Below are 113041 nucleotides of genomic sequence, written 5' to 3' on the forward strand. Positions count from 1 at the left end.
CCAACAGTCGGGCGCTCAGCGCCTTCCGCTTCTTCGTCATCGAACTCTGGAGACGCACGCTCCGGCGCCGCAGCCAGACCGATGGCATGAGGTGGGAGACGATCAGTCGCCTCGCCTGTGACTGCCTCCCCAGGCCCAACATCCGTCATCCTTGGCCGCGAGCACGCTTCGCCGTCACTCACCCGAGGTGGGAGCCGTATGCGGGAAAGCCGCACGTACGGATCTGTGCGGGGGGCGCTCAGCAATGAGCGTCCCTACCGCGACCGCTGCGCTTGCAATGACGATGTAGAGGCTAAAGCGTATGACTCACACCACATCATCCGGCGCCAGCGCGCAGCCGCTGTCGGGATGCGTCTCGACCTGCAGCGTGGTGTGGCCGATCCGGAACGATGCCTTCAGCAGCTGCGCGGTCTCCATCAAGAACGCGTCGCCGGTGGTGCCGGCGGGCATGACGAGATGGCAGGTCAGCGCGGTCTCGGTAGTCGAGATCGGCCAGACGTGGAGATCGTGGATCGCCGCGACTCCGGGCCGTGCCAGCAGAAACGCTTTGATCGCGTCGAGGTCGGTGCCCTTCGGCGCTGCCGCCATCGACATGGCGATGGAGCCGCGCAGCAGGCTGGTCGTGCTCCAGAGGATGGTGGCGCAGATCACGAGGCTGGTGACGGGGTCGAGCCAGAGCCATCCGGTCCAGATGATCAGCGCCGCCGAGACCACGACGCCGAGCGAGACTGCGGCGTCCGCCGCCATGTGCAGGTAGGCGCCTTCGATGTTGATGTCGTCCTTGCGTCCGCGCGCGAACAGCATCGCGGTGAATCCGTTGACGAGGATGCCGATGCCGGCGACCACCATCACGGTGATGCCGGCGACAGGCACCGGTTCGCGCAGGCGCAAAATCGCCTCCCAGCCGATCGCACCCGTTGCGACCAGCAGGAACACCGCGTTGGCGAGCGCCGCCAGGATGGTGGAAGCCCGAAGCCCATAGGTGAAGCGGCCGCTCGGCGCGCGCCGGGCCGCGATCGATGCGCCCCAGGCCACGATCAGGCCGAGCACGTCGCTGAGGTTATGGCCGGCATCGGCCAGCAGCGCGGTGGAGTTGCCGATATAGCCGTAGACCGCCTCGGCCACGACCAGCGCGGTGTTGAGCGAAATTCCGATCGCAAACGCCCTGCCGAAATTGGCAGGCGCATGGACATGCGCATGACCAAGACCATGTACATGACTGTGTGCGTGGCCGCCGTGATCATCGTGGTGGTGACCGTGATGGTCGTGCCCGCCCAAATCTATCGCTCCCCGGAGGTCGCCAAATCAGGCGCCATTGTAGGCGTTTCGCTCGCGCCGTCACGCCGGAACAGCATATAGAGCGCCGGCAGCACCAGCAGCGTCAGCACGGTCGAGGAGATGATGCCGCCAATCACGACGGTGGCCAGCGGCCGCTGCACCTCGGCGCCGGCGCCGGTGGCGAGCGCCATCGGCACGAAGCCGAGGGAGGCGACCAGCGCGGTCATCAGGACCGGGCGCAGGCGCGTCAGCGAACCCTCGCGCACGGCCTCCGCAATCGGGCGTCCCTCGCTGCGCAGCCGCTCGATGAAGGCGATGATGACGAGCCCGTTGAGCACAGCCACCCCTGACAGCGCGATGAAGCCGACGCCGGCGCTGATCGACAACGGGATGCTCCGCAGCAACAGCGCCGCGACACCGCCGGTCAGTGCCAGCGGCACGCCGGAGAACACCAGCAGCGCATCCGCCACCGATCCCATGCTCATGAACAGCAGCAGGAACACCAGCAGCAGTGCCACCGGCACGACGATTGTGAGCCGCTTGGTCGCGGAGACCAGTTGCTCGAACTGCCCGCCCCAGCCGATCCAGTAGCCCGGTGGCAGCTTGACCTTCTCTGCGACAGTTTCCTGGGCCTTGGCGACGAAGGAGCGCAGATCGCGTCCGCGGACGTTGGCCATCACCACCACGCGGCGCTTGCCGTTCTCGCGGCTGATCTGGTTGGGGCCGGGCGCGATCTCGATCGCCGCGACGGAGGACAATGGGACGTAGCGCAGCCCTGTACTCGCGGTCCCCGCCCATGCGGTCTTGGTGACGGCCGCCGTGTCCTCGCCCGGCGGCAGCGGGATCGGCAGCGACTTGATCGCATCGGGGTTGGCGCGCAGGCTTTCCGGCAGGCGCACCACGATGTCGAAGCGGCGATCGCCCTCGAACAGTTTTCCAACCGGTTTTCCCCCGATTGCGATCTCGACGAGGTTTTGAACCTCGCCGACGCTTAGGCCGTAACGCGACAGCGCCTGGCGGTCGAGCTTCACCGTGAGGATCGGCAGGCCGGCAATCTGCTCCGTCTTGACGTCAGCGGCGCCTTCGATGCCGCGAACCACGCCGTGGACCTGCTGGGCGATGCCCGCGAGCACGTCGAGGTCATCGCCGAAAATCTTGACGCCGACATCGCTCCGGATGCCTGCGATGAGCTCGTTGAACCGCATCTGGATCGGCTGGGTCATGCCATAGGCCGTGCCGGGCAGGGTGTTGGCGGCACGCTCGACTTCGGCGACCACTTCATCCTTCGGCTTCGCAGGATCGGGCCATTCCTCGCGCGGCTTCAGCGTGACATAGGTGTCGGCCACGTTCGGCGGCATCGGGTCGTTGGCGATTTCGGCGGTGCCGACTTTGGAGAAGATGGTCGAGACTTCAGGAACTTGCTTGATCGCCTTCTCGAGGCGCAGCTGCATGTCGACGCTCTGGGTCAGGCTGGTGCCGGGAATCCGGATGGCTTCGATGGTGATATCGCCTTCGTCGAAGCTCGGGATGAACTCGCCGCCCATGCGCGTCGCGGCGAACAGGCTTGCGGCGACGATCAGGACGGCGCCAAGTGCGACACTGCCGCGGTTGCTGATGGCACGGTCGAGCAAGGGAACGTAGAGCCGCTTGGCCGCGCGCATGAAGATGTTCTCGGTCTCCGAGACCCTGCCGGTGACGAGGATCGCGATGGCGGCTGGAACGAATGTGATCGATAGCAGCGCTGCGCTGCCGAGTGCCATCAGCACAGTGAGCGCCATCGGCGTGAACATCTTGCCCTCGGTCCCCGTCAGCGTCAGGACCGGCAGATAAACCACGGCGATGATCAGCGTGCCGAACAGGCTCGGCTTGATGACCTCGCTGGCGCCCTCGCGAATGGTCTGCATCCGCTCTTCCAGCGAGAGCAGGCGCCCGCGGCGGTGCTGCTCGGCGGCGAGCAGCCGCAGGCAGTTCTCGACGATGATGACGGCGCCGTCGACGATGATGCCGAAATCGATCGCCCCCAGGCTCATCAGATTGGCGCTGACCTTGCTTTCTACCATGCCGCTGATCGTGAACAGCATGGAGAGGGGAATGACACAGGCGGTGATCAGCGCGGCGCGGATGTTGCCGAGGATCAGGAACAGCACCGCGATCACCAGCGCTGCGCCCTCGACCAGATTCTTCTCGACAGTCTGGATGGTGGCTTCGACCAGATGCGTGCGGTCGTAGACCGAGCGCGCAATCACGCCCTCGGGGAGCGATTTCGTGATCTCCTTGAGCCTTGCGGCCACGCGCTGGGCCACGCTGCGGCTATTCTCGCCGATCAGCAGCATGGCGGTGCCGAGCACGGTCTCCTTGCCGTTCGCCGACGCAGCGCCCGTGCGCAGGTCCTGGCCTTCCTGCACCTCTGCGACATCGCGGACGCGCACCGGGACGCCGCCGCGCGAGCCGATCACGATGTCCTTGATTTCCTGAATATTGGCGACCTGGCCGGGGGCGCGGACAAGATATTGCTCGCCATTGCGCTCGATATAGCCGGCGCCGACATTGGCGTTGTTGGCCGCAAGCGCCGTCATGATGTCGCGGAAGCCGAGGCGATAGGCCATCAGTCGGCCGGGGATCGGCAGCACGTGGAATTGCCGCTCATAGCCGCCGATCGAATTGACCTCGATCACGCCGGGGATGGTGCGGAGCTGCGGCTTGATGATCCAGTCCTGGATGGTCCGCAGTTCGGTCGGGGTGAAATCGGCGCCGGTCGCCGATTTCGCGCCGGGCCGCGTTTCGACGGAATAGACGTAGATTTCGCCGAGGCCGGTCGAGATCGGCCCCATCGCGACCTCGGTGCCGGAAGGCAACTGGTCGCGGGCTTGCTGGATGCGTTCATTGACGAGCTGGCGCGCGAAATAGATGTCGGTGCCGTCCTGGAACACGACGGTGACCTGGCTCAGGCCATAGCGCGAGATCGAGCGCGTGTAGTCGAGCTTCGGCAAGCCTCCCATCGCAGTCTCGATTGGGAAGGTGATGCGCTGCTCGGCTTCGAGCGGCGACAGGCCGGGTGCGCGGGTGTTGATCTGGACCTGGACGTTGGTGACGTCGGGTACGGCGTCGATCGGCAGGCGCGTGAAATTCCAGGCGCCGAAGGCGCCGGCTGCGAGCGCGAAGAGGACAACGAGCCATCGTTGACGAATGGACGCGGCGAGGACGCGATCAATCATGATCGGCGTCTCCCTTGCCCATCTCGGCCTTGACCACAAAACTGTTCTCGGCGACGTAGCGCTCGCCGGCCGATAACCCTGCACGGACCTCCACGAATTTCGGGTCGGAGTCGCCTAGTTCGACCGGACGCGCCTCGATCTTGTCGCCGTCCTCGCGGACGAACACGATGGTCCTGTTCTCCAGCGTTTGGATCGCGCTCTTGCGGACGGCAACGGCAACGGCGCGGGCGGCCAGGATCAGCCGCGCCGTGACGAACAGGCCGGGACGCAGCCGGCCATCCGGGTTGGGCAGCACGACGCGGGCGAGCGCGGTCTGGGTCTCGCTCGCGCCGATCGGGGCCATATAGGAGATCGTGCCCTGGATTTCGCCGCGGCCGTCGTCGGGATCGATCAGCACCTCGTCGCCGAGGCGAACCTGCCTGAGGTCCTGGCGATAGATCGAGAGGTCGACCCAGATGCTGGAGAGATCGGCGACGACGAAGGCCGGCTTCTGCTCGGAGGCATATTCGCCGAGCGAGATCTGCCGCTCGATGATGGTGCCGCCGATCGGCGCCTTGAGCTCGTAGATCGTGAGGCTCTGGTTGCTCTCGATGGAAGCCAGCAAATCGTCCTTGCCGACCTTGTCGCCGATCCGCTTCAGGATCGATTTGACGACGCCGGGAAAGCGCGGCGTCACCTGCACCACGGCTTCCTGGTTGGCGCGCAAAATGCCGTTGAAGGCGAGCGTGTCGGTCAGCGTGGCGCTGGCGGCCTCCGCGAGCGTCACGCCCGCGGCGGCAAGCTTGACGTCGGAGATGCGGATGCGATCGGCGCCGTGCTCGTCCTGCTCGACATGGTCGTTCGGCTTCTCCGGCTTGTTGTCTGCGGCATGTTCGGATGGCGCAACGCGGGCCGGCGCCAGCATCGCATAGCCGTAGGCGCCGAGCGCGGCCGTGACGATTCCCACGAGGATGGTTGAGGATGTCTTCATCGTGCGCCCTCCCGGGCGAGCGAGAACGGATTGCCGACCAGGCCCTCGATGGTGGCAACGCCCGCGTGGAAATTCTGCAGCGCCTCCTGCTCGCGCAACCGCGCCTGCGCGACGCTGGCCTGGGCGTCCAGCACTTCGAGCAGGGTGAAGCGGCCCTGGCCGTAGCCCTGCGAGATCGCCTCGGCCGCCTCCTGTGCCTTCGGGATCGCGGTCTCGCGCAGCACGGCGAGTTCGCGCAGCGAGCCCCGGATCGAGTCGTAGGCGCGGCCGGCGATCACGACCAGCGTGTTGCGGTTGGCGTCGCGCTCGGCCTTGGTCTTGGCCAGGCTCTCCTGCGCCGAGAGGATGTTGCCCTGGTTCTGGTCGAACACGGGAATCGGCACCGAGACGGTGAGGCGCACCGCATCGTCATTGGTCTCGTTGAAGTGGCGCCAGCCAGCGGCAATCCGGACGTCAGGATAAGGCTTGAGCCGCGCCAGCAGCAGCTCGGCATTGCGCTGGGCATAAACGGCGGTCCAGCGCGCCAGCTGCGGATTGGCATCGATGGCGGCGACCACGGACTGGAATGCGGGCGGTCGCCCCGTGGTGTCGAGGCGGCCGGAGACCTCGGCGAATTTCGGTGTCGGATCGCCCATCAGCACCGCAAGCTCGCGCCGGGCACTGGCAAGCGTCGCCTTGAAGCGCTCGCGATCGGCTTTCACCAGAGCGGACGCCACCTCGGCGCGGCCGGTTTCGGCCGGCGAGGAGGCGCCGGCCTCGACGCGGCGCCGCAGCAGCGGCGTCAGGCGGTCGATGGCGACTATTTGCTCGTCGAGGATCTGGATACGGCGCTGCGCGCCGAGCACGCTGAGGAAGGCGATCGCGGTCTCCGAGAGCAGCTCGAGCCTGACGGCCTTGCGCTGGATTGCCGCGACCTCGATTCCGGCCTCGCCTGCGGCGATCCGCGCCTCGCGCTTGCCGAACAGCTCGAACGCCTGGCTGATCTGGAGCGTGGTCTCGGCCGATTTGGTGCCGCGGTAGATTCCGGAGCCGAGAGAGTTGTCCTGTTCATAGGACAGCTCCGGATTGAGCAGTGCGCCCGCCTGGATGCGCTGCCCCGTGGCAACGCCGACATCGCGCTCGGCCGCGGTCAGGCGCGGGCTCGCGGCCAGCGCCCGCGACAGCGCGCTCCGCATCGTCAAAGTCTGGGCGTGCGACGGTGCAAGCGCCAGCCCGGCAATCAGACACGCCGCCGCGCACGCCAGGCGCGCAGCCATTCCCCTGCAAAACATAAAACCGACCTGTGAAGGATGAACCTAATGGGCGCGAGCGCCCGACCAATCCGTTCAGGCAATATGTTTGGGAGGCGGGGAGTCGGTATCGGGGACGATGCCCGCGAGCCGGGCCGCGCATTGCGGGACTGAAGCGGACACAAGCTCGCTCGATGCGGCAGACGGCGCCGGCTGCGCCACCGTCACCGAGAAGCAGCCATGGCAATGATGGCCGCCGAGCGCCTTGTCGTCAGCGTGGCCCGAGCTGTCGAGCACCGCGGCGATCTCCGAGCCGCCGGCGGGCGTGGTGACGTCGATGTCGTGCAGCCCGTGCAGCACGCCCGTCAGCAAATAGACCGCCGCGATCAGCACAGCGAGCAGCCCGCGCCAGTTGCGCAGGTGGCTGGATCGATTGGCTCGGCGGATCGCGGTCACGGTATCGCTCTGGTTCCCGGTCTGGCTGCGGTAGCATGGCGGCCGCAACAGTGTCGACCCGCAACATTGTTACGTGTGGGGAACTTGATGTCGCTTCGCGTCTTGCATGCGCGCGAGCGCTAAGCCTTTTCCTCCCAGATCATCGCGAGATGCACGATGGTCTGCACCGCCTTCTCCATGTCCTGCCGGCTGACCCATTCGAGGCGCGAGTGAAATGCGTGCTCGCCTGCAAAAATGTTGGGGCAGGGCAGGCCCATGAAGGACAGGCGCGAACCATCAGTGCCGCCGCGGATCGCGGTGCGCATTGGGCGGAGGCCGGCACGGCGGATCGCTTCGATGGCGTATTCGAGGATGTGCGGGTGCCGGTCGATCACCTGCTTCATGTTGCGGTACTGCTCCTTGACCTCGAACTTGTAGGTCGAGCGCGGATAATCCTTCATCACATCCTTGACGATGCCCTCGAGCAGGATCTCCTTCTCCTTCAACCCTTCCTCGGTGAAGTCGCGCACGATGAAGGACAGCGTCGCCTGTTCCAGCGCGCCGTCGATGCCGATCGGATGCAGAAAACCCTGCTTGCCTGACGTTGTCTCGGGCGAGCAGCCTTCCTTGGGCAGGCGCTCGACGATCGCGGCTGCGATCTTGATGGCGTGCTCCATCTTGCCCTTGGCATAGCCGGGATGGGCGCTGACGCCGTTGATGGTAATGGTGGCGCCGTCGGCCGAGAACGTCTCGTCCTCGACGCAGCCGGCGCTCTCGCCGTCCATGGTGTAGCCGAAATCCGCGCCGAGCTTCTTCAGATCGACATTGTCGACGCCGCGGCCGATCTCTTCGTCGGGCGTGAACAGGATCTTGATCGTGCCGTGCTTCACTTGCGGATTGTTGATGAAGAAATGCGCGGCATCCATGATTTCGGCGACGCCGGCCTTGTTGTCGGCACCTAGCAGCGTGGTGCCGTCGGTCGTGATGATGTCGTTGCCGATCTGGTTCTTCAGCGCGTGGTGCTCGGCGAAGCGGATCACCTGGCTGGGATCGCCCGGCAAGGTAATGTCGCCGCCGCGATAGTTCTTCACCATTTGCGGCTTGACGTCCTTGCCGGAGCAATCGGGCGAGGTGTCCATGTGCGAGCAGAAGCAGATCACCGGCACCTTCTTGTCGGTATTGGCCGGGATTGTTCCATAGACGTAGCCGTAGTCGTCGAGATGGGCGTCCGCGACGCCCATCTCTTTCAGTTCGGCGGCGAGCACGCGGCCAAGATCTTTCTGCTTTTCGGTCGAGGGCGAGGCCGGGGATTCCGGATCGGACTGGGTGTCGATAGTGACGTAGCGCAGGAAGCGCTCGGTCACGGTGTGCGTAAAGGTGAGGGAGGACATTTCTGGTCAAACCGCCGGGCCTGAGGGAGGCCACGCGGTATACCAGAAAAGCGTCATTCCGTGGGCTGCGTTGATGCGGGGCACGACGCCTGGATCAGCCTTAACGAAGCGTAAGCGGCTAGATCGCCTCCTTGAGCTCCTTGACCGGGCGGAACGAGACCTTCCTGCTGGCCTTGATGTGGATCGGCTCGCCGGTGGCGGGATTGCGGCCGGTGCGGGCGGCGCGCTTGCGGACCTGGAGGATGCCGAGGCCGACGATGCGGACGCGGTCGCCCTTCTTCAAGTGTTTTGCAATCAGGTCGACCATATCGGTCAGCACGGCCTCGGCGTGCTTCTTCGACAGGTCCTGGCTTTCCGCAATATCCGCGGCGAGGTGCCTGAGGGTGATGGTGACGGGAGCGGCTGCCTTCTTCGCCATGCTGTCTGGCCTTCCTCGATGATCCAACGGCAGGGAATCCCGGAAAGTCGAACAACGTGAGGGAAACCTGCAAAAACCCCGGCAGGCGTAGACGATTCGGCCGGAGGCTGACTACGCCCCGGATGCGGCCAGACGCTGTCAACGGCCAAACGGATGCGAAAGGCGTCGAGAAGTTCGTGCTAAGGCTATGAAGGGATTGCCAAAATGGCGCGAGAGACGGGGCTCGAACCCGCGACCTCCGGCGTGACAGGCCGGCGCTCTAACCAACTGAGCTACTCCCGCGTGGTTCGCTGAAAGCGCGCGGAACGAGGGGGGACTTAAAGGCGGGGCTTGGTGAAGTCAAGGACGTTGCGCTTCGCCTGCGCGCCTCGGCTAAGTATTGCTCGGGAAAACGAAAAGGCCGCCCGGAGGCGGCCATCGGACTTCCCGGAATGGGGCCGTTAGCGGATCTCCGACGTCCCCACGCTGGTGACCACCACCGGCTTACCGGCCTTGATCACATGGGTCGACTGGGCGGTCTGGCTGTAATCGGCGTTGGTGCGGGCTGCGATTCCGAAGCCGGCCACTGCGATGCCGGCCACAAGCGCCACCACCACGATCTTCATGTGGGTCCCACGATCAGCAGAATGAATTGAGTGGTTCATCTGAGCCTCCCGACGGGCTTTGCCGTCGCCTGTTGGCTCTTGTCTTAAGGACCGTCTGTTTCCGGATGGCTTCGCGGGTTCCGCAAAATGGTTTCATCTAGCCGGTTTCGCCTAGCCGGCTCAGGCGGCGGCCCGGCCGATATCGGTGCGGATCGACCGGGCGGCCCAGACGAACAGCAGGGCGCCGAGCGTGGTCGTGACGGCCGCCGAGAGCAGGGAATAACGCACTGCATCTGCCCCAAAACTGCCCTTCAGCGCGTCGTTGGGATCTTCCGCTCTAGGGCAATCGCATATGGATTTCACGCGGATTGTCCGCGGGCTTGCTCCGCCTCTCCCGCTTGCGGGAGAGGCCGACGCGCTCGCAGAGCGCGGCGGGTGAAGGCTCTCGCCACGGCGGGATTTCCTCCCCCAATCCCAACAATCCCGACGCGGAGACACCCCCACCCCAACCCTCCCCCGCAAGCGACCGCAAGCGGGAGAGGGAGCCCACTGCCGATGTCGCATCGTGCGCCCATATGCGATTGCCCTGCCCTCCGCTCAGGCTTGGCACGCCACGGCTTTCTTGGCAGAGGTGGACCATGAGCCAGACACCGAGCAGGGGCGGATCGTCGCCCGGGACAGACGAGAACGATCCGCCGGCGCCGATCACCACGATGCTGTCGTCACGGCTAATGGTGCTCGCCAATTTGCTCAAGCGCGGCGCCGTCCTGCGCTACAAGCGTCTCGCCGGATTGTCCTCGGTCGAGTTCGGCCTGGTCGCCTCGCTCGGCCGGCGGCCGCCGATGAGCGTGGCGCGTCTCGCCGAAGCGGTCGGCCAGGACAAGGGTCAGATCAGTCGCGCGCTGGCGGAACTTGTGTCGCGCAAGCTGATCGCGAAATCGGCGAACCCGAAAGACAGCCGCGAGGTGCTGGTCTCGTTGACTCCAGCGGGCCTTGCCGCGCATGATGCGATCGTCGCCGGCGCGCAGGAGCGCAATCGGCGTCTGTTGGAACATCTGAGCGAAGCAGAGTTCCAAACGCTGCTGCGACAGCTCGATCAGCTCACGACGATCGCGGCCGAAATGCTCGAAGCCGAAAAAGTTTCACGCTGATTTCACGGCAATATTTGGAAATCTTTGAGCGCTTCTAAGACTCCTTCTAAGAAGCTTTCAATTAGCGAAATCGCGTTCCCTCACGTAAGCGTCGACGCGGCGCATTCCGTCATGGGACTGACGGCGTGACGCAACAAATACGCAGTTTTCGGGGTGGCGCGTTGAACAGTCTTGGAATGCTGCGGTCGGCCGTATTGGCGACCGCATCCGCTTGGGTATTGACGCCGCAAGCGTTGTTCGCACAATCTTCGCCGCAATCCGGCGCGACGAATCTGCCGCCGGTGACCGTCGCCGCGCCGGAACAACGCCGCCGCGCAGCCACGAGCACGCCGCGCCGCGCCCAGCGGTCGCCGCAGAGTGCCAACAGCCAGAAGCCGCAACCGCAGCGCAACGTCGGCTTCGTCGAGACGCCGCGCGGCCCGGTGCACGGCTACGTCGCAGGCCGCAGCTCGTCCGGCACCAAGACCAACACGCCGATCATGCAGACGCCGCAGTCGGTCTCGGTGATCGGCGCCGAGCAGATCCGCGACCAGAAGCCGAACAAGCTCGACGAGGTCCTGCGCTACACTGCCGGCGTGCGTGCCGGAACGTTTGGCACCGACACCCGCAACGACTGGTGGCTGATCCGCGGCTTCAAATCCGAGGACATCGGACTGTTTCTCGATGGGATGCAACTGTTCTACACGTCCTATGCGAGCTGGAAGCTCCAGACCCCGAATATGGAGCGGGTCGAGGTGCTGCGCGGTCCCTCGGCCGTGCTCTATGGCGGATCGAGCCCGAGCGGCATCGTCAACGTCATCAGCAAGCTGCCCCCGGCCGAACTGATCCGTTACGTCGAGACCGGCGTCAACAATTTCGGCAATGCCTATATCAGCTTCGATTTCGGCGGACCGGTCGCGACGAGCCCTGAGAACGGCAAGCTGTTCGCCCGCGTGGTCGGACAGGTGCAGAACGGCGGCACGCAGGTCAACTTCACACCCGACAACAACCACTTCATCGCGCCGTCGGTGACCTGGAAACCGGATGCCGACACGACGTTCACGGTCTTGGCGTCGGCCTCGAAGCAGGACACCCGAGGCATCAACTTCCTGCCTTACAGGGGCACGGTGACCAACGAACCATTCGGCAAGATCCCGACCAGCTTTTTTGCGGGCGATCCCGGTGTCGACAAGTTCACGCGCGAGCAGGAGATGCTCGGCTACCAATTCGAGCGCAATCTCACCGACGACCTGACATTCCGCCAGAACGCGCGGTTTGCGCATGTCGACATTACCTACCGCGGCTATGTCGGCAACGATTGGGCCGACGTCAACACGGCTACCCTCAACCGGTACAATTGGTATGCGAAGAACACCGCCAACCACGCCAATCTCGACAACCAGCTCGAGTATTGCTTCAACACCGGCCCGGTCAGACACACGACGCTGTTCGGGGTCGACCTGAGGGGGTACCAGATTGACGACTACCAAGCTTTCGGGTTCGGCGTGCCCGCGATCAACGTCTTCAATCCCGCCTATGGGGGAGCCGAGGTTCCGTTACCGAGCGCGCCTTTCCGCAACTTCCTCATCACGCAGAAGCAGGTCGGCACTTATCTTCAGGATCAGATGAAGCTCGGCAACTTCACGCTGGTGCTGAGCGGCCGAAATGATTGGGTCGAGACGACGCAGGATGCCCGTGATACGCGGGCCGTGGTCGCCAGTCGCGACGACAGTCGGTTCAGCGGCCGTGCTGGGCTGATCTATAATTTCGACAACGGCATCGCGCCCTACGTGTCCTACGCGACCAGCTACAATCCGGTTATCGGCCTCAATGCCCAGAACCAGTTGTTTCTGCCGGAGACCGGCAAGCAGGCCGAGATCGGCGTGAAGGTCGCGCCAAAGGGAGCCGACGGCTATTTCACAGTCTCGGCCTTCGATCTGGTCCGTCAAAATGTCGCGACGACATTGCCCGGCAGTGTCCCGGTATTGCAAAACCAGACGGGCGAGGTGACCTCGCGCGGCATCGAGCTCGAAGCGGTGGCCAATGCCACAAAGGAGCTGAAGCTGATCGGCTCCTTCACGGCCTATCATCTCTTCAACAGCAGGGATCTCGATCCGGCGCTGGTTGGCAAGACGCCGACCAACACGCCTGAGCTCCTGGTTTCGGGCTGGGCCGACTACACCTTCAAGGACGGACCGCTGGAAGGGTTTGGTTTCGGCGGTGGCGTGCGTTATGTCGGCTCCTCTTGGGCCGACACCGCCAACACGCTCGAGGTTCCCTCGGTGGTGCTCGGCGATCTTGCGGTCCACTACGAATGGCAGAACTGGCGCACCGCGCTCAACGTGATCAACGTGACCGACAAGATCTATGTCGCGAGTTGCGCCTCGGCCACGTCCTGCTTCTACGGCGACCGCCGGCGCGTCACCGCCAGCGTCTCCTACAAATGGTGAGGACAACCGAGGGAGCGCCATCGTGAAAGCGCGAACGGTCAGACTCTGGTCCGTGGTCCACACCTGGACCAGCCTGATCTCGACCGTGTTCCTGTTGCTGCTCTGCCTGACCGGCCTGCCGCTGGTCTTCCATCACGAGATCGATGAGCTCCTGGGCTATGCCCCCCAGCCCGAAGCTCATGCGAGCGCGGCGCGTGCGACGACCCAGCAAGTCGCCGACGCCGCGCTCGCCGCCGATCCTGGCCGGGTGCTGCAATATATCTCCTGGGACAAGGACGAGCCCGGGATCGTGACGGCCTTCACCAACAGTGCCGTCGACGGGCTGCCGGACAACACCACCGTGCGCGCCTTCGATGCGCACTCGGCCAAGCTGCTCGGACCGGTCGGTGTCGGGCCGATGCTGATCGTGCTCAAGCTGCACACCGACATGTTCGCGGGCCAGGCCGGAAAGCTGTTTCTTGGTGGGATGGGCCTGCTGTTTGCCGTCGCCATCGTCTCCGGCGTCGTGCTGTACTGGCCGTTCACCCGCCGGCTGCGCTTTGCCACCATTCGCGACCGCGCCTCGCGCCGCGTTGTCTGGCTCGACTGGCACAATCTGATCGGCGTGGTGACGGTGGCCTGGGCTCTGGTGGTCGGGCTGACCGGTGTCGTCAACACCTGGGCCGAGTTGATGCTGAACCAGTGGAAAGCGAACGAGCTCGCCAGCATGGTCGCGCCCTATGCCGGCAGGCCGCCGCCCTCGCATCTCGCCTCGCTCGACGGCGTCGTTGCGCGCGCCAAAACGGCGGCGCCCGGCATGGAGATCGCCTTCATCGCGTTTCCGGGCACGCCGTTCACCTCCTCGCACCACTTCGCCGCGTTCATGCGCGGCGACACGGCGCTGACGTCGCGGCTGCTGAAGCCGGTGCTGCTCGACGGCGAAACAGGGGAGGTCGCCGACAGCCGGGCGCTGCCGCTCTATCTCCAGGCGCTGCTGATCTCCCAGCCGCTGCATTTCGGCGACTATGGCGGCATGCCGCTGAAGCTAATCTGGGCGGCGCTCGATATGCTCACGATTGTCGTGATCGGCAGCGGCCCCTATCTCTGGTTGGCCCGGCGGCGGAAACGGGCACCGGCTCGGACCGACGCGTTCGCCAGAAGGGCCTCGGTTCCGTCGTGATGCATGGCTCCCGGGGTCGCTCGCGCCTGTGGGTACGTGTATTTGCGGCACCTATGCTGTTCGCGGGTGCGACCATCACGGGGCTGCTGGCGGCATTGCTTTGGGGCGCGATTGGCCAATATGTAGCCTGGGTGACGGTGGGAGCCCCCGTGCTGCTCATCGCCTGGATTTGGGTGCGCCGCCGCAGCAAGACCTCGCAATTTGGGCAGACGCTCCACGGCAAGTAGTTGCCGGGACCTGTGCGCCGCAAGCTCAGGACTGCCACCTTGCAAAACTGCGGCTACCCTTGCTGGCTTTGCCGATCTGCTCCATACCAGCGCGGGGTGATTCCGGGATTTCTACCGTTCTGGGGGCGGTAAAGGGCCTAAAAAGAGCGTGTCTTGCGCCCATTGGTGCACTGCGCTAAGGCTCAGAATAATTCCAAATCGGACGAATCCGTGGCTGTCCCGAAGCTGCGGGAAAAAGGGCTCGTCAATGAGCGGCATTCTACAGAACTACCTTCCACTCGTCGTCTTTATAGGGGTAGCTGCTATCATCGGCCTGGTGCTGCTGATCGCGCCCTTCGTCGTCGCGTTCCAGCAGCCGGACCCGGAAAAACTGTCGGCGTATGAGTGCGGTTTCAACGCCTTCGACGACGCCCGGATGAAGTTCGACGTCCGCTTCTATCTGGTCGCCATCCTCTTCATCATCTTCGACCTCGAGGTGGCGTTCCTGTTTCCCTGGGCAGTGGCGTTCGGCAAGCTTGGCGCGACCGGCTTCTGGTCCATGGTCGTGTTCCTCGCCGTGCTGACGGTCGGGTTCGCTTATGAATGGAAGAAAGGCGCGCTCGAATGGGATTGAACCTTGCACCATCCGCCGGTCCGGTCCTCGCACCGGCCGCCAAGGGCATCCTGGATCCCTCGACCGGCAAGCCGGTCGGGGCCAACGATCCGTTCTTCCTCGAGGTCAATCACGAGCTGTCCGACAAGGGCTTCTTCGTGGCTGCGACCGACGACCTCATCACCTGGGCGCGCACCGGCTCGCTGATGTGGATGACGTTCGGTCTTGCCTGCTGCGCGGTCGAGATGATGCAGGTGTCGATGCCGCGCTACGACATCGAGCGCTTCGGCTTCGCCCCGCGCGCCTCGCCGCGTCAGTCCGACGTGATGATCGTTGCCGGCACCTTGACCAACAAGATGGCCCCGGCGCTGCGCAAGGTCTACGACCAGATGCCCGAGCCGCGCTACGTCATCTCGATGGGCTCCTGCGCCAATGGCGGCGGCTACTATCACTATTCCTACTCGGTCGTGCGCGGCTGCGACCGTATCGTGCCGATCGACATCTACGTGCCGGGCTGTCCGCCCACCGCGGAAGCGCTGCTCTACGGCGTGCTGCTGCTTCAGAAGAAGATCCGGCGCACCGGCACCATCGAACGCTAAGGTTTTACGTCATGGACGATGGCAAGCTCGACGCCCTTGGGCAAACGATCGTTAGCGCGCTGCCGGGCGCCGCCACCGGTCACTCGGTCGCCTTCAACCAACTCACGGTTGATGTCGAAGTCAGCAAGATCGTCGAGGTGGTCAAGCACCTCCGCGACGATCCGAATTGCCGCTTCATCAACTTCACCGACATCACGGCGGTGGACTATCCCGACCGCGAGAAGCGTTTCGACGTGGTCTATCACTTCCTGTCACCGGCGCTGAACACGCGGATTCGGCTGAGGGCCCAGGCCGACGAGGCCACGCAGGTGCCGTCGCTGATCGAGGTGTTTCCCGGCGCCGACTGGTTCGAACGCGAGGCCTACGACCTCTATGGCGTGATCTTCGTCGGCCATCCCGACATGCGCCGCCTCTTGACCGACTACGGTTTCGAAGGCCATCCGCTGCGCAAGGACTTTCCGCTCACCGGCTTCGTCGAGGTCCGCTACGACGACCAGGAGAAGCGGGTGGTTTACGAGCCGGTGCGGCTCAACCAGGAGTTCCGCAAGTTCGATTTCCTGTCGCCGTGGGAGGGGGGCGACTATCCGGTCCTTCCAGGCGATGAAAAAGCGGGGCCGAAGAGCTGACCATGAACCAGCAACCGCAAGAACTCCGCAATTTCACCATCAATTTCGGCCCGCAGCATCCGGCGGCGCACGGCGTGCTGCGCCTGGTGCTCGAGCTGGACGGAGAAGTGGTGGAGCGCGTCGATCCGCATATCGGTCTCCTGCACCGCGGCACCGAGAAGCTGATCGAGCAGAAGACCTACCTCCAGGCGATCCCGTATTTCGACCGGCTCGACTACGTCGCGCCGATGAACCAGGAGCACGCCTTCTGCCTCGCCGCCGAAAAGCTGCTCGGTATCGAGGTGCCGCGCCGTGCGCAGCTGATCCGCGTGCTCTATTGCGAAATCGGCCGCATCCTCTCGCATCTGCTCAACGTCACCACGCAAGCGATGGACGTCGGTGCGCTCACCCCGCCGCTGTGGGGCTTCGAAGAGCGCGAGAAGCTGATGGTGTTCTATGAGCGCGCCTCGGGCAGCCGCATGCACGCAGCCTTCTTCCGCGTCGGCGGCGTGCATCAGGATCTGCCGCAGAAGCTGGTCGACGATATCGAGGCCTGGTGCGATCCGTTCCTGAAAGTGGTCGACGATCTCGACCGGCTGCTCACCGGCAACCGCATCTTCAAGCAGCGCAACGTCGACATCGGCGTGGTGCCGCTGAAGGAAGCCTGGGAGTGGGGTTTTTCGGGCGTTATGGTGCGCGGCTCGGGCGCAGCCTGGGACCTGCGCAAGTCGCAGCCTTATGAATGCTACGCCGAGATGGATTTCGACATTCCGATCGGCAAGAACGGCGACTGCTACGACCGCTATCTGATCCGCATGGAAGAGATGCGCCAGTCCGTGCGCATCATGAAGCAGTGCCTCCAGAAGCTGAAGGCGCCGGACGGGCAGGGGCCTGTCGTCGTCGAGGACAACAAGATCGCGCCGCCGCGCCGCGGCGAGATGAAGCGCTCGATGGAAGCGCTGATCCATCACTTCAAGCTCTACACCGAAGGCGTCCGCGTCCCGGCCGGCGAGGTCTATGCCGCGGTCGAGGCGCCGAAGGGCGAATTCGGCGTCTATCTCGTCTCCGACGGCTCCAACAAGCCCTACAAGTGCAAGATCCGCGCGCCCGGCTTTGCGCATCTCCAGGCGATGGATCACATCTGCCGCGGCCATCTGCTCGCCGACGTCTCGGCGATCCTCGGCTCGCTCGACATCGTGTTCGGTGAGGTCGATCGGTGATGGCGCAGGCGCCGATCCAGTTTGACCGTGCCTCGGGGGCCCTTGAAGGGGCCAACCTGTGGGAGCGGACGGCTGCCTTGGCGCTCATGACGGGATCGAAGATCTCGTCGCACTTCTCGCATATGGGCTACATCGCCTGCGCCAACCTGCTGCGGAAAACGCTGCCCGAGCGCAACATCGCGATCAAGCTCAACCCCGACGCCGTGTTCGAATTTCCCTATGGCGACGGCTATTGGAGCAAGCTGCTCAACCGCTCCTACAATTACGAGGACGAGCTCGAGCTGTTGTTCGTGGACTCCATCGACGTCGACTACACGCTGCTCGATTGCGGCGCCAATTACGGCTACTGGTCGGTGCTGGTCTCGGGCAAGCCGTTCGGCGCCCACAAGGCGATCGCGATCGAGCCGTCGGGGCAGAACTATCCGAAGCTTGCCAACAACGCGCGCGTCAACGCCAACCGTTTCGAGACTATGAAATGCGCAATCGGCGCGGCCCGCGGCACCGCGCGGCTGTCCGGCACCAAGCACGAGGCCTTCAGCATCGCCGGCGATAATTCGGCCGGCGGCGAGGAAGTGCCGGTCATTGCGCTCGATAATCTCATCGACGACGGCAAGGTCGCTCCCAGCGGCAAATATCTGATCAAGCTCGACGTCGAGGGCGTCGAGATCGAGGCGATCAAGGGCGGCGCCCGGCTGCTTGAGGCCGACAGCGTCATCATGTGCGAGGAGCACGGCAGCGATCCGACCCACGCGGTGTCGCGCTTCATCCTCGAACAGACTCCGCTGAAGCTGATCGTGTTCGATCCGCGCAGCAAGCGGATGGAGACCGTGACCGAGCTGTCGATCCTCGATCGCATCAAGGTCTCGACCCACGTCGGCTACAACGTTTTCGGCACCGCAAGCGCATTCTGGCAGAGCAGGATCGATGCCCTGAATGCGAAAACTGCGCGCCGCATGCAGTGAGAGATTGAACAGATGTCCGTCCGCCGATTAGCACCGAAGGAAGTCCAGCCCGCGAGCTTTGCGTTCACGGAGGAGAACCTCGCGTTCGCCAAGCAGCAGATCGCGAAATATCCGGCCGGACGCCAGGCTTCGGCCGTGATCGCGATCCTCTGGCGCGCGCAGGAACAGCACGACGGCTGGGTCTCGGAAGCCGCGATCCGCGTCGTCGCCGACATGCTCGACATGCCCTATATCCGCGTGCTCGAGGTCGCGACCTTCTACACGATGTTCCAGCTCGCCCCCGTCGGCAAGAAGGCCCACGTCCAGGTCTGCGGCACCACGCCGTGCCGGCTGCGCGGGGCCGAGGATCTGATCCACGTCTGCGAGAGCCGGATCCATCACGATGCCTTCCATCTCTCCAAGGACGGCAATTTCAGTTGGGAAGAGGTGGAGTGCCTTGGGGCCTGCGTGAACGCGCCGATGGTCTTGATCGGCAAGGACACCTATGAGGACCTGACCAAGGAGAGCTTTGGCAAAGTGCTCGACGGCTTTGCTTCGGGCAATCCGCCCAAGCCTGGTCCGCAGAACGGCCGCCAGTTCTCGGCGCCGATCGGCGGGCCGACCACGTTGAAGGAGACCACCTGATGGGTGATCTCGCGAGACCCGGAGCGGGGAGTGGCGACGTCATGAAGAAATGGGGCTTCATCGCCTTGCATGCCGCCGTCGCGGCCGCGTTCATTTTCCTGCTCCAGCGTTTCACGATGAACGCGTCGCTGGAATCCAGTCTGCTCTGGGCGCTGACCTTCGCCGTCTGCGCCGCCGGGCTTGCCTACAAGCAAGCCAACCGTTGATCGGAAAGCACTGAAATGCTCGAGGACAAGGACCGCATCTTCAAGAACCTCTACGGCCTCCATGATTGGGGGCTCGAGGGCGCGCGGCGCCGCGGCGCCTGGGATGGCACCAAGGCCATCATCGACAAGGGCCGCGACTGGATCATCAACGAGATGAAGGCGTCGGGCCTGCGTGGCCGCGGCGGCGCCGGTTTTCCGACCGGCCTGAAATGGTCGTTTATGCCGAAGGAATCGACCGACGGCCGGCCGAGCTATCTCGTCGTCAATGCCGACGAGTCCGAGCCCGGCACCTGCAAGGACCGCGAGATCATGCGGCACGATCCTCATCTACTAATCGAGGGCTGCCTGATCGCGAGCTGCGCGATGAACGCGCATGCCTGCTACATCTATGTCCGCGGCGAGTTCATTCGCGAGCGCGAGCATCTCCAGGCCGCGATCGACCAGGCCTATGAGGCCAAGCTGGTCGGCAAGGACAACGTCAATGGCTGGCCGTTCGACATCTATGTCGCCCACGGTGCCGGCGCCTATATCTGCGGCGAGGAAACCGCGCTGCTCGAAAGCCTCGAGGGCAAGAAGGGCCAGCCGCGGCTGAAGCCGCCGTTCCCGGCCAATGTCGGCCTGTTCGGCTGTCCGACCACCGTCAACAATGTCGAGTCCATTGCGGTTGCGCCGGACATCCTGCGCCGCGGCGCGGCGTGGTTTGCCGGCATCGGCCGTCCGAACAATGTCGGCACAAAACTGTTCTGCATCTCTGGCCATGTCGAGCGGCCCTGCAACGTCGAAGAGGCCATGGGCATTCCGTTCCGTGAGCTGATCGAGAAGCATTGCGGCGGCATCCGCGGCGGCTGGGACAACCTCAAGGCCGTGATCCCCGGCGGTTCCTCGGTGCGCATGGTGCCGGCCGAGCAGATCATCGACACGCCGATGGATTTCGACAGTCTGAGCAAGCTGCGCTCGGGCCTCGGCACCGCGGCCGTGATCGTGATGGACAAGTCGACCGATTTGATCCGTGCGATTGCCCGCATCTCCTATTTCTACAAGCACGAGAGCTGCGGCCAGTGCACGCCGTGCCGCGAGGGCACCGGCTGGATGTGGCGCGTGCTTTCTCGCATGGCCGAAGGCCGCGCCCACAAGCGCGAGATCGACATGCTGCTGGAAGTCACCAAGCAGGTCGAAGGCCACACCATCTGCGCGCTCGGCGACGCAGCCGCCTGGCCGATCCAGGGCCTGATCGCGCATTTCCGTCATGAGATCGAAGCGCGCATCGACCAGTATTCGCACCAGGCCGACATCGACGATGCCGGCGTCCGCGATCCCGTGAACATGGTCGCGGCGGAGTAGGAAGAATGACCAAGCTCATCATCGACGGCAAAGAGATCGATGTCCCGCCGGAGTACACGCTGCTCCAGGCGTGCGAGGCCGCCGGCGCCGAGATTCCGCGCTTCTGCTATCACGAGCGGTTGTCGATCGCCGGCAACTGCCGGATGTGCCTCGTCGAAGTGAAGGGCGGCCCGAAGCCGGTCGCAAGCTGCGCCTGGGGCGTGCGCGATTGCCGTCCGGGTCCCAAGGGCGAGCCGCCGGAAATCTCGACGCGTTCGCCGATGGTGAAGAAGGCGCGCGAAGGCGTGATGGAATTCCTGCTGATCAACCATCCGCTGGACTGCCCGATCTGCGACCAGGGCGGCGAGTGCGATCTCCAGGACCAGGCGATGGGCTATGGTGTCGATACCAGCCGTTTCGCCGAGAACAAGCGCGCGGTCGAGGACAAATATCTCGGCGCACTGGTCAAGACCTCGATGAACCGCTGCATCCAGTGCACGCGCTGCGTCCGCTTCTCGGCGGAAGTCGCCGGCGCCCCCGAGATGGGCGCGACCGGCCGCGGCGAGGACATGGAGATCACGACCTATCTCGAGCACGCGCTGAGCTCGGAACTCCAGGGCAACCTGGTCGACATCTGCCCGGTCGGTGCGCTGACGTCGAAGCCTTACGCCTTCGCCGCCCGCCCGTGGGAACTCGGCAAGACCCAGTCGATCGACGTGATGGACGGCATTGGCTCGGCGATCCGGGTCGACACCCGCGGCCGCGAGGTGATGCGCATCCTCCCGCGCATCAACGAGGCCGTGAACGAGGAGTGGATCTCCGACAAGACCCGTCACGTCGTCGACGGCCTGCGCACCCAGCGTCTCGACCGTCCCTATATACGCGAAGCCGGCAAGCTGCGCGCGGCGAGCTGGCCGGAGGCCTTTGCCGCGATCGCCGCCAAGGCGGCGCGCACCGACGGCAAGCGGATCGGCGCGATCGCGGGCGATCTCGCCGGCGTCGAAGAGATGTTCGCGCTCAAGGACCTGCTCGGCAAATACGGCTCGGCCAATCTGGCCGTGCAGGGCGGCGATGCCTTCGATCCCGCGCTTGGCCGCGGCTCCTACATCTTCAATCCGACCCTGGTGGGCGTCGAGCAGGCCGACGCGCTGCTGATCATCGGCGCCAATCCGCGCAAGGAGGCGGCCGTGTTCAACGCCCGCATCCGCAAGCGCTGGCGCGCCGGTGGCTTCAAGATCGGCGTGATCGGCGCCAAGGCCGACCTGACCTATGACTACGATCACCTCGGCGCGGGCACCGACACCCTCGGCGAGCTTGCGGCCGGCAAGCACTCCTTCATGGACGTGCTGAAGGCCGCCAAGCATCCGATCATTTTGGTCGGCGCGGGCGCGGCCTCGCGTCATGACGGTGCCGCCATTCTCGCCAGCGCCGCCAAGCTTGCGCTCGATGTCGGCGCGGTCAAGGACGGCTGGAACGGCTTTGGCGTGCTGCACGAGAGCGCCTCGCGTGTCGGCGCGCTCGATATCGGCTTCGTCGCGGGTCCCGGCGGGCTGAATGCGGCGCAGATGACGACGTTCGGTACGCTGGATTTGCTGTTCCTGCTCGGCGCCGACGAGATCAAGGCGCCGGACGGCACCTTCGTCGTCTATATCGGCACCCATGGCGACCGTGGCGCGCATCGCGCCGACGTGATCCTGCCAGCGGCCGCCTACACCGAGAAGTCAGCGATCTACGTCAACACTGAAGGTCGCGTGCAGATGACCGGCCGCGCCGCGTTCCCGCCGGGCGAGGCCCGCGAGGATTGGGCAATCGTCCGCGCGCTGTCGGAGGCGCTCGGCAAGAAGCTCGGCTACGACTCGCTGTCCGCGTTGCGCCAGGCGATCTTCAAGGCGGTGCCGCATTTGATCCGTCTCGACCAGATCGAGGCCGGCTCCGCCGACCAGATCAAGACGCTGGCGGGGAAGGGCGGCACGACGGAGAAGGCGCCGTTCAAGCCGCTCGTCGAGGACTTCTATTTGACCAACCCAATCGCGCGTGCGTCCGCCGTGATGGCGGAATGCTCGCGGCTTGCCTCCGGGCAGATGCTGACCGCAGCGGAGTGAGCTGATGGAATTCTTCGAAAGCGCATTCTGGACCGGTTTCCTCTGGCCACTGATCATAATGATCGCGCAGAGCGTCCTGGTGCTGGTCGTGCTGCTGGTCGCGATCGCCTACATCCTGCTCGCCGACCGCAAGATCTGGGCGGCGGTGCAGATCCGGCGCGGCCCGAACGTGGTCGGCCCCTGGGGCCTGTTCCAGTCCTTCGCAGACCTGCTGAAGTTTGTACTGAAGGAGCCGATTATCCCGTCCGGCGCCAACAAGGGCGTATTCCTGCTGGCGCCCCTGGTGTCCTGCGTGCTCGCGCTCGCGGCCTGGGCGGTGATCCCGACCAATCTCGGCTGGGTGATCTCCGACATCAATGTCGGCATCCTCTTCATCTTTGCGATCTCGTCGCTGTCGATCTACGGCATCATCATGGCCGGCTGGTCGTCGAACTCGAAATATCCTTTCCTGGCCGCGCTGCGCTCGGCAGCGCAGATGGTGTCCTATGAGGTCTCGATCGGCTTCGTCATCATCACGGTGCTGCTCTGCGCCGGCACGCTGAACCTGTCGGCGGTCGTCGAGGCCCAGCATGCGCGCGGCCTTGCCAGCCTGATCGGGCTGCCGCAGCTCACCATCCTGAACTGGTACGTCTGGCCGCTGTTCCCGATGTTCGTGGTGTTCTACGTCTCGGCGCTGGCGGAGACCAATCGGCCTCCGTTCGATCTCGTCGAAGCCGAGTCCGAGCTGGTCGCCGGCTTTATGGTCGAGTACGGCTCGACGCCGTATCTGCTGTTCATGCTCGGCGAGTATGTCGCGATCGTCACGATGTGCGCGCTGGCCACGATCCTGTTCCTCGGAGGCTGGCTGCCGCCGGTCGATCTGCCGCCCTTCAACTGGGTGCCGGGGATCATCTGGTTCTCGCTCAAAGTGTTCTTCATGTTCTTCCTGTTCGCGATGGCAAAGGCGATCGTGCCGCGCTACCGCTACGACCAATTGATGCGTCTCGGCTGGAAAGTATTCCTGCCGCTGTCGCTGGCGATGGTGGTCGTGGTGGCCGGCGTGCTGCATTTCGCCGGCATCGCGCCGAAGTGAGGGCCGTCATGGGTATCAACGTCAACGCCACCGCACGCTCGCTTCTTCTGTCGGAATTCGTCTCGGCGTTCTTCCTCGCCATGCGCTATTTCTTCCAGCCGAAGCCGACACTGAACTATCCGTTCGAAAAGGGGCCGATCTCGCCGCGCTTCCGCGGCGAGCATGCGCTGCGCCGCTATCCGAACGGCGAAGAACGCTGCATCGCCTGCAAGCTGTGCGAGGCGATCTGTCCTGCGCAGGCCATCACCATCGAGGCCGGCCCGCGCCGCAACGACGGCACCCGCCGCACCGTTCGCTATGACATCGACATGGTGAAGTGCATCTATTGCGGCCTCTGCCAGGAGGCATGCCCGGTCGACGCCATCGTCGAAGGTCCGAACTTCGAGTTCGCGACCGAGACCCGCGAGGAGCTTTACTATGACAAGGCCAAGCTGCTCGCCAACGGCGACCGCTGGGAACGCGAGATCGCAAAAGCGATCGAGCTCGACGCGCCGTACCGGTGAGATGAGAGCATGATCCTTCCCGCGCTGTTCTTCTATCTGTTTGCCGGCGTCTGCGTCGCCTCGGCGGTGATGGTGATTGTCTCGCGCAATCCCGTGCACTCCGTGCTGTACCTGATCCTGGCCTTCGTCAACGCCTCCGGCCTGTTCGTGCTGATGGGCGCCGAATTCCTGGCGATGATCCTGATCGTCGTCTACGTCGGCGCGGTCGCGGTGCTGTTCCTGTTCGTGATCATGATGCTCGACGTCGATTTCCTTGAGCTGCGCGAGGGTTTCATCGAGTATTTGCCGATCGGCCTCGTGATCGGCGGCATCTTCCTGTTCGAGCTGCTGCTGACCGTCGGCTTCTGGGTCATCAACCCCGGTGTCAGCAAGACGATCACGGCGGCGATCCCGACCAATGTCTCCAACACCGAGGCGCTCGGGCTCGTGCTCTACACGAAGTACATCCACTACTTCCAGCTCGCAGGCATGGTGCTGCTGGTCGCGATGATCGGTGCCATCGTGCTGACGCTGCGCCACAAAGCGAGCGTGAAGCGGCAGGACATCAACGTTCAGAACGCGCGCACGCCCGAGATGGCGATGGCGATGCGCAAGGTGGCGCCGGGGCAGGGGCTCTCGGATGCCGACGCGGCGGAGTGGGTGAAATGACGGTCGGGCTCGGGCACTATCTGGCGGTCGGCGCAATCCTGTTCACGCTCGGGATTCTCGGCATCTTCCTGAATCGCAAGAACATCATCGTCATCCTGATGTCGATCGAGCTGATCCTTCTCTCGGTCAACATCAACCTCGTGGCGTTCTCGACCTTCCTCGGCGACATCGTCGGCCAGGTCTTCGCACTTCTGGTGCTGACGGTCGCAGCTGCGGAAGCTGCGATCGGTCTCGCCATCCTGGTGGTCTATTTCCGCAACCGCGGCTCGATCGCGGTTGAGGACGTCAATCTGATGAAGGGTTAACCCGGCTATGGTCCAGGCAATTGTCTTTCTGCCTCTGCTGGGCGCCATTCTGGCTGGCTTGATCGCGCTGTTCGGCGCGCATGCCCGTAACCCCTCAGGCGACACCGTCGAGCATCACGACAACCACGGTCATGGCGCGCAGGCGCATGCGTCCGATACGATCAACGAGGATGCGTCCGTCATCCACGAGACCCATCACGAGCCCGGCGACGGGCACGACGACCACCACGTCTCCGAGCCGCCGGCGGCGGGCTCGCGCGGGGCCGAGCTGATCACCACCGCACTGCTGTTCGTGTCGGCGGCGCTGTCCTGGATGACGCTGGTCGACGTCGGCTTCATGCATCATGACGCGCGGATCCAGCTTCTGCCCTGGATCTTCTCCGGCGACCTCCAGGTCTACTGGACGCTGCGGGTCGACACGCTCACCGCCGTGATGCTGGTGGTGGTGACCACCGTATCCTCGCTGGTGCACCTCTATTCCATCGGCTACATGGACCAAGACCCGTACCGGCCACGTTTCTTCGGTTATCTCTCGCTGTTCACCTTCGCCATGCTGATGCTGGTGACCGCCGACAACCTCGTGCAGCTGTTCTTCGGGTGGGAAGGCGTCGGTCTCGCCAGCTACCTCTTGATCGGCTTCTGGTACCAGAAGCCGTCAGCGAACGCGGCGGCGATCAAGGCCTTCGTGGTCAACCGCGTCGGCGATTTCGGCTTCGCGCTCGGCATCTTCGCGATCTTCATGCTGGCCGGCTCCACCGATTTCGAGCCGATCTTCCACGCCGCTCCCGGCCTCACCGGCAAGACCATCGACTTCCTCGGCTGGCACGCCGACGCGCTGACTCTGACTTGTCTGCTGCTGTTCATGGGCGCGATGGGCAAGTCGGCGCAGTTCCTGCTGCACACCTGGTTGCCAGACGCGATGGAAGGCCCGACCCCGGTCTCGGCGCTGATCCATGCCGCGACCATGGTCACCGCCGGCGTGTTCATGGTGGCGCGGCTGTCGCCGCTGTTCGAGCTCGCGCCGAACGCCCAGGCCGTCGTGATGTTCTTCGGCGCGACCACTGCGTTCTTCGCCGCGACGATCGGCCTCGTCCAGAACGACATCAAGCGCATCGTCGCTTATTCGACCTGTTCGCAGCTCGGCTACATGTTCGTGGCGATGGGGGCGGGGGCCTATTCGGTCGGCATGTTCCATCTGTTCACGCACGCCTTCTTCAAGGCGCTGCTGTTCTTGGGCTCCGGCTCGGTGATCTACGCGATGCATCACGAGCAGGACATCCGCAACATGGGCGGCCTGTGGCGCAAGATCCCCTACACCTATGCGGTGATGGTGGTCGGCACGCTCGCGCTCACCGGCTTCCCGCTCACGGCCGGCTATTTCTCCAAGGACGCCATCATCGAGTCAGCCTACGCCGCGCACAATCCGTTCGCGATCTACGGCTTCCTGATGACGGTCGTCGCCGCCGGCCTGACCTCATTCTATTCCTGGCGCCTGATCTTCAAGACCTTCCACGGCGAGCCGCATGACGACCATCACTATGAGGCGGCGCACGAGGCCCCGGTCTGGATGCTGATCCCGATCGGCGTGCTCGCGGTCGGCTCCATCATGGCCGGCTTCCCGTTCAAGGAGCTGTTCGCCGGTCACGGCATCGAGGAGTTCTTCCGCGAGTCCGTGAAGATGAACCCGCATATCATCGAGGAGATGCACCACATCCCCGAGACCATCGCTTTGCTGCCGACGGTGATGATGGTGCTTGGCTTCCTGGTGTCGTATCTGTTCTACATCCGGCGGCCGTATCTGCCGGTCGAGCTCGCCAAGACCCAGCCGATGCTGTACCAGTTCCTTCTCAACAAATGGTACTTCGACGAGCTGTACGACATCATCTTCGTCCGTCCGGCGAAGTGGATCGGCTACCAACTCTGGAAGAAGGGCGACGGCTTCATCATCGACGGCCTCGGTCCCGACGGCGTTTCGGCACGCGTGCTCGATCTCACCCGCCAAGTGGTCAAGATCCAGACCGGCTATCTCTATCACTACGCGTTCGCCATGCTGATCGGTGCCGCCGGCCTGATCACCTGGTTCATGTTCGGCTTAGGAGGCCAGTAAATGACGACCTGGCCCATCCTATCGGTCACGACGTTCCTGCCGCTGGTCGGTGCGCTGATCGTCTATCTCAGCCGCGGCGATGACGAGGCCGCCCGGCGCAATTCGCGCTGGATCGCGCTATGGACCACGCTGATCACCTTCGCGGTGTCGGTGATCCTGGTCATGCGCTTCGACCCGTCCAACGCCGACTTCCAGTTCGTCGAGAAGGCGAACTGGCTCGCCACCGGCATTACCTACCACATGGGCGTGGACGGCATTTCGCTGCCGCTGTTGATCCTGACCACCGCCATCATGCCGTTCTGCATCATCGCGAGCTGGAAGGCGGTCACCAACCGCGTCCGCGAATACATGATGGCGTTCCTGATCCTGGAAACGCTGATGATCGGCACCTTCTCGGCGCTCGATCTCGTGCTGTTCTATCTGTTCTTCGAAGGCGGCCTGATCCCGATGTTCCTGATCATCGGGGTCTGGGGCGGCCCGCGGCGGGTCTACGCCTCCTTCAAGTTCTTCCTCTACACGCTGCTCGGCTCGGTGCTGATGCTGCTCGCGATCATGGCGCTGTACTGGAACGGCGGCACCACCGACATCCCGACCCTGATGCACACCGCCGTGCCGCGCTCGTTGCAGACCTGGGCGTGGCTGGCCTTCTTCGCCTCGTTCGCGGTGAAGATGCCGATGTGGCCGGTGCACACCTGGCTTCCCGACGCGCACGTCGAGGCGCCGACTGCGGGCTCGGTGGTGCTGGCCGCGATCCTCTTGAAGATGGGCGGCTACGGCTTCCTGCGCTTCTCGCTGCCGATGTTCCCCTTGGCCTCGCATGACTTCGCGCCGCTGGTGTTCACGCTCTCGGCGATCGCCATCATCTACACCTCGCTGGTGGCCTTGATGCAGGACGACATGAAGAAGCTGATTGCGTACTCCTCGGTCGCGCATATGGGCTTCGTTACCATGGGCATCTTCGCCGGCACCATGCAGGGCGTCGCCGGCGGCATGTTCCAGATGGTCTCGCACGGCATCGTCTCCGGCGCGCTGTTCCTCTGCGTCGGCATCGTCTACGACCGCATGCACACCCGCGAGATCGCGGCCTATGGCGGCCTCGTCAACCGGATGCCGCTCTATGCGCTTACCTTCATGGTCTTCACCATGGCCAATGTCGGCCTGCCCGGAACGAGCGGCTTCGTCGGCGAGTTCATGACGCTGCTCGGCACCTTCAAGGTCTCGATCCCGACTGCGTTCTTCGCCAGTTTCGGCGTGATCCTGTCGGCTTGCTACGCGCTCTGGCTGTACCGCAAGGTCGTGTTCGGGGCGCTGGTCAAGCCCTCGATGATGAGCATGAAGGATCTCACCTTCCGGGAGTGCCTGACGCTGTTTCCGCTGATCGCGCTGACGATCCTGTTCGGCATCTATCCGAAGCCGGTGCTCGACATGTCGGCCGCCTCGGTCCAGCAACTCGTCAACAATTACAACACCGCTGTGACGGCCGTGAAGGCCGCCGCACTGCTCCAGTGAGCGGGCAGGTCAGGATATCGCCATGAGCTTTGAGACTGCAGGTTATCAACTGGCGCCGGTGCTGCCCGAGCTCGTGCTCGCGGTCGGCGCCATGGCACTGCTGATGCTGGGCGCCTATCGCGGGCAGGAGACGACCAAAACGGTCACTTCGCTTTCGGTCCTCCTCCTGGTCGCGGTCGGCGTGCTCGTGTACCTCCAGCCCGCGGGCAAGCACGTGACCTTCGGCGGCAGCTTCATCGTCGATGATTTTGCGCGCTTCATGAAGATCCTGGCCCTGATCGGCTCGGCGGTGACGCTGGTCCTCTCGACCGAATTCCTGTCAGATCCGTCGCGCCGCATCTTCGAATACGCGATCCTGGTGCTGCTTTCGACGCTCGGCATGATGGTGCTGATCTCGGCCGGCGATTTGATCTTGCTCTATCTCGGTCTCGAGCTGATGTCGCTCGCACTCTACGTCGTGGCGGCCGCGAACCGCGACAACGCCAAGTCGACCGAAGCCGGCCTGAAGTACTTTGTGCTGGGCGCGCTGTCCTCGGGCATGCTGCTGTACGGCGCCTCGCTGATTTACGGCTTCACCGGCACGGTCAGCTTCAGCGGCATCGCGGCGGCCGCGACGGTCTCGAATGTCGGCCTGGTGTTTGGCCTCGTGTTCCTACTCGCCGGCCTCTGCTTCAAGGTCTCGGCGGTGCCCTTCCACATGTGGACGCCTGACGTCTACGAGGGCGCGCCGACGCCGGTCACCGCCTTCTTCGCCTCGGCGCCGAAGGTCGCCGCGCTGGCCGTCTTCACCCGCGTCACGCTCACGGCATTCCCCGGCATCCTCTCGCAGTGGCAGCAGATCCTGGTGTTCGTGGCGATCGCCTCGATGGCGCTGGGCTCCTTCGCCGCGATCGGCCAGAGCAACATCAAGCGCCTGATGGCCTATTCCTCGATCGGCCATATGGGCTTTGCCCTGGTCGGCCTCGCCGCCGGCACCGTCGAGGGCGCACAGGGCGTCTTGATGTACATCGTGATCTACGTTGCGATGACGCTCGGCTCGTTCTCGATCATCCTTGCCATGCGGCGGAATGGCCAGGCGGTCGAGCAGATCAGCGATTTTGCCGGCCTGTCGCGGACCAATCCGCTGCTCGCCTTCATGTTCGCGATGCTGCTGTTCTCGCTCGCCGGCATCCCGCCGCTCGCCGGCTTCTTCGCCAAATGGTACGTCTTCGTCGCGGCGATCAAGGCCAATTTGTTCACGCTGGCGGTGATCGGCGTTCTGACCAGCGTGGTCGGCGCCTACTACTATCTTAGCATCATCAAGACGATGTACTTCGACGAGCCGGCCGGCCAGGTCGATCCCGTGCGCATCGAAGTGAAGACGGTGCTGGCGGTCGCGGGCCTGTTCAACATTCTCTTCGCGCTGTTCGCGGGCCCGGTGGTGAGCGTCGCCTCCGCCGCGGCAAAGTCGCTGTTTTAGGATGGGATTCGCGCTAGGTCCTCGCGCAGCGTCGGCGGGCTACAAGCTCGCAGCCTTCGAGCGGACCGGCTCGACCAACACCGAGGCGATCGAAAGCGCTCGCGCCGGCGAACGCGGCCCGACTTGGTTCGTCACGTCCGAGCAGACCGCCGGGCGCGGTCGGCGCCAGCGCCCCTGGATCGCGCCGCGCGGCAATCTGGCGGCCAGCGTCCTTGAGATCGTCGACGTCGCACCTGCGGTTGCCGCCACGATCGGTTTTGCGGCGGGGCTCGCGGAAGAAGCCGCGCTGGAGAAGGTCAGCCTCGAGGCCGCGTTGCGGCTCGGTCCTGACAGGCCCAGATACGCCCTGAAGTGGCCGAATGACGTCCTCGCAAACGGCAAGAAGCTGGTCGGCATCGGGCTGGAAGCCGAAGCCGTCGGCGACCGCCTCGCCGTGGTCGTCGGCATCGGCACCAATGTCGTGGCGGCGCCGGAGGGCACGCCCACGCCGGCCATATCGCTGGCGGCACTGGGCGTCCAGATCAGCGCGGAAGAGCTGTTTGCAGCGCTGTCGGACGCCTGGCTGGAGTTCCGCGGCATCTGGGACAATGGTCGCGGCTTTGCCGAGATCCGCAAACTGTGGCTGGAACGGGCCGCCGGCCTTGGCGAGGGGGTCGCGATCAATACGGGAGCGATGACGCTGGAAGGCATTTTTGACACGATCGACGACACCGGTTGCCTGATCGTCCGGACCACTGACGGCCGACGCCTGCCGGTGGCGGCCGGCGAGGTGTTCTTCGGCTCGGCCGCCTCCGTGGGAGCTGCGTGATGGCGAAACCTGACGAATTGGTATTTGCGCCGCTCGGCGGTGTCGGCGAGATCGGCATGAACCTGTCGATCTACGGCCTCGGCAGCCGTCAGCAGCGCGCCTGGCTGGCGATCGATCTCGGCGTCTCATTTGGCGACGAGGAGCATCTGCCGGGCATCGACCTGATCATGCCCGACATCAGCTTCCTGGAGAAGGAGCGCAAGAACCTGATGGGGCTGGTGCTGACCCATGCCCATGAGGACCATTTTGGCGCCATCATCGACCTCTGGCCCAAGCTGAAATGCCCGATCTATGCGACGCAGTTCAGCGCCGCGCTGTTCGAGGCCAAATGCGCCGCCGAGCGCAACGCGCCGAAGATCCCGGTGACGGTGGTGCCCTCGGGCGGGCGCGTCGATATCGGCCCGTTCAACGTCGAGTTCATCCCGGTCGCGCATTCGATCCCCGAATCGCACGCGCTGGCGATCCACACCGAGGTCGGCACGGTGCTGCACACCGGCGACTGGAAGATCGACCCGACCCCGATCATCGGCCGCCCGACCGACGAAAAGCGGCTGCGCGAGCTCGGCGATCAGGGCGTGCTCGCCCTGATCGGCGATTCCACCAATGCGGTCCGCGACGGCCGCTCGCCCTCGGAGGCCGAGGTCGCCAAGACAATCATCGAGCTGGTCAAGGCCGCCAAGGGCCGCGTCGCCGTCACGACCTTTGCCTCCAACGTCGCCCGCATCAAGGCCGTGGCCGATGCCGCCAAGGCCGCGGACCGCGAGGTCGTCGTGGTCGGGCGCGCCATGGAGCGCGTGTCGCAGGTCGCGCGCGAAACCGGCTATCTCGACGGCGTGCAGAATTTCCGCTCGACCGACATCTACGGCCACCTGCCGCAGGACAAGGTGCTGGCGCTCTGCACCGGCAGCCAGGGCGAGGCCCGCGCGGCACTGGCGCGCATCGCCAATGACGACCACCCCGAGATCACGCTCAACCGCGGCGACAGCGTCATCTTCTCCTCACGCACCATTCCCGGCAACGAGAAGGCCGTCGGCTCGATCATCAACAATCTGATCCTCCAGGGCGTCGAGGTCATCACCGACCGCACCCATCTGGTCCACGTCTCCGGCCATCCCCGCCGCGACGAGCTGCGCGACATGATCGCCTGGGTGCGCCCGCAGCTCCTGATTCCCGTCCACGGCGAGGCCTTGCACCTGCACGAGCACGCAAAGCTCGCGCGGGCGGCCGGCGTGCCGCGCGTGCTGGTGGTCCGCAACGGCGACCTGATCAAGCTCGGCCCCGGCGATCCTGGCATCATCGGCGAAGTGCCTTCCGGCCGTCTCTACAAGGACGGCGCGATCCTGGAGGATTCCAAGTCGCGCGCGGTGGTCGAGCGGCGCCGGATGGGGTTCTCGGGCTGCGCTTTCGTCGCTATCGCCATGACCGAGCAGGGCGAGCTGGCCGACGATCCCGAAGTCGATCTCGTCGGCATCCCCGAGAAGAACAGGGCGGGCGAGCCCTTTGACGAGCTCGTCTTCGATGCCGTGATGTCCACCATCGAGGGTCTGCCAAAGGCGCGCCGCCGCGATGCGGATGCGCTGGCGGAATCCGTCCGCCGTACGGTGCGGGCCGTCATCAACGAACATTGGGGCAAAAAGCCTCTCTGTCTGGTACATGTCCTGACAGTCTAACGGGAGAGAACCATGCTGGGCCGGCTCAACCACGTCGCGATCGCGACCAAGGACGCCGTCAAGGCCGCGAAAATCTACGGCACGGCCTTCGGGGCGCAGATCTCGGAGGCCGTCGCGCTGCCCGAGCATGGCGTCACCACGGTGTTCGCGACGCTGCCCAACACCAAGATCGAGTTCATCGAGCCACTCGGCGATAGCTCGCCGATCGCAAAGTTCCTCGATCGCAATGCCGACGGCGGCATCCACCATGTCTGCTACGAGGTCGTCGACATCATCGCCTCGCGCGACACGCTGGTGAAGGAGGGCGCGCGGGTGCTCGGCGACGGCGTGCCGAAGATCGGCGCGCACGGTAAGCCGGTGCTGTTCCTGCATCCGAAGGATTTTTCGGGCGCCCTCGTCGAAATCGAGCAGGCGTAGAGCCGAACCATGGCCGTCCAGATATCAACCGCGCTCGCGATCTACTTCGTCATCTGGTGGGTCGCGCTGTTCCTGACGCTGCCGTTCGGCGTGCGCAGCCAGCATGAGGATGGCGTCGGAGCACCCGGCACCGATCCCGGCGCGCCCGTCCTGACGCGGATGAGAAGCAAGCTGATCTGGACCACGATCATCTCGGCGGTCGTCTATGGCCTCGGCATGGCGGCCTACCAGGCCGGCTATCTGTCGGTCGAACGCTTGTCGAAATTGATGGGGATGCCGTTCTAGACGTTTTTGCTAACGAAATTATTTTGGGGGAATGAATGACTTTTCAACGGATCGTCATCGCGCTTCTGGTGCTGATGGTCGCCGGGATCAGCGCCATCGGCTACCTCGAGTGGCGAATGGCCGTGCAGGTGCGGACGCTGAAGGCGTTCGTCGAGGGCTACGTCTTCAACGAGGCGGTGATGGCCTGCGAGCGGGCGCAGAGCTCGACGCCGTTCAAGTGGAACGGCGGCAAGAGCACCTCGGTGATCGGGCTGAACTCGGTCAAAACAGACAAATACACCGTCAGCGCCAGCTATACGCTGGTGGCGGACAGCGTCTATTGTGATTACGATCCGATCAAAAGAAAGGCCGAGATCGGCTCGAGCTTCCTGGAGCGGGAGTAACGATCCGGCCATGCCAAGCATGGGATGGGATCGTTATGACCGAGCAGCCGGCGGGGGACTATCGGATCTTGCATGAGGCGGCCCTGCGGGATTACCTCGCGGGCGTCCCGGAACTGACGGCAACGCTCGGCCGCCAGCCGACGTCCTGGTCGATCACCGAGGTCGGCGACGGCAATCTCAATCTCGTCTTCATCGTCAAGGGCGCCAGCGGCGGCGTCGTCGTGAAGCAGGCGCTGCCCTATGTCCGTCTGGTCGGCGAGAGCTGGCCGCTGCCGCTGTCGCGGGCCCATTACGAATATCTGGCCCTGTCCAAGCAGGCCCAGCTCGCACCCGGCCTCGTGCCGGCCCTGCTGCACCACAACGATGCGCTGGCGCTGACGGTGATGGAGCTGCTGGAGCCCCACATCATCATGCGGAAGGGGCTGGTCGCGGGCACGCAATATCCGCGCTTCGCCGGTGACATCACCACCTTCATGGCGCGGACGCTGTTCTTAACCTCCGACCTCGCGCTCTCTGCCGCCGAGAAGAAGGAGGGCATCGCCGCCTTTGCCGGCAATCACGCACTGTGCAAGATCACGGAAGACCTGATCTTCACCGATCCCTACCGCATCGCCGAGCAGAACCGCTGGACCGCGCCTTACCTCGACGCGCTCGCCGCAAGCCTGCGCGAGGACATGGAGCTGCATGTCGCGGTCTCCCGGCTCAAGCTGAAGTTCATGGCGCGCCCCGAGGCGCTGATCCATGGCGATCTTCACACCGGCTCGATGATGGTGACGGAAAGCCAGACGCGGGTGATCGATCCGGAATTCGCATTCTATGGCCCGATGGGCTTTGACGTCGGCGCGGTGCTCGCCAATCTGCTGATGGCCTATTTCGCGTCAAGCGGCCATGAGCGCCCGCCGGGCGAGCGCCGCGCGTTCGAGGGCTGGGTGCTGGAGACCGTGGAAACGGTATGGAACGAGTTCGCGCGCAAGTTCCTCGATCTGTGGCGTGCTGGAGCCACCGGTGACGCCTATCCTGCCGCGCTCTTCGCCGCCGAGAAAGGCGCCGCGCGGCTGGAGGCCGAACGCCACGCCTACATGCAGCGCCTGTTCGCCGACACCGTCGGCTTCGCCGCCGCAAAGACCATCCGCCGCATCTTCGGCCTCGCCCACAACATCGATTTCGAACTGATCGAGGACCCGCGGAGGCGGGCGGTCTGCGAGGCCCGCGCCGTGCGGCTGGCAAGGGCGATGATGGTCGAGGCGGGGGCGTTTCCCGCCATCGCTGACGTCACCGGCACGGCGCGAAAACTGCGCGACTGGCAGCCGGATTTCGCGACTGGTTAGGGGGCATACGCACAATTCGCGAGTTCGCGAGCGCTGCGCTCGCATACGTCACCCCATTCAAGGTGCTTGCATTCGACACACTACGAATGGTCAACTCGCCAAATCGGAACATGCCTGCATTGTCGGAGGGACCATGATGTTCAGGATGATGGCGATCGTCGTTGGTTTGGGGCTGGCGCTCGCGGCCACGGCGGAGGCCCAGACGCCGCGCAAGGGTGGAACCATCCGGATGACGGCGCCCTATGGCTCGAGTTTCACCAGCCTGGACATTCATACGACTCAGCGCGCCCAGGACGAGATCTACGCCAAGGGTCTGCACCGGTCTCTCTACATTTGGGACTCCGCTGCGGGCAAGCCGGTTCTGGAGCTTGCCAAGGAAGACGTGGTCTCGGGCGGAGGTCTCGTTCACACCTTCAAGCTGCGCGACGACGCTTACTTCCACAATGGCCGCAAGATGACGGCCGACGACATCATCTGGTCCTACAACCGCATCATGGACGGCACCAAGGCCTTTCCCGGCGCGCGCTATGTCCGCATCATCGAGGGCGCGGCCGCGGTCGAGAAGGGCCAGGCCAAGGACATCTCCGGCCTGAAGAAAATCGACGACTTCACGCTCGAAATGAAGCTGACCGAGAAGGTCGATCCGGGTTTCTATTTCTGGAACGCCCTGACGTCGATCTATCCCGCCGACGAGGCCGCAAAGGAGAGCTTCATCCAGAAGCCGATCGGCCTCGGACCCTTCAAATTCGTCGAGCACGTGCCGGGATCGCGCATCGTCCTGGAGCGATGGGACCGGTTCTACAAGCCCGGTAAGCCCTACGCCGACAAGCTCATCGTGTCGGTCATGGGCGAAGCCGCGGCACGCGATGTCGCCTTCCGCAACAAGGAGATCGACACCTCGGTGTTGGGGCCGGCGCAGTATGTCGCCTATCAGGCCGATGCCGACCTCAAGGGCACCATCGTCGAGGTCGCCGAGGTCTTCACCCGCTACATGGGGATGAATCCCGCTTTTAAGCCGTTCGCCGACAAGCGCGTCAGGCAGGCGATCAACTATGCCATCGATACCGATTTGATCATCAACAAATTGGTCAAGGGCAAGGCCTATCGCGCCACCAGCTGGCTGCCGCTGACCTCTCCGCTCTACGACAAGACCATGAAGCCCTACGCCTTCGATCCCGCCAAGGCCAAGCAGTTGCTCGCGGACGCCGGCTATCCCACCGGCTTCGAATTCGAGTGGACGACAAGCCAGAATGAAAGCTGGGGCCTGCCGATCGTCACCGCCGTGATCCCGATGCTGGACAGGGTTGGCATCAAGGCAAAGGTCAAGCAGGTCGAGACAGCCGTGCTGGCGGAGGTGGTTCGCACCGGCGACTACCAGGGCTTCGTCTATTCCCAGGCGAGCGGCCCGGATCCCCAGGCGGCGCTGAAATGCTTCCACTCCTCGACGCCGCCATCGGCCTGCAACTACATGAATTTCAAGAATGCCGAGTTCGACAAGCTGGTCGATGAGGCCGGGCAGGCCGACGATGCCGCCAAGCGCGGCCAGCTGCTGCAAAAGGCCAATGCCCTGCTTTACGAAGAGGCGCCGGTCTGGTTCTTCAACTACAACAAGGCGGTCATGGCGGTGCAGCCGTGGCTCAAGGGGATTCAGTTGAACGCGACGGAGCTGACCCACCAGACCGTCGAAGACCTCTGGGTCGACGAGGCCTCGCCCGCGAAGTGACACGCGCTCTCGCGCTCCCTCCATCGCGGCAAACGATGGAGGGAGAGAGGAACGATGCCGATGCTCTCCTTCCTGATCCGCCGTATCCTGCAGACCATTCCGACCGTGCTCGCTGTCGTGCTGCTGGTGTTTGTGCTGTTCAGCATCGTTCCCGGCAGCATCGCATCGACCATGAGCGACGATGTCGATCCGCAGGTCGAGGCGCGTATGAAGAAGCAGCTCGGCCTCGACGAACCCGTCTACGTCCGCTTCGGCTCCTACATCGCCAAGCTCGCGACCGGTGATTTCGGCACCTCGTTCCGGACGCGCGAGCCGGTCACGGCCATGATCGCCAAACGGACCTGGCCGACGCTGCAACTGATATTCGCAGCCATGGCGTTTGCGGTTGTGGTCGGCGTGCCGCTCGGCTTCATCGCAGCATTGCGGCCGGGCAGCATCGTCGATACGGCCTCGATGGTCTTGGCGGTGTCGGGCCTTTCAATGGCCAAGTTCTGGCTCGGACTGCTGTTGATGTACCTGTTCGCGTTGAAGCTCGGCTGGCTGCCGAGTTTTGGCTACGGCGATGGGGGAGGCAAATATCTGATCCTGCCGGCCGTGACCCTTGGCGTCTCGCCGATGGCGCTGCTGGCACGGACGACGCGCGCCGCGGTCCTCGAGATCATGACTGCCGATTTCGTCCGCACTGCGCGCTCGAAGGGTATGAGCGAGACCCGGGTCGTGAAGTGGCACGTGATGCGCAACGCACTCGTACTGATTCTCACGACAATCGGCCTGCAATTCGGCGCGTTGATGGGACAGGCGGTCGTCGTCGAGAAATTGTTCTCGTGGCCGGGCATCGGCTCGCTGCTCGTCGACAGTGTCCTGCAGCGCGACATTCCGGCCGTCCAGGGCTCCATTCTCGTGGTGGTGCTGTTCTTTCTCGCGATCAACCTGCTGATTGACCTGCTCTACGGCGTGATCGATCCCAGGATCAGATACGCATGAAGCTGAGAGCCAATCTCATCATCGGCGGTGCCTTGTTCGCGCTTGCGATTGTCGTCGGGCTGCTCGCGCCCTGGCTGGCGCACACGGATCCCGTGCTGGACGCCAACCTGATGAATGCAGAGGAGGCCCCGAGCTGGACCTGGTGGTTCGGCACCGACGCGCAGGGCCGTGACATCTATTCCCGCGTCGTCTACGGCGCGCGCATCTCGCTGACGGTCGGCATCGTCTCGCAGCTCATCAACAGCGTCATCGGCGTAGCGCTGGGCCTGAGCGCCGGCTATTGGGGCGGCTGGTGGGACGATTTCGTCAACGGCCTGACCAATCTCATGCTCGCGATCCCCTCGCTGATCTTCGCGCTTGCCATCATGGCGGTGCTTGGACCCGGGCTGACCAGCCTTTTGATCGCGCTCGGATTGACCAATTGGTCGTTCACGTGCCGGCTCGCACGGGCATCGGCGCTGTCGCTCAAGAGCCAAGGCTATGTGCAGGCCGCAAGAGTGCTTGGCTACGGTGATTTGCGCATCATGATCTCGCAGCTGCTGCCGAACATGCTCGGCCCCATCATCGTCATCGGTACGCTCGGCATGGGCAGCGCGGTCTTGTCCGAGGCCGCGCTGTCGTTCCTCGGCCTCGGCGTTCGCCCGCCTTTTCCAAGTTGGGGCAGCATGCTGTCGGAGGCGCGCGAGCAGATCACGACGGCGCCGTGGCTCTCGGTTTTTCCCGGCGTCGCCATCTTCCTGACGGTGCTCGGGCTTAATCTGCTCGGCGACGGGCTGCGCGACATTCTCGATCCACAATCGCGGAGCCGGCGTATATGACGGGCTCGCCGCTGATCGAAGTCGAGGAACTGCGCATCGACCTCAACCACGGATCTAGCCGGGTTGCCGCTGTCGAGGGCGTTTCGTTCCGTATCGATCGCGGCGAGACGTTCGGCCTGGTCGGCGAATCCGGCTGCGGCAAGAGCATTACGGCGCTCGCTCTAATCGGCCTGTTACGGCAGCCGTTGTCGATCGGCGGAGGCGCTATCCGATTTGAGGGGCGGGAGATCCAGGGTCTTTCAGCCGCCAGGCAGCGAGCGCTGCGCGGCGATCGCATTGCCATGATCTTCCAAGAGCCGATGACGGCGCTGAACCCGGTCTCGCCCGTGGGACGGCAGATCGCCGAGATGTTCGTGCTGCACAAGGGAAAAAGCTGGCGGGAAGCCGACCAGCTGGCGGTCGAGGCGCTGGCGAGCGTCCGCGTGCCCGCACCCGAGCGGCGCGTGAAGGATTACCCGCACCAGCTGTCGGGCGGCATGCGTCAACGCGTGATGATCGCCATCGCACTCGCATGCGGTCCGGATCTCCTGATCGCCGACGAGCCGACCACCGCGCTCGACGTAACCGTGCAGGCCGAAATCATCGAGCTGATGCGGAATCTATGCGCCGAGCGAGGAACAGCTGTTCTGATGATCAGCCACGATCTCGGCCTGGTCGCCAATGTCTGTCGCCGCGTCGCCGTGATGTATGCCGGCCGCATTGTCGAGGAGCGCGGTTCGGCAGATATCTTCCGGGCGCCCTCGCATCCCTATACCCAAGGACTCGTCAATTCGCTGCCGCGGCTGGGGAGCAGGGCCGCACTTGGACGGACCCGGCTCACGGAGATCGCGGGCGTGGTGCCGGCGATCACGGATTTCCCGGCCGGTTGCCGGTTCAATCCGCGTTGCGCGCATGCGACCGATGTTTGCCGGACCACCGCGCCGGAGACGACATGGCTGGGAGCCGGCGGTCTGGTCAGGTGTCATCACCATGCATGAACCCCAGAACATGCCGGGTGAGGACAGGGCGGGTAAGGCGAGGCCGGGCGACGATGTCATTCTCAGCGTCGAGGATCTCGCCGTTCATTTTCCTGTGGGTGGCGGCTTGCTGGGCCGCGGCCGGCGGCTGCTCCGTGCCGTCGACGGCGTCGATCTCAGGCTAAGGCGCGGCGAATGCCTCGGCCTCGTCGGCGAGTCCGGCTCTGGCAAGTCGACGGTCGCACTTTCGATGCTTGGTCTGCTGACGCCGACGCGAGGCCGCATCGTGCTGGACGGGCAGGTGGTGACGGGCCGGCAATCGGGTGACCGGAAGGCATTGGCCCGCATCGTGCAAATGGTGTTTCAGGATCCCTACGCCTCGCTCAATCCACGCCAGACCGTTCGTCGCACGCTCGAAGATCCCCTGCGTGTGCATGGCGTTACCGCCGCAAGCGAGATCGAGGACCGCGTTGCGACGATGCTGCGGCATGTGGGCCTGCGGCCCGAACAGTCGGGCCGCTATCCGCATGAATTCTCGGGCGGCCAGCGCCAGCGCATCGGCATCGCGCGCGCGTTGATCCTCAATCCCAAAATCGTCATCTGCGACGAGCCGGTCTCGGCGCTCGATGTGTCGATCCGCGCCCAGATCATCAATCTGCTGCTGGAATTGAAGGAAACCCTCGGCCTCTCCTACATCATGATCAGCCACGACCTCGGCGTCGTTGAACACATGAGCGACAGGGTGGCCGTCATGTATCTCGGCCGCATCGTGGAGAGCGGCGACTGGCGCGAAATCTTCGAGCGGCCGGCGCACCCGTATACCCAGACCCTGATCGCCGCCATCCCCGATCCGCTGCGCCGCGCACCGCTGGCGACGACAGGCGGCGACCTTCCCAACCCGCTCAACCCGCCGGACGGATGTGCCTTCAGCCCGCGCTGTCGTTACGCGGAGGCGGTGTGTCGCCGCGAGCCTGGGCCAGCGCTGGAGACGCGTCCCGACGAGCATGCGGTGAGGTGCTGGCGCGCTGATGAAATTGCCGGTCAGACAGAGAGGGGATTAGCCTCGACGGAGGACGGACACCTCTAGGGATGAGAGCAGAGTAGTGCATATGGCCCTTTGAGCGGCTGAGCGCGCGCCTCGTCCTTCGAGACGACCGCTTCGCGGTCTGCTCAGGATGAGGCTAAGCACTATCGGCGCCTTTGAAACTGCCGCCGCGCATCCATCCTCATCCTGAGGAGCCCGCCATAGCGGGCGTCTCGAAGGATGCGCCGCGGATACAGTCTGCATATGCGATAGTGTCCGGGGGCATGACCATCGTCAATCTCACCGCCGCAGCGCTTCGACGGGATCGAGCCGGGCGGCGCGCGAGATAAAACCGTCCCTGCGGCGCGCCCGCAAATAGCGAGCTGAGAGCATCCATTCGAAGGGCGCAAACGGCGCGGTCGACGGCTCTGTCATGATCTCAGCTCATGCCCCGGCAATAGCCGTCATTCTGTCCGGTTGCGACTCGCTTGGCTATAGGTGCGTGCCTGCGTTTGCGCTTGGGGGCCATCTTGGGCGTTCCAGCTTTGGCCCTGTCTCGGTGCCGCCGTCGCCGAACCGGCAATGTTCAATGAGGGCCCTCCTCTCTCATCAGCCGATCGAGACAGGACGACGGAGCAGGATGGTCGGTTAGAGCGGGCAGAAGGACTTCATTGACGAAGTGGACGCTTCCACCTGGAATGCTGGAGAGCGAGGTCACCGCGACGACAAGATCAAGCTTGGGTAAAACATAGATGATTTGGCTACCGTTGCCTGCGGCGAAAAAGGCATCCAACCCCGTACTGGTGTGCGTAACCCACCAAAGATAACCGTAGGCCGCCCCGACCGGAGCGCCGCCGTCATTGTGCCTTGACGTGGAGTCGGCCACGTATTCACTCGACACGAGCTGATCATGTCCCCAGCGGCCGTGCTGGAGATAGAGCAGACCGAGTTTGGCCATGTCCCTGGCGCTGAGTGACAACGTAGATGCGCCAATCAGATGTCCTTCGGCATCGGCTTTCCAATCGAAATTCGCTATGTCGAGCGGGCCGAACAGATTTTGCTCCGCGAAGCTCTTGGAGTTCTGCCGGATCGCCCTTGCCAGAAAGCCACCGACAGCAGGTTGACGCTGTCATCGTCGTATTCGAACCGGGTGCCGGGCTCGTGCCGGATTGGTCGACTGAGTGTCCACTGCCACATCTCGTCCGGTGGAATGACAGCCTTGGCACCGAACGGCGCCGCCGAATCGAAGCCGGAGGTCATCGTCAGAAAATCGCGAACCGTGATGTCGCGGACGTGTGCATCGAAAGTCGGATCCAATGCTTCAGGCAAGAGCTCAGAAAGCTTTTGATCGACGCGCAGGTAGCCCTTGTCGAGTGCGAGGCCGACCAGGATCGAAAGTACGCTCTTCGTGACCGAGTGCACGGGCAACAATGTCCGGGAATTCACGCCGGCCTTGTAGTACTCGAATTCCACGCAATCGCGCCGCGCGAGCACCACGCTTCGAACGGTGCGGTACTGGTCGGCGAGCAGGATCGGAAGTTTGGCCAACCCACTTTGCGCTTGTGCGAGGTTGCCGGCAGCCGCGGCTGAGAACAACAGCATTGCAGCAAGGCCGGTCCACCACTTTCTCTGCAATTGCCTCGCCCTCAGCTTGAGCCTAACGCTCACCGGATGCGCTATCGGTGCCACCGTGAAATTCTGCCCCGGTTTTGTCCGACGAGTCAAAGCTGGTCGTGGCGGAGGGGCTCAAGTCACTCGGCGCCAAATTCCTCAATCACTTCTACTTTGCATGGGGGAGTTTTCGCGGTTTTTTCTCGATGTCTCGATCCACCCCCAGATCATCAATCTTCCGCTGGAATTGAAAGAAGCGCTCGGCCGCTCCTATCTTGCCTCGCGATCGCCTCAACTGCCTCTGCTGCCGACCAGACGAGGGCGGCGGTGGTTTGCGAGCGGGTTCTCGGCCGGCAGGGCGCGCAGCCAATTGCGGAAGCTGACGATCTCGGGACAATCCGCGGTGCCTTCGGGCGCAATCAGCCAATCACCCAAACCGGATCCCTCATTGACCCGGTCGCAGCGATAGCCCGGATGGTGGCCAAGACTGCGGGCTATCAGCAGGTCGACTTTGCCTTCGATCAACTCGTGCAAGCCCGCGGGCTGGAGCACGCGCAGGCCGATGTCCGCATGCGCGCTGCGAAACGCCGCCAACTCGAGACGGCGCAGGTCGAAGCTGCCATGGACTCCCAACTGCAGCAGCACCGCACCTGCGGGTTTCAATTGCGAGGTCGCATCCGCAATGCGGCGAAAACCTTCGGATATCTCGGGCAGATAGGCCTGACCCGCCGCGGTGAGGACGAGCTGCTTATGCAGCCGCTCGAACAGCTGTACGCCGAGGCGCGCCTCCAGCGCCTTCACCTGCTGCCCCACGGCGGCGGGCGTCACGTGCAGTTCGTGCGCGGCTAGTTTGAAGCTGAGATGCCGCGCGGCGGCTTCGAATGCGCGAAGCGCGTTGAGTGGTGGAAGGGTGTAGGTCATCGCTGCCCAGGTTCTCACTGAAAGGCTGCGCGCTTGCAATAGATTTTCTTGCGCTGAACCGCAGGAATGATGCTTTGCGAAGCGGTGATGTCGCCGGATACGGTCAGCTCGCAATGCGGAGAAACACTGCGTCCTGCCGCCCACCCGTCGCTTCGCATCGTCTGGTGCTGGACCTCATCGAACAGGAGACAACTGCGATGGCTCAAATCGTCAGCCACAACCCAGCAACGGTCCACGCTCCCGTCGGCGGATACTGCATGGGACTTGAATTGAAGCAGCATCGCCGCCTGTTGTTCATCAGCGGCCAGGTGCCCGAGACGTCCGACGGCGCCGTGCCTGAAGGTTTCGAGGCGCAATGCGAGCAGGCCTGGCGCAACGTCATGGAGGTGCTCGGCGCCGCCGGCCTTGGCGTCGAGCATCTGGTCAAGGTCACCACGTTCCTGACTGACCGCAATCAGGTCGTGACCAACCGCACCATTCGTCGCGCTATGCTCGGGGAACACCAGCCCGCGCTGACGGTCGTGATCGTCGAGACCGTTGACAGCAAGTGGCTGCTGGAGATCGAGGCGATCGCCGCGGAGTGATACCGCATTCGCCGACCTTGCAACGAGCCAATCATATCAGGTGTCCGTCCAATGGCTGAGATCATCCATCCCTTCTACGAATCGCATCGCGGTACAATGGAGGCTGCCATGCGCCATCGCCTCGACCTCGCCGAAGCGATGTTGTGCGAGCGCGCGGATCTATCCGACATCGATCGGATCAGGCGGGAGGTGATGGACGAATTCGAAATCGTGCTGAACCAAATGCCCTATGTCGGCGGCGCGGCAAGTCGCATGAGCGACTTTTTCATGCGTCTGATGGGCTTCATGGCCATCAGCCGGGTACTCCTGCGACATGGCGTGCCGGTGTCCGTGATCGGGGAGATCGAGCGAGAAACCTACAAGGCGCAATTGCTCACCATGCCCGAGGCTGAACGTCTCGCCTCGGGGCATCAATTCATGTCGTCAGAGAATCAGGCCCTGCTGCGCGAGCAGGCGGCAGAAAGCATGACAGAAAGCCATCAAAAGGAGTTTCCGGAAGATTTCGTCTACGATTTCGTCGAGCCGGGCCCGGTTGACAGCTTTGAATTCGGCATCAACTACAAAGCTTGCGGCTTTTGCAAATTCGCGGCTCGCCATGGCGACAAGGAAATCCTGCCGAATATTTGTGGGCTTGATTTCGACGCCTATGCAACGCGAGGCATCCGCCTGGAGAGGACACAAACTTTGGCTGGCGGCGCGAGCCACTGCAATTTCCGATTCTGGCGGCTCGCGCCCGATGCGACGTCGGAGAGTTAAGCTCCCATATTCCGCGATAGAGGTGGCCCTGGATAGCTCGCCTGCTGCCGCATCGTCATTGCGAGCGCAGCGAAGCAATCCAGAATCTTTCCGCGGTGGCAGTCTGGATTGCTTCGCTGCGCTCGCAATGACCGGGTTGATGCAGCATGAACATCAGAGGATTTTGGGGGTACTACACACCGGCCGCCATGGTGACATCGTGCTCCTGTTTTGCCCGACGAGTCAAACCTCGTTGCTGTGGGCTCCAACTTTCCGAGGCTGTGGCCTCCGACTGTTCCGAACAAAAGTTCTCAACGATTCCATGCGATTTCTACTGTGCATGGGGTTGTTTTCGCGCTTTTTGTTTAGGAGGCGCTACTCCACCGCCTTCTCGCGCAGCCGCTGGGCATAGACGTTGATCACCAGCGCCGCCAGCAGGATCAGGCCGCGGATCAGGATCTTCAGGAAGCTGTCGATGTTGACGTGGTCGAGGCCATTGTTGAGCACCCCTAACACAAACAGGCCGACGATGGTGTTGCCGATGCCGCCGCGGCCGCCGAACAGGCTGGTGCCGCCGACCACGACCGCGGCGATGGAATCGAGCAGATAGGTGTCGAACTCGTTCTGCTGCGCGCTGCCGAAATGGGCGATGCCAAGCATGCCGCCGATGCCCGAGCACACCGCCGAGATCACCATCACCGCGCCGAGGATGAGCTTGACGTCGAGGCCGGAATATTCGGCCGCCTCGCGGTTGCCGCCGACCATATAGACGTAGCGGCCAAAGCGCGTGTAGGTCAGTACCAGATGGCCGCCGAGCAGCATGATGGCGGCGACGATAACGATCCAGGGAATGCCGCCGATCGAACCGGAGCCGAGCGTGGTGATCATGCCGGGCACCTTGTAGGCGATCTGGCCGCGCACCAAGAGCGCCGAGATGCCGGCCGCGATCTGCATCATCGCCAGCGTCATGATGAAGGAGGGGATGCCGATCACGGTCAGCCCCAGCGCATTGACGAACCCGAGGGCTGCACAGAGCAGGATCGCGAGCAGGATCGCAGCAGCGCCGGGCAGGGGAATGTTGGGAATGTTGACGTAGGATTCCTGCAGCGTGAAATAGGCGACTGCGATGCCGGTGACATTGGCGATGCTGGCGATCGAGAGGTCGATCTCGGCGCAGAGGATCACGAAGGTGAGGCCGACCGCGATGATACCGGTGACCGATACCTGGGTCAGGATGTTGCCGAGATTGTCCAGCGTGGCGAAGGACGGGCTGGCGAAGGCGAAGAAGCCGGACAGGAAGATCAGCGTCAGGAACGGGGCAATGTTGCGCATCTGCGAGCGCAAGAAGGGCGCAATCCCCCGCGCTCGCTGCCCTGCCGCCAAAGCCGTCTCACTGCTCGCCATTGTGCTTCTCCGTCACGCCGCTTCCAGCAGGCGATCCTTACTGACCGGTTCGTTGGCAAATTCCCGCACCACCGCGCCGCGCTTGAGCACGAGGATGCGGTCGGCCAGCGACAGCACCGTTTCCGGCTCGGTCGACAGCACGATGATGGCAAGTCCCTTGGCGCGGAGGTCGCGGACGATGTTGATGACGTCGTTCTTGGCGCCGACATCCATGCCGCGGGTCGGTTCGCACAGCACCAGCAGCTTCGGCGGATAGGTGAGCCATTTTGCCAGCGCGACCTTCTGCTGGTTGCCGCCGGAGAGCATGCCAAGGTCGAGGCCGACCACCGGCGGCCTGATCTGCAACTGCTCGACTTGGCGCTTGGCGATATCGCGCTCCTGCGCCGGCTTGAGCATGAGCGCGGAGATGCGATCCAGAATGCTGATCGAGATGTTCTTGTAGACCGGCTCCTGGTGGAACAACATGGCGCGCCGGCTTTCCGGCACCAGCGCCACGCCGGCGCGCCGCGCGGCGGCCGTACTCGCAAAAGTTCTTGCCCTGCCGTCGACGGCCAGCGTGCCGCCGTCCGGCCTGAGCTTGCCGAAGAGGATGCGGGACAATTCCTGCTGGCCGCAGCCCATGAAGCCGTAGATGCCGAGCACCTCGCCGGCGCGCGCCTCGAAGGAGACGTCCTGCAGGCTGCGGGCCAGCGAAAGCTGCTCGACCTTCAGCACCACCGAGCTTTCGCTGGGGCGCGGCAGCATCAATTCATCGTTGTAGCTGTGCTCGAGCACTTCGCCGCCGCGGCCGATCATGGCCTCGATCAGCGCACCCTTGCTGGTTGCGGTGCTTGCTGTCTCGGCGACCTTCCGCCCGTTGCGGAATACCGTCACCGTATCGGACACGCGCAAGATGTCCTCGATGAAATGCGAGATGAAGACGATTGCAGTGCCTTGCTCGCGCAGCCGCCGCAGCGTCGCGAACAGGCGCTCGACCTCGGGCGGAGAGAGCGCGGAAGTCGGCTCGTCCAGGATGACGATGCGCGCGCCCGAGAACAGCACGCGGGCGATCTCGATCAGCTGCTGGAGCCCGATCGGGAGGTCGCCGAGCCGCAACATCGGATCGACGTCGATGCCGAACCGGGCGAGCTGCTCGCCGGCCTCGCGCGCCATGCGCCGCCATTGCACGAGGCCGAGCCTGTTGGTCGGCTGGTTGCCGAGGAACACGTTCTCCGCGACCGTGAGGTCGGGCGCGACGCTGAGTTCCTGGTGCACCATGGCGATTCCGGCCGCGTGCGCATCGCGGGCCGAGCGGAAATGCGTCTCCTGGCCGTCGATCAGGAAGCGGCCGGAGAACTCGGTGTGCACGCCGGCGATGATCTTCATCAGCGTGCTTTTTCCAGCGCCGTTCTCGCCGACGAGACCATGGATCTCGCCGGGCGAGAGCGCGAAGTCGACACCACGAAGCGCTTCGACGCCGCCAAAGCTCTTCGTGATGCCCTGGAGTTCGAGGATGGGCTGTTGTCCTGCAGGCATGGAAGCTCAGATCAGGAAGTGATCCTGCATCCACTGCATGCCGGCAGCGTTGGCTTTGGTCACGACCGGGCCGTCGGTGACGACGTTTTTCGGGATGCCTTGTCCGCTCTTCTCGGCGCCGACGACCGCGGAAACGCCCGCGATAATGGCGCCGCCATGGATGCGGCAGGACGGATTGCGCACGGTCGCGAACATGCGACCCTCGCTCACCGCCTGGATCGCCGGCGGCATGGCGTCGACGCCGCCGATCAGGATGTTGGTGCGGCCTCGCGCCTTCATGATGTTGGCGGCGGCAAGCGCCATGTCGTCGTTGTGGAAGAACGCCGCGTCGATTTGCGGATATTTCGTCAGGTAGGTTTCCCAGAGCCGCGCGGTCTTGGAGACGTCCCAATCGGCCGGCTGGGTGTCGAGCACCTCGATGCCGGGGAATTGCTTGACGACCGTGTTGAAGCCCTTGGCGCGGCCCTGCGCCCCGGTGTGGCCGAGCGCTCCCTGCGTCATGATGATCTTGCCCTTGCCGCCCATGGCGTTGCAAAGCGCCTGCGTCACCGAGGCGCCCATGAACTCGTTGTCGGGGGCAAGGAAGGAGTGGACGTTGATCTGGTCGAGCGGGGCGATCAGCGTGTCCATGTCGATCACGGGCGTGCCGGCGTCGATCATCTTCTGCACCGGCTGGGTGAGGGTACCAATGCCGAAGGCTTGGATCGCGACGAAATCCCATTTCTGCGAGGCCATGTTGTCGATCGCCGCGCGCTGCTTCACGGCGTCAAGCTGGCCGTCGAACCAGGTCACCTCGACGTTGAACAGCTTGCCCCAGAACTCCGCGGCCTGCTTGCCTTGTGCGCACCACGTCGCCTGAAGGCCCGCGTTGGAGAATGCCGCCTTTAGCGGCTTCTCAGATCGTCCGACTTCGGCCGCAAGGGCGGGGTTTATGCCCATGCTGCCGAGGATCGCAGTCGCGGCGCCGGCGGTCGCAGCCGCCTGAAGAAGATCGCGCCTGGTCGTCGAGAAATCTTTCGTCCCGGACATCGCTCGCTCCCATAAATTATGTCGTCGGCGCGTCATTGATTGCGCGACCGATGCGAAAGTGTCTCACAATCGGGAAGTTCACGCCACCCAATCTGCTATCGCGCGGGATATCGCCCGCGTCTCGGATGCTCGCGGAGCAGACGTTGATAAACCAGCGAAATGAGATCCGCGCAGCGCAACGCCGCGATCTCAAAACTCTGTTCGATTCGATTGGATGAGGCGTTCGTCGGCGCTTCAGCCATGCAGACAAAAAAAGAGCGGGGCCCTAGCCCCGCTCGAAAATTGTGTCGACCCTATTATCCCCGATTCTAAGATTTGCTCTTGATTGACGGGGCGACGCTGCGTTTTGCGCGCCAGGGGCTCCTCCCGAGACTTGGACCACCAGACTTCAACCTCACGGTCAAGCCTGAGCAAGGGGATGCTAGATCAACTTTTCTCACTTGTCATCATTTTCGGCAACGAATGTTCAAAATTCGAGCAATCAACGAAATGTTCGGGCTTTTCGCCGCATAAGCATATGACAAATATAGGAAATCTGTAGAGAGGTAGGGCGACGGGACTGCCTCATTTGCCGGACTTTCCCCCAGTGGAGCGCCCCGACCACAGTTTTCGGGAAGTTTGCGCTGGCCCAAGCGGGCGGCGGAACGGACCTCGACTCGACCCCGGCGCGGTGTTTAGTTAGCAGGTGAACGAATGGCTCGGCGGATGCGCGGACGACTGCAAAAATTCCTACCCATCGTCCTGCTCGCGCTGGTGATGCAGGTGCTGGCGCCGATTGCCGCCTACTTGGCGGCAGGTCAGGCCGTTGCCGATCCGCTTCAGACCGCTGTCATCTGTCACAATGCGAGCGAGCAGGGCGGTCAGAATGACCCGGCCGCACATGCCGGTGCGTGCGCGCTGTGTTGCCTGGCCCAGGCCAACGCGTCATTTGACTCGCCGCCGCAGGCCGCGCTTTCGATTCCTTTCCGCCACGTCGAACGTGTGGTGTGGCGCGAGGCGGAAGCCCCCGCTGTCGCCACCCTTAGGGGCTCAAGCGCCCAGGCGCGCGGGCCGCCCCATTCTTCCTGACGACCTTCGACGTCGCTGCGGCCCGTCCGTCGGCGATTGATGCTGTCAATTGGCCGGCGATGGCTGCCGGCGTCAGGAATGCCCCATGTTACGTTGTCATGCCCGCCGCGGCGTGAGTGTCGTGGCCGTTCAGGCCGCGCTGCTTGCGTCATCGAGTGGAGTTTTCGCTCAAACCAGCAGCGCGGTGCTGCCACCGGTAACGGTCGATGCCCCCGCACCGGCAAAGCCCAAGCCGGCAATCCGGCAATCGAGACCGCGCTCTGCTTCCCCGGGTCACTCGACCAAGCCCGTTGCACGGAACGCAACCCTCAATGCTCCGGCCCAAAACACGGCAGCGTCAGCCGGCGCCGCGCGAGATGGTCTCAATCGGTCGCCCGCCGGTCAGACCTCGACGACCATCGATCGCAGCCAGTTCGACAACCGACCATCGTTTTCGGTCAGTGACGTGTTGCGGGACAGTCCAGGTATATCGGTCAAGCAGGGAAATGGACCGCGCGACTTCGGCATCTCGATTCGCGGATCGAACGCGCGGAATGGGTTCGGCAACCGCAATCTCCTGATTTTCGAGGACGGCTTTCCTGTAACCCAGCCAGATGGACTGTCGCGGAGCGATCTGATTGATCCTCACGCCTATGGTGCTATCGACGTGATCCGCGGTCCTTCGTCGGCGCTCTATGGCAACTACGCGACCGGCGGGGCACTTAATTTTCGAACGCGGCCGGGCGGCACGATCGATGGGGTCGAATCCGGCGTCGATGGCGGCAGCTACGGCTATCTCAACAACTATCTGGCGGCCGGCAAGAAGGTCGGAAATTTCGAGGGTTCGCTATTCGCGAGTGACGTGCGGGGTGATGGCTATATCGGCAATAGCTGGTTCAACACGCAGACCGTCAACTTTCTCGGAACGCTCAAAGCGACGCCGGACGATCGCTTCACGGTCAAGGTTGTCAACAACGACTTGAGCGCGCGGCTGCCGATCCGCTCATCGCTGAACCAGTACTATCAAAACCCTTTCCAGCAGGGTTGCGCGACTGGTGCGACGGCCGCACCCGGATGCGGCACGGTTACGCTGTTTAACAATGGCTTCAACCCAACTGCCGGAACCGACAAGGAGACGGCCGTGCAGGCCGGCCTCGGCCGTAACGACCGCCGCACGATTGTCGGAGGGCGATGGGAGCATGATTTCGACAATACGACGACATGGCGAAATCAGTTTACCTTCGACGACAGGAACATCAGCCAACCGACGGGGACGACCAGCGCTACCGGCGACTTTCCGTCGTACAACTACATGAGCGATCTGACCAAGCGCGGCGAGATTCTCGGGATTGAATCGACCGCGTTCTTCGGCACCTTCTATAATACTCTGACTGCATCGAGCGACACGCGGAACGTGATGCCTGGCGGTAACGCTACGCTCGGCAGGTTGTCGAGCAATCTCTATAGTGAAACGACCAACTATGGTGTTCGTGCGCGCGAGGAACTCAAGCTGACGACGTCCTTGACGGCAGTCGCTGGCGTCGGTTGGGAAACCACCGTTCTGAAGGGCATCAACACGGCATATGCATATGCCGGCCCCACCGGAATCACGACTACAACGCTTACGACCGCGGATCGGCAGTTTCAAAATGCCGCGCCCGAGTTGGCGCTCCTCTACAACCTAAATAACGAGTGGCTGTTCCGGGGGCGCGTCGCCACGGGGTATGGTACTCCGCAAGTTTCGAATCTCTTTGTCCTTCCAACCGGGCTGTCGGGCAACAATACCCAGCTCCAGACTCAGAAGAATCTTGGATACGATCTGGGCTTCGACTGGACGCCGAACAGCACGCTCAAGCTGAGTGCGACCGGCTTCTACGAATTTTTCCGCAACGAGATCGTCAGCCAGGCAACAGCTATTGCCGGCGTCAGTTACTCCTTCAATGCGCCACGATCGGAGCATCGCGGCATCGAGCTTGCGGCTGACTGGAGATTCCATCCGGGCTGGCGGTTCATTGCGGCGTACACTTATCTCGACGAAATCTACACCGAATACGTCGAGAACATCCCTAATGGCGCTGTCTTCAGCTTCAACCGGGCAGGCAACAAGATCCCCGGCATTTCACCCAACGAATTGACCGCTCGGGTGGGCTACGATGAGTTTGCCGGACCGCTCACGGGTCTCGGAGGCTTCCTCGAGATCCAGTGGAAGGACTCCTTCTATATGGACAATGCGAATCTGCTGAAGGCGCCCGGTTACGAACTCGTCAACGTAAACGTTCACTACAAGACCGATCTGGTGTCCGACTCCTTCAGGTCCTTGAACTTGTTCCTCGAAGTCAGAAACGTGTTCGACCGTACCTACGTTGCCTCGGCAAACAACATCGCCAACACGGTAACGGCGACCGGCATTCAAAATCCTGCGAGCGTGCTTGCAAACACGACGGGGTCGATCTACGCGGGCTCGCCGCGCACGTTCGTTGCGGGTATGAAGGTGGCGTTCAGATGATCCGGGCTCTCGAAGGGAGTAGGGCCACGGTCCGAACTGGCTTGCTCGGAATAGTCGCCCTCGCACTGTTGCAGAGCACCGCACTTGGGCAGATGCATGGTCAGCATGGATCGGAGGCCGCCTGTGACGAGCCGACGCTGCGCTGTGCAACCAAGGTGACGCCTGCATTCGGTCCGGACGGGACGCTGTGGGTGGCCTGGATGGCGGGTGGGCAGGTCTCGGTCGCGAGTTCGCCGGATGCGGGGCACAGTTTCTTGCCCCCCAGCCAGGTCACGACGAAGCGGCTGAATCTTGATTGGGGGCCGGATGCCCGACCGAAGATCGTGGTCGATCGCAAGGGCGGCATCGCGCTCGCATTCTCGATCTTCAAAGATGAGGCATTCAACGGCCAGGTGCTCTATACGCGCTCGGGCGACGGGGGGAAGAGTTTTGCGGAGTTGAAGCCGATCACCGCCAGCAACGAGAGCCAGCGTTTTGAAGCGCTGGCGCTCGATCAGGATGGAACGGTCTTTGCGGCCTGGCTCGACAAGCGCAATCGTCTCCCTGCGAAGCAGGCAGGACAAAAATACGAGGGGGCAGGGCTGTTCTTTGCTTCGTCGCGCGATGGCGGTGCCACCTATGCAGAGGCCGGTCTCGCACGTGATAACACCTGCGAATGTTGCCGATTGGGGCTGACGTTTGCGGCGCCGGGGCGGCCGGCCGTGATCTTCAGAAATATCTTCGAGGGCGGCGTGCGCGATCATGCCGTCATGACGTTCACCGACGTCTCGACGCCAGGCGAAATCCATCGGGTCAGCAACGACGATTGGCAGATCAACGCTTGCCCGCATCACGGGCCGAGCCTGACCGTTGCGCCGAACGGAACCTATCACGTCGCCTGGTACACCAATGGAAAGGCGCGGAGGGGGCTGTTCTACGCCTATTCTCGCGACGAAGGCCGCACGTTCTCTGCGCCTATGGCGCTGGGCCGACCAGATCGCAACCCGACGCGCCCCTTTGTCCTCGCCGGCGCGCTGGGAACCGTGATGGTCTGGAAGGAGTTCGACGGCGAGAAGACTTCGGTCCAGATGATGTTGTCCCACGACGATGGCGAGACGTGGTCGTCGCCCAGGACCATTTCGAGCACATCGGATACCTCCGACCATCCCCTGCTGGTTTCCAATGGCCGACGAATGTACCTGTCATGGATGACGAAGGCGGATGGCTATCGTCTCAGAGCGATTGAGGACCAGCCATGAGACGTCGATTTGCAGGCATTTTGGGATTGGGTATTCTGATCGCGTCAGCGTCTGCGCTCGGAGCACCTGCGGCTCTCAAACCATTTGAGCGGGGCTCGTGGCAACGCGTGCTGAGGAGCCATGCGGGTCGTCCGACGCTCGTCCACTTCTGGGGTGTAACTTGCGGGCCCTGTAAGATCGAGCTGCCGTTGCTTGGGGAGTTTGTGAAGGACCATCCTGAGATTGATGTGGTCACGATCAGCGCAGATCTCGTACCCAACCTGTCGGCCGCGACGCAATCGATGCTCGACAAGGCAGGGCTTTCGTCGACCGAGAATTTCATCTTCGGTGATGGCTTTGTCGAGCGTTTGAGGTTCGAGATTGATCCTGCCTGGCAGGGCGACATCCCCAGGACAATGCTTATCTCTCGGGACGGAACCATTGCGACAATCGAGGGGTCGGCCCAAATTGCCGATCTCGAAAAATGGTCAGCCGAACAAATCTCCACACATTGATACTCAGTCTGCAAAACAGGATCTCGATATGAAGGCTATGTTGAAAGATGGGCTGCTCGCGGCGTTCGCTCTCGCACTTTTCGTCGTTCCGGTTCGCGCCAGCGACGTCAAGGCCGGCGATCTCGTGATCTCGCAGGCCTGGAGCCGCGCTACGCCGAGCGGTGCAAAGGTCGCCGGCGGCTATCTCACGATCGAGAACAAGGGAGCTGCGCCGGACAAGCTCCTCAGCGTCTGGGCGGAGATCGCGGGCAAGGGCGATCTCCACGAGATGACGACGGAGAACGGCGTGATGAAAATGCGCCTACTGGACAAGGGTCTCGCAATCGAACCGGGCAAGGCTGTGAAGTTCGCGCCAGGCGGCTACCATTTGATGCTTCAGGAGCTGAAAGCGCCGCTCAAGCAGGGCGACAAGGTGCCAGTGACGTTGGAGTTCGAGAAGGCCGGGAAGGTTGCAGTGACCCTCGACGTCCAGGGCGTCGGCGCCCAGGCGCCCAGCGATGGCGGCCAAATGATGAAGAAAATGCCGGATCATTCGGGAATGAAGATGTGATGAGGGTGATCTAATTTCTGGGAGAGCGAGCATGTCGACAACACCTTGGCTGATCCTGCTCGGCGCGCTCGCCGCATCGCCTGCGGCGGCGCACATCACGCTCGAGACCAAGCAGGCGAGGATCGGCTCTTACTACAAGGCCGTCTTCGCCGTGCCGCACGGCTGCGCGGGTTCGTCCACGATGAAGATCCGCGTGCAGATCCCTGAGGGCGTCATCGCGGTGAAGGCGATGCCGAAGGCGGGCTGGAGCGTCGATGTGGTCGAAGGCAAATATGCCGGCGAATACGACTATCACGGCAACAAGCTTTCCTCCGGCGTCAAGGAGGTGGCGTGGTCCGGCGGCAAGCTGCCGGACCACAATTACGACGAGTTCGTCATCAGCAGCTTTCTCACGGACAGTTTGAAGCCGAACACGACCCTGTATTTCCCTGTCGTCCAGGAGTGCGAGACCGGCGTCAGCCGCTGGATCGAAATCCCGGCAGAGGGGGCAGGGAATTCGCACGAGGGCAAGTCGCCGGCACCTGGCGTGAAGCTGTTGCCAAAACCCTGATGCGCCTTCTCGCCGCGCTCGCGACGCTGCTCCTCGTTGTCGGTTTCGCGACGACAGCGTTGGCGCACGCGGCACTGGTATCGGCCGAGCCGGCGAGCGGCAGCATGCTTACGACCGCGCCGAAGGCGGTGGAGCTGCGCTTCAACGAGGCCGTGACGCCGGGCGCGATCCGGTTGATCGACGGCGCGGGCAGGGCACGGGACGATGCGCGCATCAGAGCATCGGGCGAGACCATCTCGATTGCGATGCCGCCGGACCTGCCGCAGGGAACGACGGTTGTGAGCTACCGCGTGATCTCGCAGGACGGCCATCCCATCGCCGGATCGGTGATCTTCTCGATTGGCACGCCGACGGCGACACAACCTGACGCGATGGCGGAGCGCGGGCTGAACGCGCTGATCTGGCTTGCGCGGATCGGTCTCTATCTCGGGCTCTTCGTCGGCGTCGGCGGCGCGTTCTTTGCGCGCTGGATTGCAGGGTCGATGACGGGCACGACCGTGCCGCGCGTCGCGCTCGCGATTGGCCTTCCCAGCGCCATTATCTCGCTCGGCGCGCTGGGTCTTGATCTCCTCGGCCTGCCGCTGGCGGCTCTGACGACTATTGCCCCCTGGAAGGTCGCATTCGCGACCAGTGCCGGTCCCGCCATGCTGGTCGCCATCGCCACGATGCTGTTCGCGATGATGGCGCTGCGCGGCGTGTGGTACGTGCGCGCACTTGCTGTCATCGCGTTTGTCGGTGTCGGCCTGTCACTCGCCAAGACCGGGCACGCCGCGACGGCGCCGCCCGAGGTGTTGACGCGGCCGGCGATCTTCCTCCACGGACTCGGTGTCGCCTTCTGGATCGGCGCATTGGCGCCGCTGGTTGCGGTTGTGTCTAAACCGACAGCAGCAACATTGCCGGTCGTGAACCGCTTCTCCCGTCTGGCCGTGCCGGTCGTCGGCATGCTGGCATTGACAGGCCTTGTGCTCGCGATCGTTCAGCTCGAAAAGTTGTCCGCGTTGGTTGAGACCAGATACGGCCTCCTTCTCTCGATCAAGTTGGCGCTGGTCCTGACCCTGCTGGCCCTCGCCGCGATCAATCGCTTTCGCCTGACCCCGGCGCTGGCAAGGGATCACAAGACTGCGCTCGCATTGAAGCGCTCTATCCTGTGCGAATGCGCGATCGCGCTTGGCATCTTCGCTGTGGTGGCCGGCTGGCGCTTCACGCCCCCGCCGCGAACCATCGTTCCGGAGACGCCGCTCGCGATCCACATCCACACCGACAAGGCCATCTTCCAGGTCCTGGTGTCGCCGGGCAAAGCTGGTGTGGACGATTTCGTGCTCCAGCTCATGACCGGCGAGGCGATGCCGCTCGCGGTCAAGGAGGCGACGCTGACGCTGAGCCTGCCCGAGCGGGGCATCGAGCCGATCGAGCGCGCCGCCGAACTCGGGCCGGATGGCTACTGGCACGTCCGCAAGGTCGAGCTTCCCTTTGCCGGCCGCTGGCATATGCGCATCGATGCGCTGGTGACCGATTTCGAGAAGATCACGCTGGAGGACGAGCTCGAGGTGGCGCCGCCCTAAAGTCGCCTTGGCTGTCACCTCAAGTTGAACCTGAGGTCGACGGAAAAATGACAGGAATTTCGCTGCCTTAGCGGCTTTTCCTCAGTCCCGGTCTTGTATTTTCGCTCCCAATCCGGTTTCACTGCAAACCGTCGCTGATTCTTCGAGTATTGCCATGCGGTTGTCGCGGTTCTTTCTGCCAATCCTGAAGGAAAATCCGAAAGAGGCGGAGATCGTCTCGCATCGCCTGATGCTGCGCGCGGGCATGATCCGGCAGGAAGCTGCCGGCATCTACGCCTGGCTCCCGCTCGGCTTTCGTGTGCTCAAGAAGATCGAGCAGATCGTGCGCGAGGAGCAGGACCGCTCCGGCGCGCTGGAACTGTTGATGCCGACGCTCCAGCTCGCCGACCTCTGGCGCGAAAGCGGCCGCTACGACGCCTACGGCCCGGAGATGCTGCGTATCGCCGACCGCCACAAGCGCGAGCTGCTGTACGGGCCGACCAATGAGGAAATGATCACCGAGATCTTCCGTGCCTACGTGAAGTCCTACAAGAGTTTGCCGCTCAACCTCTATCATATTCAATGGAAATTCCGCGACGAGCAGCGTCCGCGCTTCGGCGTGATGCGCGGACGCGAATTTTTGATGAAGGACGCCTATTCCTTCGATCTCAACGAGGCGGCGGCACGCGTCGCCTACAACAAGATGTTCGTCGCGTACTTGCGCACCTTTGCGCGGATGGGGCTGAAGGCGATCCCGATGCGCGCCGAGACCGGGCCGATCGGCGGCGATCTGAGCCATGAATTCATCGTGCTCGCCGAGACCGGTGAATCCGGCGTCTTCATTAATCGCGACGTGCTGGACCTGCCAGTGCCGGGCGAGGATGTGGACTATGAGGCCGATCTGACGCCGATCATCAAGCAGTGGACGTCGGTCTACGCTGCCACCGAGGACGTCCACGACGCCGCGCGGTTCGAGCAGGAAGTCCCCGAGGACAAGCGCCTGAACACCCGCGGCATCGAGGTCGGTCAGATCTTCTACTTCGGTACCAAATATTCCGAAGCGATGAAGGCGATGGTGGCCGGCCCCGACGGCGTCGACGTACCGATCCATGGCGGCTCCTACGGCGTCGGCGTCTCGCGTCTGCTCGGCGCCATTATCGAGGCCTGCCACGACGATGCCGGCATCAAATGGCCCGAACCCGTGGCGCCGTTCCGCGCCGTGGTGCTGAACCTCAAGCAGGGCGATGCCGCCGTCGATGCGGCCTGTGAGAAGCTCTATGTGGAGCTCAGCGCCAAGGGCGTCGACGTGCTCTATGACGACACCGACCAGCGCGCCGGCGCCAAATTCGCCGCGGCCGACCTGATCGGCATCCCCTGGCAGATCATGATCGGGCCGAAGGGGCTCGCCGACGGCAAGATCGAGCTCAAGCGGCGCAGCGACGGCGCCCGCGAGACGATGTCGCCTTCGGACGTCGTCGCACGCCTGGTCGGCTGAATATTGTTCATCGCGCGATGTCGAGGCCGCCAATCCGGCCACATTTGACCCCGAATCATGGGATTATCGAGCGATGGATGAGACCATGACCGAAACCGCGAAAACCGCGCCTTTTGCGCCATTCGAGTGGATGCTGTCGGCGCGCTACTTACGGGCGCGCCGCAAGGAGGGATTCATCTCGGTCATTGCCGGGTTCTCCTTTCTCGGCATCATGCTGGGCGTGGCGACGCTGATCATCGTGATGGCCGTGATGAACGGCTTCCGGAAGGAGCTGCTCGACAAGATTTTGGGCCTCAACGGCCATATCCTGGTCCAGCCGCTGGAATCGCCGCTGACCGATTGGAAGGACGTGGCCGAGCGGATCAGCCAGGTCGAGGGCATCCGGCTCGCAGCCCCCGTGGTCGACGGACAGGCGCTGGCGTCCTCGCCGTGGAATGCCTCGGGCGTGCTGGTGCGCGGCATCCGCTCCGACGACCTCAACAACCTCACCTCGATCGCCAAGAACATCAAGCAGGGGTCGCTCGACGGCTTTGACGAGGGCCAGGGCGTCGCGATCGGCCGCCGTTTGGCCGACCAATTGTCGCTGCATGCCGGCGACAGCGTCACGCTGGTGGCGCCGAAGGGCGCGGTCACCCCGATGGGCACGACGCCGCGCATAAAACCCTACAAGATCGTCGCGGTGTTCGAGATCGGCATGTCCGAATATGATCTCGGCTTCGTCTTCATGCCGCTTGCGGAAGCGCAGGCCTATTTCAACCGCAGCAGCGACGTCACCTCGATCGAGGTGTTCACCACCAATCCCGATCGCATCGATGCGTTTCGCAAGGCGGTGACGGAGGCCGCCGGCCGGCCGGTGTTCCTGGTGGACTGGCGCCAGCGCAACTCGACCTTCTTCAACGCGCTCCAGGTCGAGCGCAACGTGATGTTCCTGATCCTGACCATGATCGTTCTGGTCGCGGCGCTCAACATCGTCTCCGGCCTGATCATGCTGGTGAAGGACAAGGGCAGCGACATCGCGATCCTGCGCACGATGGGCGCCTCGCAAGGCTCGATCATGCGGATCTTCCTGATCACCGGCGCCTCGATCGGTGTGGTCGGCACGCTGGTTGGCTTCTTCGTCGGGCTCGTGATCTGCCTCAACATCGAATCGATCCGGCAATTCCTGTCCTGGCTGACCAGCACCGAGCTGTTTTCGCCAGAGCTTTATTTCCTGTCGAAACTGCCCGCCGAGATCGACATCGGCGAGACCACGGCGGTCGTCATCATGGCACTGACGCTGTCGTTCCTTGCGACGCTCTATCCGTCCTGGCGCGCCGCGCGCCTCGATCCTGTCGAAGCGCTGCGGTACGAGTGAGGGGTTGATGGAGCAGCACGGGGCTGAAGATGTACCGGTCATTTATCTCCACGAGATAAAGCGGCAGTACTTGCAGGGCGAGGCGACGCTGACGATCCTGGACGGCGCCAAGCTCGCGCTGTGGGCCGGGCAGTCGGTCGCGCTGGTGGCGCCGTCGGGCTCGGGCAAATCGACGCTGCTGCACATAGCGGGCCTGCTCGAAGCCCCCGATTCCGGCGAGGTCTATGTCGGCGGCGTGCCGACCTCGCAACTGCCCGACATCGAGCGTACGCAGCTGCGCCGCACCGATATCGGCTTTGTCTACCAGTCGCACCGGCTGCTGCCGGAGTTCTCGGCGCTGGAGAACGTCATGATGCCGCAAATGATCCGCGGCCTGAAGAAGTCCGAGAGCGTCAAGCGCGCCAAGGAGATCCTGGGCTATCTCGGGCTCGGCGACCGCATCACGCATCGTCCGGCCGAGCTGTCGGGCGGCGAGCAGCAGCGCGTCGCGATCGCGCGCGCGGTGGCGAATGCGCCGCGGGTGCTGTTCGCGGACGAGCCGACCGGCAACCTCGATCCGCACACCGCGGACCACGTCTTCCAGGCCCTGATGCAGCTCGTGAAGGCGACCCAGGTCTCGATGCTGATCGCGACCCACAACATGGAACTCGCCGGCCGCATGGACCGGCGCGTGTCACTGTCGGACGGCCAAGTGGTCGAGCTCGAATAAGAAACGCGAAAATAATCCCATGCACAGTAGCCGGCCTCTGCGGCGACGATCGGGGTGAGGCGCTCCAGCTCTTTGATATCTCCGGCAAACCGGCTGCGGCGGCGCATCGCCGCAGCGTACGGGGTGTCACGGCCTGATCACCGTCAATTTGAACGGCCCTCCATGGGCCGCAGCATGCGCCACCGCGTCGTTGGCCTGGTCGAGGTCGAAGGCCTTTGCCTCGTATTCGTCCAGCCGCAACAGCCCGGATCGCACCAGCGCGATCAGGCGGCTGGCCGCATCCGGCGGATACATCCAGACGCCGTGGATGCTGATGCAGTTGCGCATGATCCAGGGGTAGGGCAGCTCGAGCCCGGCGCCGCCCGCCATGCCGACCCCGCCCATCAGCGCGACGCGGCCATAGGGTCGCACCGTCATGATCGCGGCGCGCACCACGGTCGTGCTCACTGACGGCGGCATGATGTCGAGCACGCAATCGATTGGCCCCAGCGCCGCGCGCTTCATGCTCTCGCGATCGTCGTCCTCAGTGCCGGAGAGCTTGACTGGCCTCACCCGGCTGCCGAAGCGGCGGACGAGATCGGCGAGAATGTGTTCGTTGCGGCCTGGCGCCACCACGCAGGCCGCGCCCATGGCGAGCGCGACCGATACGGCCGCGCTGCCGAAATTGCCGGTGGCGCCGCTCACCAGCACGGTCTCGCCGGGCTGAAGGTTGGCGGCGAGGAAGCCGCCATAGGGCACCAGCAGCGTCCCCAGCGCGCACCATTGCGTGGCTTCCCCGGACGTGATCGCATCGAGGCGTTTGACGTTCTCGGTCGGCACCCGCATTTGCTCGGCAAACGAGCCGTGGCGAAAGTGCTTTTGCAGGAGCAAGCCGCCCGCACCGGCGGCAGTCAGGCCTTGCAGGGCGATGTCGGGCGCGATGACGTCGTCGCGCGAACGCACTGTCGGGTCGCAGAACACCCAGTCGCCGATCGCGAGCTTGGTTGCGTCCGGGCCGATCGCACGCACCCTGCCGATGCCGCCCGGGCCGGGGATGATCGGCAGATCGAGCGCATAGTTGCGCACCCCGCTGAAGACCTCGTTCATGTAGGACAGCACGCGGGTCGCGACGACTTCGACGATGACCTCGCCGGTGCCGAGCACCGGTTCCGGGGCATTCTCGATCACCAGCGGCGATCCGAGAGATTTCAGTACTGCGGCTTTCATGGTGTCCACCTCATGTTCGGGTGAGGCCGATATCGGGCGTCCTTGAAGGCAAGAAGACCTGGTATTATCCTAGTATTATTCGGTCCCTCCATCGCGGGAGCAAGCCATGGCCGACCCACGACGCGTCGAATTCGGCGATTTCCTCAGGTCCCGCCGCGAAAAGCTGTCGCCGAAGGTCGTCGGGCTGCCCGCCGGTCAGCGGCGGCGCACTGCGGGCCTGCGCCGCGAGGAGGTCGCGCAGCTCGCCGGCATCGGCGTCGACTGGTACATCCGGCTCGAGCAGGGCCGCACCGTCAGCCCGTCGGTCACCACCGTCGATGCGCTGGCCCGCGCACTGCGCCTCAGCAAGACCGAGCATGCCCATCTCAAGGCGCTGGCACGCGACGGCGACAAGCGCGCATTCACGCGCGAAACCGTGCCGCCGCCGATCCTGCGGCTGATCGAGAGCCTCAGCCATCCGGCCTACATCACGGGCCGGCGCTGGGACGTGCTGGCCTGGAACGCGGCCGCGGAGGCGGTGTTTGCGTTCGGGCGGCTGCCTGAGGAGGATCGCAACACGATGCTCCTGATGATGACCAACAAGCAGACGCGCAAGGCTTACGGTGCAGCCTGGGCGGACGTGGCCAAGCGCATGGTGGCGATGTTTCGCACCACCCACGACGTCTGGGCCGGCGATCCCGCCTTCGCGGACTTGCTGGCGCGGCTGCGGCAGGGCAGCCCGGAATTCGTCAAATGGTGGGAAGCCCACGAAATCCGCAGCACCATCTCGGGTCTCAAGACCATGTCCCATCCCACCCTGGGCGTGCTGCATTTCGAGCATACGAGTTTTCAGGCCAATGACGATCCGGCGCTGAAGCTGGTGATCTATACGCCGGTAACGGGGGAGTAGGCGGCGTATCCGACCCCGCTAACGAGCAAGAGCAGGAACACCGCGACCATGCTAACGCGCGGCTTCTGGTGAATACCGGGCTTCTGAATATCGGGCTTCGTGGCGGCTTGGGAATTCGGCGATGCATCGTACGGCGACAAAGCCGATACAATTGCCCCTGTGAAACCCGATGACCGGCACCGATTGGCCATAGAAGCCGCTGTCTTCGAGCGCGGTTTCGAAATTGCCCTCGATGCGGCCCTCCGCATCGCTGGTGATGCGCAAGATTGAGCCGAATTGATTTTGCCAATTGCCGACCCACGCCATGGTGCTCCCAAGATCACTCGCTCGGTTCGACACTGAGGCGACGCAATCGGCGCAGCTCCCTCGATGCGTCCTCGATCAAGTCCTGAGCCGCTTCGCGTTCCTGTCCCACGATGAATCCTGCTGCAAAAGCCTGCGCTCGCCGATTTGCGGGAGGCGCCGTCAATGCTGCCTCGGTCGCCAACGCGCGATGCGCCATGAAATCGTTCAACGATCCCAGGGCGGACTGAATCCGTTTCAGCCGGTCGGAAAGGCCGGTCAGCTCGCTCTGGTCGCGATCACGATAGAGGCTTGCGTAGAAGTCGATGGCATACCGGATTTTCTTGATCCTGATCCGCAATTTGTGCCGCTGCCCTGGATCGAGGTCGCTCAGCTGCTTGCCTTGTTTTCGCGCCTTCTTCACCCGCCGGTCGAGCATTCCCGCGGCGTAGGCTGCGATCGTTCGATCATCAGCGCTGCGGGGTCGTTCGGATTCTATCCACTCGGCTGCATCAATCAAAAGACGGCGGTAGCGGGCCGAATCAACCGCGTCACGGGCGCGCCGGAAGGCGGCCATCCGCTGCCCGGAGAATTTCTTGAAGATCGCGCGAGACCCACGTTTCGGGACGTCCTGCTCGGCGATCGGCTGAATGCTTTCCTTCAGAAAAACGTCGATCTCTCGCGCCGGCGCAAGTTCGCCCGTGAGCCATCTGAGCTCAGCCTTGATCCGGGCCGTGCTCGCGCGCGGCAGGATATCGTCGAAGAGGGAGATGGCCGCCCGCAACCGCCGCAGGCCAACGCGCATTTGATGGACGCCCTCGGAATCCATGTTGCGCACCGGATCGGCGTTGTCGGTGATGTGCCGAAGTGTCGAATGCGCGATTACACGGAAGGCATCTCGCGGTGAAAGCTCGTGCTTCAGCCGGATCGGCTCGGCGCGTTGCGCGCCTTCGCCTTCTCGCGCCAGGAGCCGGTAGCCTTGCTCGGATTTCGAGCGCAGATCGAGCTCGGCATCGGTCTTGCGCTCGATGTCTCGCGCCAAACGAAACAGATCTGCGACATGCCCGGACTTCAACTCCAGTTCAAGCTCGGCGATAGATCGCGAGCGGTGGCCGGCGCCGATCCGGCCGCGGTCGACCGCGAGCTCGATCTGGCTCCTCCGGACCCGCCGTATCTCCGCTGTCCGATGCACGTCGGTCTGAAACACCGGTCTGAGCTTGCGAGGGAGTTTTTTGGTGGCCACGCCGTCGAGCGCTGTGTTCCTCGCTCGCTTGAGATCAGGCTTTGCGCCGCTGACCTCATGCTCCCATTCGCCTCGCGTCACGCTCCCCGGGCCGCTCGCTTTCACGGTTTGTACGTAGCGGCCTTCGACCCTGCGGACCCGAAGCGTGAGGCCATTTCGCCTCAGCTTGTGTTTGCTCGTATCGTAGTAATTTGACACGAGCGCCTGCTCGGATCGATCGCGCCGGCCGCTGCCGTTCCGCAGGATGGATGCCAGCTTTCGTGGCGCAACCTGGAATTTGAGTTCCGTTTCTGCGTTCATTGCGCGTGCTTCCGTCACTCGATTTTAAAGTGGCGCGACGGGGGAAGTTTTTAAAGTGGCGCGACGGGAGAAGTTCCGGGCGGCCAGCATTGCGGTTCGTTGGGGAAGGCCGTGAGAGGTCATGGAGACTTCGCGGAACTTGGGCATAAGCGGTCAATTGATAAAAGCATCCGATCCATCGCAGGAGGATCTCGTGAGTAGAGCGAGCATGATCGCGATCCTTGTCGGACTGAAAGCGTTCCCCACCGAGCTTCTAGGCCAGTGACGATCCGGCGCTGAAACTCGTGATCTACACGCCGGTGAAGGCATCGAGCATTTAGTCTGAGCGTACGGACGCCGAATTCGGGTGGCTACGCTGAAATGATCTATCGGAGCATCGCCGCTGTGCTCTCATCGGGGCGAACGCCGAACGGTTACCGTGGTGCCAATTTCAAACGACATCAGGTCCTCTCCCACCTCGAGAGGTCCCGCGTAGGTTTCCCGGGTTTGGGCGACGAGTTCCTGAATCGACGGGGGAGCGATGTCCTCGCCGGCGAGCATCACAAGATGGGTGTAAGCCGCAAGCCTTGGTTTCGCCCTCGCAAACACAAGTCCCGCCTCCTGCGGCGTTGTGTGGTGGTTGAGAATGCGCCGGATGTGGGGGTCACACGCCAATTCGGGGCGTGCCATCGCGACTTCGTGGATCAACAGATCGGCCCCGGCGCCGAATTTGACAACGTTCTCGTTGTAACGCGTATCCCCCGAGATCACTGCGGAGCGCCCGTCGTATTCGACACGATAGCCGTAGGCTGGCTTGATCGCGTCACCATGGTCGACCGTGAAGGCGATCACACGCAAGCCGCCGCTTTCGTAAACGATGCCGTCTTGCGCGAACTCTTCCGTCGTGATGGCGGCGTGCTGCCTTGCAAGTTTTTCGTCCTCCACCCGAATTTCGACGTCGCGGGCGTAAGCCGCCTCCAGATGACGCATCAGTTCGTTCGTCCCCGTCGGCCCGATCACGTGGAATGGCTTTTGCCGCGCAGCAAAATATGAGCCGAGCCAGCCTGTCAGCCACAGATCGGGAATGCCGATGGTGTGATCGGAATGAAAATGGGTGAGCAGCAGGGCATCGATACGGCCGATCGGAACCCGCAGCTCAAACAGTCGGATGGTGGCGCCGCGCCCGGCGTCGATGAGAATAGTCCGATCGCCGGCCTGGATCAGCGTAGCTGGACCAAAGCGGTCGGGACGGGGAATAGGAACCCCCGTCCCGAGCAATGTCACCCGAAACATCGAAGCCACTAAGGTGCCACCTTGATGTTGGCCTCGGTCACCACCTTCTTCCAGTGCGCAACCTGTTCGCTCACCAGACTGCCATATTCAGCGGACGTCCCGCCGACCGCTTCAGCACCAAGCTTGGCAAATGCCTCGCGAACGGACGGCTTGGCGAGCGCCTTGTTGATGGCGGCGTTCAGTTGCGCGACGACGGCCGGCGGCGTCCCGCGCTTCACCGCGAATCCGGTCCAGTCTTCCACCACGAGTGAGGGAAATCCTGCCTCCACGATGGTGGAAACTTCGCTCAGCGCCGCCACCCGTTTCGGTCCGGTGACAGCCAGGGCACGCAGCTTGCCCGTCATGATGAGGTCGATGACGGGAAGCATGGTGATGAACATGAATGCATTTGTGCCGTTGAGCAGATCGCCAATGGCCTGGGGAAACTGCTGATAGGGCACGTGCTGAGCCCGTACCCCGGCCTCCAGCTTGAATTGCTCGCCGATGAGATGCGCAGGCGTGCCAAATCCGCCAGAGGAAAATGTCAGCTTGTCCGGCTGGCTTTTCAGGAGGCTCACAAGTTCTGCAACGGTGTTTGCTGGCACTGACGGGTTGACCACCAGGACATTGTAGGACACGGCCGCCTTGATCAGGGGCTCGAAATCTTGTTCGAGGTGATACGAGATGTTGGGAACCAGTGACGGAGCAACCGTCGATGGTAATGACATCGCCAAAAGTGAATGCCCATCTGCAGGCTGGGTCAGAACATCCTGAGCTGCAATCATGCTGACGCCACCGGACCGGTTTTCCACGATCACGCGCCAGCCCTCGGCCTCGGACAATTCCTTGGCGATGATGCGGCTGATGATATCCGGCGGCGTGCTGGCCGAGTTCGGGACGACAAAACGAATGGTCGTCGAAGGGAACGAGGATTGTTGTGCTCCGGTTGAAACTCCACTCGCGGCCCAAACAAGGACCGTGGCGGACGCGATCAACGGGCGCAGCGATCGCCGCATCATGATTGAACTCCTAGGTGTTGGATCGCGGTCTGCGACAGTGGCACCTTCGGCTCACTCGGCACCGGTGCGCTAGCGAAAACGACGTGCATTCCGGATTGCGGAATGCTACGTTCCGCATTGAGGAATGCACAGCGATGGCCAGCGGTCCCATCATCAAGGGTTTGGAAAGGGGCCTGCGCGTGCTTCAGGCGCTGAAAATGCAGCCTGACTCGTCGCTGCATGAGCTGCACATCCTTACGCGAATCTCCAAGCCGAGCCTGCTGCGCATCCTGCATACGCTGGCGGAATCGGCCGTGGTCACAAGGCGTCTGGCCGATGGGCGCTACCGTGTCGGATCGAATCTTTTGCAACCGCCGTCCCGGCGTGAGCATCGCGATCGCATCGCCGAGGCTGCCGCTCCGGTTCTCGAACGACTTTGTCAGCGGGCCTCCTGGCCCTCAGACTTGATGGTGCCCTCGGGAGATCACCTGGAGATTCGAGAGACTACCCGAACCCGGAGCCCCTTCTTGCTGGACCGGGAGCGCGTCGGTTGGCAGGTGAATTGGTTACTGACTGGCGTCGGCAGGGCTTATCTCGCGTTCTGTCCCGCGAAGGAGCGGCAGCGGGTGATCAACTTGCTACGTTCGTCCTCCCGGCCCGAGGACCGCCTAGCGCGGGATCCGGAAAGGCTGAACGCGATTCTGGCGGAGACACGGGCGCGCGGATACGGAACGCGGGATGCAATGCATCTCGGCGGACAATACGGTGGTCCGCCGCACGCCGACGGGTTGCTGGCGATCGCAGTGCCGCTCCAAGATGACGGCCGCACCATTGGAGCCATCAACATGCTGTGGCTCCGCCCTGCCTTTACTGTTGAAGCATTTGCGGCGCGCTATTTGTCGGATCTTCAGGCTGCCGCGGCGGAAATCGTGGTCTCGTTGCGAAAGCGCTGACGTCGCCGGCTCTGTTGGCGGAAAGCGCTCGAGATCCGCAGCAGTGCCTCGTGTGGCAGGACCATGCCTCACCTTGCCAATGGCGGGCTCCAAGCGCTTCCTTGCAGCGTGCCGCGAAGGCCACGAGGTATTCGCCGATCTCTTCGGCAAAAGCGTCAGTGGGCTCGATATCTTGCGCGCTCATGTTGAGCGCATAAACCGGCAGGCCCTCGATCATGATCGGCGTGGCGACGCGATGTGCCCGTGGCGAAAGTCAGGCTCGCATCTATCAGCAACCGTTTTTTGACCCGGCGCGTGTTGTCATTGTCCCATCATCTCACCCAGCAGGCCCGTGAGTTCGGCCATGGGATAAGGCTTTTGCAGATAGCGCCCGCCCTCCGGCAGATCGTCGTCTCGCAATTTGACCTTACCGGAAGTGGCGATGATCCTGATCGGTGGCCAACGGAAGCTGATGAGGTGGGCGAGCTTCAGTCCGTCGATTGAACCTGGCATCTGAACATCGGTAAAGACCGCACGAATATCAACCCGTTTTTCGAGTATCGAGATTGCTTCGATTGCGCTTCCGGCTTCGATAACGTCAAACCCGGCGGCCTGGAGCGCTTCAGCGGCCGTCCATCGTAGCAGAATATCGTCCTCGACAACGAGCACGAGGGGGCGAGTGCAGGCGCGATGCTGCATGACGTGGCTTCCTCGGCAATATGGCAGGACGCGCCCTTTACCCGCTTCCTCGGGCAGATGCGCTTCACCCTGTTCCTTCGTCGGGTACCGGACAAAGGCGGTGTTGTAAGGCGAACGACGAATTCCGTCGTTCGTTCCGGCCAAGAGGCAAATTTATGGCCGATTTTGAGTTATTTGTCTCAATCTGCGATATCGCGTCCGGTTATCCGCTATGGGAGCCGAAGTGGTCGTTTAGCGTACACATAGATGCCCGTGACGCGAATAGATCACACTTGCGCGTCAGAATGTGCTATACGTTTTGTAGTATCCGTCGAAATGGCCAAGGACCGGCCCAAGACGGGTACCGGACCGACAAGGGTTTGTGCCGATCCTAGTATCAGGCAAATACCCGCGGAGCGCCCCCTCGGAGCGCGCAATCTTTCCCCTGCGGTACCCATGCCCGACCGATCGGGCCGAAAGCCGCAATTGCACGCACCTTCGCCCAGTTCGCTGGATAACAAGCTACTTGCATCGTTGCCGCGCAGGGATTTCGATGCGCTCGAGCCGCATCTGGTGACGAGGTCGCTGGCGCAGGGCGAAGTCATCTATGAGGCCGGCGCCGAGGTCGATCACGTTTGTTTTCCTCACAACGGCATGGTTTCGATGCTCGTGGTGATGCGGGACGGCAAGGCAATCGAAACTGCGACGGTCGGGCGCGAAGGCGTGGTCGGTGCAATGGCCGGGCTGGGTTTATATACGTCACTCGTTCGCGTGGTGGTCCAGTTGCCGCTTCACTGCAGCAAAATCGCTGCTGCGCCGTTCCGGAAAGCGGTCGGTGCCAGCGATGCGCTTCGCGATGTCTGCGTGCGCTACAACGAGGTCATGTTGACACAGGCTCGCGTCACTGCCGCCTGCAATGCGCTGCATCAGATCGACGAGCGCTTCTGCCGCTGGCTGCTGCAATCTTCCGATCGCGCCGCGAGCGACACTGTCAGCCTGACCCAGGAACTGCTCGCAGAAATGCTCGGCGTCCGCAGGACGTCCGTGACCGAAGTTGCGCGCAAGATGCAAGACAAAGGCGTGATCACATATGCGCGCGGCGTCATCAAAATCCTGGATCGAGACGCATTGAAGCAGCTGTCCTGCGAGTGTTACGAGACCCTCGTGGAGCAGGAGGCGACCCTCACCTAATTCGAGCGGGCGGCGATATCGGAGGATCAGCGGCCAGTCGCCTGGTTTCGACATGCCCGCATTTGATGCACTCGAAAGTTCTGTCTTCAATACCATCGGCATCGAGGACGACGTCGGTGCCGATCATTCGCATCTGACACTTGGGGCACCGCGGACGTATCGGCAACAGCTCGGGATCGGGCTTCGGCATTGATCGCCTTAGCCTCGAGTTCCGATTTCACGGAATGCCGCCGCGACCCGCTGCATTGTCTCCGGCGTTCCGCGACGCTCGAGCCAGAGTAGCCCCATCGCCAATTGCCTCAGATCGTTTCTGGCATGCCCAACCGGCAATTTTCGTGCTCTGCGGAGCGCATCCGCGGCATGTCTCACAAGCGGCGAAGGTGCGACAGCGTCGGGTTTGCCGGTGGACATGACGGTTACCTATCGATAGCTAAAAAATGTTCATGGCGGCCGCAGTTTCAAGCTGCCTGATCTTTTCGCGCAGACACTCTCGTTCAGGATCATCTGAAAGCCGAGAGGGCTGCGCCTCAAGACGCTCTTTTGATGCGTCAATATTGCGTAAGTATGCGGCTCGGATCGGTGTTTCATGACAGCTCATTCGCACGGACTTGGCGGCGGATGGGCACAAAAGAAATCTAGCGCTACCGATCGTTGGACGTCTGTTCGCTACCCGACTTGTCGGCAGCATTTTTCCGGTTGCATTGCGCAAGCGGGCGCGATGAGCGCGCGGCGGGCGCGGCCCACTTAGCGCGGTGACGAGCGCGAGCACAAATGTGGCGACAATGGGGGCGGGAAACAGTGCGCGCATTTCGATGCTGCAATCACGCGATTGTGCGCGCGACGTTGTTACGCGCGCATGCTGGGTATGTCGTGTAGTCGGCTATGGAACGCATGAAACTCTTGTTTCAAAGGGTTTCCAGCGCGCGCTGCTAAACGTTCGTTAATGAAGCGCGGGCCTTTGGAGCGGACTGTTGCGTCGAGGTTACAGCAATTCCGTCGATCGCTGGTAAGACGGCGCCACGGCCCGGGGGCCTACTGAAGAAACTGGAACGGGAATCAAATGAACAAGAATCTGTTGCTTGCCGCCGTGAGCCTCGTCGCGCTGAGCGCCGCGGCACCGGCGCTGGCAGCTGACCTCGCCGCACGGCCCTACACCAAGGCGCCGGCGATGGTTGCTGCGATCTATGACTGGAGCGGCTTCTATATCGGCATCAACGGCGGCGGCGCTTCCGCGCGCAGCACCTGGGATGCGGTTGGCTTTGGTCGCGAAGGCTCCCACGATGCGACCGGCGGCACGGTTGGTGGCCAGATCGGCTATCGCTGGCAGTCCGGCCAGTGGGTGTTCGGCGTCGAAGGTCAGGGCAACTGGGCTGACTTCAGCGGCGACAACCTCAGCTCGCTGTTCGCGACCCGTAACCGCTCGAAGATCGACTCGTTCGGTCTGATCACCGGTCAGGTCGGCTACGCCTGGAACAACGTCCTGCTCTACGCCAAGGGCGGTGCTGCGGTGGTCGGTGCCAAGTACGAAGTCTTCGACGCCGCCTCCGGCGCGCTGCTGGGCTCGAACGACCAGACCCGCTGGGGTGGCACTGTCGGTGCCGGCCTCGAGTACGGCTTCGCGCCGAACTGGTCGCTTGGCGTCGAGTACAACCACATCTTCCTGCAGGACAAGGACGTCTCGTTCGCGCTGGTGCCGTCGACCGATCGCATCCGTCAGGACGTCGACATGGGCCTCGTGCGCTTGAACTACAAGTTCGGCCCCGGCCAGATGCTCGGTCGCTACTGAGATCAATCGCTCCATTCGAGCGGTTGACGAAAGCCCCGGCCTTGCGCCGGGGCTTTTTCGTTGTTTGAGCTCAGCAAGTTAACCATCGCGTTGCGAGGTGGCCGAGATTGCTTGACTCCTGAGAACGAAATGAGAACAATGTTCTTCATACGTTCCAGCCAAGGGAGCAAGCCATGTTCAGGATTTTCGTGGAAGAGGCCGCCGCACTGGCGTCGATCACGCTGTTCGTCGGGATGATCGCGATCTGGGCCCAGGTGCTTCCGCAGCTCTAGAGCAGCGGTTTACAAAACCGTTGCTCGGGAACTACTGAGTGCCCGTTGGGGAAAAGCGGGATGACGCGGCCGATCGGCCGCTCCGGCGTGGACTCTGGCGCAGCGACGCCGCACCATTATGAGGCGAGTCGGCCGGGCGAGTGCAGGATGCCTCCGCTGCCGGCAACCGCTCCATCTCATCTGCAAGAGGCCGTCACGCGACCATGCCGAGCGCCGGATTTGTCCACCTTCACGTTCACTCGGCCTATTCGCTGCTCAAGGGCTCGATCAAAATCGCCAAGCTCGCCGAGTTGGCGAAGAAGGACCACCAGCCGGCCCTAGCGCTGACCGACACCGACAACATGTTCGGTGCGCTGGAGTTCTCCGACAAGATGGCGGGCTCCGGCATCCAGCCGATCGTCGGCTGCGAACTCGCGATCGATTTCGGCGACCAGGATCCGAATGCGCGCAACGCGCTTCTGCCGTCGCGTGTGGTGCTGCTGGCAGCGCAGGAGCGCGGCTATCGCAGCCTGATGCGGCTGAACTCGCGCGCGTTCCTGGAGACGCCCGACACCCACGCCTCCCACATCAAGTTTGACTGGCTCGAAGGCGAGACCGAAGGCCTGATCGCACTGACGGGCGGGCCGGACGGGCCGATCTCGCTGGCGCTGCAAGGGGGCCATACCGAGCTTGCGGCCGCGCGCTGCGAGCGCCTCGCCAGCTTGTTCGGCGACCGCCTCTATGTCGAGTTGCAGCGGCACGGCCTCGACAAGGAGCGGCGCATCGAGAGCGGGCTGGTCGACCTCGCCTATGCGAAGGGCCTGCCGCTGGTCGCGACCAACGAGCCGTATTTCGCCGCGGCCGACGACTACGAGGCGCATGACGCGCTGCTCTGCATCGCCGGCGGGCGGCTGATCGCGGAGACCGAGCGCGAGCAGCTCACGCCCGATCACCGCTTCAAGACGCGCTCCGAAATGGCGGTGCTGTTCGCCGACATTCCGGAGGCGCTGGCTTCCACCGTCGAGATCGCCGAGCGCTGCTCGTTCCGTCCGATGACGCGCAAGCCGATCCTGCCGTTCTTCACCGTCGGTGCCGCGTCGAGCTCGGACGCCGCCGCGGTCGAGGCGGCCGAATTGAAGCGGCAGGCGGAGGAGGGGCTCGCCAACCGCCTTCGCGTGCACGGCCTGTCGCAGGGCTCGACGGAGGAGGACTACAACAAGCGCCTGGCGTTCGAGCTCGACGTCATCATGCGCATGAAGTACGCCGGCTACTTCTTGATCGTGTCCGACTTCATCAAATGGGCGAAGGGGCAGGACATCCCGGTCGGACCGGGCCGTGGCTCCGGCGCAGGCTCTGTGGTCGCCTGGGCGTTGACCATCACCGACCTTGACCCGATCAAGTTCGGCCTGCTGTTCGAGCGCTTCCTCAATCCGGAACGCGTCTCGATGCCGGACTTCGACATCGACTTCTGCCAGGACCGCCGCGGCGAGGTGATCCAGTACGTCCAGCAGCGCTATGGCCGCGACCAGGTGGCGCAGATCATCACCTTCGGTACGCTGCAGGCGCGCGGCGTGCTGCGCGACGTTGGCCGCGTGCTGCAGATGCCCTACGGCCAGGTCGACAAGCTGACCAAGCTGGTGCCGCAGAATCCGGCCGCGCCGGTGACGCTGGCCGCCGCAATCGAGAGCGAGCCGAAGCTGCAGGCGTTTCGCGACGAAGACCCGGTGGTGGCGCGCGCCTTCGACATCGCGCAGCGCCTCGAAGGCCTGACGCGGCACGCCTCCACCCACGCGGCCGGCATCGTGATCGGCGATCGCCCCCTGAGCGAACTGGTGCCGCTCTACCGCGATCCCAAATCCGACATGCCGGTGACCCAGTTCAACATGAAATGGGTCGAGCCGGCCGGCCTCGTCAAGTTCGACTTCCTCGGCCTGAAGACGCTGACCGTACTCGACGTCGCGATCAAGCTGCTCAAGCCGCGGGGCATCCACGTCGATCTCGCGACGCTGCCGATCGACGATGCCGAAAGCTACCAGATGCTGGCCCGCGGCGACGTGGTCGGCGTGTTCCAGGTTGAAAGCCAGGGCATGCGGCGGGCGCTGATCGACATGCGCCCCGACCGTTTCGAGGACATCATCGCGTTGGTTGCGCTGTACCGCCCGGGTCCGATGGCGAACATCCCGACCTATTGCGCTCGCAAGCACGGCGACGAGGAGCCGGAATATCTGCATCCCGTGCTGGAGCCGATCCTGAAGGAGACCTTCGGCGTCATCATCTACCAGGAACAGGTGATGCAGATCGCGCAGGTGATGTCGGGCTATTCGCTCGGCGATGCCGACCTGTTGCGGCGCGCCATGGGCAAGAAGATCCGCGCCGAGATGGAGAAGCAGCGCGAGATCTTCGTCGCCGGCGCGGTGAAGAACGGCGTGCCGAAGGGTCAGGCCGACACCATCTTCGAGCTCTTGGCGAAGTTCGCCGACTACGGCTTCAACAAGAGCCACGCGGCGGCCTACGCGCTGGTGTCCTACCACACCGCCTACATGAAGGCGCATTACCCGGTGGAGTTCATCGCGGCGTCGATGACGCTGGATCTCAACAATACCGACAAGCTCTCGGAATTCCGCTCCGAGGCGCAACGCCTCGGCATCAAGCTCGAGCCGCCGAATATCAACCGCTCCGGCGCGACCTTCGAGGTCGGCGACAAGACCATCTACTACGCGCTCGCCGCTTTGAAGGGCGTCGGCATTGCGGCCGTCGAGCAGATCATCGCGGAGCGAACCAAGAATGGCCCGTTCACTTCGCTTGCCGATTTTGCCGCACGCGTCAATCCGCGCGCGATCAACAAGCGCATCATCGAGAGCCTGGCTGCCGCCGGCGCCTTCGACACGCTTGAGCCCAGCCGCGCGCGCGTCTTTGCCGGCGCCGATGCGGTGCTCGCCGCCTGCCAGCGCTCCCATGAAGCTGCGACCATCGGCCAGAACGACATGTTCGGCGGCGCCGCCGACGCGCCGACCATCATGCTGCCGCAGGTCGAGCCGTGGCTGCCGGCCGAGCGGCTGCGGCGCGAATACGACGCGATCGGCTTCTTCCTGTCGGGCCATCCGCTCGACGATTATGCCACCGTCCTGAAGCGGCTGCGGGTGCAGAGCTGGGCGGAGTTTTCGCGCGCGGTAAAGACCGGCGCCACTGCCGGCAAGGTCGCGGCCACCGTGGTGTCGCGCATGGAGCGGCGGACCAAGACCGGCAACAAGATGGGCATCATGGGCCTGTCCGATCCAACTGGCCATTTCGAGGCGGTTCTGTTCTCCGAGGGCCTTGCGCAATATCGCGACGTGCTGGAGCCGGGCGCCGCGGTGCTGCTCCAACTCGGCGCCGAGCTGCAGGGCGAGGACGTTCGCGCCCGCGTGCTGCATGCCGAGCCGCTCGATGACGCCGCCGCCAAGACCCAGAAGGGCCTGCGCATCTTCGTGCGCGATACCAAGCCGCTGGACTCGATCGCCAAGCGTCTCGCCGGACCCGATATGGCGGCCTCGAACGGCGCTGCGGCAAAAGTCAGCAGCGCAGGCGCCGCGCCGCGCTCCAACGGCGACGGCGAGGTCTCGCTGGTGATGATGCTCGATCTCGAGACCGAGGTGGAGATGAAGCTGCCCGGCCGCTTCAAGGTCTCGCCGCAGATCGCGGGCGCCATCAAGGCGGTCGCGGGCGTCGTGGATGTGCAGCAGCTCTAACCGTATTCGCTGCGCGTTGCCGGCTGTCGATCGTCCGATGAAGTAGTCATCATGGATTAGTTGCAACCTTCCGCTGTTTTTGGCTAGCATGCCTCCGGGGAATGATTTGGGGGGCGTTATGCTGCGACTGGGCGTGCTGTTGCTTGCCGTTGGTACCATGCTGGTGGGTGTGTCAGCGATCAGGTCGGAACCGACTTTGCATCGGTATCACGAAAGGTGGGACCTCCGCGCGCAGGGCACTCGCGCATCGTGTTCTTGCAGGACGAGCGGAGCGGCCTGAGCATGGCGTTCTGCGCCTGCGAGGTGAAGCTCGTGGGGCGCCGCTCGGAAAGGTCCTCGCGGGAAAATACGCCTATGCCGATCGTTCGGCCGGCCGTCACGACGTGCTGGTGACCGAGCTGATGTTTCCCGGCGACAGCAAGCGCGAAGTCATGATGGAATCCGGTCGGACGCATTTTACCTCATCAAGAGCAGTGCCAGGCACGATGCTGCGACAGGGGGAGCGATACTCGGCGGCCTGGCCGGGCTTGCGGTCGTTTCCGTCGCGACGGCCGGCGAGGCGAATCCCGGTCCGGCGGAGCTCGTCTCACTCGACGAAGCGACCGCGCGAACGAAGCTCGCCGAGTTGCAGGCCATCGAGTAGAATGCGCATCATTGCCGCGACGCGGCCGTGGAGCAGGGCAGGCTAAGGTCTTGGGCGGATTTTCCGGGTTACGACGGAGGCGGTCGGTGTGATCGCGCCGGGCTGAATGATCTGGCCTGGCCTTGCAGCGCCTTGCGCTCGTGAGGCTGACTTGAAGCTGACGAGGGGAGCGAGCTGGTCATGCCGCCGCCTCAATCCCAGCCTCTCGTTCAACTGCCGTTCAGCCGGCTGCGCGTTTCATGCGTGGTGGCACCTCAACAATAGAACTGGGCAAGCAAGCCATGCGTGGGACTTACAAGGCTTTCCTCTGCTTCCTCTTGCCGATCCTGCTTCTTGCCGCAGGCGCGCTCGCGCCGGCGCGCGCCCAGCAGCAGGAAAAGCGCATCGCGCTCGTGGTCGGCAACGGCGCCTATGCCAAGTCCGCGCTGGCGACGACGGCGAACGATGCCGGCCTGATCGCGCAGACGCTGCAGGCGGCGGGCTTCGACGTGGTCGGAGCACGCGATCTCGACGGCGACACGCTGCGCAAGAGTTTTCGCGATTTCATCCAGAAGGCGCAGGCCTCGGGCCCGGGCACCGTCGCGATGATCTATATGGCCGGCTACGGCATCCAGCTCGCCGGCGAGAACTATTTCATCCCGGTTGATTCCAACATCGCGCGCGACACCGACGTTCCGACCGAAGGCTTGCGCGTCAGCGATTATCTCCGCCAGCTCGCCGCCCTTCCGCTCAAGGCCAACATCGTCGTGCTCGATGCGGCGCGCGCGCAGCCCTTCATCGAGGGCGGCCAGCAGATCGCGAGCGGGCTGGCGCTGGTCGAGCCCGACGCGAATATGCTGATCGCCTTCAACGCGGCGCCCGGCACCGTCGCGCCTGAAGAGCCCGGACCTTACGGCATCTATGCGCAGTCGCTGGCCGAGATGATCCGCACCGGCGGCCTATCGTTGCCGCAGGTGTTCGACCGCGTTCGCCTGCGCGTCAACGAGGCCAGCAAGGGCGCGCAGGTGCCCTGGAACGAGCAGAAGGTCACCGCGCAATTCTCATTCTTCGAGCGCGGGCCCGATGCGCCGCCGCCGCAGTCCACGCCGGACCAGGTCGCGGCGATCCGCAACAAGCCGATCCGGGATCTCGGCGCGCAGGATGCCTATGCGGCCGCGCTCGAGCGCGACACGCTGCCGGTCTACGAAGAGTTTCTCGCCGCCTATCCGAATGATCCCCTGTCGAAGCGCGTCATGGCGATCGTTGCGGCGCGGCGCGAGGCGATCACCTGGCGGCGGACCTATCGGAACGACACGCCGGAGGCCTATTGGTCGTATCTGCGCCGCTATCCGCGCGGTCCGCATGCGGCCGACGCGCACCGGCGTCTCGCGATCCTGACCGCGCCGGTCGAGCCGCCACCGAGCTTTGCGATGATCGACTATGACGTGCCGCCGCCGCCGCCGGAGGAGGTCGTCTATGTCGACCGTCCCGTGCTTCTGTTCGGCGATCCCGTGTTCGACTTCGCACCGCCGCCGCCGCCGCCAGTGTACTATCTGCCGCCGCCGCCGCCGGACTTCATCGTGCTGCCGCCGCCGCTGCCCGTGGATGGCCTGTTCGTGCTTCCGCAGCCGGTGTTCGTGCCGATCCCGGTGTTCGTCAGGCCGCCGCTCTATGTCGCGCCGCCGCCGAACAACATCATCTATCAGAACATCCATAATACGACGGTCATCAACACCGTGATCAACCGGCCGCCGGCACCGCCGGCAGGGCCGGGCCCCGGACCGGGCAATCTGGCCCCGGCCGTCGCCGGCCGCGCCAACCCGGTAGGTCCGGCGGTGCCGCAGGCAGTGGTGCAGCGTGCCGCCCTGATCCAGCAGGGCAAGGCGCCGATGCCACCGAGCGCCGCGATCAATCCGGCGGCGCGGCCCGCGACGCCGGCTGCCGTCGCACCCGGCGCGCCGATGCCGGGCCAACAGAAGCTGCCGCAGGCCCACACGCTGCCAGCGCCCGGTACGCTGGCACCTCCAGGGGTAGGGCCGACGCCGCCTTCGGCCGCAGCTCCGAATGGCAAGCCGGCCCCGACGGCAACCGCGCCTGCGGCCAACGCGCCGCCGGCGCAGGCCAACGCGCCCGCAGCGGCTCCTGCGCCAGGGCAGCCGAACGCGCACGCACTTCCGGTTCCCGGTGCGCATGGAACGCCGCCGGTGCCCGGTCGAACCGGTCCGCCGCCGTCCCCGGCCCAGACGTCTGGTGGTCAGGCTCCCGGTGGCCAAGCTCCTGGCGGCAAGCCCGCGCCAATTGCGCCGGCACCGACCGCTGCGGCGCCAGCCACCGCAACGCCGCCGACCCCTGGCAGGCTGCCTGGACCAGGCCACGCCGTCGCGCCGCCTCCAGCGTCTGCGACCGCCAAGCCGGCCGTGAGCTCGGTCAAACCGTCGACTCCTCCGCCGCCACCGCCAGTGGCGCGGCAGCAGGTGAGGCCCGAACCACCGCGCGCCGCACCGCCGCCGCCGGCCCCCGCGGCCAAGAAATGCCCGCCTAACCAGCCCAAGTGCTAGGCCACCGGGCGGTATTCGCGGAATGGGCCTTTTGCGGGCGACAAACGCCCCCGAAAGGCCCCTTATTTCCTTGCTTCTGGCCGAAATCGCGCTATACACCGCGCCATCTCACACGGAAGCATGGCTCACAAGGCCGTCCGGTGGCAGCCGGGGCGACAACGCTCCGTTTTGCTCACACGCTTCCGGAGGAACCAACCGGAGAATTAGAACGATGGCACTACCCGATTTCACTATGCGTCAGCTGCTCGAAGCTGGCGTGCACTTTGGTCACCAGTCTCACCGCTGGAATCCGAAAATGGCGCCGTTCATTTTCGGCAGCCGCAACAACATCCACATCGTCGATCTCGCCCAGACCGTGCCGTTGCTGCATCACGCCTTGCAGGCGGTCAGCGACACCGTCGCCAAGGGCGGCCGTATTCTGTTCGTCGGCACCAAGCGCCAGGCGCAGGACGGTGTTGCCGACGCGGCCAAGCGCTGCGCGCAGTACTTCGTCAATTCGCGCTGGCTCGGCGGTACGCTGACCAACTGGAAGACGATCTCGGCCTCGATCAAGCGCTTGCGCCACCTCGACGAGGTGCTGGCCGGCGGCGATGCCAACGCCTACACCAAGAAGGAGCGCCTGACGCTTCAGCGCGAGCGCGACAAGCTCGACCGCTCGCTCGGCGGCATCAAGGACATGGGCGGTCTGCCCGACCTGATCTTCGTGATCGACACCAACAAGGAAGACATCGCGATCCAGGAAGCCCAGCGGCTCAACATCCCGGTCGCCGCGATCGTCGACACCAATTCGGACCCGAAGGGCATCACCTATGTGGTGCCGGGCAATGACGACGCCGGCCGCGCGATCGCGCTGTATTGCGATCTCATCGCGCGCGCGGCGATCGACGGCATCGGGCGTGCCCAGGGCGATTCCGGCATCGACGTCGGCGCGTCGGCCGAGCCGGTCGTCGCCGAAGAGCTGCCGCCCGCATCGAGCGGCTTCCAGGGCCTTGCCGGTCCGCGTGGCACCGCCGACGACCTCAAGAAGCTCCCGGGCGTGTCGGGTGCGATCGAGAAGAAGTTCAACGACCTCGGCATCTTCCACTTCTGGCAGCTCGCCGAGCTCGACCACGACACCGCCCACAAGATCGGCGAAGAAGTCGGACTGCCGAGCCGTGCGGACGCCTGGGTGGCCAAGGCCAAGGCGCTGACCGCGGAAGCGGAATAGTCAAAAGCAGCGACGGGTTGGCCGGACACGATCCGGCCACCATTTCAGTTGACGCGAATTCCTGAGATGGACCGCGGCGGGCGCTTCGATGCCACGCCGCGGCAAACCGGCAGGCAAAAAGGATTTTCAACGATGGCAACGATCACAGCGGCGATGGTCAAGGACCTGCGCGAATCCACCGGCGCGGGCATGATGGACTGCAAGGCTGCGCTCACCGAGACCAGCGGCGATATGGAATCGGCGCAGGATTGGCTGCGCAAGAAGGGCCTGTCCAAGGCCGCCAAGAAGTCGGGCCGCGTCGCGGCCGAGGGCCTGATCGGCGCGCTCACCAAGGGCAGCAAGGGCGTCGTGGTCGAGGTCAACTCCGAGACCGACTTCGTCGCGCGCAACGGCCAGTTCCAGGGCCTGGTCAAGATGATCGCCCAGGTCGCGTTCGACGTCGGTGCCGATGTCGAGAAGATCAAGGCCGCCAAGGTCGGCGACGTCACGGTGGAAACCGACATCAATGACGCGATCGCCACCATCGGCGAGAACATGACGCTGCGCCGCGCCGCTTCGCTCGAAGTGAGCCAGGGCGTGGTGTCGAGCTACGTTCACGGCGCGGTCATCGACGGCGCCGGCAAGATGGGCGTGATCGTCGCGCTGGAATCGCCCGGCAAGGCCGACGAGCTCGCAGCGCTCGGCCGCCAGATCGCGATGCATGTCGCGGCCGCCAACCCGCTCGCGCTCGATCCGTCCGGCCTCGATCCGGCCGTCGTCAAGCGCGAAAAGGACGTGCTCGCGGACAAGTATCGCCAGCAGGGCAAGCCGGAGAACGTGATCGAGAAGATCGTCGAGTCCGGCCTCAAGACCTATTACAAGGAAGTCTGCCTGCTCGAGCAGGCCTTCATCCACGACACCGGCAAGTCGGTGGCGCAGGCGCTGAAGGAGGCTGAGGGCAAGGTCGGCGGCCCCGTGAAGATCGCGGGCTTCGTGCGCTATGCTCTCGGCGAGGGAATCGAGAAGCAGGAAAACGACTTCGCGGCCGAAGTCGCCGCCGCCAGCGGCAAGAAGTAAGCGCCGGAAACTTCCTTCCGGCGTGCCGCCGGAAGCGGCGCCCGGACGAGGAAAGTGCTCATGACTGATCCGGTCTATCGTCGCGTCGTGATCAAGCTGTCCGGCGAATATCTCGCGGGACAGCAGGGTTTTGGCATCGATCAGCCGACCATCGACCGGGTCGCGGATGATCTGATCGCCGCCCGTCATCTCGGCACCGAGGTGGCTGTCGTGATCGGCGGCGGCAATATCGTGCGCGGCGTCGAGGTCTCCTCCCGTGGCGTGTCGCGCCCGACCGGCGACACCATGGGCATGCTCGCCACCATAATGAACTGCCTCGCGCTGGAGTCGGCGATCGAGCGCAAAGGCACGCCGGCGCGGACGCTGTCGGCTTTCGTCATGCCCGAGATTTCCGAACTGTTCACCCGCGCGGCGGCACACAAATACCTCGCCGAGGGCCGAATCGTGCTGCTCGGTGGCGGGACCGGCAATCCGTTCTTCACCACCGACACGACTGCGGTGCTGCGCGCCGCAGAGATCGGCGCCCAGGCGGTGCTCAAGGCGACCAATGTCGATGGCGTCTACTCGGCCGACCCGAAGAAGGATCCGACCGCCAAGAGGTTCGACCGGCTGACGCATTCGCAGGCCATCGAAGGGGACTACAAGGTGATGGATGCGACCGCCTTTGCGCTTGCCCGCGAGACGTCGCTGCCTATCATCGTGTTCTCGATCGCGGAGCCGGGTTCGATCGGCGCGATTCTGCGTGGCGGCGGCCACGGAACCATCGTCGCCGGCTGACGGCTCATCGGTCGCGCCTTGAGGGAAGGGCGCGGAGACGTCGCCGGAATTTTGGCCGGGGTTCTGGCCGGGATTATGAAGGAGAAACGTGATGCCCACGGGTAATTTCGACATGAACGAACTGAAGCGCCGCATGCAGGGCGCCATCCAGTCCCTCAAGCACGAACTCGGTGGCTTGCGCACGGGACGCGCGTCGGCATCGATGCTGGACCCGGTCCAGGTCGAGGCTTACGGCAGCCACATGCCGCTCAACCAGCTTGCCACCGTCAGCGTGCCGGAGCCGCGGCTGATCTCGGTCCAGGTCTGGGATAAGTCGATGGTCAAGGCGGTCGAAAAGGCAATCGTCGATTCCAATCTCGGCCTGTCACCCGCGACTGAGGGACAGGTGCTGCGCCTACGCATTCCCGAGCTCAACGAGGAGCGGCGCAAGGAGTTGGTCAAAGTCGCGCACAAATACGCCGAAGCTGCCAAGGTCGCCGCGCGCCATGTCCGCCGCGACGGCCTCGATGTTTTGAAGAAGCTCGAAAAGAACCACGAGATGTCCGAGGACGACCAGGAGCGTCTCGCCGGCGACGTGCAGAAGGCGACCGACAGCACCATCGTCGAGATCGACCAGTTGCTGGCCGCCAAGGAAAAAGAAATCCTCACCGTCTGAAGCGCGATGAAGTGTTCATCGCGCTTCAGGTTAATTGTTCGCGCATGATCTTTTCGGAGAATCGCTTCGCACTTTTCCGGGTCATGCTTTAGGGCCGCCTTTATGTCCAACGCCGCCGCGCCCGCTACGGAGGGACCCGACCGGTCCGACGCGCCTGCGCATGTCGCCATCATCATGGATGGCAATGGGCGTTGGGCAGCCGCGCGCGGCCTGCCGCGGGCCGAAGGCCATCGCCGCGGCGTTGCGGCCCTGCGCCGCGTGGTTCGCGCCTCGCACGAGCTCGGCATCCGTTACCTCACCATCTTCTCCTTCAGCTCCGAGAACTGGTCGCGCCCGGCGAGCGAGATCGGCGATCTCTTCGGCCTGCTGCGGCGCTTCATCCGCAACGACCTTGCGAGCCTGCATCGCGATGGCGTCAAAGTGCGCATCATCGGCGAGCGGGACGGGCTCGAGGGCGACATCCGCGGGCTCCTGAACGAGGCCGAGGAGCTGACACGCGGCAACACGCGCCTCACGCTCGTCGTCGCCTTCAACTACGGCTCGCGGCAGGAGATCGCGAAGGCGGCGCAGAAGCTCGCGCGCGAGGTCGCCGAGGGCAGGCGCGATCCTGGCACGATTGACGCTGAGACGCTCGGGGCCCATCTCGATGCGCCCGAGATCCCAGATCCCGACCTCATCATCCGCACCTCGGGCGAGCAGCGCCTGTCCAACTTCCTGATGTGGCAGGCCGCCTATAGCGAGCTCGTGTTCGTGCCGATCCACTGGCCCGATTTCGACAAGGCGGCGCTGGAAGGTGCGATCGCCGAATTTGCCAGGCGCGAACGCCGTTTCGGCGGCCTCGTCGCGAAAACCGCATCGTGAGCGATCCCGACGCCGCACCGGCGGGCGCTGCGCCGGCCAGCAATCTCGTGATGCGAGTTCTCGCGGCGGTCGTGCTGGCGCCGCTCGCCATTGCGCTTGCTTATGCGGGCGGCTGGCTTTGGGCGTTTCTGGTGACCCTGGTGTCGATCGGCCTGTTCGCGGAATGGCTGATGGTGGTGGGCGCGGGCTCGGCCGCGCTGACCGCGTCCGGGACGATCGTCCTGGCCATCATGGGGTTCTGCATCGCCTTCGGTGCGCTCAAGACTGCCGTGATCACCGGGCTTGTTGGTGGCGCGATCGTTGCGGCGGTTGCGCGGGGCAAGTTTGTCTGGGCCGCCTCGGGCTTTGCCTATGCATCGGCTGCGCTGCTCGCCTCGATCCTGGTGCGGCAGGACCCCGTGCACGGCTTCGCCGCGTTGATGTTCGTGCTGCTCGTGGTATGGGCCACCGATATCGGCGGTTATTTCGCCGGCCGCGGCATTGGCGGGCCGAAGCTTTGGCCGCGCGTAAGCCCGAAGAAGACCTGGGCCGGCGCGTTCGGCGGCTTTGCGGCGAGCCTTGCGGTGGCGGCCGGCTTTGCCGCCTGCGGGCTCGGAAAGGCAATTCCACTGCTGCTTCTCAGCGCCATCCTGTCGGTGGTCTCACAAGCTGGCGATCTCTTCGAATCCGGGGTGAAGCGGCGCTTCGATGTCAAGGATTCCAGTCACTTAATTCCCGGCCATGGCGGGCTTATGGATCGCCTGGACGGATTTGTCGTCGCCATCCTGGTGGCATGGATTATCGGCTTCCTCCGCCATGGTGTGCATAGCGCCGGAAGCGGTCTTATGGTTTGGTGAGAATATGAGCGCGGTCCCATTGCGTAATAACAAGGCTGCGGCGTCTAGCGTCCGTAGCGTCACGGTTCTCGGCGCCACCGGCTCGATCGGCGACAGCACGATGGACCTGCTGCGCGCTTCTCCCGAGCGCTACCGCGTCGAGGCGTTGACGGCGAACGGCAATGTCGAAGCGCTGGCAAATCTCGCGAAAGAATTTTCCGCGCGCTTCGTCGCGATCGCCGATACCTCCAAGCTCGCCGAACTCAAGGCCGCGCTTGCGGGAACGAGCACCGAATGCGGCGCCGGCGAAAGCGCGGTGATCGAGGCCGGCGCGCGGCCGGCCGACTGGGTGATGGCCGCGGTCAGCGGCGCGGCCGGACTGAAGCCGGCATTGGCCGCGGTCGATCGTGGCGCGCACGTCGCGCTGGCCAACAAGGAGTGCCTAGTCTGCGCCGGCGACTTCTTCATGCAGCGCGCGGCGAAGGCGGGCGCCTGCATCCTGCCGGCCGATTCCGAGCACAATGCTCTGTTTCAGGCGCTCAGCTCAGGCAATCGCGACGAACTGGTCCGCGTCATCATCACCGCCTCGGGCGGACCGTTCCGGACGTGGAAGAGCGCAGATATCGAGCAGGCCACGCTCGCCCAGGCGCTGAAGCATCCGAACTGGAGCATGGGCCAGAAGATTACGATCGATTCCGCCTCGATGATGAACAAGGGGCTCGAGGTGATCGAGGCGTCCTATCTGTTCGCGCTGACGCCGGACGAGATCGACGTGCTGGTTCATCCGCAGTCAATCATCCATGGCATGGTCGAATTTTCCGACCGTTCGGTCGTGGCTCAGCTCGGCGCGCCCGACATGCGTACGCCCATCGCGCACTGCCTCGGCTGGCCCGACCGCATCAACGGGCCTGCGGCCAAGCTCGATCTGGCCAAGATCGGCCAATTGACCTTCGAGGCGCCGGATTTCGAGCGATTCCCGGGGCTCCGCCTGGCCTACGATGCGCTTCGGACCGGGAAGGGAGCGACCACCGTCTACAACGCCGCCAACGAGGTCGCGGTCGCCGCCTTCATCGCCGACCAGATACGATTCGGCGCGATTGCGCGGCTGGTGGAGGCGACGCTGGACGACTGGATCCGCACCGGGAACCAGGCGCCGCTGACCTCGGCCGACGACGCCATTTCTGTTGACCATGTTGCGCGAAATAGAGCTGCCGCCCTATTGCCTCAAATTGCCTTAAAGGCATCCTAGGTGGTTCGGGGCCAGGGCCTTGCGGCGCTGGATGAGGGATATCGATGTTTGACTTTTTCTTCCATAGTTTCAATACGTTGAGCCATGGGCTCATCGGCTACGCGGTTCCCTTCCTGTTCGTCCTGACCATCGTCGTGTTCTTCCACGAGCTCGGCCATTTTCTGGTCGCGCGCTGGGCGGGCGTTCGAGTGTTAACCTTTTCTCTCGGCTTCGGCCCTGAACTGGCCGGTTTCAACGACCGCCACGGCACCCGTTGGAAGATCTCGGCGATCCCGCTCGGCGGCTACGTCAAGTTTTTCGGTGACGAGAGCGAGGCGTCGACGCCATCTCCCGAGGCGCTCGCGGCCATGACCGCCGAGGAGCGGGCCGGTAGCTTCCACCACAAGAAGGTCGGCCCGCGCGCCGCCATCGTCGCCGCCGGTCCGATCGCCAATTTCATCCTCGGCGCGCTGATCTTCGCCGGCATGGCGCTGTACTACGGCAAGCCGAGCACGATCGCGCGCGTGGACGGCGTTGTCGCCGATGGCGTTGCCGCCACGGCCGGTTTCAAGGTCGGAGACGTTGTCGTGCAGATCGACGGCAAGCCGATCGAGAGCTTTGCCGACATGCAGCGAATCGTTGCGATGAACGCTGGTTCGGCGCTTACCTTCCAGGTGAAACGGGACGGCGCGGTGGTTTCGCTGACGGCGACGCCGGCGCTGCTGGAGCGCAAGGACCCGTTCGGCAACAGCCATCGCCTCGGCGTGCTCGGCGTCGAGCACAAGTCCCAGGCCGGCGAGGCCTCGACCGCGCCAGTCGGCGTCGGCGAGGCGTTGAAGATTGGGGGCGAGCAGGTCTGGTTCATCATCACCAGCACCTTCAAGTTCCTCGGCTCGCTGTTCGTGGGAACGGGCAATCCCAACGAGGTCAGCGGCGTCCTCGGCATCGCAAAGATGTCGGGGCAGGCGGCCAGCGCCGGGTTCCAGTTCGTGATCAATCTCTGCGCGGTGCTGTCGGTCTCGATCGGGCTGTTGAATCTGTTCCCGATCCCGCTGCTCGATGGCGGTCACCTTATGTTCTATGCAGCCGAAGTGGTTCGGGGCCGGCCCCTGTCCGAGCGGACGCAGGAGATGGGGTTCCGAATCGGACTGGGTCTGGTGCTGATGCTGATGGTGTTCGCAACCTACAACGATATCTTGCGAATGGCGGCGTCCTGATACGGCTTTTTTGTGACGTTGCTGATCAGCAACGTCTTGGATTGAAATTGAAATTACGGCGCGCTCAACCGTTTGCGACGTCGGGGAAATTGGCTACAAGCGGCTTGAACTTTGGGGAATCTCCAGACTGGCTTTGGGGTTGGGTCTGGTACGGAATGATAAGGGCGCGTTGCGCATGAAGTTTGGTCTGCGACTCCGGGGCGGCTTGCTTGCCACCCTGATCATGTTCGGCGCGCCGGTGGTTGCCCCGATTGGGGCTGTTTTTGTGTCTTCGTCTGCGCTCGCTCAGACCGTTCAGTCGATTTCGGTCGAGGGAAATCGCCGTGTCGAGGTGGAGACCATCCGCTCCTATTTCAACCCGGGCCCGGGTGGCCGCCTTGATCAGGGCGCGATCGATGACGGCCTGAAGCGGCTGATCGAGACCGGCCTGTTCCAGGACGTGAGGATCAATCGCGGCGCCGGCGGCCAGATCATCGTCTCCGTGGTGGAAAACCCGGTGATCGGGCGTATTGCCTTCGAGGGCAACAAGAAGATCAAGGACGAGCAGCTTACGGCTGAAATCCAGTCGAAGGCGCGCGGCACCTTCTCCCGCGCCATGGTGCAGTCCGACACGCTGCGAATTGCCGAAATCTATCGCCGCTCGGGCCGCTACGACGTGCGCGTCACGCCCGAGATCATCGAGCAGCCGAACAACCGCGTCGATCTCGTCTTCACGGTCGAGGAGGGCGCCAAGACCGGCGTCAAGTCGATCGACTTCATCGGCAACAATGCGTTCTCGTCCTACCGGCTCAGGGACGTCATCAAGACGCATGAAACGAATTTGCTGAGCTTCCTCGGCAGCGGCGACGTCTACGATCCGGATCGGGTCGAGGCCGACCGCGACTTGCTCCGCCGATTCTATCTCAAGAACGGCTTCGCCGACGTTCAGGTCGTGGCCGCGCTCACCGAATATGACCCGGAGAAAAAGGGCTTCCTCGTCACCTTCAAGATCGAGGAGGGACAGCAATACCGTGTCGGCGCGGTCGACTTCCGCTCCAGCATTCCGAACTTCGATCCCACGTCGATGCGCGCCTATTCGCGCGTCCACGCCGGTTCGCTCTACAACGTCGAATCGGTCGAGAAATCGGTCGAGGAGATGCAGATCGAGGCCTCGCGGCGCGGCTATGCCTTCGCCGTGGTTCGTCCCGGTGGTGACCGCAATTTCGAAGCCCATACCGTGACGGTGGTCTTCAATATCGACGAGGGCCCGCGCACCTATATCGAGCGCATCAACATCCGCGGCAACACCCGCACGCGCGATTACGTGATCCGGCGCGAATTCGACATCTCCGAGGGCGACGCCTACAACCGCGCGCTGGTCGACCGTGCCGAGCGGCGCCTGAAGAATCTGGACTACTTCAAGACCGTGAAGATCACGACGGAGCCGGGCTCCTCCAGCGACCGCGTGGTTCTGGTCGTCGATCTCGACGAGAAGTCGACCGGCGACTTCTCGGTTTCGGGCGGCTACTCCACCACCGACGGTGCGCTCGCCGAAGTCTCGATCTCCGAACGCAACCTGCTGGGCCGCGGCCTGTTCGCCAAGGCCTCGGTGACCTACGGCCAGTATGCGCGCGGCTATTCGCTGTCGTTCGTCGAGCCGTATTTGCTCGACTACCGGGTCGCGCTGGGCCTCGACCTCTATCAGCGCCAGCAGCTGTCCAACAGCTACATCTCGTACGGTACCAAGACGCTGGGCTTCAGCCCGCGCCTCGGCTTCAGCCTGCGTGAAGATCTGGCGCTCCAGCTGCGCTACTCGGTCTACCAGCAGGAAATCACGCTGCCGAGCTATCTGGCGAACTGTAACAACGTTGTCGGCTCGTCGGCATTCAATCCGAGCCCGGCTTTCTCGGCGGCGAGTGGTATTCCGCTGGATCCCTCGACCAACGGCCTCGGCTGCTACAGTGACGGCGAAGCCTCGCTGCCGGTGCGCAGGGAACTTGCGAACGGCAAGACGCTGACCTCGGCGCTCGGCTACACGCTGACCTACAACACCCTGGACAACAACAAGAACCCCACCGACGGTCTGCTCGTCGATTTCCGGCAGGATTTTGCCGGCGTCGGCGGCGACGTGTCCTACCTGAAGTCCGTTGTCGATGCGAAGTACTACGCTCCGCTGGTCGCGGACGTTGTCGGCCTGGTCCATTTGCAGACCGGCATCCTGAACAAGATCGGCAGCGATGACCTGCGCATGCTCGACCATTTCCAGATGGGCCCGAACCTGGTCCGCGGCTTTGCTCCGAACGGCATCGGTCCGCGGGATCTGAATCCCTACGGCTCGCGGGACGCGCTGGGCGGCACCAAATATTGGGGCGCTTCGCTCGAATTGCAGATGCCGTTCTGGTTCCTGCCGAAGGAAGTGGGTCTGAAGGGTGCGGTCTACGCCGACGCCGGTGGTCTCTACGACTATCAGGGACCGACGACGTGGTCGGTGACCAACGAAATGACCACGACCAGGAACTCGACTTGTACGCCGTCGACCGTCAACCCGGCCTCGCCTGGAACGTGTACCGGCCTGGTGTATGACAACGGCAATGTCGTCCGCTCGTCAGTTGGTGTCGGCCTGATCTGGCAGTCGCCATTCGGACCGCTGCGCTTCGACTACGCCGTGCCGCTCACCAAGGGCAAGAACGACCGTACGCAGGAATTCCGGTTCGGCGGCGGCACCAGCTTCTAATTCGAGCAGCAGGCACGATCCGAATCAGGGAAGCCGGTTTCCGAAGGGGTCGTGTCGATCCAAGAGATGAGGCATGATGCGGCTTGACCGCTTCATGCCGAAGCCGGACCGCGACGGGGTGGAATGGCGCAGCCGACCTTCTTCACAAAGCCGCCAGCCTCAGCGCTGGCCGACATTGCCGCGCTGACCAAGGCGCAACTGGTCGACCCTATCAGGGGCGGCCAAGTCATCACCGGCCTGGCTTCGCTCGACGAGGCCGGCCCGATGCACCTGACGTTCTTCGACAACGTCAAATATGCCGACCAGATCAGGGCGACCAAAGCCGGCGCCTGCCTGGTGAGCCCGCGCTTCGAGGCCCAGGTGCCCGCGCATGTCGCCGTGCTGCGGGTGACCCAGCCGTTCCGTGCCTTCGTCAGGATCGCCCGGGAATGGCACGGTGACGCGCTCAGGCCGCAATCCTGGGCCGGCAATGACGGCATCGCGCCGTCGGCGATCGTCGACCCCTCGGCGCGGCTCGAGGACGGCGTCATCGTCGATCCTCTGGCCGTCATCGGCCCGGATGTCGAGATCGGCAGCGGCACGGTGGTAGGCGTAGGCGCCGTGATCGGCCCCGGCGTCAAGATCGGCCGAGACTGCAACGTCGGCGCCCGCACGGCGATCCAGTGCGCACTGATCGGCAACAACGTCCTGATCCATCCCGGCTGCTCGATCGGCCAGGACGGCTATGGCTTCATCTTCTTCGGCCCCGAGGGCCATCTGAAGGTGCCGCAGACCGGGCGGGTGGTGATCCAGAACGACGTCGAGGTCGGCGCCGGAACGACGATCGATCGCGGCAGCTTGCGCGACACCGTGATCGGGGAGGGCACCAAAATCGACAATCAGGTTCAGATCGGCCACAATGTGACGATCGGCCGGCACTGCCTGCTGGCGGCCCAGATCGGGCTGGCCGGCAGCCTGACCATCGGCGACAACGTAGCCTTGGGAGCGAAGGTTGGCATCAACAATCACCTCAAGATCGGGGATGGGGCTCAGGTGACTGCCATGAGCGGCGTCAAGGACGACATCCCGCCGGGCGGACGCTGGGGCGGTTTTTTTGCCAAGCCGACCCGGCAGTGGTTCAAGGAGATTTTGGCGGTGGAGCGCCTGGCGCGCGACAGCAAAGCCGATCCGAAGCAGGAGGAACGGGAGTGACGGACGAAGCACCGGTCAGGTTCGAGCTTGTGGACATCAACATGATCCTGCAAACGCTCCCGCACCGCTTTCCGATGCTGCTGATCGACCGCGTGATCAACATCCGCACCGATTACAGCGGCATCGGCATCAAGAACGTCACCTTCAACGAGCCGCCGTTCCAGGGCCACTTCCCGGATCGCCCGGTCTATCCCGGAGTGATGATGATCGAGGCGATGGCGCAGACCGCGGGCGTGATCGGCATCAAGTCGGTCGAGGGCACCGAAAAGCCGCGGGCGGTCTATTTCCTCACCATCGACAAATGCAAGTTCCGCAAGCCCGTGATGCCCGGCGATACCATCGAGTACCACATGCGCTCGATCGGCCGCCGCAAGACCATGTGGTGGTTTCACGGCGACGCCAAGGTCAACGGCCAGGTCGTCGCGGAAGCCGACGTCGGGGCGATGCTGACCGACTGAGGGGGATCAACTCCGCTGGACCGGTTGGCTTGTCCGGCAATCGTAGCGGTCGCCAGCGACCTCGCGCCTGATCGTCTGGTTGAAGAACCGGCCCATGGACGGTGCGGCCAGCAGGCGCTCGACCGTCTCGGCCGGGACCCCGCAATAGCGGTCATACCTGCCGTTGATCGCGACGATGAGGTCTTGCTGCGCCCGGTCGTAGCAGACGCGCTGCAGGATAGTGCTGCGGGTGATGTCGCGGCATTCGAACGTCTCGAGATCGACAAGGCGGCGTTCGCCGGTCTCGACTGTCTCAGAAGCGATCGGTGTACCCATCAACTGCGCGAGCAGGATTGCCAAGGCTCTGACCACGGGACTTGAAGCTCCGCATGAACACGTTGATGGGTTGCGACGGCCAGCTCATCCGACGCTTGAAACACGGCGAGATGATACGTCACTGGACAGATCGGGCATAGTCGCGCTAACCAGCGGAAAACGAAGCAACTTCAACACATAACCAGACCTTCTTGATAAGTATGATTGCTTGATGAGCAAGATTGATCCCACCGCGCGGGTGGCAGACGGCGCATTGATCGGTGAGGGCACCGAGATCGGGCCCTTTTGCATCATCGGTCCGCATGTCGTGATCGGCAAAAACTGCAAGCTGATCGGGCAGGTCACGGTCATCGGTCACACCTCGATCGGAGATGGCTGCGTGATCTCGCCGTTCGTGGTGCTCGGTGGAGCGCCGCAGGATCTCAGCTACAAGGGCGAACCGACCAAACTCGAGATTGGGTCCGGCTGCACCATCCGCGAGGGTGCGACGATGAACGTCGGCACCATCAAGGGGGGCGGGCTGACGCGCGTCGGCAACGATGGCTATTTCATGAACAACAGCCATGTCGGCCACGACTGCATGGTCGGCAACAACGTGATCTTCGCGACCTCGGCGACGCTTGGCGGGCACTGCGAGATTGGCGATGCCGTCTATATCGGCGGCCTGTCCGCGGTGCATCAGTTCACGCGCATCGGCCCGTACGTGATGGTCGGCGGAGTCTGCGGCGTGCGCGACGACGTCATCCCATATGGGCTCGTCAACGGTCAGTATGCGGTACTCGAGAGTCTCAATCTCATCGGCATGAAGCGGCGCAAGTTCACCAAGCAACGGCTTGCGACTGTACGTGCGTTCTACCAAAAACTGTTCCACGGGCCCGGCACGTTCGCCGAGCGGCTCGAGGCGGTGCGACCGCTGGCAGGCGAGGATGCCGCGATCGCCGAGATCCTCGACTTCATCGGCAAGGGCAGGCATCGTCCGCTTTGTCTTCCCGCCATCGCAAAGTGAGTTCTGAGATGACCGCGGGGGCGACATCGGCGGCTTCGGGGATTTCATCTCCGGTCGGCGTGGTCGCTGGCGGCGGCGCGATGCCGTTCGCGGTCGCCGAGTCGCTCGCCGCGCGCGGCATTACGCCGGTGCTGTTTGCGCTGCGCGGCGCCTGCGATCCGGCGCAGGTGGAAAAATTCCGCCACCGCTGGATCTCGGTCGGCCAGCTCGGCCGCGCGATGCGGTTGTTTCGCGAGGAGGGCTGCCGCGACCTGATCTTCATCGGCACGCTGGTACGGCCGTCGCTCTCGGAGATCCGGTTCGACTTCACGACGCTGCGGCTGCTCGGCAATGTCATCCGCGCCTTCCGCGGCGGCGACGATCATTTGTTGTCCGGCGTCGGACGCATCCTCGAGCAGGGCGGCTTTCGCATGATCGGCATCAGGGACGTCGCGCCCGACTTGCTGATGCCTGAGGGCTGCATCACCCGCGCCTGGCCGAGCGACAACAGCAAGACCGACATCGAGCGCGGGCGCGCGGTGCTGAGCGCGCTCGGGCCGTTCGATATCGGCCAGGCCGCGGTGGTGATCGACGGCCACGTGGTGGCGGTCGAGGATATCGAGGGCACCGATGCCCTGCTCGCGCGCGTCGCACGCCTGCGCGAGGAGGGGCGTATCCGTGCAGCCACCGGCCGCGGGGTGCTGGTGAAGGCGCCGAAGAGCGGCCAGGATCTGCGTTTCGACCTGCCGACGATCGGCGCACGTACCATCGAGGGCGTCGCTGCCGCGGGCCTGGCCGGCATCGCCGTCATCGCCGGCAACACCATCGCCGCCGAGCCGCAGGCGATGATCGGGATCGCCGACGCCAAGTATCTCTTCGTCATCGGTCTGCCGGCGTGATGCAGGGGCGCGATCCGAAGCAGATAATTTTCCTGATCGCGACGGAGGAATCCGGCGACAGGCTCGGCAGTGCCCTGATGAAGGTGCTGCGCCAGCGGCTCGGCGATGGCGTGCAGTTCGAGGGCGTCGGCGGCCGCACCATGACGCGCGAGGGGCTCAATTCGCTGTTCCCGATCGAGGAATTGTCGATCGTCGGCTTCGCCGCGGTGGTAGGGCAATTGCCGAAGATTTTGCGGCTGATCCGCCAGACCGCGGACGCCGTGACGGAGGTGGCGCCCGACGCGCTCGTCATCATCGACAGTCCCGATTTCACCCATCGTGTCGCCCGCCGCGTGCGCGCGCGCAATCCGGCGATTCCGGTCGTCGATTACGTCTCGCCCTCGGTCTGGGCCTGGCGGCCGGGCCGGGCGCGCGCCATGCTCGGCTATGTCGATCACGTGCTCGGACTGTTGCCGTTCGAGCCGGAGGAATACCGCAAGCTGCGGGGACCGCCATGCAGCTATGTCGGCCATCCCCTGATCGAGCAACTGCCGTCGCTGCGGCCGAATGCCGAGGAGCAGGCGCGCCGCGACGGCGAGCCACCGGTTCTCCTGGTGCTGCCGGGTAGCCGCCACAGCGAGATCAGGCATCATCTCGACGTATTCGGCGCGACGGTTGGCCGATTGCAGGCGGAGGGCCGCGCGTTCGCGCTGATGTTGCCGACCATGCCGCATCTCGAAGCCGCCATCCGCGAGGGTGTTGCGAACTGGCCGGTCAAGCCCCAGATCGTGGTCGGCGAAAACGAGAAGCGCGTCGCCTTCCGCATCGCGCACGCGGCGTTGGCGAAATCGGGTACGGTGACGCTCGAGCTCGCGCTGTCGGGCATCCCTATGGTGACGGCTTATCGCGTCAGCGCGATCGAAGCCTTCATCCTGCGCCGCGCGGTCAAGGTCTCGTCTGTGATCCTCGCCAATCTCGTGATCGGCAAGGAGGTGATCCCCGAGTTCCTGCAAGAGGACTGCACGCCGGAAAAGCTCGCGCCGGCGCTGACCGAGGTGCTGACGGATTCGCCGTTGCGCCGCCAGCAGGTAGAAGCGTTTGCCCAGCTCGACACGATCATGTCGACCGGCAACAAATCGCCGAGCGTGCTCGCCGCCGACACCGTGCTGGCCACGATGCGCAAGGGCAGGCGGTAAGCGACGGATTTGTAGGGTGGGCAAAGCGAATGCGTGCCCACCTTTTTCCAGTTGCCGAGAGACGGTGGGCACGCTTGCGCTTTGCCCACCCTACAGGACTTGCGCTAGCCCAAGCCGCCGTCGACTTGGAAGCATTGGCGCGTGATGCGCTGGCTCTCGTCGGAGGCGAGGTACAGCGCCATGTTCGCGATGTCCTCGGGCGTCACCGCATCGGGGATGATCTGCCGCGTGCGAAGCTCGGCGATGCTCTGCTCATTCGGATACCACAGCCGGCGCTGGCGTTCGGTGATCACCATGCCGGGTGCAATTGCGTTGACGCGGATGCGGTCGGGACCGACTAGCCGGGCCAGCGAATTGGTGAAGCCGACGATCGCCGCCTTCGCCGCGGCGTAGACCGGCAGCGCCGGCGCGCCGCGCATCCACGCCACCGACGACATGTTGATGATCGAGCCGCCGCCGCGCGCCTGCATCTGCGGTACCACCGCTTGCGCTGCAAAGAAGACGTGCTTGAGGTTGACGCCGATCATCCAGTCGAATTCGGTGGGCGTCACCTCAGCCAGCGCCTGGCGCTGATCGTTGGCCGCGTTGTTGACCAGGACTGCGGCATCGCCGAGCGAACGGTGGACCTTTGCGATCGCGGAGCGCAGCGCGTCGATGTCGAGGAGGTCGCTGGGCACGAACAGCGGTGCGGGCCCGGACGCGGCCGCGACCTCCGCGACCAGCGCGCCGCCGGCCGCTTCGTCGATATCGAGGAACGCAACGCGGGCCCCCTGGGCCGCGAAGGCGCGCACGAAGGCGGCGCCGATGCCGCTGGCTCCCCCGGTGATCAACACCACGCGGCCTTTGAGGTCAGAATAGGTTGTCTTCGTCATGCGATGAGTCGCTCCGTCTCGGGGTCGAACAGGCAGATGCGGCGCGTATCGAGCGCGAAAGCGGCTGGCGTTCCCGGCGTGGGGCGGATATCCGGCGTGATGCGCGCCAGCGCAGACTCGCCACCGAGCCGCAGCAGCACGATGGTTTCGGCGCCGGTGGGCTCGACCATCTCCACCGGGGCGTTGACGACAATGGGCGCATCGCCGGAAAACAAGCGGCTGCCCTCGGCGATGCATTCCGGCCTGATCCCGAACACCACCTCGCGGCCGACGAAGGGCGCCGCTGCATCGTATCCTTGCAGGCGGAGACGAACCTCATCAGGCCGCCCAGCTCCGATCACGGCCACCAGCCCGCTGGCATCGGCCTCGAGCCGCGCCGGCATTGTGTTCATCGGCGGCGAGCCCATGAAGCGGGCGACAAACAGATTGGCGGGATAGCGGTACACGGTATCAGGATCGGCGAACTGCTGCACCACGCCGCGATGCATCACGGCGATCCGCGTCGCCATCGTCATCGCCTCGATCTGGTCGTGGGTGACATAGACGATGGTGGCGCGGATGCGCTGGTGCAGCCGCTTGATCTCCATCCGCATCTCGACGCGCAGCTTGGCGTCGAGATTGGAGAGCGGCTCGTCGAACAAGAACAACAGGGGATCGCGCACCAGCGCCCGGCCCATCGCCACGCGCTGGCGCTGGCCGCCGGACAATTGCGACGGCTTGCGGCCGAGCAGCGGCTCGATCTGGAGCAGCCGGGCCACGTTCGCCAGAGCCTTCTCCTGCTCTGCCTTCGGCACGTGGCGGCATTCCATGCCGAAGGTGATGTTCTGGCGCACCGTCATCGACGGATAAAGCGCGTAGGACTGAAACACCATGGCGATGTCGCGGTCCTTGGGCGGTATGTCATTGACGACGCGTCCGCCGATTTCCACGGTCCCTTCGCTCGGACGGTCGAGCCCCGCAACGATGTTGAGCAGGGTGGACTTGCCGCAGCCGGACGGCCCGACCAGCACCGTGAATTCGCCGCTCTCGATGTCGAGATCAATGCCCTTCAGCACCTCCAGATTGGCATAGCGCTTGGATAGGGTGCGAATGCTCAATGCTGCCATGGTGACTCCATCATTTCACAGCGCCGGCGGTAAGGCCGCGCACGAAGTACCTGCCGCCGAGGAGATAGATCAACAACGTGGGCAGGGCCGCGATGATCACCGCAGCGCTCTGCACTCCATGCTGCGGGATATCTGCGATTGCAGCAGATAGCGCGATGAGCGCAGCCGTGACCGGCTGCTGCTGGCCGGTCGTGAATGTCACGCCATAGAGGAACTCGTTCCAGATGTGCGTGAACTGCCAGATCACGGTGACGATCAAGATGGGAGCCGAGAGCGGCAGAATGATGCGCCAGAAAATGCGAAAGAACCCGGCGCCATCGATGCGCGCGGCCCTGATCAGTTCATGTGGAATGGCGACATAATAGTTTCGGCAGAACAGCACGGTGAAGGAGAGCCCCTGGATCGTGTGAATCAGCACGAGGCCGGTCAGCGTGTTGATGACACCGATGTCCCGCAGCACGATGGTCCAGGGAAGCAGGCGCATCTGCTGGGGAAGGAAGAGGCCGAGGGTCACGACGCCGTAGATCCAGTTGTCGCCGCGAAAACGCCAGAGCGAGACGGCGTAACCGGCAATCGCTCCCAGTATGGTCGAGAAGATCGTCGCGGGAATCGTGACGAGCGCAGAGTTCAGCATGTACGGCCGGATACCGGCGCAGGTCTCAGCGACGCAGAAACCGCTCCAGGCAGCGACATAGTTCCTCCAAGCCAATTGCTTCGGCCAGCCGATCATCGAGGCCTGCGCGATCTCCTCGTTGGTACGGAGCGAGTTGAGAACGACAACAGCCAGTGGCGCGAGATAGGCGGCCGCGAACAACGAAACGACGAGATAGATCAACATCCGGCTCGGCGCGAAGGTTCGGTCACGCATGGTTCGACCGCCGTCGCTGGACATAACGCCAAGCTGCGTAGGGCAGCAGGACCGCGAGGAGAATGAGCAACATGAGCACCGCCGCCGCCGCACCCCGGCCGAGCTGGCCGCGCTGGAACATAAGATCATAGACGACAAGGGCCGGCAGCTGGGTCGCTATACCGGGCCCGCCATTGGTGAGCGCGCGGACGAGGTCGAAGGCCGAAATTGCGAACTGCAACTGGACCACGACGACGGTGATAGTGATCGGCCAAAGCGTGGGCAAAATGACGCGCCGGTAGATTCGGATCGGACCAGCGCCGTCGATCTGCGCGGCCTTGATAATGTCGGCGTCGACCGACCGAAGGCCGGCGAGGAACAGCGCCATGGCGAAGCCAGAGGACTGCCAGACCGCAGCGATAACGATGGTCCAGATTGCCATGTCGCGGTCGACGAGCCAGTCGAACCGAAAGGAGGTCCAGCCGAGGTCGTGAGCGAGTTTCTGGATCCCAATGCCGGGATTGAGCAGCCAACTCCAGACCGTGCCGGTGACGACGAACGAGACCGCCAGGGGGTAGAGGAAGATCGTTCGCAGCACGTTCTCGCCGCGAATGCGCTGATCGAGCAGGATCGCAAGCATGAGGCCGGTCACCAAACTGAGCAGCACAAAAGCGCTGCCAAACAGCAGCAGATTGTCGAAGGCGATCTGCCAGTTCCGCGACGCCAGGACCGCGGTGTAGTTGCGCAAGCCCACCCAGCCCGAGACCGGAACAAGCGTGGATGGCGTGAACGAAATCCAGATCGTCCACAGCGAAAACGAAACGAGGTGCGCGGCCGACAGCAGCAGCGGCAGCCAGATCATCAGATATTCGGGCAGCCGGCGCACCATTTCAGAGGTCGCCGGCCGGCCCGGTTGCGTTGCTGTCGAGACGGCGCTGGTCAACGCGCGCCCTCGACGGCCTCGGCGAGGCGGGTTACGGCCTCGTCCGGCTTGATTGTCTTGTTCTTCACGTACTCGGTGATGACGTCGATCATCGCGGCGGTCAGGCCGTTTTCCTGCGCCATGTTGTGCGCGAGGCTCAGGACGGCCTGATTGTTGGCGACAGCGTCCTTCAGTGCTGCGGCGGTCCGCCGTTGACCATCCGACCAGCCTTCGCCGGAGAGATCGACATCGGTGCGCACGGGTATCGACCCCGTGATCTGCGAATACATTGTCTGGATCGCCGGATCCATGACGAGCTGGGCCATCAACGTCTGACCAGCCTGCAGGTCGGGCTCCTTGCGCTGCCAGAATATGAAGGCATCGGCATTCAACAGGAAGACCGGCTTGCTATTGTCGCTGGGGCCCGGCGTGATGGTGAAGTCGTCGAGTTTGAAACCGGCGTTGCGCAACACGCCCTGCGCCCACCCGCCCTGGATCATCATGCCCATATCGCCATCGATGAAGCGCTTCAGGTTGGTGGCATAGGGTTGGGCGCCGACGTTGGGATCCATCCAGTCGGAGATCTTGCGGGCCTGTGCGAACGCGGCCTTTATCTCGGGACCCTCGAGGGCTTTCTTGTCGAGATTCATGATGGCTGCGCGGTACGCAGCGGGGCTGATGCCGGCGAGAGAGGCTTCGAATTTCTGCCCGTCGTCGGGGCGGGTGCCGCCGTTGGCGATGGGATATGTAACTCCGCCCGCTTTCATCTTTTCGGCAAGCTCGTTGAAGTCAGCCCACGTAACGGGGATCTTGTCGGCCTTGGCTTTGTCCATCGCGCGTTTGGAGAGAAACAGCATGTTGGTGCTGTAGATCTGTAACGGCAATGAAATCCACTTGCCCCCCGGCTTATGCAATCGTGCAAGGTCTGGAGCGACAACTTTTTCGTAGCCGGCGGCGGCGACAAGGGCGTCCAGATTAACGGTCGGGGCGATCTTCGACCAGGCCGCAATCTCGGGGCCCTTGAGTTGCGAACAGGCCGGCGGATCGCCGGCGATGATCTGAGCGCGCAGCTTGTTCATCATCTCGGTGGTGAATCCGGGGACGGGCGAGTGCTGCCAAGTCCCGCCCTTCTCCTCGAATTTCTTGCCGAGCGCGGTGATAGCCGCCCCATCGCTGCCTGCGGACCATTGCGAAATCACGGTCAGGCGCGGCTTGACCGCGCTTTGCGCGCGGGCAAATGCCGGCAGCGCGAGCGCAGCAGCAGATCCAGCGAGCAGACGACGCCTTGTTGTTATGATCGGCATGGCAGTTCCTCCCGGTGTGAACTCTTGGCGCCTTGAAGCCGCGCGGCTCAGGGCGTGTCAGGCGGCCTCCGTCGATGCCGCCGGCATACCGCCGCGGCTGGCCAGACAGAACGCGGCGAAGGCGAGGGCTGCCTGCGGATCGTTGCCAGTCGAGGGCGGCACGAAGGCGAGGGACACCTGTGCCAATGTCCGCCCGCCCAGCAGGCAGGCGTCGATCCCCTCGACCACGGCGCTGCGATCGTCCTCGGAGAGAAGCGACGGCCAGCCGCTGATCGCGACGCCATTGCATAGCCTGACATTCAATGTGTTGCCGATCGCAAGGCCGAGCCGGAACAGCCGCCGGCGCAATTCCTGGCGCACGCGCGACGAGATCGAGATCCTGTTCACCCACTCGCTGCCGATCTGGAGCAACTCGGCTTCCGCGACGCCGAGAACCTCGGCGAGGGCGGTAAGCGACGTATAGGCCTCCACGCAGCCGTGATGGCCGCAGCGGCAACGCGGTCCCTCGGGCCCGAACACCATGTGGCCGAGCTCGACCGGTTGCAGGGCATCGGCCTCGGCCGGATCATCCATCCAGGCGCCGGCAACGCCGTGGCTGACAAACACAAAGAGATGCGCGCCGCTGAATGGATAATTCTCCGTGCGGAAGCGATGGAAGGTGGCGTGCGCAACGACCGAATTGGTGAACTCGACCGGCACGCCGGCAAACACCTCGCCGAACGTGGCGCTGATATGCCTGACATCGCAGGGAATGATCGGGTTGCCTGATGTGCTCAACCGGCCGAGGCCCGGAATGGAGACGCCGATCTGCGCCAGGGTGATGCGGCGAAGCCGGGTCGAGTCGCGCAGCAAAGTCAGCGCCTCGCGGAACGCCCGGCCGACGCTCTCGACGGTTGGCGTCTTCGGCAACGGGACGCATTCGGTGTAGTGCAGCTTGCCCGACAGGCCGCCAACGCCGATGCTGAGCCGCTGAGTGCTCAGCTCGAAGGCCGCGAGCGCCACCGAGCCGTCGAGTGACACGAGGCCCGTCGGGCCGCCGACGTAAGGGGCGGGGCGCCGCACTTCCTCGATCAGGCCTTCGGCCTTCAGGTCGAACAGGATGCGCGACAGGCTCGCTTCCGACAGGCGCACGGCCTTGGCCAGCGGCGGCCGGAACGAGCCGCCTGACTGAAGCAGATGAGTCAAAATGGCAGCGCGCGTCTGCCGCCGACTTCTCGGCTGCTCCTGCATTTCCATCCCTGTTGTCATTCTTACTTAGTGTAAGAATGCGCGCTACGTTTCGACTGTCAAGCGTTCGCCGGCGCGATGCAGGGACTTCTTGTTGTGCGCGGCAGCAAATCGGGGAGTGGCCCGCATTTATGTCTCGGTTGCGGACAGCTGGTGGGCAGGCTTCGCTTTGCCGGTCTACGATGCCGCCAAACGAAAACGGCGCCATCGTGAGATGGCGCCGCTTCGAAGGCCGTGATGGCCGAACTTACTTCCGATCCTTGATCGCCACGTAGTCGCGGCGGGTGACACCGGTGTAGAGCTGGCGCGGACGGCCGATCTTCTGGTGCGGATCCTCGATCATCTCGCTCCACTGGCTGATCCAGCCGACGGTGCGGGCGACGGCGAACAGCACGGTGAACATCGAGACCGGGAAGCCCATCGCCTTCAGCGTGATGCCCGAATAGAAGTCGACGTTCGGGTAGAGCTTGCGGTCGATGAAGTACTGGTCGCTGAGCGCGATCCGCTCCAGCTCCAGCGCCACCTTGAGCATCGGATCGTCGCCATGGCCGGTCTCCTTGAGCACGGCGTGACACATCTTCTGCATAATCTTGGCGCGGGGATCGTAGTTCTTGTAGACGCGGTGGCCGAAGCCCATCAGGCGGACTTCGCTGTTTTTGTCCTTCACCTTGGCGATGAATTCCGGAATGTTGTCGACCGAGCCGATCTCGGCGAGCATCGCCAGCGCGGCTTCGTTGGCGCCGCCATGCGCCGGGCCCCACAGGCAGGCGATGCCGGCGGCGATGCAGGCGAACGGGTTGGCGCCGGAAGAGCCGGCGATGCGCACCGTCGAGGTCGAGGCGTTCTGCTCGTGGTCGGCGTGCAGGATGAAGATCTTGTCCAGCGCGTCAGCCAGCACCGGGTTGATCTTGTACTCCTCGCACGGCACGGCGAAGCACATATTGAGGAAGTTCTCGGCGAATTTCAGCGAGTTCTTCGGATACACGAAGGGTTGGCCGATCGTGTATTTGTAGGCCATCGCCGCCAGCGTCGGGATCTTGGCGATCATCCGCATCGACGCGATCATGCGCTGCTTCGGATCGTTGATGTCGGTGGAGTCGTGATAGAACGCGGCGAGCGCACCGACGGCTGCGACCATGATCGCCATCGGATGGGCGTCGCGGCGGAAGCCCTGGAAGAAGCGGGCCATCTGCTCGTGCACCATCGTATGATGGATCACGCGATCGTCGAAATCCTTCTTCTGCGCGGCGGTCGGCAGATTGCCGTAGAGCAGCAGGTAGCAGGTCTCGAGGAAATCGCCGTTTTCGGCGAGCTGCTCGATCGGATAGCCGCGGTATTCCAGCACGCCCGCGTCGCCGTCGATATAGGTGATCTTGGACTGGCAGCTCGCGGTGGAGGTGAAGCCGGGATCGTAGGTGAACAGCCCGGACTGGCTGTAGAGCTTGCCGATATCAATGACTTCAGGCCCGACGCTGCCGCTGTGGATCGGGAGATCGTAGTTCTTATTTCCGACCGTCAGCGTGGCGGTCTTGTTGCTTGCTTTTGCGTCCATCAGAGGTCCCCGATGTATGGTGAAACGGGCCGGACCCGGAAGCCCCCGATGAGATGATGGGGCAGGCCGGATATTCCAGAAGGTACGGGGAAGATGGGTATATTATTGCTGTGTGCGCTGCAAGATGGCGCCGCGCATGGTCGACTTACGTCGTAGCCTGGTCCTTGGTCTAGTCCTTGGCCTGATCGCTGAGCCGGCCCAGGCTTTCCTGGCGTCCGAGCACGTCCAAAACCTCGAAAATCCCCGGCGATGTCGACCGTCCGGTCAGCGCCGCCCGCAGCGGCTGGGCGACCGCGCCGAGCTTGAGACTATTTTCCTCGGCAAAGGCGCGCAGCGCCGCTTCCGCGTTGGCCGCGCTCCAAGCCTCGACATTCTCCAGCGCGGAATGAAGCTGCCCGATCAGCTTGCGGTTCTCCGGCGTCAGCAGCGCTGCCGCCTTGGGATCGAGCTCCAGCGGCCGGTCGGCGAAGATGAAATAAGCGCCGTCGATCAGCTCGATCAACGTCTTGGCGCGCTCCTTCAGGCTCGGCATGGCCTTGAGAAGCTGCGTGCGCGTGGTGTCGTTCAACTTGGCCTTGAGGTCGCTGCGGCCGGGCACATGGTCGAGCACGTCTTCGAACATCTTCACGAGTGATTGATCGTCGGCGTGGCGGATGTAGTGGCCGTTGAGGTTTTCCAGCTTGGCGAAGTCGAAACGCGCGGCGGCCCGGCCGACGGTCGCAAGGTCGAACGCCGCGATCATCTCCTCGGTCGAGAAGATCTCCTGGTCGCCATGGCTCCAGCCGAGCCGGACGAGGTAGTTGCGCAGCGCAGCCGGCAGGTAGCCCATGGCGCGGTAGGCATCGACGCCGAGCGCGCCGTGGCGCTTTGACAGTTTTGAGCCGTCCGGACCGTGGATCAGCGGGATGTGGGACATGTTCGGCAGCGCCCAACCCATCGCGTCGTAGATCTGCTTCTGGCGCGCGGCATTGATCAGATGGTCGTCGCCGCGGATGACATGGGTCACGCCCATGTCGTGGTCGTCGACCACCACCGCGAGCATGTAGGTCGGATTGCCATCGCCGCGCAAAAGGACGAGATCGTCGAGGTTCTCGTTCTGCCAGACCACGCGGCCCTGCACCTGGTCCTCGATCACGGTCTCGCCGGTCTGCGGCGCGCGCAGCCGGATCGTCGGCTTAACGTCGGCCGGCGCGGTTGCCGGATCGCGGTCGCGCCAGAGGCCGTCATAGAGCCGGGTACGACCCTCCGCGCGCGCTTTCTCGCGCATCGCGGTGAGCTCCTCGGCGGTGGCGTAGCAGCGATAGGCCTTGCCGTCCGCCAGCAGCTGTTCGGCAACCTCGCGGTGGCGGGCGGCGCGGCTGAACTGGTAGATGACCTCGCCATCCCAGCCGAGCTCCAGCCATTTCAGCCCGTCGAGGATGGCGCCGATCGCGGCCTCGGTGGAACGCTCGCGGTCGGTATCCTCGATCCGCAGCAGCATCTTGCCGCCGTGCTTCTTCGCATAGAGCCAGTTGAACAGCGCCGTGCGGGCGCCCCCGATGTGGAGGAAGCCGGTCGGCGAGGGAGCAAAGCGTGTGACGACGGAATCGGTCATTCTTGGCAGGGCCTATGCATTGGAGGCGGTGGTATATAACAGGACCGGTGCATAACTAAAGCCCGGTAGCGGATCTGCTAAGGCCTTGGCTCAGCCACGCGAATTTGGCAGAAGGACCGCTGATTTCCCTACAGGATATTCGGATGAGCACAGAACCGGTGGCGACTGAGGTTGGGCGCGATTTCATTCGCGACATCATCCAGGCCGACCTCGACCAGGCCAAATACAGGGAGATCGTGACCCGGTTCCCGCCGGAGCCGAACGGCTACCTGCATATCGGCCACGCCAAGTCGATCGCACTCAATTTCGGCATCGCCCAGGAGTTTCCGGGCCGCTGCCATCTGCGTTTCGACGACACCAACCCGGTCAAGGAAGAGCAGGAATTCATCGATTCCATCCAGGCCGACGTGCACTGGCTCGGCTTCGACTGGGGTAAGTACCTGTTCTTTGCCTCGGACTATTTCGATCGCCTGTACGACTGGGCGGAGCAGCTGATCCGCGACGGGCTCGCCTATGTCGACGACCAGACCCAGGAGGAGATCCGCACCTCCCGCGGCACGCTGACCGAGCCGGGCAAGAACTCGCCGTTCCGTGACCGCACGGTGGAGGAAAATCTCGACCTGTTCCGCCGCATGAAGGCGGGTGAATTCCCCAACGGCGCGCGCGTGCTGCGGGCGAAGATCGACATGGCGGCGGGCAACATCAATCTGCGCGATCCCGTGCTGTACCGCATTCTGCATGCACACCATCCGCGCACCGGTGACAAATGGTGCATCTATCCGAGCTATGACTACGCGCACGGCCAGTCTGACGCGATCGAGGGCATCACCCACTCGATCTGCACGCTGGAGTTCGAGGATCACCGGCCGCTTTATGACTGGTTCATCGAAAAGCTGCCGGTGCCGTCGAAGCCGCATCAGTACGAGTTCGCGCGGCTGAACCTGACCTACACCCTGCTGTCGAAGCGCGTGCTGACCCAGCTTGTGCGCGAGGGTCATGTCGCAGGCTGGGACGATCCGCGCATGCCGACCATGGCGGCCATGCGCCGCCGCGGCGTGCCGCCGGCCGCGCTGCGCGAGTTCGTCAAGCGCATCGGTGTTGCCAAGGCCAACAGCGTGGTCGATGTCGGCATGCTCGAGTTCTGCATCCGCGAGGAATTGAACCGCACGGCGCAGCGGCGCATGGCGGTGCTGCGGCCGCTCAAGGTCGTGATCGAGAACTATCCGGAAGGGCAGGTCGAGGAGCTCGACGCGATCAACCATCCGGACGATCCGTCAGCGGGAACACGAAAGATCGCGTTCGGCCGCGAGATCTATATCGAGCGCGACGACTTCATGGAGAACCCGCCGAAAAAGTTCTTCCGCCTGTCGCCGGGCACCGAGGTGCGGTTGCGCTATGCCTATTTCATCAAGTGCACCGGCGTGATCAAGAACGACGCCGGCGAGGTTGTGGAGCTGCGCTGCACCTACGACCCGGCGACCAAGGGCGGCAACGCCCCGGACGGCCGCAAGGTCAAGGCGACCATGCACTGGCTGCCGGCCGCGCAGTCGAAGCCGGCAGAGATCCGCATCTACAACCAGCTGTTCTCCAACCCGAGCCCGGATGCGGCGAACTTCGCCGCCGATCTCAATCCGCAGTCGCTGGAGATATTGCCTGACGCGCGGATCGAGGCATCCGTTGCGGAGAGCAATGCGACCGAGCCGATGCAGTTCGAGCGCCAGGGCTACTTCGTGCGCGACAAGGATTCGACGCCGGGCAAACCGGTATTCTCGCGGACGATCGGCCTGCGCGACACGTTTGCGAAGGAAGTCGCCAAGGGCTGAGGCTATTCGGATGCGATGGAGCTGCCGGCAACGTCCCGTCAGCTGGCCGCCACCGGCTCGAGCATGATCGGGAAAAGTGTGAAGCGGTTTTCCCTCGCGACAAACGCAGAGCGTTTGGAGATCATGCTCAAACGAGGACCTAAAGCGCGATGATGATTCATCCTGAGTTCATCGCGCTTTAGGTGTTCAGCCCTTGGGGCGTGTGCGAATCATGAAGCTTTCATAGGAGTACTCGGCGACCTGCCACCAGAGATTCTCGTCATTTCGGAAGTCCATCTGCGAATCGTAGATCTTCTTGAAGTCGGGGTTGGACGCGGAGGTTTCGGCATTGACCTGGTTGGAAGCCTTGAGGCAGGCTTCCATCACCGCCAGGCTGAACGGACGCAGGAGCGCCCCATTTGCTACGAGGCGCTTGAGCGCCGGCGGGTTGCGCGCGTCATACCGCGCCTGAACATCCATGTTCGCATAGCCGCACGCCGCCGTGAGCAGCGACTTGTATGTCTTCGGCAAGGCATCCCACTTATCCGCATTGATGAGGAAATGCAGCGCCGTGCCACCCTCCCACCAGCCGGGAAAATAGTAGTACTTGGCGACCTTGTAGAACCCGAGCTTCTCGTCGTCGTAAGGGCCCACCCATTCGGTCGCGTCGATGGTGCCTTTTTCCAATGCCGGATAGATGTCGCCGCCCGCGATCTGCTGCGGGACTGTGCCAAGCTTGGAAAGCGTTTTGCCTGCCCACCCGCCGATCCGCATTTTGAGCCCGTTGAGGTCCTCCACGCTGTTGATCTCCTTACGGAACCAGCCACCCATCTGAGTGCCGGTGTTGCCGCCCGCAATGCCATATAAATTGTACTTCTTGCCAAACTCGTTGAGCATGTCCTGGCCGCCGTGATCCTGAAACCAGGCATTCTGTTGGCGCGAATTCAGCCCAAATGGAACGGAGCAATAGAGTGCGAAGGTGGGATCCTTGCCGATGAAGTAATAGGCGGCGGTGTGACACATCTCGACCGTCGCATTGATCACCGCGTCGAGTGCCTGAAGTGCGGGAACGATCTCGCCGCCGGCGAAGGGCTGAATCTGAAATTTGTTGTCGGTGACTTCCGCGACATATTTCGAAACCGTCTCTGATGCACTGAAGGGAACGTCGAGCGACTTCGGCCAACTTGTGGTGCATCGCCATTTCAATTCAGGCATCGACTGCGCGATGGCTGGCGCGGCAACGGCGGTTGACGCGGCCAGCCCGACGCCTGCCGTTCTCAGAAATTCACGACGTTTCATGGCGTTTCTCCTTCGGGTTTTCATGCATTTGGAGTCGCCAACTCGCGGCGATTCCGGGTGCCCCCCGGGATCTGCGCGCTACGTGTCGTAGTACAGATGAAATTCATAAGGATGCGGTCGCAGCCGGATTGCGTCGATCTCTTTCTTTCGCTTGTAGTCGATCCAGGTCTCGATCACGTCGGCGGTGAATACGTCGCCGCGCAGCAGGAACGCGTGATCGCGCTCGAGCGCGTCGAGCGCCTGGTCCAGCGATCCCGGCGTCGACTTCACCTCCTTCGCTTCGGCAGGCGGGAGGTCATAGAGATTCTTGTCAATCGGGCTGCCCGGGTCGATCCGCTTGTCGATACCGTCGAGGCCGGCCATCAGCATTGCGGCAAAGGCCAAATAGGGATTGCAGGAGGGATCGGGCGAGCGAAATTCGACGCGCTTTGCCCGCGGGTTCGGCGAATACATCGGAATCCGGCAGCAGGCCGAGCGATTGCGCTGGGAGTAGACCAGGTTGATTGGAGCCTCATATCCCGGCACCAGACGTCGATAGGAGTTCGTCGTCGGGGCGCAAAGCCCGCACAACGCCCACGCGTGAGTCAGGAGCCCACCGATGTAGTAGCGGGCGAGCTCGCTCAGCTGGGCGTAGTCGTCCTTGTCGTAGAACAGGTTGGTCTCGCCCTTCCACAGACTTTGATGAACGTGCATGCCCGACGCGTTGTCCTCGAACAGTGGTTTCGGCATGAAGGTGGCCGTCTTGCCGTACTGATGCGCGGTGTTCTTGACCACGTATTTGTAGATCATCAAGTTGTCGGCCATGCGGGTGAGGGTGGTGAAGCGCATGTCGATTTCGTTTTGGCCGCCAGTTGCGACCTCATGGTGATGAGCTTCGATCTGGATTCCGAGCTGCTCCATCGTCAGCACCATTTCAGTGCGTAGCGCCTGCATGCTGTCGGTCGGGGGAACGGGAAAATATCCCTCCTTCGGGCGCGGCTTGTGAGCCAGATTCGGCTCTTCGTCCTTGCTCGTGTTCCAGCTGCCTTCGCTGGAATCGATTTCATGCAAGGCGTAATTGATCCCCTGACCGTAGCGCACGTCGTCGAAGACGAAGAACTCCGCTTCCGGCCCGAAATAGCTGGTATCGGCGCGCCCTGTGCTGTTGAGGTGGGTTTCGGCCTTCTGGGCGATGTAGCGGGCATCCCGGCTGTAGGACTGGCCGGTCACGGGGTCGCGGATGTTGCAGATGAGGACCAGCGTCTTTGCCGGACTATAAGGGTCGACGAAGGCCGTCGTCGGATCGGCGATGACGAGCATGTCGCTTTCCTGGATCTCCTGGAAGCCGCGGATAGATGAGCCGTCGAATCCAATACCCTCGTTGAGAGCATCGACATTCACTGCGCCCGGTGGGACCGAAAAATGTTGCCAAACCCCCGGCAAGTCGGTGAACCGCAGATCGATCATCTGGACCTTCTCGTCCTTGATGGCCTTCACGAGATCTTCGGCTGTCGCACATTTCGGAACCATGGCTTCGCTCCCAGATCAGCGTCCTGAGATTGCGTTCCGTTCGGCCGCGGCCGAGCGGCTTGCGACGGACTGTGGTCCACGTTCACAGTCGGTGTCGCGCCAGCCGTAAAAGCCCGGCATGGCGCGGTACTCGCGGTCAGGCAGCCTTTGCACGCGTGCCGGCAGCCTCAGCTTTGATGTGGCCCGCGCATCAGCTTCATCGCGTCTTCGATATGCCGCCAGGTTCTTGCCAATTCGAGCTCGCCCTTCTGCTCGAGATCGATGGCGTTCTGAGCGGCTTCGGCAATGGCTTTGGGGCCATGTGCTTCCAGCAACTGCCGAGCGTAGTCGTGGATTTCCATTTCTCGCATGGCGTCATCTCCCTCATGCTCTGGGCGCGAACTGACCGGCGCCGAGAACGGTCGATATTGACACCCGTCAAGCGCCGGTAGTCTGCATCCTGGTGCGGCGCACTCGCAAGGGCATTTCCGCGGCACAGGCAGCCGGGATTGGGCGCCGGCTCTTGGATCGGTAATCGCGGCAACACAACGCAGGCTGGACGGATGCTTCTTGAGCGCTGCGTCCCCATATAAATGTGAGAAGGGAGGTGAGCATCATGCGTATCCAACATTGGCAAGACGCTGTCAGCCTGCTGGTGGGCGTATGGCTGGTCCTGTCGTCCTTTGTCCTGGGTCTATCCGGGGCAACTGTCTGGTTCACCATCGCACTCGGGCTCGGCGTCATGCTGTTTGCCGTAGAGGCCTTTGTCATCCCGTCCTACCTGGAAGAATGGGGCGAAATGCTGCTGGGCCTGGCTCTGGTGGTGGCGCCTTGGTCCATTGGTTATGAGTCCGCATCCGCCACGGTGAGCAGCGTATCGTCGGGCCTATTGGTGATCTTGCTCGCTGCCTGGGAATTGACGACCGATCGCGACGTCACCGCCTGGTGGCACGATCACTGGCATCACCGAGCCGGCTGAGAAGGGAGCCAGTCCGCTCTTCTCCGACCGCCATCGGCTGGCGGCCGGAGAAGAGTTGATCACGTCACGATGCGGTTCTGGGCTCGATCGGTTGCCAGATGCTGATCTTGCGGGTCTCCGGCATCAGGAAGACGGCAAGCACGAAGCAAACCGCAGGGACAGCAATCGGGTAAATCAGCGCATAGCCGATGCTGCCGGTGGCAGCGAAGGCCGCCGAAGTGATGAACGGCACCAATCCGCCGCCCCAGCCATTGCCGATGTGGTACGGCACGGACACCGAGGTGTATCTGATCCTGGCGGGAAAGAATTCCGCCAGAAACGCGCCGACCGGCCCGTACACCATCCCGACGTAGCAGACGAGGATGAAGATGATGAAGATCGCGATCGGATAGTTGATATTTCCGGGCTGCGTCACCGCCCCCAGCCACAGATAGAGCGGGTAGTACGTGATCGCGGCGAGCAACATGCCTCCGAGGATCACCGGCTTGCGGCCGATCTGATCCGACAGCCAGCCAAAGAAGATCAGGCTCGGCGTTGCAATGAGTAGCGCAGCTCCCACGATGTAGGCGGAGGTCAATGCATCCACCTTGGAGACCTGCTGGAGAAAGTAAAGCGCCCAGAATTGACCGCTGTACCAAACCACGCCCTGTCCGATCAGGACCACAACGGCGATCCCGATGAATTTGATGTTCGAACTGAGGAAGGCCTCCTTCCATGGATTCCTCGTCATCTGGCCGCGGGCCCTGATTTCCTGGAAGATCGGCGTCTCCTGGAGTTGGAGCCGAATGTAGATCGCGATGGCTACGAGCAGGAAGGACACCAGGAACGGAACACGCCACGCCCATTCATCGAATGCCTGATTACCGGCATACGTCCGCGTCAGGACGATCACGGCCAGCGACACGACGATCCCGAGAGTCGGGGAGGTCTGGAGCCAGCCGGTGTAGTAGCCGCGCCGGTCGTCCGGCACATGCTCGGCGACGTAGGTGATGGCGCCACCATATTCGCCACCGAGGCATAGGCCCTGGATCATGCGCAAGCCGAAGAGAACGAACGCGGCCGTGAGGCCGATTGACTGGTAGGTCGGGATCAACCCAATCGCTCCCGTGCCCAATCCCATTCCGCTGAGCGTGATGAGGAACGTGTATTTGCGGCCGACCCGGTCCCCCATCCATCCGAACAGGAATGCGCCCAACGGACGGATCAGGAACCCTGCCGTGAACAGTGCGATCGTGCTGAGGAGGGCCGCAACGGGATGGGACTGCTCAAAGAACTTGACCGATAGAACTGCGGCCAGGCTGCCAAAGATGTAGAAATCATACCATTCGATGACGTTTCCCACCGATGCAGCGATGATCACGCGGCGAAAATCGCTCGGTACTTGTAGGGCCATGTGCAACTCCTATGGTTTCAAGACATCATCTCCTCGCACTTCAGCGGTCGATCTTCTCGCGGAGTCGGTGATGCGGGGCGTTGCAAGCGCCCAATTCAGTTGCGCCGGCAACGCCTGGCCTCAGGGGTTTTGGACCACCTGAGGCCAGCTCCAGCGGCCTTAGAACCGCGAGCCTCCACTCCCCTTGCCCGTCTGTCGGGGAGGCGGGGAAACCAGTGTAATCCCGCCGGGAGCCGGCACCTTATGAGACTTTCGGCTCAATCAGCTTGATCCGAGGCTACTCCGTCCCAGGATAGGAGAAGCCCATGGCGCAACCCGCCGGCCCGTCATCAACGAACGCAAAGGCCTCTCAAGCGTTGTGTGGGTCCCAACGAGGATCCCTATCATGCAGAACATCTCAGAGCACATGGAAGTCATCGGCGCCGACGGCGTCCACGTCGGCACGGTCGACCGCGTCGAGGGCAATCGCATCAAGCTGACCAAGAAGGACAGCGGCGAGGGCAGCCACAAGGGCCACCATCACTTCATCGACAAGGGGCTTGTCGCCGACGTCGAGGGCAACAAGGTGCGGCTGTCGGCCAAGGCCTCGGTCGCGGTGACGATGGAAGAGGAAAAGTAGGGGCGAGTCGGTTCGTTCCTGATCCGTACCGCTATTCGCGCGACCGCACGTTCCAGTAGCCTCTGCACCCGTCGCGTATCGTAAGGTGCAGGGGAATGGCGGAGCCGGGCCGGCCAGTACGCTCCTAGGGAGTTGCGGGGACGTGGCCGGTCGGCCGCGCAGCGCCGGCCGGCGGCCTTGTCCCGGCGGGCTTTGGCGCCTGGCCCTCTATCGTCGAGACATTTCGCTCATGGGCTAGTGCAGAGGCCGGCGCCGGGCGGTTGCTGCCTTGGCTGCCCGTCGCCTTCGGCTGCGGCATCGCGCTGTATTTCGCCGCCGATCATGAGCCGGTGCTGTGGGTGGCCGCCGTAACGGCGGCTGCGATGACGACCGGTGCGATCCTGCTGCGCCGGAGCCGGCTGTTCGGGCCGGCGATCATGATCGCGGCGGTCGCGGCCGGATTTGCCGTGGCGATCTGGAAGGCGGCGCGCATCGCGCATACCGTGCTGGCAAAGCCGCTCTATTCGGTGTCGTTGTCCGGGTTCGTCGAGACTCGCGACATCCGCGAGCGCGCTCGCGAAGCACAGGCATCGCGCGGCGCTTGCAAGAGGCAGGATTACTGCCTTCGGGCGCACCCGGCGTCCCGCCTGAGTTGGACGAAGACAACGTCCTCGATCTCGTTGTTGCGCTCGCCTCTGACGCCGAGTTGCACAACGCTGTGGACGCAGTCCGCGCGTACCACGCGATGACTCCCGGCGGTGCTGATCTCAATGGCGCACCCGACACAATCCCCAATGCACCGATTGCCGCTTCCATCCTCATTGAGGATGCCAGGGCAGGTGTTGCGGAGGCTCGGAAATCTCAGGTTGAGATCTCGCACAACGCCTGCGCCCTAGCCTCGCGCTCGATATCGTTCAATAGCGCGTCATGATGTTCGCGTGCAGCCTCCAGCGCCCTGGCAGCGTCACACACCGCACCGAGGCGTCGCTGGTATTCCTGACGCATGGTGTCGCAAACGACTTTGCTGGCGACGTTTCTGGACTCATTAAGGCGCCGAAGGATCACCTCTTGTCCGGCCTCGATCGTGGCCATCTCGCCAGCAACTTCACGCTGCCGCTGCGTCAGCATTGTCAGGCTGTCTGGGGCATCGCCGAGCAGGCGCGCAACGTCGGGCGAAAGGCGCTGACCACCCGCCGCTTTCTCAGCTTCGATTTCGCCGCGAAGTTTTGAGCGCTCAGCGTTCAATTTGCGGTACCGATCATTCAAATCTTCCTGCTTAGCCAGCAGCGTAGCGTGTTCAGGGCTGGCATCTGCCAACGACGGAATGCGGAACGGTTCAGTATCTTTCTTCAAAGTTGCCATTACTTGTCGTCTCCAAAAAGTTCTTCGAGCGCGTCAGCAAGCGCGGCTACGCTAAGGGTGATTGATTTGTGGTGACCGTGGGATGGCCAATGGGTTGCGCCCTTGCCCGGCACGCAGAACCGAACAACCTGGGCGTTGGGCTTGTGGCGTGCGGCTCGATTATTTGAGGCCGGTTCGCCCGTTCTTCTTGGGCGATCGACGCGACGGCAAGGTTTTCTATTTTCTGAAAGAGGTGAAGGAGGCGGGGCATGCTTGAAAAAGCAGATGAGCGCCGCGCCAAGATGAAGCGGCGCATCTCAATCCGTGGCAAATACTTCAAAACTGACGACACGGACCCAATCGCAATCGCCCGCGCGCTGAGAAAAGACTCAAAGCTCGGTAAACGTGAGGCGCGCTTGGAGCTAGCGGAGGCAAAGGTTGGCCGAAGCTAAGACGATATGGGGGTACTGCGTCCTGTGGGAATCCAGCACAACCATCGCAAACGAATTTATTGAAAAGTTTGCTAAGGGTTCGCTTTCGCGCAGCATTGTAGAGGACGACATCAGGATGTTGCTCGACCATGACTCTGGTCGTGTCGTCGGGCGCACGCGGTCGAAATCTCTCCGCTTGCGGGAAGATGCTCTGGGCCTTCGGTTTGAGGTCGATGTCAACCTAGATAGCCCGGACGGACAAACACCTGCCGCGACGGTCGCGAGGCGAGATGTGTCCGGAATGTCGCCGCCGTTCTACGTGGAAACCGAAAATTGGGATGATGGCGGAAGTGGGTTACCGCTCCGCACGATCACTTCAGCTCGGCTCAAAGAGATCAGCGCTGTCGCCTGGCCCGCCTATCCGCAGACAACCGCTGTGATGCGGTCCACCGACGCTACGAACAATGCTGCAGCCGCGCGACGACGTATTGAGGCGGCGATGCGCAGGCGAGGGATCGGGTTGACGTCTGAGCGGTAGCGGGGGGTGGAGGGGTGTCCGATGGTTCTAAATCAATCCGCTCTTGGCTACCGGACGCCCCCAACTTCGCGCGCATCTGCAAATCAGACCCCCAAGGTAAGAAATGTCACGACCAAGAAAGCCAGCCGCCAAGGCGCTGGTTGAAAGGCCGGCATCTCATCAATGCTGGCCGTTATAAACGCAACGAACCAACCGCCGCCGCTATCGGAGAGCCGCTGCCTGGCGCGAGTTTGCGGGCAAGTTGCCTTGGCTCAATCACAGTCACCGCGCCTTGCTGGAAATT

104 protein-coding genes, 1 tRNA gene and 3 pseudogenes are annotated in these 113041 nt (G+C 63.6%); 69 read left to right on the plus strand and 39 right to left on the minus strand.

Annotation, left to right across the window (positions count from 1 at the left end; translation table 11 throughout):
- Positions 1 to 306: 306 nt before the first annotated feature.
- From IVA82_RS17340 to IVA82_RS17385, 10 genes and pseudogenes are all read right to left on the minus strand, one after another.
- A complete protein-coding gene (locus tag IVA82_RS17340) occupies positions 307 to 1278 on the minus strand; it encodes a cation diffusion facilitator family transporter (protein ID WP_247380251.1) in 972 nt (323 codons plus the stop codon).
- Positions 1279 to 1280: 2 nt separating this feature from the next.
- Complete coding sequence (locus IVA82_RS17345; protein ID WP_247380254.1) at positions 1281 to 4493, minus strand: CusA/CzcA family heavy metal efflux RND transporter; 3213 nt, start codon at positions 4491 to 4493, stop codon at positions 1281 to 1283.
- Positions 4486 to 5463 carry a divalent metal ion exporter adaptor subunit IhpB gene (gene ihpB / locus IVA82_RS17350; RefSeq protein WP_247380257.1) on the minus strand — a complete coding sequence of 326 codons (978 nt, stop codon included), beginning with the start codon at positions 5461 to 5463 and terminating at the stop codon, positions 4486 to 4488. Before ihpB ends, IVA82_RS17345 begins: the two co-directional genes overlap by 8 nt.
- Complete coding sequence (gene ihpA / locus IVA82_RS17355; RefSeq protein WP_247380260.1) at positions 5460 to 6734, minus strand: divalent metal ion exporter subunit IhpA; 1275 nt, start codon at positions 6732 to 6734, stop codon at positions 5460 to 5462. Before ihpA ends, ihpB begins: the two co-directional genes overlap by 4 nt.
- 54 nt (positions 6735 to 6788) lie before the next feature.
- Positions 6789 to 7148 (minus strand): hypothetical protein, encoded by a 360-nt coding sequence (locus IVA82_RS17360; RefSeq protein WP_247380263.1) that lies wholly within the window; start codon positions 7146 to 7148, stop codon positions 6789 to 6791.
- A 119-nt stretch (positions 7149 to 7267) separates the two neighbouring features.
- Complete coding sequence (gene pepT, locus IVA82_RS17365) at positions 7268 to 8518, minus strand: peptidase T (protein WP_247380271.1); 1251 nt, start codon at positions 8516 to 8518, stop codon at positions 7268 to 7270.
- A gap of 118 nt (positions 8519 to 8636) precedes the next feature.
- On the minus strand, positions 8637 to 8936 hold the full coding sequence (locus tag IVA82_RS17370) for an HU family DNA-binding protein (RefSeq protein ID WP_247380275.1): 300 nt from the start codon (positions 8934 to 8936) through the stop codon (positions 8637 to 8639).
- 205 nt (positions 8937 to 9141) lie between these two features.
- Positions 9142 to 9218, minus strand: a tRNA-Asp gene (locus tag IVA82_RS17375).
- 158 nt (positions 9219 to 9376) lie between these two features.
- Complete coding sequence (locus IVA82_RS17380; protein WP_247380278.1) at positions 9377 to 9580, minus strand: hypothetical protein; 204 nt, start codon at positions 9578 to 9580, stop codon at positions 9377 to 9379.
- A gap of 120 nt (positions 9581 to 9700) precedes the next feature.
- A pseudogene (locus IVA82_RS17385) lies at positions 9701 to 9844 on the minus strand (MFS transporter); the annotation flags it as partial.
- Between the two features lie 314 nt (positions 9845 to 10158).
- On the opposite strand from IVA82_RS17385, the gene IVA82_RS17390 reads away from it, so the two are divergent.
- The 31 genes from IVA82_RS17390 to IVA82_RS17540 all read left to right on the plus strand — a co-directional run bounded on the left by IVA82_RS17390 (position 10159) and on the right by IVA82_RS17540 (position 40778).
- The gene (locus IVA82_RS17390; protein ID WP_247388486.1) at positions 10159 to 10671 is read left to right on the plus strand and encodes a MarR family transcriptional regulator; all 513 of its coding nucleotides are present in this window, start codon (positions 10159 to 10161) and stop codon (positions 10669 to 10671) included.
- 176 nt (positions 10672 to 10847) lie between these two features.
- On the plus strand, positions 10848 to 13100 hold the full coding sequence (locus IVA82_RS17395; protein WP_247388487.1) for a TonB-dependent siderophore receptor: 2253 nt from the start codon (positions 10848 to 10850) through the stop codon (positions 13098 to 13100).
- A gap of 22 nt (positions 13101 to 13122) precedes the next feature.
- Entirely contained in the window at positions 13123 to 14259 is a 1137-nt protein-coding gene (locus IVA82_RS17400) for a PepSY-associated TM helix domain-containing protein (RefSeq protein WP_247388488.1), read from the plus strand.
- Positions 14260 to 14312: 53 nt separating this feature from the next.
- On the plus strand, positions 14313 to 14486 hold the full coding sequence (locus IVA82_RS17405) for a hypothetical protein (protein WP_247388489.1): 174 nt from the start codon (positions 14313 to 14315) through the stop codon (positions 14484 to 14486).
- A 247-nt stretch (positions 14487 to 14733) separates the two neighbouring features.
- On the plus strand, positions 14734 to 15099 hold the full coding sequence (locus tag IVA82_RS17410; RefSeq protein ID WP_148743655.1) for an NADH-quinone oxidoreductase subunit A: 366 nt from the start codon (positions 14734 to 14736) through the stop codon (positions 15097 to 15099).
- Positions 15090 to 15677 (plus strand): NADH-quinone oxidoreductase subunit B, encoded by a 588-nt coding sequence (locus IVA82_RS17415; protein WP_247388490.1) that lies wholly within the window; start codon positions 15090 to 15092, stop codon positions 15675 to 15677. Before IVA82_RS17410 ends, IVA82_RS17415 begins: the two co-directional genes overlap by 10 nt.
- Positions 15678 to 15688: 11 nt before the next feature.
- Positions 15689 to 16303 (plus strand): NADH-quinone oxidoreductase subunit C, encoded by a 615-nt coding sequence (locus IVA82_RS17420; protein WP_247388491.1) that lies wholly within the window; start codon positions 15689 to 15691, stop codon positions 16301 to 16303.
- A gap of 2 nt (positions 16304 to 16305) precedes the next feature.
- Positions 16306 to 17502, plus strand: a complete 1197-nt coding sequence (locus IVA82_RS17425; protein ID WP_247388492.1) for an NADH-quinone oxidoreductase subunit D — start codon at positions 16306 to 16308, stop codon at positions 17500 to 17502.
- Entirely contained in the window at positions 17502 to 18464 is a 963-nt protein-coding gene (locus tag IVA82_RS17430; RefSeq protein WP_247388514.1) for an FkbM family methyltransferase, read from the plus strand. The genes IVA82_RS17425 and IVA82_RS17430 overlap by 1 nt, the downstream gene beginning before the upstream one ends.
- Before the next feature lie 12 nt (positions 18465 to 18476).
- On the plus strand, positions 18477 to 19088 hold the full coding sequence (gene nuoE, locus IVA82_RS17435; RefSeq protein WP_247388493.1) for an NADH-quinone oxidoreductase subunit NuoE: 612 nt from the start codon (positions 18477 to 18479) through the stop codon (positions 19086 to 19088).
- A complete protein-coding gene (locus IVA82_RS17440; protein ID WP_247388494.1) occupies positions 19088 to 19294 on the plus strand; it encodes a hypothetical protein in 207 nt (68 codons plus the stop codon). Before nuoE ends, IVA82_RS17440 begins: the two co-directional genes overlap by 1 nt.
- Positions 19295 to 19309: 15 nt before the next feature.
- Positions 19310 to 20635, plus strand: a complete 1326-nt coding sequence (gene nuoF / locus IVA82_RS17445; protein WP_247388495.1) for an NADH-quinone oxidoreductase subunit NuoF — start codon at positions 19310 to 19312, stop codon at positions 20633 to 20635.
- 5 nt (positions 20636 to 20640) lie between these two features.
- Positions 20641 to 22716, plus strand: a complete 2076-nt coding sequence (nuoG, locus tag IVA82_RS17450) for an NADH-quinone oxidoreductase subunit NuoG (RefSeq protein WP_247388496.1) — start codon at positions 20641 to 20643, stop codon at positions 22714 to 22716.
- 4 nt (positions 22717 to 22720) lie between these two features.
- Complete coding sequence (gene nuoH / locus IVA82_RS17455; protein WP_247388497.1) at positions 22721 to 23788, plus strand: NADH-quinone oxidoreductase subunit NuoH; 1068 nt, start codon at positions 22721 to 22723, stop codon at positions 23786 to 23788.
- A gap of 14 nt (positions 23789 to 23802) precedes the next feature.
- Positions 23803 to 24291, plus strand: a complete 489-nt coding sequence (nuoI, locus tag IVA82_RS17460; RefSeq protein WP_025036614.1) for an NADH-quinone oxidoreductase subunit NuoI — start codon at positions 23803 to 23805, stop codon at positions 24289 to 24291.
- A gap of 9 nt (positions 24292 to 24300) precedes the next feature.
- Complete coding sequence (locus IVA82_RS17465; protein ID WP_247388498.1) at positions 24301 to 24939, plus strand: NADH-quinone oxidoreductase subunit J; 639 nt, start codon at positions 24301 to 24303, stop codon at positions 24937 to 24939.
- Complete coding sequence (nuoK, locus tag IVA82_RS17470) at positions 24936 to 25244, plus strand: NADH-quinone oxidoreductase subunit NuoK (RefSeq protein WP_092028826.1); 309 nt, start codon at positions 24936 to 24938, stop codon at positions 25242 to 25244. The genes IVA82_RS17465 and nuoK overlap by 4 nt, the downstream gene beginning before the upstream one ends.
- 7 nt (positions 25245 to 25251) lie before the next feature.
- Positions 25252 to 27351 (plus strand): NADH-quinone oxidoreductase subunit L, encoded by a 2100-nt coding sequence (gene nuoL, locus IVA82_RS17475; protein WP_247388499.1) that lies wholly within the window; start codon positions 25252 to 25254, stop codon positions 27349 to 27351.
- Positions 27352 to 28860, plus strand: coding sequence for an NADH-quinone oxidoreductase subunit M (locus IVA82_RS17480; RefSeq protein ID WP_247388500.1), 1509 nt, complete (start codon positions 27352 to 27354; stop codon positions 28858 to 28860).
- A 22-nt stretch (positions 28861 to 28882) separates the two neighbouring features.
- Positions 28883 to 30319, plus strand: coding sequence for an NADH-quinone oxidoreductase subunit NuoN (gene nuoN / locus IVA82_RS17485; RefSeq protein ID WP_247388501.1), 1437 nt, complete (start codon positions 28883 to 28885; stop codon positions 30317 to 30319).
- Between the two features lies 1 nt (position 30320).
- Positions 30321 to 31127, plus strand: a complete 807-nt coding sequence (locus IVA82_RS17490; protein WP_247388502.1) for a biotin--[acetyl-CoA-carboxylase] ligase — start codon at positions 30321 to 30323, stop codon at positions 31125 to 31127.
- Positions 31127 to 32797, plus strand: a complete 1671-nt coding sequence (locus IVA82_RS17495) for a ribonuclease J (protein ID WP_247388503.1) — start codon at positions 31127 to 31129, stop codon at positions 32795 to 32797. Before IVA82_RS17490 ends, IVA82_RS17495 begins: the two co-directional genes overlap by 1 nt.
- A 12-nt stretch (positions 32798 to 32809) precedes the next feature.
- Positions 32810 to 33214: a methylmalonyl-CoA epimerase gene (gene mce, locus IVA82_RS17500; protein ID WP_247388504.1), complete on the plus strand. Its 405-nt coding sequence runs from the start codon at positions 32810 to 32812 to the stop codon at positions 33212 to 33214.
- 9 nt (positions 33215 to 33223) lie between these two features.
- Positions 33224 to 33499, plus strand: a complete 276-nt coding sequence (locus tag IVA82_RS17505) for a DUF1467 family protein (protein ID WP_247388505.1) — start codon at positions 33224 to 33226, stop codon at positions 33497 to 33499.
- A gap of 35 nt (positions 33500 to 33534) precedes the next feature.
- Entirely contained in the window at positions 33535 to 33882 is a 348-nt protein-coding gene (locus IVA82_RS17510; RefSeq protein WP_247388506.1) for a hypothetical protein, read from the plus strand.
- Positions 33883 to 33917: 35 nt separating this feature from the next.
- Entirely contained in the window at positions 33918 to 35210 is a 1293-nt protein-coding gene (gene mtnK, locus IVA82_RS17515) for an S-methyl-5-thioribose kinase (protein ID WP_247388507.1), read from the plus strand.
- Positions 35211 to 35346: 136 nt separating this feature from the next.
- Complete coding sequence (locus IVA82_RS17520) at positions 35347 to 36933, plus strand: ABC transporter substrate-binding protein (RefSeq protein ID WP_247388515.1); 1587 nt, start codon at positions 35347 to 35349, stop codon at positions 36931 to 36933.
- 60 nt (positions 36934 to 36993) lie between these two features.
- Positions 36994 to 37917, plus strand: coding sequence for an ABC transporter permease (locus IVA82_RS17525; RefSeq protein WP_247388516.1), 924 nt, complete (start codon positions 36994 to 36996; stop codon positions 37915 to 37917).
- Complete coding sequence (locus IVA82_RS17530) at positions 37914 to 38735, plus strand: ABC transporter permease (protein WP_247388508.1); 822 nt, start codon at positions 37914 to 37916, stop codon at positions 38733 to 38735. The genes IVA82_RS17525 and IVA82_RS17530 overlap by 4 nt, the downstream gene beginning before the upstream one ends.
- A complete protein-coding gene (locus IVA82_RS17535) occupies positions 38732 to 39712 on the plus strand; it encodes an ABC transporter ATP-binding protein (RefSeq protein WP_247388509.1) in 981 nt (326 codons plus the stop codon). Before IVA82_RS17530 ends, IVA82_RS17535 begins: the two co-directional genes overlap by 4 nt.
- Positions 39705 to 40778, plus strand: coding sequence for an oligopeptide/dipeptide ABC transporter ATP-binding protein (locus IVA82_RS17540; protein WP_247388510.1), 1074 nt, complete (start codon positions 39705 to 39707; stop codon positions 40776 to 40778). The genes IVA82_RS17535 and IVA82_RS17540 overlap by 8 nt, the downstream gene beginning before the upstream one ends.
- 237 nt (positions 40779 to 41015) lie before the next feature.
- On the opposite strand, the gene IVA82_RS48545 is transcribed toward IVA82_RS17540, so the two are convergent.
- The 4 genes from IVA82_RS48545 to IVA82_RS17550 all read right to left on the minus strand — a co-directional run bounded on the left by IVA82_RS48545 (position 41016) and on the right by IVA82_RS17550 (position 43247).
- A complete protein-coding gene (locus IVA82_RS48545) occupies positions 41016 to 41150 on the minus strand; it encodes a hypothetical protein (protein WP_256469671.1) in 135 nt (44 codons plus the stop codon).
- 151 nt (positions 41151 to 41301) lie between these two features.
- Positions 41302 to 41817: a serine hydrolase gene (locus tag IVA82_RS48275; RefSeq protein ID WP_346658794.1), complete on the minus strand. Its 516-nt coding sequence runs from the start codon at positions 41815 to 41817 to the stop codon at positions 41302 to 41304.
- On the minus strand, positions 41748 to 42209 hold the full coding sequence (locus IVA82_RS48280; protein WP_346659675.1) for a serine hydrolase: 462 nt from the start codon (positions 42207 to 42209) through the stop codon (positions 41748 to 41750). Before IVA82_RS48280 ends, IVA82_RS48275 begins: the two co-directional genes overlap by 70 nt.
- Positions 42210 to 42617: 408 nt before the next feature.
- Positions 42618 to 43247: a LysR family transcriptional regulator gene (locus tag IVA82_RS17550; RefSeq protein ID WP_247388511.1), complete on the minus strand. Its 630-nt coding sequence runs from the start codon at positions 43245 to 43247 to the stop codon at positions 42618 to 42620.
- 197 nt (positions 43248 to 43444) lie between these two features.
- On the opposite strand from IVA82_RS17550, the gene IVA82_RS17555 reads away from it, so the two are divergent.
- Together IVA82_RS17555 and IVA82_RS17560 are read left to right on the plus strand one after the other, a co-directional pair.
- Positions 43445 to 43831, plus strand: a complete 387-nt coding sequence (locus IVA82_RS17555; protein ID WP_247388512.1) for a RidA family protein — start codon at positions 43445 to 43447, stop codon at positions 43829 to 43831.
- Positions 43832 to 43882: 51 nt separating this feature from the next.
- Positions 43883 to 44587 carry an L-2-amino-thiazoline-4-carboxylic acid hydrolase gene (locus IVA82_RS17560; protein WP_247493436.1) on the plus strand — a complete coding sequence of 235 codons (705 nt, stop codon included), beginning with the start codon at positions 43883 to 43885 and terminating at the stop codon, positions 44585 to 44587.
- Between the two features lie 354 nt (positions 44588 to 44941).
- Here IVA82_RS17560 and IVA82_RS17565 read toward each other — a convergent pair whose 3' ends face one another.
- From IVA82_RS17565 to IVA82_RS17580, 4 genes and pseudogenes are all read right to left on the minus strand, one after another.
- Entirely contained in the window at positions 44942 to 45970 is a 1029-nt protein-coding gene (locus IVA82_RS17565; protein WP_247389196.1) for an ABC transporter permease, read from the minus strand.
- 12 nt (positions 45971 to 45982) lie between these two features.
- A complete protein-coding gene (locus IVA82_RS17570) occupies positions 45983 to 47485 on the minus strand; it encodes a sugar ABC transporter ATP-binding protein (protein WP_247389195.1) in 1503 nt (500 codons plus the stop codon).
- Positions 47486 to 47491: 6 nt separating this feature from the next.
- Entirely contained in the window at positions 47492 to 48514 is a 1023-nt protein-coding gene (locus tag IVA82_RS17575; protein WP_247389194.1) for a sugar ABC transporter substrate-binding protein, read from the minus strand.
- A 122-nt stretch (positions 48515 to 48636) separates the two neighbouring features.
- Positions 48637 to 48756: pseudogene (locus tag IVA82_RS17580) on the minus strand (globin); the annotation flags it as partial.
- A gap of 463 nt (positions 48757 to 49219) precedes the next feature.
- Here IVA82_RS17580 and IVA82_RS17585 point away from each other — a divergent pair.
- From IVA82_RS17585 to IVA82_RS17630, 10 genes are all read left to right on the plus strand, one after another.
- Complete coding sequence (locus tag IVA82_RS17585) at positions 49220 to 49582, plus strand: DUF2946 family protein (protein ID WP_247389193.1); 363 nt, start codon at positions 49220 to 49222, stop codon at positions 49580 to 49582.
- Between the two features lie 85 nt (positions 49583 to 49667).
- The gene (locus tag IVA82_RS17590; protein ID WP_247389192.1) at positions 49668 to 52067 is read left to right on the plus strand and encodes a TonB-dependent receptor; all 2400 of its coding nucleotides are present in this window, start codon (positions 49668 to 49670) and stop codon (positions 52065 to 52067) included.
- On the plus strand, positions 52064 to 53305 hold the full coding sequence (locus tag IVA82_RS17595) for a sialidase family protein (RefSeq protein WP_247389191.1): 1242 nt from the start codon (positions 52064 to 52066) through the stop codon (positions 53303 to 53305). The genes IVA82_RS17590 and IVA82_RS17595 overlap by 4 nt, the downstream gene beginning before the upstream one ends.
- Complete coding sequence (locus IVA82_RS17600) at positions 53302 to 53799, plus strand: TlpA disulfide reductase family protein (protein WP_247389190.1); 498 nt, start codon at positions 53302 to 53304, stop codon at positions 53797 to 53799. Before IVA82_RS17595 ends, IVA82_RS17600 begins: the two co-directional genes overlap by 4 nt.
- Before the next feature lie 28 nt (positions 53800 to 53827).
- Entirely contained in the window at positions 53828 to 54349 is a 522-nt protein-coding gene (locus IVA82_RS17605) for a copper chaperone PCu(A)C (RefSeq protein WP_247389189.1), read from the plus strand.
- 31 nt (positions 54350 to 54380) lie between these two features.
- Positions 54381 to 54899, plus strand: coding sequence for a YcnI family protein (locus tag IVA82_RS17610; RefSeq protein ID WP_247493437.1), 519 nt, complete (start codon positions 54381 to 54383; stop codon positions 54897 to 54899).
- On the plus strand, positions 54899 to 56461 hold the full coding sequence (locus IVA82_RS17615) for a CopD family protein (protein ID WP_247389187.1): 1563 nt from the start codon (positions 54899 to 54901) through the stop codon (positions 56459 to 56461). The genes IVA82_RS17610 and IVA82_RS17615 overlap by 1 nt, the downstream gene beginning before the upstream one ends.
- 154 nt (positions 56462 to 56615) lie before the next feature.
- Positions 56616 to 57935 (plus strand): proline--tRNA ligase, encoded by a 1320-nt coding sequence (gene proS, locus IVA82_RS17620; protein WP_247389186.1) that lies wholly within the window; start codon positions 56616 to 56618, stop codon positions 57933 to 57935.
- A gap of 73 nt (positions 57936 to 58008) precedes the next feature.
- On the plus strand, positions 58009 to 59289 hold the full coding sequence (locus IVA82_RS17625) for a lipoprotein-releasing ABC transporter permease subunit (RefSeq protein ID WP_247389185.1): 1281 nt from the start codon (positions 58009 to 58011) through the stop codon (positions 59287 to 59289).
- A gap of 7 nt (positions 59290 to 59296) precedes the next feature.
- The gene (locus IVA82_RS17630; RefSeq protein ID WP_247389184.1) at positions 59297 to 59998 is read left to right on the plus strand and encodes an ABC transporter ATP-binding protein; all 702 of its coding nucleotides are present in this window, start codon (positions 59297 to 59299) and stop codon (positions 59996 to 59998) included.
- A 126-nt stretch (positions 59999 to 60124) separates the two neighbouring features.
- On the opposite strand, the gene IVA82_RS17635 is transcribed toward IVA82_RS17630, so the two are convergent.
- The gene (locus tag IVA82_RS17635; RefSeq protein ID WP_247389183.1) at positions 60125 to 61204 is read right to left on the minus strand and encodes a zinc-binding alcohol dehydrogenase family protein; all 1080 of its coding nucleotides are present in this window, start codon (positions 61202 to 61204) and stop codon (positions 60125 to 60127) included.
- Positions 61205 to 61310: 106 nt separating this feature from the next.
- Between IVA82_RS17635 and IVA82_RS17640 the strand changes: the two genes are divergently transcribed.
- Entirely contained in the window at positions 61311 to 62093 is a 783-nt protein-coding gene (locus IVA82_RS17640) for a helix-turn-helix transcriptional regulator (protein ID WP_247389182.1), read from the plus strand.
- A gap of 51 nt (positions 62094 to 62144) precedes the next feature.
- Here the strand turns inward: IVA82_RS17640 and IVA82_RS17645 are convergent, their stop codons facing one another.
- The 4 genes from IVA82_RS17645 to IVA82_RS17665 all read right to left on the minus strand — a co-directional run bounded on the left by IVA82_RS17645 (position 62145) and on the right by IVA82_RS17665 (position 66188).
- Entirely contained in the window at positions 62145 to 62399 is a 255-nt protein-coding gene (locus IVA82_RS17645) for an avidin/streptavidin family protein (protein ID WP_247389181.1), read from the minus strand.
- Between the two features lie 13 nt (positions 62400 to 62412).
- Entirely contained in the window at positions 62413 to 63918 is a 1506-nt protein-coding gene (locus tag IVA82_RS48550) for a CHAD domain-containing protein (protein ID WP_256469670.1), read from the minus strand.
- 390 nt (positions 63919 to 64308) lie between these two features.
- Positions 64309 to 65190: an MBL fold metallo-hydrolase gene (locus IVA82_RS17660; RefSeq protein WP_247389180.1), complete on the minus strand. Its 882-nt coding sequence runs from the start codon at positions 65188 to 65190 to the stop codon at positions 64309 to 64311.
- Positions 65191 to 65198: 8 nt separating this feature from the next.
- Positions 65199 to 66188 carry a tripartite tricarboxylate transporter substrate-binding protein gene (locus IVA82_RS17665; protein ID WP_247389179.1) on the minus strand — a complete coding sequence of 330 codons (990 nt, stop codon included), beginning with the start codon at positions 66186 to 66188 and terminating at the stop codon, positions 65199 to 65201.
- Between the two features lie 134 nt (positions 66189 to 66322).
- Between IVA82_RS17665 and IVA82_RS17670 the strand changes: the two genes are divergently transcribed.
- Positions 66323 to 67120, plus strand: coding sequence for an IclR family transcriptional regulator C-terminal domain-containing protein (locus tag IVA82_RS17670; protein ID WP_247389178.1), 798 nt, complete (start codon positions 66323 to 66325; stop codon positions 67118 to 67120).
- Positions 67121 to 67420: 300 nt separating this feature from the next.
- On the opposite strand, the gene IVA82_RS17675 is transcribed toward IVA82_RS17670, so the two are convergent.
- Entirely contained in the window at positions 67421 to 67942 is a 522-nt protein-coding gene (locus IVA82_RS17675) for a response regulator (RefSeq protein WP_346658801.1), read from the minus strand.
- 291 nt (positions 67943 to 68233) lie between these two features.
- On the opposite strand from IVA82_RS17675, the gene IVA82_RS17680 reads away from it, so the two are divergent.
- From IVA82_RS17680 to dnaE, 3 genes are all read left to right on the plus strand, one after another.
- A complete protein-coding gene (locus tag IVA82_RS17680) occupies positions 68234 to 68968 on the plus strand; it encodes a Crp/Fnr family transcriptional regulator (RefSeq protein ID WP_247389177.1) in 735 nt (244 codons plus the stop codon).
- 1060 nt (positions 68969 to 70028) lie between these two features.
- On the plus strand, positions 70029 to 70754 hold the full coding sequence (locus IVA82_RS17685; RefSeq protein WP_247389176.1) for an outer membrane beta-barrel protein: 726 nt from the start codon (positions 70029 to 70031) through the stop codon (positions 70752 to 70754).
- A 475-nt stretch (positions 70755 to 71229) separates the two neighbouring features.
- Entirely contained in the window at positions 71230 to 74733 is a 3504-nt protein-coding gene (gene dnaE / locus IVA82_RS17690) for a DNA polymerase III subunit alpha (protein WP_247389175.1), read from the plus strand.
- A gap of 179 nt (positions 74734 to 74912) precedes the next feature.
- Here the strand turns inward: dnaE and IVA82_RS17695 are convergent, their stop codons facing one another.
- Positions 74913 to 75188, minus strand: a complete 276-nt coding sequence (locus IVA82_RS17695) for a hypothetical protein (protein WP_247389174.1) — start codon at positions 75186 to 75188, stop codon at positions 74913 to 74915.
- 469 nt (positions 75189 to 75657) lie between these two features.
- Here IVA82_RS17695 and IVA82_RS17700 point away from each other — a divergent pair, with 469 nt between their 5' ends.
- The 12 genes from IVA82_RS17700 to fabZ all read left to right on the plus strand — a co-directional run bounded on the left by IVA82_RS17700 (position 75658) and on the right by fabZ (position 90091).
- Complete coding sequence (locus IVA82_RS17700) at positions 75658 to 77913, plus strand: caspase domain-containing protein (protein ID WP_247493438.1); 2256 nt, start codon at positions 75658 to 75660, stop codon at positions 77911 to 77913.
- Between the two features lie 211 nt (positions 77914 to 78124).
- Positions 78125 to 79120: a 30S ribosomal protein S2 gene (locus IVA82_RS17705; protein ID WP_247389173.1), complete on the plus strand. Its 996-nt coding sequence runs from the start codon at positions 78125 to 78127 to the stop codon at positions 79118 to 79120.
- 132 nt (positions 79121 to 79252) lie between these two features.
- The gene (gene tsf, locus IVA82_RS17710; protein WP_247389172.1) at positions 79253 to 80176 is read left to right on the plus strand and encodes a translation elongation factor Ts; all 924 of its coding nucleotides are present in this window, start codon (positions 79253 to 79255) and stop codon (positions 80174 to 80176) included.
- 60 nt (positions 80177 to 80236) lie between these two features.
- A complete protein-coding gene (gene pyrH / locus IVA82_RS17715; protein ID WP_247389171.1) occupies positions 80237 to 80953 on the plus strand; it encodes a UMP kinase in 717 nt (238 codons plus the stop codon).
- Positions 80954 to 81044: 91 nt separating this feature from the next.
- A complete protein-coding gene (gene frr, locus IVA82_RS17720; protein ID WP_247389170.1) occupies positions 81045 to 81608 on the plus strand; it encodes a ribosome recycling factor in 564 nt (187 codons plus the stop codon).
- 102 nt (positions 81609 to 81710) lie between these two features.
- Complete coding sequence (locus IVA82_RS17725) at positions 81711 to 82469, plus strand: isoprenyl transferase (protein ID WP_247389169.1); 759 nt, start codon at positions 81711 to 81713, stop codon at positions 82467 to 82469.
- Positions 82466 to 83305 carry a phosphatidate cytidylyltransferase gene (locus tag IVA82_RS17730; RefSeq protein WP_247389168.1) on the plus strand — a complete coding sequence of 280 codons (840 nt, stop codon included), beginning with the start codon at positions 82466 to 82468 and terminating at the stop codon, positions 83303 to 83305. The genes IVA82_RS17725 and IVA82_RS17730 overlap by 4 nt, the downstream gene beginning before the upstream one ends.
- Positions 83306 to 83309: 4 nt before the next feature.
- Positions 83310 to 84533 carry a 1-deoxy-D-xylulose-5-phosphate reductoisomerase gene (gene dxr / locus IVA82_RS17735; RefSeq protein ID WP_247389167.1) on the plus strand — a complete coding sequence of 408 codons (1224 nt, stop codon included), beginning with the start codon at positions 83310 to 83312 and terminating at the stop codon, positions 84531 to 84533.
- 44 nt (positions 84534 to 84577) lie between these two features.
- Positions 84578 to 85729: an RIP metalloprotease RseP gene (gene rseP, locus IVA82_RS17740; RefSeq protein WP_247389166.1), complete on the plus strand. Its 1152-nt coding sequence runs from the start codon at positions 84578 to 84580 to the stop codon at positions 85727 to 85729.
- 175 nt (positions 85730 to 85904) lie between these two features.
- On the plus strand, positions 85905 to 88442 hold the full coding sequence (gene bamA, locus IVA82_RS17745; RefSeq protein WP_247389165.1) for an outer membrane protein assembly factor BamA: 2538 nt from the start codon (positions 85905 to 85907) through the stop codon (positions 88440 to 88442).
- A 123-nt stretch (positions 88443 to 88565) separates the two neighbouring features.
- Positions 88566 to 89633: a UDP-3-O-(3-hydroxymyristoyl)glucosamine N-acyltransferase gene (gene lpxD / locus IVA82_RS17750; protein WP_247389164.1), complete on the plus strand. Its 1068-nt coding sequence runs from the start codon at positions 88566 to 88568 to the stop codon at positions 89631 to 89633.
- Positions 89630 to 90091, plus strand: coding sequence for a 3-hydroxyacyl-ACP dehydratase FabZ (gene fabZ / locus IVA82_RS17755; RefSeq protein ID WP_148741281.1), 462 nt, complete (start codon positions 89630 to 89632; stop codon positions 90089 to 90091). The genes lpxD and fabZ overlap by 4 nt, the downstream gene beginning before the upstream one ends.
- A 6-nt stretch (positions 90092 to 90097) precedes the next feature.
- On the opposite strand, the gene IVA82_RS17760 is transcribed toward fabZ, so the two are convergent.
- Entirely contained in the window at positions 90098 to 90442 is a 345-nt protein-coding gene (locus IVA82_RS17760) for a KTSC domain-containing protein (protein WP_247389163.1), read from the minus strand.
- A 175-nt stretch (positions 90443 to 90617) separates the two neighbouring features.
- On the opposite strand from IVA82_RS17760, the gene lpxA reads away from it, so the two are divergent.
- From lpxA to lpxB, 3 genes are read left to right on the plus strand one after another with little or no spacing between them, the layout of a single operon-like run.
- Positions 90618 to 91412, plus strand: coding sequence for an acyl-ACP--UDP-N-acetylglucosamine O-acyltransferase (gene lpxA, locus IVA82_RS17765; RefSeq protein WP_247389162.1), 795 nt, complete (start codon positions 90618 to 90620; stop codon positions 91410 to 91412).
- A gap of 8 nt (positions 91413 to 91420) precedes the next feature.
- A complete protein-coding gene (gene lpxI, locus IVA82_RS17770; protein WP_247389161.1) occupies positions 91421 to 92290 on the plus strand; it encodes a UDP-2,3-diacylglucosamine diphosphatase LpxI in 870 nt (289 codons plus the stop codon).
- A complete protein-coding gene (gene lpxB, locus IVA82_RS17775; protein WP_247389160.1) occupies positions 92287 to 93465 on the plus strand; it encodes a lipid-A-disaccharide synthase in 1179 nt (392 codons plus the stop codon). Before lpxI ends, lpxB begins: the two co-directional genes overlap by 4 nt.
- Positions 93466 to 93569: 104 nt before the next feature.
- On the opposite strand, the gene IVA82_RS17780 is transcribed toward lpxB, so the two are convergent.
- From IVA82_RS17780 to gltX, 8 genes are all read right to left on the minus strand, one after another.
- Positions 93570 to 94337 (minus strand): SDR family oxidoreductase, encoded by a 768-nt coding sequence (locus IVA82_RS17780; protein WP_247389159.1) that lies wholly within the window; start codon positions 94335 to 94337, stop codon positions 93570 to 93572.
- A complete protein-coding gene (gene ugpC, locus IVA82_RS17785; RefSeq protein WP_247389158.1) occupies positions 94334 to 95443 on the minus strand; it encodes a sn-glycerol-3-phosphate ABC transporter ATP-binding protein UgpC in 1110 nt (369 codons plus the stop codon). Before ugpC ends, IVA82_RS17780 begins: the two co-directional genes overlap by 4 nt.
- 10 nt (positions 95444 to 95453) lie before the next feature.
- The gene (locus tag IVA82_RS17790; RefSeq protein ID WP_247389157.1) at positions 95454 to 96311 is read right to left on the minus strand and encodes a carbohydrate ABC transporter permease; all 858 of its coding nucleotides are present in this window, start codon (positions 96309 to 96311) and stop codon (positions 95454 to 95456) included.
- Positions 96304 to 97233 carry a sugar ABC transporter permease gene (locus IVA82_RS17795; protein WP_247389156.1) on the minus strand — a complete coding sequence of 310 codons (930 nt, stop codon included), beginning with the start codon at positions 97231 to 97233 and terminating at the stop codon, positions 96304 to 96306. Before IVA82_RS17795 ends, IVA82_RS17790 begins: the two co-directional genes overlap by 8 nt.
- On the minus strand, positions 97230 to 98516 hold the full coding sequence (locus IVA82_RS17800; RefSeq protein WP_247389155.1) for an ABC transporter substrate-binding protein: 1287 nt from the start codon (positions 98514 to 98516) through the stop codon (positions 97230 to 97232). The genes IVA82_RS17795 and IVA82_RS17800 overlap by 4 nt, the downstream gene beginning before the upstream one ends.
- A gap of 57 nt (positions 98517 to 98573) precedes the next feature.
- The gene (locus IVA82_RS17805; protein ID WP_247389154.1) at positions 98574 to 99752 is read right to left on the minus strand and encodes an ROK family transcriptional regulator; all 1179 of its coding nucleotides are present in this window, start codon (positions 99750 to 99752) and stop codon (positions 98574 to 98576) included.
- 238 nt (positions 99753 to 99990) lie between these two features.
- The gene (gene gltA / locus IVA82_RS17810; RefSeq protein WP_247389153.1) at positions 99991 to 101295 is read right to left on the minus strand and encodes a citrate synthase; all 1305 of its coding nucleotides are present in this window, start codon (positions 101293 to 101295) and stop codon (positions 99991 to 99993) included.
- 169 nt (positions 101296 to 101464) lie between these two features.
- On the minus strand, positions 101465 to 102889 hold the full coding sequence (gene gltX / locus IVA82_RS17815; RefSeq protein WP_247389152.1) for a glutamate--tRNA ligase: 1425 nt from the start codon (positions 102887 to 102889) through the stop codon (positions 101465 to 101467).
- Positions 102890 to 103032: 143 nt separating this feature from the next.
- Between gltX and IVA82_RS17820 the strand changes: the two genes are divergently transcribed.
- Positions 103033 to 104712, plus strand: coding sequence for a glutamine--tRNA ligase/YqeY domain fusion protein (locus tag IVA82_RS17820; protein WP_247389151.1), 1680 nt, complete (start codon positions 103033 to 103035; stop codon positions 104710 to 104712).
- Positions 104713 to 104898: 186 nt separating this feature from the next.
- Here IVA82_RS17820 and IVA82_RS17825 read toward each other — a convergent pair whose 3' ends face one another.
- The 3 genes from IVA82_RS17825 to IVA82_RS17835 all read right to left on the minus strand — a co-directional run bounded on the left by IVA82_RS17825 (position 104899) and on the right by IVA82_RS17835 (position 107849).
- The gene (locus IVA82_RS17825; RefSeq protein ID WP_247389197.1) at positions 104899 to 105990 is read right to left on the minus strand and encodes a TRAP transporter substrate-binding protein; all 1092 of its coding nucleotides are present in this window, start codon (positions 105988 to 105990) and stop codon (positions 104899 to 104901) included.
- A 78-nt stretch (positions 105991 to 106068) separates the two neighbouring features.
- The gene (glnA, locus tag IVA82_RS17830) at positions 106069 to 107499 is read right to left on the minus strand and encodes a type I glutamate--ammonia ligase (protein WP_247389150.1); all 1431 of its coding nucleotides are present in this window, start codon (positions 107497 to 107499) and stop codon (positions 106069 to 106071) included.
- A gap of 167 nt (positions 107500 to 107666) precedes the next feature.
- Positions 107667 to 107849 (minus strand): hypothetical protein, encoded by a 183-nt coding sequence (locus IVA82_RS17835; protein WP_247389149.1) that lies wholly within the window; start codon positions 107847 to 107849, stop codon positions 107667 to 107669.
- Between the two features lie 245 nt (positions 107850 to 108094).
- Between IVA82_RS17835 and IVA82_RS17840 the strand changes: the two genes are divergently transcribed.
- Entirely contained in the window at positions 108095 to 108457 is a 363-nt protein-coding gene (locus IVA82_RS17840) for an SPW repeat protein (protein ID WP_187436041.1), read from the plus strand.
- Positions 108458 to 108521: 64 nt separating this feature from the next.
- Here IVA82_RS17840 and IVA82_RS17845 read toward each other — a convergent pair whose 3' ends face one another.
- Positions 108522 to 109850 (minus strand): MFS transporter, encoded by a 1329-nt coding sequence (locus IVA82_RS17845; RefSeq protein ID WP_247389148.1) that lies wholly within the window; start codon positions 109848 to 109850, stop codon positions 108522 to 108524.
- 385 nt (positions 109851 to 110235) lie between these two features.
- Between IVA82_RS17845 and IVA82_RS17850 the strand changes: the two genes are divergently transcribed.
- Together IVA82_RS17850 and IVA82_RS17855 are read left to right on the plus strand one after the other, a co-directional pair.
- Positions 110236 to 110469 carry a DUF2171 domain-containing protein gene (locus IVA82_RS17850; RefSeq protein ID WP_247389147.1) on the plus strand — a complete coding sequence of 78 codons (234 nt, stop codon included), beginning with the start codon at positions 110236 to 110238 and terminating at the stop codon, positions 110467 to 110469.
- Positions 110470 to 110678: 209 nt separating this feature from the next.
- Positions 110679 to 111020 (plus strand): annotated as a pseudogene (locus IVA82_RS17855) (competence protein ComEC); the annotation flags it as partial.
- A 289-nt stretch (positions 111021 to 111309) separates the two neighbouring features.
- Here the strand turns inward: IVA82_RS17855 and IVA82_RS17860 are convergent.
- Positions 111310 to 111810, minus strand: a complete 501-nt coding sequence (locus tag IVA82_RS17860) for a hypothetical protein (RefSeq protein WP_247389146.1) — start codon at positions 111808 to 111810, stop codon at positions 111310 to 111312.
- A 248-nt stretch (positions 111811 to 112058) separates the two neighbouring features.
- Here IVA82_RS17860 and IVA82_RS17865 point away from each other — a divergent pair, with 248 nt between their 5' ends.
- The gene (locus IVA82_RS17865; RefSeq protein WP_247389145.1) at positions 112059 to 112241 is read left to right on the plus strand and encodes a hypothetical protein; all 183 of its coding nucleotides are present in this window, start codon (positions 112059 to 112061) and stop codon (positions 112239 to 112241) included.
- Positions 112228 to 112758 carry an HK97 family phage prohead protease gene (locus IVA82_RS17870; protein ID WP_247389144.1) on the plus strand — a complete coding sequence of 177 codons (531 nt, stop codon included), beginning with the start codon at positions 112228 to 112230 and terminating at the stop codon, positions 112756 to 112758. Before IVA82_RS17865 ends, IVA82_RS17870 begins: the two co-directional genes overlap by 14 nt.
- The last annotated feature ends 283 nt before the right edge of the window (positions 112759 to 113041 follow it).

Origin of the sequence: Bradyrhizobium sp. 142 (assembly GCF_023074015.1) — a bacterium.
Classification (GTDB): Bacteria; Pseudomonadota; Alphaproteobacteria; order Rhizobiales; family Xanthobacteraceae; genus Bradyrhizobium.

What these genes read in the sequence shown, in the direction of transcription:
- IVA82_RS17380 (WP_247380278.1), bottom strand. Translation starts at nt 9,580, where the DNA reads ATGAACCACTCAATTCATTCTGCTGATCGTGGGACCCACATGAAGATC.
- IVA82_RS17605 (WP_247389189.1), top strand. Translation starts at nt 53,828, where the DNA reads ATGAAGGCTATGTTGAAAGATGGGCTGCTCGCGGCGTTCGCTCTCGCA.
- mce (WP_247388504.1), top strand. Translation starts at nt 32,810, where the DNA reads ATGCTGGGCCGGCTCAACCACGTCGCGATCGCGACCAAGGACGCCGTC.
- IVA82_RS17625 (WP_247389185.1), top strand. Translation starts at nt 58,009, where the DNA reads ATGGATGAGACCATGACCGAAACCGCGAAAACCGCGCCTTTTGCGCCA.
- nuoF (WP_247388495.1), top strand. Translation starts at nt 19,310, where the DNA reads ATGCTCGAGGACAAGGACCGCATCTTCAAGAACCTCTACGGCCTCCAT.
- IVA82_RS17575 (WP_247389194.1), bottom strand. Translation starts at nt 48,514, where the DNA reads ATGTCCGGGACGAAAGATTTCTCGACGACCAGGCGCGATCTTCTTCAG.
- IVA82_RS17800 (WP_247389155.1), bottom strand. Translation starts at nt 98,516, where the DNA reads ATGCCGATCATAACAACAAGGCGTCGTCTGCTCGCTGGATCTGCTGCT.
- IVA82_RS17630 (WP_247389184.1), top strand. Translation starts at nt 59,297, where the DNA reads ATGGAGCAGCACGGGGCTGAAGATGTACCGGTCATTTATCTCCACGAG.
- IVA82_RS17510 (WP_247388506.1), top strand. Translation starts at nt 33,535, where the DNA reads ATGACTTTTCAACGGATCGTCATCGCGCTTCTGGTGCTGATGGTCGCC.
- IVA82_RS17550 (WP_247388511.1), bottom strand. Translation starts at nt 43,247, where the DNA reads ATGACCTACACCCTTCCACCACTCAACGCGCTTCGCGCATTCGAAGCC.
- IVA82_RS17850 (WP_247389147.1), top strand. Translation starts at nt 110,236, where the DNA reads ATGCAGAACATCTCAGAGCACATGGAAGTCATCGGCGCCGACGGCGTC.
- IVA82_RS17865 (WP_247389145.1), top strand. Translation starts at nt 112,059, where the DNA reads ATGCTTGAAAAAGCAGATGAGCGCCGCGCCAAGATGAAGCGGCGCATC.
- IVA82_RS17840 (WP_187436041.1), top strand. Translation starts at nt 108,095, where the DNA reads ATGCGTATCCAACATTGGCAAGACGCTGTCAGCCTGCTGGTGGGCGTA.
- IVA82_RS17700 (WP_247493438.1), top strand. Translation starts at nt 75,658, where the DNA reads ATGCGTGGGACTTACAAGGCTTTCCTCTGCTTCCTCTTGCCGATCCTG.
- IVA82_RS17780 (WP_247389159.1), bottom strand. Translation starts at nt 94,337, where the DNA reads ATGACGAAGACAACCTATTCTGACCTCAAAGGCCGCGTGGTGTTGATC.
- lpxD (WP_247389164.1), top strand. Translation starts at nt 88,566, where the DNA reads ATGGCGCAGCCGACCTTCTTCACAAAGCCGCCAGCCTCAGCGCTGGCC.
- IVA82_RS17660 (WP_247389180.1), bottom strand. Translation starts at nt 65,190, where the DNA reads ATGTTTCGGGTGACATTGCTCGGGACGGGGGTTCCTATTCCCCGTCCC.
- dxr (WP_247389167.1), top strand. Translation starts at nt 83,310, where the DNA reads ATGAGCGCGGTCCCATTGCGTAATAACAAGGCTGCGGCGTCTAGCGTC.
- IVA82_RS17640 (WP_247389182.1), top strand. Translation starts at nt 61,311, where the DNA reads ATGGCCGACCCACGACGCGTCGAATTCGGCGATTTCCTCAGGTCCCGC.
- IVA82_RS17425 (WP_247388492.1), top strand. Translation starts at nt 16,306, where the DNA reads ATGAACCAGCAACCGCAAGAACTCCGCAATTTCACCATCAATTTCGGC.
- IVA82_RS17600 (WP_247389190.1), top strand. Translation starts at nt 53,302, where the DNA reads ATGAGACGTCGATTTGCAGGCATTTTGGGATTGGGTATTCTGATCGCG.
- frr (WP_247389170.1), top strand. Translation starts at nt 81,045, where the DNA reads ATGCCCACGGGTAATTTCGACATGAACGAACTGAAGCGCCGCATGCAG.
- IVA82_RS17480 (WP_247388500.1), top strand. Translation starts at nt 27,352, where the DNA reads ATGACGACCTGGCCCATCCTATCGGTCACGACGTTCCTGCCGCTGGTC.
- ihpA (WP_247380260.1), bottom strand. Translation starts at nt 6,734, where the DNA reads ATGTTTTGCAGGGGAATGGCTGCGCGCCTGGCGTGCGCGGCGGCGTGT.
- lpxA (WP_247389162.1), top strand. Translation starts at nt 90,618, where the DNA reads ATGAGCAAGATTGATCCCACCGCGCGGGTGGCAGACGGCGCATTGATC.
- nuoE (WP_247388493.1), top strand. Translation starts at nt 18,477, where the DNA reads ATGTCCGTCCGCCGATTAGCACCGAAGGAAGTCCAGCCCGCGAGCTTT.
- nuoL (WP_247388499.1), top strand. Translation starts at nt 25,252, where the DNA reads ATGGTCCAGGCAATTGTCTTTCTGCCTCTGCTGGGCGCCATTCTGGCT.
- IVA82_RS17565 (WP_247389196.1), bottom strand. Translation starts at nt 45,970, where the DNA reads ATGGCGAGCAGTGAGACGGCTTTGGCGGCAGGGCAGCGAGCGCGGGGG.
- proS (WP_247389186.1), top strand. Translation starts at nt 56,616, where the DNA reads ATGCGGTTGTCGCGGTTCTTTCTGCCAATCCTGAAGGAAAATCCGAAA.
- IVA82_RS17820 (WP_247389151.1), top strand. Translation starts at nt 103,033, where the DNA reads ATGAGCACAGAACCGGTGGCGACTGAGGTTGGGCGCGATTTCATTCGC.
- IVA82_RS17645 (WP_247389181.1), bottom strand. Translation starts at nt 62,399, where the DNA reads ATGGCGTGGGTCGGCAATTGGCAAAATCAATTCGGCTCAATCTTGCGC.
- IVA82_RS17845 (WP_247389148.1), bottom strand. Translation starts at nt 109,850, where the DNA reads ATGGCCCTACAAGTACCGAGCGATTTTCGCCGCGTGATCATCGCTGCA.
- pyrH (WP_247389171.1), top strand. Translation starts at nt 80,237, where the DNA reads ATGACTGATCCGGTCTATCGTCGCGTCGTGATCAAGCTGTCCGGCGAA.
- IVA82_RS17440 (WP_247388494.1), top strand. Translation starts at nt 19,088, where the DNA reads ATGGGTGATCTCGCGAGACCCGGAGCGGGGAGTGGCGACGTCATGAAG.
- mtnK (WP_247388507.1), top strand. Translation starts at nt 33,918, where the DNA reads ATGACCGAGCAGCCGGCGGGGGACTATCGGATCTTGCATGAGGCGGCC.
- IVA82_RS17525 (WP_247388516.1), top strand. Translation starts at nt 36,994, where the DNA reads ATGCTCTCCTTCCTGATCCGCCGTATCCTGCAGACCATTCCGACCGTG.
- IVA82_RS17835 (WP_247389149.1), bottom strand. Translation starts at nt 107,849, where the DNA reads ATGCGAGAAATGGAAATCCACGACTACGCTCGGCAGTTGCTGGAAGCA.
- IVA82_RS17570 (WP_247389195.1), bottom strand. Translation starts at nt 47,485, where the DNA reads ATGCCTGCAGGACAACAGCCCATCCTCGAACTCCAGGGCATCACGAAG.
- IVA82_RS17585 (WP_247389193.1), top strand. Translation starts at nt 49,220, where the DNA reads ATGCGCGGACGACTGCAAAAATTCCTACCCATCGTCCTGCTCGCGCTG.
- IVA82_RS17420 (WP_247388491.1), top strand. Translation starts at nt 15,689, where the DNA reads ATGGACGATGGCAAGCTCGACGCCCTTGGGCAAACGATCGTTAGCGCG.
- IVA82_RS17695 (WP_247389174.1), bottom strand. Translation starts at nt 75,188, where the DNA reads ATGCGTCCGACCGGATTCCATCATGACTTCGCGCTTGCTGTCGCCGGG.
- IVA82_RS17805 (WP_247389154.1), bottom strand. Translation starts at nt 99,752, where the DNA reads ATGGAAATGCAGGAGCAGCCGAGAAGTCGGCGGCAGACGCGCGCTGCC.
- IVA82_RS17665 (WP_247389179.1), bottom strand. Translation starts at nt 66,188, where the DNA reads ATGATGCGGCGATCGCTGCGCCCGTTGATCGCGTCCGCCACGGTCCTT.
- IVA82_RS17680 (WP_247389177.1), top strand. Translation starts at nt 68,234, where the DNA reads ATGCCCGACCGATCGGGCCGAAAGCCGCAATTGCACGCACCTTCGCCC.
- IVA82_RS17685 (WP_247389176.1), top strand. Translation starts at nt 70,029, where the DNA reads ATGAACAAGAATCTGTTGCTTGCCGCCGTGAGCCTCGTCGCGCTGAGC.
- rseP (WP_247389166.1), top strand. Translation starts at nt 84,578, where the DNA reads ATGTTTGACTTTTTCTTCCATAGTTTCAATACGTTGAGCCATGGGCTC.
- nuoH (WP_247388497.1), top strand. Translation starts at nt 22,721, where the DNA reads ATGGAATTCTTCGAAAGCGCATTCTGGACCGGTTTCCTCTGGCCACTG.
- tsf (WP_247389172.1), top strand. Translation starts at nt 79,253, where the DNA reads ATGGCAACGATCACAGCGGCGATGGTCAAGGACCTGCGCGAATCCACC.
- gltX (WP_247389152.1), bottom strand. Translation starts at nt 102,889, where the DNA reads ATGACCGATTCCGTCGTCACACGCTTTGCTCCCTCGCCGACCGGCTTC.
- pepT (WP_247380271.1), bottom strand. Translation starts at nt 8,518, where the DNA reads ATGTCCTCCCTCACCTTTACGCACACCGTGACCGAGCGCTTCCTGCGC.
- lpxI (WP_247389161.1), top strand. Translation starts at nt 91,421, where the DNA reads ATGACCGCGGGGGCGACATCGGCGGCTTCGGGGATTTCATCTCCGGTC.
- bamA (WP_247389165.1), top strand. Translation starts at nt 85,905, where the DNA reads ATGAAGTTTGGTCTGCGACTCCGGGGCGGCTTGCTTGCCACCCTGATC.
- IVA82_RS17610 (WP_247493437.1), top strand. Translation starts at nt 54,381, where the DNA reads ATGTCGACAACACCTTGGCTGATCCTGCTCGGCGCGCTCGCCGCATCG.
- ugpC (WP_247389158.1), bottom strand. Translation starts at nt 95,443, where the DNA reads ATGGCAGCATTGAGCATTCGCACCCTATCCAAGCGCTATGCCAATCTG.
- IVA82_RS17860 (WP_247389146.1), bottom strand. Translation starts at nt 111,810, where the DNA reads ATGGCAACTTTGAAGAAAGATACTGAACCGTTCCGCATTCCGTCGTTG.
- IVA82_RS17430 (WP_247388514.1), top strand. Translation starts at nt 17,502, where the DNA reads ATGGCGCAGGCGCCGATCCAGTTTGACCGTGCCTCGGGGGCCCTTGAA.
- IVA82_RS17535 (WP_247388509.1), top strand. Translation starts at nt 38,732, where the DNA reads ATGACGGGCTCGCCGCTGATCGAAGTCGAGGAACTGCGCATCGACCTC.
- IVA82_RS17530 (WP_247388508.1), top strand. Translation starts at nt 37,914, where the DNA reads ATGAAGCTGAGAGCCAATCTCATCATCGGCGGTGCCTTGTTCGCGCTT.
- IVA82_RS17410 (WP_148743655.1), top strand. Translation starts at nt 14,734, where the DNA reads ATGAGCGGCATTCTACAGAACTACCTTCCACTCGTCGTCTTTATAGGG.
- IVA82_RS17560 (WP_247493436.1), top strand. Translation starts at nt 43,883, where the DNA reads ATGGCTGAGATCATCCATCCCTTCTACGAATCGCATCGCGGTACAATG.
- glnA (WP_247389150.1), bottom strand. Translation starts at nt 107,499, where the DNA reads ATGGTTCCGAAATGTGCGACAGCCGAAGATCTCGTGAAGGCCATCAAG.
- IVA82_RS17590 (WP_247389192.1), top strand. Translation starts at nt 49,668, where the DNA reads ATGTTACGTTGTCATGCCCGCCGCGGCGTGAGTGTCGTGGCCGTTCAG.
- IVA82_RS17670 (WP_247389178.1), top strand. Translation starts at nt 66,323, where the DNA reads ATGGCCAGCGGTCCCATCATCAAGGGTTTGGAAAGGGGCCTGCGCGTG.
- dnaE (WP_247389175.1), top strand. Translation starts at nt 71,230, where the DNA reads ATGCCGAGCGCCGGATTTGTCCACCTTCACGTTCACTCGGCCTATTCG.
- IVA82_RS17390 (WP_247388486.1), top strand. Translation starts at nt 10,159, where the DNA reads ATGAGCCAGACACCGAGCAGGGGCGGATCGTCGCCCGGGACAGACGAG.
- IVA82_RS17465 (WP_247388498.1), top strand. Translation starts at nt 24,301, where the DNA reads ATGATCCTTCCCGCGCTGTTCTTCTATCTGTTTGCCGGCGTCTGCGTC.
- nuoN (WP_247388501.1), top strand. Translation starts at nt 28,883, where the DNA reads ATGAGCTTTGAGACTGCAGGTTATCAACTGGCGCCGGTGCTGCCCGAG.
- IVA82_RS17345 (WP_247380254.1), bottom strand. Translation starts at nt 4,493, where the DNA reads ATGATTGATCGCGTCCTCGCCGCGTCCATTCGTCAACGATGGCTCGTT.
- gltA (WP_247389153.1), bottom strand. Translation starts at nt 101,295, where the DNA reads ATGGACGCAAAAGCAAGCAACAAGACCGCCACGCTGACGGTCGGAAAT.
- IVA82_RS17725 (WP_247389169.1), top strand. Translation starts at nt 81,711, where the DNA reads ATGTCCAACGCCGCCGCGCCCGCTACGGAGGGACCCGACCGGTCCGAC.
- ihpB (WP_247380257.1), bottom strand. Translation starts at nt 5,463, where the DNA reads ATGAAGACATCCTCAACCATCCTCGTGGGAATCGTCACGGCCGCGCTC.
- IVA82_RS17705 (WP_247389173.1), top strand. Translation starts at nt 78,125, where the DNA reads ATGGCACTACCCGATTTCACTATGCGTCAGCTGCTCGAAGCTGGCGTG.
- nuoG (WP_247388496.1), top strand. Translation starts at nt 20,641, where the DNA reads ATGACCAAGCTCATCATCGACGGCAAAGAGATCGATGTCCCGCCGGAG.
- IVA82_RS17520 (WP_247388515.1), top strand. Translation starts at nt 35,347, where the DNA reads ATGTTCAGGATGATGGCGATCGTCGTTGGTTTGGGGCTGGCGCTCGCG.
- IVA82_RS48545 (WP_256469671.1), bottom strand. Translation starts at nt 41,150, where the DNA reads ATGACAGAGCCGTCGACCGCGCCGTTTGCGCCCTTCGAATGGATGCTC.
- IVA82_RS48550 (WP_256469670.1), bottom strand. Translation starts at nt 63,918, where the DNA reads ATGAACGCAGAAACGGAACTCAAATTCCAGGTTGCGCCACGAAAGCTG.
- IVA82_RS17555 (WP_247388512.1), top strand. Translation starts at nt 43,445, where the DNA reads ATGGCTCAAATCGTCAGCCACAACCCAGCAACGGTCCACGCTCCCGTC.
- IVA82_RS17790 (WP_247389157.1), bottom strand. Translation starts at nt 96,311, where the DNA reads ATGCGTGACCGAACCTTCGCGCCGAGCCGGATGTTGATCTATCTCGTC.
- IVA82_RS17825 (WP_247389197.1), bottom strand. Translation starts at nt 105,990, where the DNA reads ATGAAACGTCGTGAATTTCTGAGAACGGCAGGCGTCGGGCTGGCCGCG.
- IVA82_RS17540 (WP_247388510.1), top strand. Translation starts at nt 39,705, where the DNA reads ATGCATGAACCCCAGAACATGCCGGGTGAGGACAGGGCGGGTAAGGCG.
- IVA82_RS17615 (WP_247389187.1), top strand. Translation starts at nt 54,899, where the DNA reads ATGCGCCTTCTCGCCGCGCTCGCGACGCTGCTCCTCGTTGTCGGTTTC.
- IVA82_RS17405 (WP_247388489.1), top strand. Translation starts at nt 14,313, where the DNA reads ATGCTGTTCGCGGGTGCGACCATCACGGGGCTGCTGGCGGCATTGCTT.
- IVA82_RS17595 (WP_247389191.1), top strand. Translation starts at nt 52,064, where the DNA reads ATGATCCGGGCTCTCGAAGGGAGTAGGGCCACGGTCCGAACTGGCTTG.
- IVA82_RS17370 (WP_247380275.1), bottom strand. Translation starts at nt 8,936, where the DNA reads ATGGCGAAGAAGGCAGCCGCTCCCGTCACCATCACCCTCAGGCACCTC.
- IVA82_RS17415 (WP_247388490.1), top strand. Translation starts at nt 15,090, where the DNA reads ATGGGATTGAACCTTGCACCATCCGCCGGTCCGGTCCTCGCACCGGCC.
- IVA82_RS17635 (WP_247389183.1), bottom strand. Translation starts at nt 61,204, where the DNA reads ATGAAAGCCGCAGTACTGAAATCTCTCGGATCGCCGCTGGTGATCGAG.
- nuoK (WP_092028826.1), top strand. Translation starts at nt 24,936, where the DNA reads ATGACGGTCGGGCTCGGGCACTATCTGGCGGTCGGCGCAATCCTGTTC.
- IVA82_RS17490 (WP_247388502.1), top strand. Translation starts at nt 30,321, where the DNA reads ATGGGATTCGCGCTAGGTCCTCGCGCAGCGTCGGCGGGCTACAAGCTC.
- IVA82_RS17495 (WP_247388503.1), top strand. Translation starts at nt 31,127, where the DNA reads ATGGCGAAACCTGACGAATTGGTATTTGCGCCGCTCGGCGGTGTCGGC.
- IVA82_RS17395 (WP_247388487.1), top strand. Translation starts at nt 10,848, where the DNA reads ATGCTGCGGTCGGCCGTATTGGCGACCGCATCCGCTTGGGTATTGACG.
- IVA82_RS17505 (WP_247388505.1), top strand. Translation starts at nt 33,224, where the DNA reads ATGGCCGTCCAGATATCAACCGCGCTCGCGATCTACTTCGTCATCTGG.